Below are 115,343 nucleotides of genomic sequence, written 5' to 3' on the forward strand. Positions count from 1 at the left end.
GAATCCTATGCAATTGGAAAATACCCAACTTTGCAGCAAGGGACTGTGTGTCCGCATCACATAAGTGACGATCAGCGTGCAGATGGCGTTGATGAGCAGTAGCCGTGGCAGATCCTGCAGAAATTTCTGTAGCTGCGTTTCTGCGCAAGGCTTCTGGTCAGGTGATTTGCTGTTCTTTGACTTAGGAATTGATGGCGTTGTCATTTTTGCGCTGAGTATCTGATGCAATATTTTGTCCGGAGTTGATGTTAGCGCGCACAAGCGGCGTCGGACATCTGATTGCGATGGAGAGTACAGAATCTGTCGTCAAGCCCACTTTATCCGGCGCGAAATACCGCACGGATTCTCGCCTCATGTCAGAGCATCTGCTTCAGATAATGCCGCGCTGCCTGAGTAGACTCAATTGTTCATCGTCATATCCAAGCACGGATTTTAAAATCTGATCCGTGTGTTGCCCTAGCAATGGCGGCGGCGACTGATAATCCGGTGGCGTGGCCGATAGTTTCATTGGGCTACCAACTAACTTCACGCTGCCGGCGCTTGGATGCGGCAAGGTAATCTGCATACCGCGCGCCTTTACCTGAGGGTCATTAAACACATCGTCCAGCCGGTTAATCGGTCCACACGGAACACCGGCGTCCTCCAGCAGCGCTATCCACTCTTGTCTGGATTTGCGTTTCACCATCTCCGCCAGCAATGGAATCAATACCTCACGGTTTGCCACGCGCGCCGGATTCGTGCAGAAGCGCTCATCGGTCGCAAGCTGTTCTTCGCCACCGGCCGCGACAAATTTTTTGTATTGGCCGTCATTGCCGGCTGCGACAATAATATGCCCATCGGACGTAGCGAATGTCTGATAGGGCACGATGTTGGGATGGGCATTGCCCCAGCGTACCGGCGGTTTGCCGCTGGCCAGATAATTCGTATTCATGTTTGCCAGCATGGCGACCTGCACATCAAGCAAAGCCATATCGATGTACTGACCTTCACCGGTGCGGTCACGATGTGTCAGTGCTGCCATCACCGCGATAGTGGCGTACATGCCGGTCATCAGATCGGCAATTGCAACGCCGGCTTTTTGTGGGCCGCCGCCGGGCAGATCGTCACGTTCCCCTGTCAGTGACATAAAGCCGCCCATGCCCTGAACGATAAAATCATAGCCAGCGCGATGAGCGTAGGGGCCGTCCTGACCGAAGCCGGTAATCGAACAGTAAATCAGATCCGGTTTGATTTCTTTGAGGGATGCGTAATCAAGCCCATATTTTTTTAACTGGCCGACTTTGTAGTTTTCTAGAACTACGTCGGATTGTGCCGCCAGTTTTCTGATAATTTCCTGACCTTCAGGGGTGGAAATATCCACTGTGATGGCCTGTTTTCCACGGTTGGCGGCGAGATAGTAGGCCGCTTCTGTTGTGTTGTCGCCATTCTGATCACGCAGATAAGGAGGGCCCCAGGAACGCGTATCATCGCCATTCCCTGGACGTTCGACCTTAATGACTTCGGCTCCCAGGTCGGCGAAATTCTGCGCACACCAGGGGCCAGCCAGCACACGCGTCAGATCAAGAATGCGTATATGACCTAGTGCTTTTTTTTGTAGCGACGTCGCTGTCATCCTGGATTATCCTTTTGTCTGCAATATTTTTCTGGAGATTAATATGTGGCCGTATCCCAAAGTTCTTGCGCACCGGGGTGGCGGTGTACTTGCGCCCGAGAACACGCTGGCGGCAATGAAGTGTGGAGCGGTGCACGGGTTCACTGCGGTGGAATTTGATGTCATGTTATCAAAGGATGGCGTTCCTGTGCTGATGCACGACCCTGAATTTGGCCGCACCATCATCGGTCGCGGGCATGTGGCGGATACGCTTGCTGCTGATTTGCAAAAAATGGATGCAGGCGCGTGGTTTAGCTCCTGCTACAAAGGGGAACCGGTGCCGCTGTATTCTGATGTCGTCCGTTTCTGCCGTCAGCATGACATCTGGATGAACGTGGAAATCAAGCCAGCCCCGGGCTTTGAAGAGGAAACCGGGCATATCGTTGCCGCCCGGAGTTCTGAACTATTTGCAGATGTAGCTGTGAGCGATGTAAAGCACCTACCTTTGTTTTCCTCGTTTTCTTTTGTTGCCCTGATGGCCGCCAAACGTGCCGCTCCCACTATTCCACGTGGTTTGCTGATGGATGAGATTGCATCGGATTGGAAATCGAAATTGCAGGAAGTAGGTGCTGTATCCCTACACACGAATCACAAGTATCTGAGTCCATCGCTGGCAAAAAATGTGAAAGATGCTGGATACGGATTATTTTGCTATACCGTCAACAGTGCCGAGCGCGCAGTGGAAATTTTACGTTGGGGCGTTGATGGATTCTGTACTGACAGGATTGATCTGATACCTGCCGGATTCTGAGATTCATGTCTGCTTACCGCTTGTTACATGACTATACAAATACTTGTCATCGCTGAAGGTTTGCGCTTCGTTGTGGAGTCTATGGGAACAACCCATTGATTTCACTCCCCGGAAACATGCTTCTACATTGAAAGGTACAACATGAAAACGATACAGATGACGGCATTCATTCTTGCCACTGCTTTTGTTGCGCCAGTGTTTGCGCAGACTGCAACACCGAATATCGATAAACGTCAGGCACGTCAGCAGGAACGGATCGCCAAAGGCATCAGCAATGGCGAATTGACTGCGAAAGAAAGCGCAAATCTGGAAAAACGCGAAGCGAAGATTGAAGCAAACAAAGAGGCTGCCGCGGCTGATGGTGTTGTGACCAAACAGGAACGCGCAAAGCTTGAACATCAGGAAAATGTTGCCAGCAAACGTATTTATACAAAAAAACATAACGCCAGAAAAGTTGAAACCAGTCAGTAAGATCATCCTTATCAGAAAAAACCGTCAATGCATTCAGCGTTGACGGTTTTTTCTTTTAAAGTCTGCGAACAGCTTTAGTCGTTTTGTGTGCTGGCGCAATGGCAATCACCGATCGCTATTTTATTGACGAATCTTCGGATTTCACAGCGCTGACTCCTGTTATAAGGCAGAATTTATACCGTATAATCAGAAGTTAACTCATTTTCAGCTTTGGCCTATCTCTCTATGAACTCGTCAGAAATCCGCGATAAATTCCTCAGTTTTTTCGAATCTAAAGGCCACACCCGTGTGCGTTCATCCAGCCTGATTCCCGGCAATGACCCGACTTTATTGTTCACCAATTCTGGAATGGTGCAATTTAAAGACGTGTTTCTGGGGCAAGACAAGCGTAGTTATACGCGTGCCACAACGGCGCAACGCAGTGTTCGTGCGGGTGGTAAGCACAATGATCTGGAAAACGTTGGCTATACGGCGCGTCACCATACTTTCTTTGAAATGCTGGGTAATTTCTCTTTCGGCGATTATTTCAAAAAAGATGCAATTCACTATGCGTGGGAATTGCTGACTTCTGTTTATGGACTGCCAAAAGACAAGCTGACCGTCACTGTTTATCAGGAAGACGATGAAGCCTATGAAATTTGGAAAAACGAGATTGGTGTGCCGGTAGAGCGCATCATTCGTATCGGCGACAACAAAGGTGCGCGCTACGCATCTGATAACTTCTGGCAGATGGCGGATACTGGTCCTTGCGGCCCGTGTACCGAAATTTTCTATGACCATGGCCCTGAAATCTGGGGTGGCCCTCCGGGTTCTCCTGACGAAGACGGTGATCGTTTCATCGAAATCTGGAATCTGGTGTTCATGCAGTTCAACAAAGATGAAGCCGGTGTTCTGCATCCATTGCCTAAACCATGCGTGGATACGGGCATGGGTCTGGAACGTTTGTCCGCGGTGTTGCAGCACGTACACTCAAACTATGAAATCGATACTTTTCAAAACCTGATCAAGGCGGCTGCGCGTGAAACTGGTTGTACCGATCTGGAAAACAATTCCCTGCGCGTGATTGCAGATCATATCCGTTGCGCTGGTTTCCTGATTGTTGATGGCATCATTCCTGGTAATGAAGGCCGTGGCTATGTGCTGCGCCGTATTACCCGCCGCGCTTTGCGTCATGGCCATAAATTGGGTCAAAGCCAGCCTTTCTTCTACAAGCTGGTGGCTGATCTGGTCAAGGAAATGGGTGGTGCTTATCCCGAGCTGGCCGAGGTTGCTGACCGCGTTGCCCAAGTCTTGAAGACCGAAGAAGAACGTTTCGGCGAGACGCTGGAACACGGTATGAAAATTCTGGAAGCAGCACTCGTCAAAGACGGTAAAAACCTCGATGGTGAAACTGCGTTCACCTTGTATGACACGTATGGTTTCCCACTCGATCTGACCGCAGATATCTGTCGTGAGCGTAATGTCGTGCTGGATGAGGCTGGTTTTAATGCCGCGATGGAAAGACAAAGACAGACTGCGCGCGCTGCCGGTAAATTCAAAATGGCGACTGCCATTGAATACAGCGGCGATAAGACCAAGTTCGTCGGCTACGATCAGTTGCAACACGAAGCGAAGGTTGTGGCGTTGTATGTTGATGGCAGTGCCGTTAATGAAATCAAGGCAGGTCAACAAGCGATCGTTGTGCTTGACACGACCCCTTTCTATGCTGAATCCGGCGGTCAGTGCGGTGACTCAGGTGTATTGATGGGCTTGGATGGCGCGGTATTTGAAGTTGCAGATACTCAAAAAATTCAGGCTGATGTGTTCGGTCATCACGGTGTATTGAAATCAGGTAGCCTGACGATCGTACAAAACGTCAAGGCTGAAGTGAATGCGGAAATTCGTGCGCAAACCATGCGCAATCACTCAGCCACGCATCTGATGCACAAGGCATTGCGTGAAGTGTTGGGTAGCCATGTCGCGCAAAAAGGTTCTTTGGTTGATGTGGAAAAAACCCGTTTTGACTTCAGTCACAACGGCTCGATGACTGCTGATGAAATCCGTCAGGTAGAGTCCATTGTTAATCGTGAAATTCTGGCGAATGCTGCCACCCGGGCGCAAGTGATGGGTTATGACGATGCCGTCAAACATGGTGCGATGGCATTGTTCGGCGAAAAATATGGCGATGAAGTCCGCGTGCTGGATATCGGTTCTTCCCGCGAGTTGTGCGGTGGTACGCATGTTTCCCGTACCGGTGATATCGGCCTGTTCAAGATCGTTGCAGAGAGTGGTGTGGCGGCCGGTATTCGCCGTGTCGAGGCAGTGACAGGTGAAGTTGCGCTAGCGCTGGTACAGAATCTGAACAGCCGTATCAATGAAGCGGCTGCAGCCTTGAAAGCACAGCCAGAAGAATTGACGCAGCGGATCGGACAAGTACAAGATCACGTCAAAGCTTTGGAAAAAGAACTGGCGACGCTGAAATCCAAAATGGCATCGAGTCAGGGCGATGATCTGGTCGGTAAAGCGGTTGATGTTAAAGGTATCAAAGTGTTGGCAGCGACACTGGAAGGTGCCGACGTCACAGCTTTGCGTGAAACTATGGACAAGCTAAAAGATAAATTGAAAACTGCTGCGATTGTATTGGCCGCTGTGAACGATGGTAAGGTCAGCCTGATTGCTGGTGTGACAGCAGATAGCACATCTAAAGTGAAAGCCGGTGATTTGGTTAACTTTGTGGCGCAGCAAGTTGGCGGCAAAGGTGGTGGCCGCCCAGACATGGCGCAAGCCGGTGGTACTGATCCTTCAGGCTTGTCAAATGCGCTCGCAGGTGTGGCAGATTGGATCGGCGCCAAGCTGGGTTGATCGTCGAGATCGCTACAGTTATTGCTACAGATGTAAAAGTAGATTTTAGTCAATAAAAAAAGCCGGCATGTGTGCCGGTTTTTTTATTTTCAATGCGTGAGCCCGACGCTTACTTTCGTTTATCAATAACGGTAAATAGCAGTAACGATATGGACGCTGCTACACCAGATTATTTTCTAAAAAATATCTGAATTTCACCTATGATGAAACATTAAGTTAGCTATTGGATTCTAATATTTTAGTTAACGTTGATATCACCTGATTTTCTTCTTCACCTCGTTTTTGCCAAGATGTTTTTTTGAAAATAGAACAAATTTAAAAAAGCAATTTGCCATATTTTGGTGCATAACTTGAGTAAATAAACAGGGTAAATGTTGTTAGTGTGCTGCATCGCACCATGCCAATGAAAATTCCGGTAGAATTGGTGCGTCAAATGTTTTGCAAATGAGCTATATCGTTTGCTGCTACAGGAAAAATCATGCAATTCAATAAAGAACTTGACGCTCGCGGACTGAATTGTCCTTTGCCTATTTTGAAGACAAAAAAGGCACTTGCTGAAATGATTACCGGTGAGGTCTTGCACGTGCTTGCAACTGATCCTGGATCTGTTCGTGACTTCAAAGCATTTTCAAAACAAACAGGAAATGAGTTATTGTCGCATCAGGAAAGTAGTAACGAATTTGAGTATTTTATTAAGCGCAAATAAATCTCAAATTTCAAAAAAACCCGCAAATTTTGCGGGTTTTTTTATATTCTGAACTTCTTCAATTTTTTAAAGTGACTGCTTATTTTCATTTTAAATAGTGCATCAGCGATAACAAGGCAACCTGACTGCCCAATTAAAAAAAATTGTGAGGTGTACGCGCATAAAAAGTCACGAAAGGTGTTGATTAGATACTCTGCTCTAGTATCAATACAAACAAAAAAGGAACGATCGTGCTAAATTGTGCGAAATCTTCTCATTTCGATTTATAATCAAACGGATTTACTTTACGTATACGTCAATCAGCATTAAATCAGCTTTAAAAGTACGTGTCGCGCAAAAAGTCGGCGCAGCGATTTGGTTAACCTGATTGTTCAGCATGACTTAGCATTAATTAGCAATAAATCCGATAGAAGTAAGTACATCTGTATTTCCAATTAGCTCACAAAAAGGCAGAACTATGAAAGTCCTGGTACCAGTCAAACGAGTAGTCGATTACAACGTCAAAGTACGTGTCAAATCTGATGGCACAGGCGTTGATATTGCCAACGTCAAAATGTCGATGAACCCATTCGATGAAATTGCCGTCGAAGAAGCAACGCGCCTGAAAGAAGCTGGTGCTGTTACTGAGATTATTGCCGTGTCCTGCGGCGTTGCACAATGCCAGGAAACATTGCGTACAGCAATGGCAATCGGTGCGGATCGTGGCATTCTGGTCGAAACTGATGCCGAGCTGCAGCCACTGGCAGTGGCAAAACTGCTCAAGGCGCTGGCCGACAAAGAGCAGCCACAATTAATCATTCTGGGTAAGCAAGCCATTGATGATGACTGTAATCAGACAGGTCAGATGCTGGCAGCTTTGCTGGGCTGGCCACAGGCAACTTTCGCATCAAAAGTAACTGTTGCAGACGGTAAGGCAACAGTCACTCGCGAAGTGGATGGTGGCTTGGAAACTGTCGCCCTGACCTTGCCAGCGATCGTGACAACTGACTTGCGCCTGAATGAGCCACGTTATGTGACTTTGCCTAACATTATGAAAGCGAAGAAAAAACAGTTGGATAACGTCAAACCAGCTGATCTGGGTGTCGATGTTGCGTCCCGCGTCAAGACGCTGAAAGTGGTTGAACCAGCTAAACGCAGCGCAGGCATTATTGTTCCTGACGTAGCGACACTGGTTTCCAAACTGAAAAACGAAGCAAAAGTGATTGGTTGATTCGCTGATTTACAGCTGATTCACCGACAGTTTGCTTTATCGCATCTTATTTAAAAATTTTTTCACCAGAGTGCATTCTGGTGATTTATTAAGTGGAAAACATCATGACTACACTCGTCATCGCTGAACACGACAATGCTGGCCTCAAGGGCAGCACTTTGAATACCGTTACTGCCGCGACTCAATGCGGCGGTAATGTTCATGTACTGGTTGCTGGCTCGAATGCCGGTACTGCAGCTGCAGAAGCAGCGAAAATCGCTGGCGTCAGCAAGGTTTTGCACGCTGACGCGGCACATTTTGCTGATGGCCTGGCGGAGAACGTCGCTGAGCAGGTGTTGGCTGTTGCTGCTGGTTACAGTCATATTCTGGCTCCGGCAACTGCTTACGGCAAAAATATCCTGCCACGCGTCGCCGCTAAACTGGACGTTTCTCAGATTTCTGAAATTACCAAAGTCGATGCTCCTGACACATTTGAGCGCCCGATTTATGCAGGTAATGCAATCGCGACCGTGCAATCCACCGATGCTGTGAAAGTGATTACTGTCCGCACAACCGGCTTTGACGCTGCAGCAGCAACGGGAGGTTCAGCGGCTGTTGAGACTATCTCGGCAGTTGCTGATTCTGGTAAATCAGTTTTTGTTTCGCGTGAAGTTGCCAAGTCTGATCGTCCTGAACTGACCGCTGCGAAAATCATCGTTTCCGGTGGTCGCGGTATGGGTTCTGCGGATGCATTCAAAGTGCTGGAACCATTGGCAGACAAACTCGGCGCAGCGATGGGTGCATCCCGCGCTGCGGTCGACGCGGGCTTCGTCCCTAACGACTGGCAGGTTGGTCAGACCGGTAAGATCGTTGCGCCTCAACTGTATATCGCCGTTGGTATCTCTGGCGCGATCCAGCATCTGGCGGGTATGAAAGATTCCAAGACGATTGTCGCAATCAACAAAGATCCGGAAGCACCGATTTTCTCTGTCGCTGATTACGGTATCGTTGGCGATCTGTTTGAAATCGTGCCACAACTGGTTGCTGAATTAGGTTGATTTTAATGAATTCGCGGGCCGTTAATTTTTTAACCGGCCCAGACTGGACAGAATGAGTGGTTTGTCGCGCCATTGACAGCAGTGTTTTTGTTGTTGTGACACATTGCTGATTCTGTCCTTTTTTCTTTTCTATCTTTAGGAAATGTTATGACTTATGTCGCACCTGTGAAAGACATGCTGTTCGCGATGAACGAACTTGCGGGCTTGTCGGAAGTGAATGCTTTACCCGGTTGTGAAGATGCCACATCTGAAACTGTAGAAGCGGTACTGGAAGAGAATGCAAAATTCGCTGGCGAGGTCGTTGCACCGCTGAATTGGGAAGGCGACAAAGCGCCGAGTTACTGGCAGGACGGACAGGTTTTTACCACTAAAGGTTTTAAAGAAGCATTCAAGATGTTCGGCGAAGCAGGTTGGCAGGGCGTGCAACATCCGCAGGAATTTGGTGGTCAAGGCTTGCCTAAGCTGGTCGCTACTCCATGCATAGAAATGCTGAACTCGGCCAGCATTTCGTTTGCACTGTGCCCATTGTTGACTGACGGCGCGATTGAAGCACTGCTGACTGCGGGTAGTGATCAGCAAAAAGCAATTTATCTGGAAAATCTGATTTCAGGTAAATGGACTGGCACCATGAACCTGACTGAGCCGCAGGCGGGTTCAGATCTGGCGATGGTTCGCAGCCGTGCTGTTCCTCAAGGCGATGGCACATACAAGATTTTTGGCACCAAAATTTTCATCACTTATGGTGAGCACGATATGGCAGAAAATATCGTCCATCTGGTGCTGGCTCGCACGCCGGATGCACCGGAAGGTGTGAAAGGTATTTCCCTGTTTATCGTACCGAAATTCCTGGTCAATGCGGATGGTAGTCTGGGTGCTCGCAATGACGCACACTGTGTCTCGATCGAGCATAAGCTGGGTATTAAAGCCAGCCCGACGGCAGTGTTGCAATTCGGCGACCATGGCGGTGCGATTGGTACGCTGGTCGGCGAAGAAAACCGCGGCCTGGAATACATGTTCATCATGATGAATGCGGCACGTTTCGGTGTGGGCATGCAAGGTATCGGTGTGGCAGAGCGTGCGTATCAAAAAGCGGTGCAGTACGCCAAAGACCGCGTCCAATCGCGTGATCTGGCTGGCTCCGCTGGTCCAGTAGCGATTATCAATCATCCTGACGTGCGTCGTATGCTGATGTCTATGCGTGCACAGACCGAAGGTGCGCGTGCGTTGGCGTATGTGGCGGCTGGGTTGAGTGATATTGCGCATCACCATGCAGACGAAGCGACTCGCAAAGCCAATCAGGCTGTGTATGAATATCTGGTTCCTATCGTCAAGGGCTGGTCCACTGAAATGTCGCTGGATGTGACATCAACAGGTGTGCAGGTGCATGGCGGCATGGGCTTTATTGAGGAAACCGGTGCGGCACAGCATTACCGTGATGCAAAAATCCTCACGATTTACGAAGGTACGACGGCAATTCAAGCCAACGATCTGGTTGGCCGTAAAACGGCACGTGATGGCGGTGCGACAGTGAAGGCGTTAATTGCTCGTATTCGTGAAACGGAAGTTGCATTAGCTGCTACCAATCAGCCTGAGTTGTTGGCGATTCAAAAGCAATTGGCGGCTGGCTCTGCTGCGCTGGAGGATGTCGTTGCTTATGTTGTTGCCAATTTCAAGCAAGACATCAAAGGCGTATTTGCGGGCAGTGTGCCGTACCTGAAGCTGGCCGGTATCGTGCTGGGTGGCTGGCAGATGGCGCGTGCCGCATTGATCGCACAGCAGAAGCTGCAATCAGAGTCCGGTGACGCGGCTTTTTATCAGGCAAAAATCGCTACTGCCAGATTCTTCGCTGACCATATCCTGTCTGCAGCACAAGGACTGCGTTCTGCTATCGTTGATGGTAGTGCCGGAGTGCTCGCCTTGAATGAAGATCAGTTCTGATTTCATCTGACGCAGAACCCAAAAAAAGGACTCATTTTTGAGTCCTTTTTTTATTGCTGATCTGACTTAGCCGTAGGCTCCACCTGTATATAGCAGATCAAATGCACGGGCAATGACACCTATCAGAGCGATAGCGCCGATGCCTGTGGTTAAGACCAGTATTAGTGCCAGCGGCCAGGATGATGCGCTAGTTTTTGTTGAATTCGGGTTATGTCTGGCATCCCATTTTTCATCGGGTGTCAGTCCTGTCACCAGTGCTTCGAGTAAAGCAATTAAGAATGACAAAATAAACAGGCTGTAAGTCAGTAGCGGTTGTGAGCCGAAGTACAAATGACTGATCAGGAATGAAATGGGTAAGCTGATAAGATGAGCCCATCCCCAATAATCGCTTTTGCCAAACAAATAAAATCTGTGCGCACCAACGCTGCCAGCCAGTGCTGCCAGTAACGTAGTGAAGGTTTTGTTCTTGTGTGCAGCTATCATCAGGTTTTTCTTAAATTTTGTGAGATGAATGATTGTAGCTGACGCTGTGACTGGTATCCTAATCAACACGTTTATGGCACATATCTCTGATAGTCCTTGCTTGTTTTGTTTTGGACGGGCTATAATCTACAGCTTTTTCCGCGTTTAGAACAATTTTTTTGGAAATATTATGGTCGTTATTCGTTTAGCTCGTGGTGGCGCAAAAAAGCGTCCTTTTTACAATATCGTTGCAACTGATTCCCGTAATCGTCGCGATGGCCGCTTTATCGAGCGTATCGGTTTTTACAATCCAGTAGCAACTGGCAATGCAGAAACAGTACGTGTTGCTGCTGATCGTCTGGCTTACTGGCAAGGCGTTGGCGCACAATTGTCTCCGGCAGTTGCTCGTCTGGTAGCTCAGTCTGGCAAAGCAGCAGCTTAATAGTTTGCTCTCAATGTCAGTTGAAGTTCATGTTCCTGAAGATCTGGTCCTGGTGGGCTATATCTCGGGAGCATTTGGTATTCATGGGTGGGTAAAGATTCGTCCTTATTCGCCAGATGCTGATGCCATGTTGTCTGCTAAAACCTGGTGGATAGATAAACCAGATTTACACGACGTTAATCGCCTTGAAGCAAAAATTCATGGCGAAGATGTAGTTGCAAGACTGGTGGGCGTTCCAGACAGGAATGCTGCTGAGGCACTGAAAGGTGCGACCATCAAAATATCACGTAAACACTTCCCAGCTTTGTCTGAGGGAGAGTTTTACTGGCAGGATTTGATGGGCTTGGCGGTCGAGAATTTGCAGGGTGAAAGTCTCGGCGTGGTTCGTGATCTGATGGATAATGGTGCTCACCCTATCCTACGGGTTGCTGCTGCCGATGTGCCGGAATCTGAATTGCAAAAGCATGAAAAGTTGATCCCTTTTGTCGATAATTTTGTCAAAGAGGTCGATCAGGCTGCTCGCAAAATTCAGGTTGATTGGGGTACAGATTATTAATACGATGCAATCAGAAGGCATTTGCATGCAGTTTGATGTCATCACGCTGTTTCCCGAAATGTTTGGCGCCATTACACAATCGGGCGTCACGCGACGGGCGTTTGATCAGCACAAGTGCGAGTTAAAGCTGTGGAATCCGCGTGATTTTACAACTGACCGTCACCGTACTGTAGATGATCGTCCGTATGGTGGTGGCCCGGGTATGGTCATGCTGGCTAAGCCTTTGCAGTCGGCGATTGACGCAGCTAAAGCGCGTCAGGCCGCACTGGCAAAACCTGCTCCGAAGGTTATTTATCTGTCACCGCAGGGACAGCGTCTGACGCATAAACGCGTGATGCAGATATCTGAGTTGTCAGGACTGATCTTGCTGTGCGGTCGTTACGAGGCTGTTGATCAGCGTTTGCTCGATACGTATGTTGATGAAGAGATCAGCCTCGGCGATTTCGTGTTGTCCGGTGGTGAATTACCAGCCATGGCGTTAATGGATGCCGTGATTCGCCAGATTCCCGGCGTTTTGCACGATGATGATTCTGCCGTGCAGGATAGTTTTGTAAATGGTTTGCTGGATTGTCCGCACTACACCAGACCTGAGATATTTGAGCAGCAAACTGTACCGGCTGTGTTGATGAGCGGTAATCATGCTGAAATTGAAAAATGGCGACGCCAGCGAGCGCTTGAAGCAAGTGCCTTGAAACGTCCTGATTTGATTTTAGCCGCGCGTCAAGCAGGTTTGCTCAGTCGGGCGGATGAGAAATTTTTGAGTAGTTTGTAAGATTCCTTGTGTATGCAAGGATGTAAAAGAGCGTTCCTATTGGGTTCGCATGTTAAACCCCATCCTCTACCGGGCAGAAGTCAGACTATGTCTGCAGCGTCGGCAAGATGGTTATCGGAGTATAAAAATGGATCTGATCCAAAAATTAGAGCAAGAAGAAATTGCTCGTCTCGGTAAAAGTATTCCTGACTTTGCGCCAGGCGATACTGTTGTTGTCAGCGTTAACGTTGTTGAAGGTACACGTAAACGTACACAGGCTTACGAGGGTGTTGTTATTTCCCGCCGTAACCGTGGTTTGAATTCCAACTTCATCGTTCGTAAAATTTCTTCCGGTGAAGGCGTTGAGCGTACATTCCAGTTGTATTCTCCACTGATCGCTTCTATCGAAGTCAAACGTCGCGGTGACGTACGTCGCGCTAAGTTGTACTACCTGCGTGAACGTTCAGGCAAATCTGCTCGTATTAAAGAGAAATTGCCAGCACGTAAAGTTGCAGCAGCGAAAGCAGAGTAATATCTGTTTATGCCGTAACAAAAAAAGGGATGCCTTCGGCGTCCCTTTTTTTTATGTTGTATTGAAAAATAAGATCTAAGCGAATAAGAGTTTATTTCCGTGACTAAATTGATTTTGACTCCCGAGCATTTACCGATTCACTCGATTGCGGATGAGGCTGCGATCGACGCGGATAGGCTGACACCAGAGTGGTTGCGGCAACGTTTTTCCAGTCCTCCGATATGGACACCGGAATCCAATAACGAAGAGTTGATGGCGGCAGGACGGATATTTCGTCCGGCATCAGTACTGATCCCCATCGTGATGCGTGAAAAAGAACTGACGTTGTTATTGACCGAACGTGCCGCGCATTTACAGCATCATGCGGGGCAGATCAGTTTTCCGGGCGGGCGTTTTGAAATCGCTGATGGCAGTGCTGCTGAAACCGCTTTGCGTGAAACTGAAGAGGAAGTTGGATTGCCGCGTTCCCATATTGATATTCTGGGTGCTTTACCCGACTATAAAACTGGCACAGGTTACCAGGTAAGCCCCATCGTTTCTTTAGTCAAGCCACCTTTTGACACGGTCACTGATCCCGGTGAAGTTGCTTCAGTATTTGAGGTGCCGCTGGCATTTCTGATGAATGCGCGTCACCATCAGCGACGTGTATTTCAAATGCCGGATGGAAGCGGGAGCAGAATGTTTTATGCGATGCCTTATCAGGACAGATTTATCTGGGGGGCGACTGCTGGCATGTTGCGTAATCTGTTTCATTTTCTACGAGCATGACGAGAACGCATTTCTCAGAGGAACAAAGCTTCATAATCTGGGGAAATCGGTTTACACTTGCCGCACCGGTAAATTCTTCTAAGACAGTCGCCTGACTGCGAATCTAGTTCAGCCTATCATGACATTTATTTCTATTTTGTTTGCCCTCCTTTTTGAGCAACTCAAACCCTTGCGTGCAGATAATCCTATCTATGCACAGATACAGGCGCTGGCAAATAAAATTGAAGCCTCGTTCAATGCTGGTAAGGTTGCCCATGGCCGACTGGGCTGGTGGATTGTGGTTGGCTCGCTGACAATTCCGACCGCATTGATCTACTGGCTTTGTCTGCGCCTGAGCCCGTTTGCCGCATTTGCATGGAATGTGGTGATTGTTTATCTGACGCTGGGATTCCGTCGTTACAGCCATTACTTTACCTCAATACAACTGGCCCTCAGCGCGGGTGACGAGGATGCTGCCAGACGTCATCTGTCAGATTGGATACACCGCGATACCAGTGAGCTTGATGTATCGGAGATTTCTCGCCTTGCTGTTGAGCGTTCACTCATCGCCACGCACCGTAATGTATTCGGGGTGTTTTTCTGGTTTCTGATGCCTGTCGGGCCGGCTTGTGCTGTGATGTACCGGGTTGCCGAATATCTTGCTCATGCCTGGACAGAGCCTGAGCATATGAAAAATGAAGAGTTCGGTGTTTATGCTGCAAAAGTATTCTATTGGATAGACTGGGTTCCAGCTCGTTTGACTGCCGTCGCATTTGCCATTGTCGGCAATTTCGAAGACGCGGTATATTCTTGGCGCAATTATGCTGATCGCTGGTCGGATGAGGCGGTTGGTATTATTTTGTCCGCAGGCGGTGGTGCGCTGGGTTTGCGATTAGGTGAGCCCGAAGAAAAAGCGATGGTGTTGCAAGCAGATGCAACGGCAGTGGACGTTGACAGCCTCGAGCTGGAAAGTCAACCCGGAAGCGAAGCAACGCCACGTGCGCTGCAAAGCGTCGTCGGTCTGGTCTGGCGTGCGTTGTTGCTGTGGATGTTGCTGCTGGCATTATTGTCGTTTTCAGTCTGGGTCTGATTGCCATTTTGTGGTCACATCTGCTCGCGACGGATGAAACAATGAAACATGCCTGATATCTTCTTACGTGCATTGGAAAAAAATGATGCGGCCGCATTTGCCGCCATTGCACGAGAATCTGCGATCAATGCAGATCCATGGATGGGATGGTGTGACCGTCAATACACAGAAGAGCAAGCGTTGGAATGGTTCGCAGTCTGCGCGCAAGAGCGGGCATTTCAGACTGGCTATGAATTTGGTGTGTTCGATAAAGAGTCCGGCCAACTGTTAGGCGCGGCAGGCGTCAATATGATAGACCGCATCCACCAGCGCGGTAATCTCAGTTACTGGGTAGCGCCTCGCTGGCAAGGGCAGGGCATTGCCACAACGGTAGCATCTTTTCTTACCCAATACGCTTTTACTGAATTACGACTGCTCAGAGTTGAATTGGTGATTGCCATCGCTAATCTGGCGAGCCGTCGTGTTGCCGACAAGGTCGGCGCGCAACTTGAGTGTCTGGCGCGCAACCGTCTGCGTCTGAACGGAAATAGTGTTGATGCGGCAGTATATTCATTAATTCCCGGCGAAGTACGCGCCGCCTCTTGCCTGATCCAAGCCTAGCCACGCACCTGCACACTTTCTGTCGTTCTGACGTCGTTTTTAAGTGCGACACCAAATTTCTGACATGTTTTTGTTTTCCTGTTTAGCATGAAGTCTGGATTTAATGAGGGTCTGTTGTCCTTTTATTTCAGACGGTGTTGCAGCCTTGTTAATGCCGATACGCAAAAAGAATATGCCCGGAATCTGGTTGCTTTTTACAATAAATGGCCGCGGTGCTAATAAAACGTTACACCCTGACGACGTGACTGTATCTATTTGTAAAGTTTACATCGCTGAAAATGCACTATATTGAGAGGTGACGTGATCATGGTTGGCCTGTTTGGATATTTATCTGACGCTCAGGTTTCGATCCAAGTCTTCTATAAGATATAATACTCATGTATTTTGAAAGCTTAGTGTCACATAATGGCATTGATGCTTTTTTATTTTGCTTCATAGCGAGCCGAGCACATGGCCGATTCAAAAAAAACTCATCATAAGCCCGTACGCGAGTTTTTCATCCAGGGAATCACCAGCGATGGAAAACAATTTCGCCCCAGCGATTGGGCGGAGCGTCTTTGCGGCGCCATGTCCTGTTTCAGCCCGGACGGTGGACGGCATTCGCATCTGCAATACTCACCTTATGTGCGCCCGATTCTTTTAAATGGCGTGCGTTCTGTTGTGGTGAACGAAGCGATTCGTGATATTGAACCGTTGGCATATCATTTCGTGGTGAATTTTGCGAAAGACAATGATTTGCAAATCATCGATGCCTGTTTGTTACCTGATGAGCCGCAAGCCGGCAAATAAGTTATCAGTGCTATACATCGATCTGCGACGCCACCGCGTCGTCTTTTTTTCTTCTGTTTTTCCCTGCCATTGTCCGTGGCATCGTGAACGTGGTGCTTGTGTGATCGGCATTGCGTACGACACTGCTCAGTAGTCCTACTCTGTTGTGACTCTTTTAAGGTGCAAAGTTTTCTTTGCTGTCTTGCTCTTCATTCCTTTCCAATTTTTATTTTCTCGTTTCTCGCAGTTCGTCATTGTCCTGAGCCTCTTTGTATTTTGATGGCATTCAGGATTTTGTTACCGGACGATACCGCTTCCGCCGAGCTTTCACTCTCTGTCTGCGTCATAACATTGTTTCCTTGTAATTATTGGTTACAAAGTATCAATTATGTATAAAAATATAACTAGATAAAATGTAGTGGTTTCTTTCAGGTGACTCTTGGCAATCGCATGTCCGTATTGCATCAGCCCTGCAAGGATTTGATCAAGTCATTTAATGAAAGTAACTATATGCTGAGTCGTGTAATGAAAATGCTGAAAGTCGCAGTGATCGCGCCACTGCTCTTGAGCGCGGGTTTAGCTGGCGCTACTCCGCCGGAAAATGGCTGGTGGTGGAACCCAGCAGAAGGTGGCCGCGGTTTTGCGATTGAAGTGCAAAATGGCTCCATGTTTATGGCTGGATTTATGTATGACAATGCCGGTACGCCAGTCTGGTACGTCTCAGGTCCAGCCCCGATGACGTCTGACACTTTATATCAGGGTAAGTGGATTTCGTACGGTGGCGGTCAGACTTTAAATGGGCAGTACAAAAGTGCGGTGGTGACCAATGATGCTGTCGGCTCTGTAGTGATTAACTTTACCAGCACGACGACTGCCACTTTGCAATTGCCAAATGGGACGGTCATGCCATTGGTGCGTTTTGGTTTTACGCCACAGCAACCGGGTACGGTTTCAGCAACCTGCACGTCTGCGAACCTCAATCTCGACAGATACAATCGTATTACCGTTGGTATGACGATGGCGCAAGTTAACCAGACCTTAGGTTGTACTTACCTGCCGGGCTCAACCAAGCGGGGGGCGACTTATACGCTCAACTCCTGGATGTCGTATGACAATGGCATCAGAGGCATACTGATTTACTTTGATACGACAAATTCCGTTGTCACCGCACAGGGTGGTAGTGTGTTTAAAAGTGCGTCTGGATTTTAATGTCAGCATCTTCAAATTGATATCCTTAAGCTAGATAAGCTGCACTTTGCTGTTGCCGACTCATCGCAGATTGTTTACGGTGCGTCGGCATCTGTTTTATGTTTTGCCGGATCACGAAAATCAGTACGTAAAGCACAAAAACATATCTCATTTCCCCGATACCGACTGAATCACCTGCTCGCGTAACCAGCGGTTGGCGGGATCATGTTCCACATTCTGATGCCAGTACAGATAGACATCCCACGACGGCATGCTGACTGGCAATGGCAGAATCTGATTGCCAAATTGCTGATTCGCAATACGCGCGTAACCCTCTGGCATGGTCAGTAATAAATCGGTCTGACTGACAACCCGGCAAGCAGCAAAATAATGCTGACAGCGCAGCCGTATTCTTCTTTGCAATCCTAAGCGACTGAGCTCGAAATCTTCCAGCCCCATTCCTTTGCGACGCGAGCTGGCGAGGATATGTTCCGCCTGCAAATAGGTATCCAGATCCAGCTTACCTTTGATGAGCGGATGATCATGGCGCGCCAGCACGACGGTCGTGTCGCGTGAAATTTGCTGCCGCCGGATTTCATTCGGCAAGGGCAGCAGCATATCGATTGCCAGATCTAATGTGCCTGCTGCCAGCTCACTAACCAGCTCACGTCGTTCGACCTGGATTGCGGCCAGATTGATTTCAGGTGCCTGCTGTGTAATGCGTTCCAGTAGCGGCGGTAAAACCGTCGATTCAAGCACATCGCGTAAAGCCAGATTGAACAGCTTCACCGCTTGCGCCGGATCGAAATTGCCATTGTCGGTCAGTGTCATCTCTAAGCCGCGCAAGGCCTGTCGCACCGGTTCGATGATGCTGCGCGCCAGTGGCGTCGAGACCATGGTTTGTCCTTGCCGCACAAACAGCGGGTCATCAAACATCTGCCGCAGACGATTCAGCGCATGGCTGATCGCGGGCTGGGTCAGATGCAGTTGCTGGCTGGCGCGAGTTACGCTGCCCTCGCTGTAAATCGCTTCAAAAACGGTAAACAGATTCAGATCAACTCTGGATATATGCATGATATTAATAGTGTTTGATAATAACTATTCATTTGATCAATTATATCCGTCACCTTACACTCAGTGCTCAGATAGTTGGCACAACGAGGAAACAATGGCACAGATTTACCTGGTACGTCACGGACAGGCATCGTTTGGCAGTCAGAACTACGATCAGCTTTCTGATCTTGGGCAGCAACAGGCGCAACATCTGGGACGCTGGTGGGCGCAGCGTGAGTTGAACATCGGCCGCATCGTTACCGGCGGCATGCAACGTCATCAGCAAACGGCACTCGCCTGTATATCCACGTTGCAATCGCAAGAGGCGAGCCAGACCGACACCTCAGCATGGCACACCGATGCTGATTTTAATGAATACAACCACCATGAAGTGCTGGCGCGTCATGTGCCGGAGTTCGATGATCCGGCCGCAGTCAAACATTTTCTGATGAATACGCCGAACGGCAAACAGGCGTTTCAGGATATTTTTTCGCAAGCCGTCGCACGCTGGGTTTCCGGGCAACACGATGCCGATTACAGCGAAACCTGGCAAGCGTTTCAAACGCGTTGTGTGCAGGCCTTGCAACGGCAACTGGCCTTGGATGATGGCGCCAAAAACATTGCGATTTTCACTTCCGGCGGCACGATTTCTGCCATTTGCCAGCACGTGCTGGGCTTTCCCGATCCCCGTTTTGCCGAACTCAACTGGTCGCTGGTCAACAGCGCCGTAACCCGGCTGCACGTACAAACCGCCACGCCAGAGCGCCCGGTGCGTCTGGCGCTCGCTTATCTGAATAATTTTTCTCATCTCGAAGTCTTGAATAACCCGAAAAGCATTACCTACGTTTAGGAGTAAAGAATGACAGACATGTTTGATCTGAGTGGCAAAGTCGCACTGGTCACTGGTGCCAGCCGAGGTATCGGCGAGTCGATTGCAAAGACATTGGCGGGACGCGGCGCGCATGTGATTGTGTCCAGTCGCAAAGCGGAAGCCTGTGAGGCCGTCGTGGCGGCGATTGCGGCTGCTGGCGGCACGGCAGAGGCACGCGCCTGTCATATCGGTGAAATGGCGCAGATCGATGCCTTGTTTGCTGACATTACTGCGGCGCATGGACGGCTCGATATTCTGGTGAACAATGCGGCGACCAATCCGCATTTCGGCCACATCACAGAAACCGATGTCGGTGCATTTCAAAAAACAGTGGATGTGAATATCCGCGGCTATTTCTTTATGTGCAGCGCGGGCGCGAAGCTGATGGCAAAAAATGGCGGCGGCAGCATCATCAACGTCGCCTCTGTGAATGGCGTTATTCCGGGCGCGATGCAGGGCATTTATTCGATCACCAAAGCAGCGGTGATTGCGATGACCAAATCCTTCGCGCAGGAATGCGCACCGATGGGCGTGCGTGTGAACGCATTGCTGCCGGGTGCGACCGATACTAAATTTGCTTCCGCTTTATTCCACAATCCGGCGATTCTGGAAAAAGCCCTGACCCGGATTCCGATGAAACGCATTGCCGAACCGGATGAAATGGCGGGAACCGTGTTGTATCTCGCTTCCAACGCGTCAAGCTATACGACAGGTGCCTGCATCAATGTCGATGGCGGTTACTTAGTCAGCTGAAGTCATCAGTTAATCAAATCGGATGCTTCAGGCATCGCAGATTTTCTTTATATCAGAGGATCATCATGGATTTCCAGTACAGCCCTAAAGTCAAAGAGTTGCAAGCACGTCTGATCGCGTTTATGGACGAGCACATCTATCCGAATGAAAAAGTATTTTTTGGTGAAATCGCCGCGAACCGTCAGGCGGGGGACGCGTGGATACCGACGAAAATCGTCGAACAACTCAAAGCCAAAGCCCGCGCTGCTGGTTTATGGAATCTGTTTCTGCCGGAATCCGATCAGGGCGCGGGTCTGACGAATCTGGAATACGCACCATTGTGCGAAATCATGGGACGTTCCTTGTGGTCAGCAGAAGTGTTTAACTGCTCAGCACCCGATACCGGCAATATGGAAGTGCTGGCGCGTTACGGCACACCCGCGCAACAGCAGCAATGGCTGACGCCACTATTAAATGGCGAAATCCGTTCTTGCTTCGCAATGACCGAGCCAGGTGTTGCTTCATCCGATGCGACTAATATCGAATCTTCTATCGTGCGCGATGGCGACGAGTACGTGATTAACGGTCGCAAATGGTGGTCTTCCGGCGCCAATGATCCGCGCTGCAAAGTGTTTATTTTCATGGGTAAAAGCGATCCGCAGAATGAAAACCGGCACAAGCAGCAATCCATGATCATCGTGCCGCGCGATACGCCGGGCGTGACGATATTGCGCGCCTTGCCGGTGTTCGGTTATGACGACGCACCGCATGGTCATGGCGAAGTCTTGTTTGAAAATGTGCGCGTACCGGCATCGAATATGTTGCTAGGTGAAGGCCGTGGCTTTGAGATCGCACAAGGACGTCTTGGCCCTGGCCGCATACATCACTGCATGCGCCTGATCGGTCTGGCAGAGCGCGCGTTGGAAGACATGTGCAAACGTTCGCTGAGCCGGGTTGCTTTTGGTAAGCGGGTGGCCGAGCAGGGCGTGACGCTGGAACGCATCGCCAATGCCCGCATCCTGATTGATCAGGCACGGTTTCTGGTGCTGAATGCGGCACAGATGATGGATACTGTTGGCAATAAAGCCGCAGCCAAAGAAATCGCGATGATTAAAGTTGCAGCGCCGAATATGGCTTGTCAGGTGATCGACTGGGCGATACAGGCGCATGGCGGTGGCGGTGTGTCGGACGATTTCGGCGTGGCGTATGCGTATGCGCAGGCGCGTACCTTGCGCCTTGCCGATGGCCCGGACGAAGTACATCGTAACCAGATCGGCAAAATGGAATTGAAAAAATATATGCCGGCAAAGTGACAATATTCCGCTGTCTCTGTGGCGGTTTGATCACAGCGGCGGCGGAATTTTTTCCTGCATTGATCGTTGCATTTGTCGTTGTATTTGTCGTTGTATTTGTCGTTACTTCTGCGACAGTGACACAGACCGGTTTTTCCGGTCTTTTGTCGTTCATAGCGTCGCCTGCAAAAATCCGGTATCTATCGGTAGCCTATTTGTATTGAAACTGTATTCAAACCGTATTTTTATGAATTTAGGGGAGTATCTTTAAAAAACAGCTTATTCTCAGCATAAATAAAGGGGTTTAAAAAATACTCCCCGGGAGTATTTTTCATGCTTCTGGCGATCTGTTGTGCTTAATTTTCCAAAAAAACCATTATTCAGGAGACAAAAATGAGCGACACACCTTGGATCAATTCTTACCCTGCGGGCGTACACTGGGATGCCGCATTAACACTCAGCAGCGTGCCGCAACTGCTGCATGATGCAGTCGCCCGCTGGCCGGATTTACCCGCACTGGAATTCATGGGCAAGAAAACCAGCTACCGTGAATTGCAGACACTGGTCGATCAGGCGACCAAAGGATTTCAGCAGCTCGGCATTAAGCCAGGCGTGCACGTCGGTTTGTTTTTGCCGAATACGCCGCATTATGTGATCAGTTTTTTTGCGATTTTGCAGGCTGGCGGCACGGTCGTGAATTACTCGCCGCTGGACGCCGAAAAAGTGCTGGAGCATAAAATCGAAGACAGCCATACCGATATGCTGGTCACGCTGGACATGAGCATGCTGTATCCGCAGATGGCGAAAATGCTGACGCATACACGTCTGCAAAAACTCATCATCGGCAACATCGCTGAAATGACACCGTATCCCGATGCAGTCCGCGCTAATCTCGATAAAGCCGCACAGTTGTGCACGATTCCGCAGGATGCGCAACATGTGCTGTTTGCTGATTTGCTGGCGAATGATGGCCAGTACACACCGGTGGCTGCGACCGATCCTGTCAAGACGATCGCGGTGTTGCAATACACCGGCGGCACCACCGGGTTGGCGAAAGGCGCGATGCTGACGCATGCGAATCTGACTGCTGCCTGCAGCCAGATCGTTGAAACCACGCAGACCGAGCCACGCTTGTTAGAAGAAGGCAAAGAGCGTTTGCTGGCGGTGTTACCGCTGTTCCACATTTATGCGCTGACGGTGGATATGTTGTTCGGTATCCGCCTCGGGGCAGAAATTGTGCTGCATACCCGCTTTGATGTGGAAGCCGTGGTCAAGGATCTGGCAGCCAAAAAAATTACGGTATTTCCTGGTGTGCCGACGATGTACACCGCCATCATTCATTATCCGCAGATCAAAGACTTCGATCTGCGTTCGCTCAAATTCTGTAATTCCGGAGGCGCCCCTTTACCTGCCGAGGTGTTGCAGCAGTTCCAGAGTATTACCGGCTGCACTTTGTTGGAAGGCTGGGGCATGACTGAGACCTCACCGACTGGCACTTTCACGCCTGTTTCCGGTGTGCGTAAAGCAGGTTCCTGCGGTTTGCCGACACCGGGCATACGCTTTAAATTTGCCAGCATCGATGACCCGCGCACGTTTGTGGCGAGAGGTGAGCGCGGCGAAATCTGCGTTGCCGGTGCGAACGTCATGAAAGGCTATTGGAATAAACCGGAAGCGACCCGCGATGCGTTTACCGCCGACGGTTATTTCCGCACCGGCGACGTCGGCTATATGGATGAAGACGGTTTCATCTACATCGTGGACCGCACCAAAGATATGATTTTATCGGGCGGCTACAATGTCTATCCGCGCAATATCGAGGAAGCTATTTACCAGCATCCGGCAGTGGCCGAAGTCAGTGTGATCGGTATTCCTGATGAATATCGTGGTCAGGCGGCGAAAGCGTTTATCAAACTCAAAACAGGACAGACGCCGTTTAGTTTCGATGTGTTGAAAGAGTTTTTGAAAGACAAACTCGGCAAACATGAAATGCCGCAGGCGATGGAAATTCGCCCGGAATTACCGAAAACGCCGGTCGGAAAATTGTCGAAAAAAGAGCTCTACGATGAAGAGGCGAAGAAACGCGTTGCCGCATAAAACGGCGATGTAAAGCGACATAAAAAAAGGGAGCGATTGCTCCCTTTTTTATATGCTCTGTCGCTTAGCCTTAGCCTTAGATTAAGGATTCGTACACAGACAATGCGTCAGTGCCGTATAGCCTTTGCCGTCTTTATTAATGTCGGCGAGCCAGCTCAGTTCGGATGCCATTTGCAATGCTGCTGCCGGCGGTACGCCGGTCGGTACCAGTGCGACCTTGAATTGCTGTTGCAGTACTTTGGCCGTTTGTGAGCCGAGCAAATCAAAAATACGGTCAACTTTCGACATTTCCGGTTCTACATAACTGACGCGGAAATCGCTGCCGAGTTTTGCGCGATTCGCAGCCGATTTTAAGGCGTCGGAATAGCTGCCAACGGTATCAACCAGATTGCGTTCTTTTGCCTGCGCACCAGTCCAGACACGTCCCTGCGCGACAGCATCGATTTTCTCTGGAGTCGTTTTACGGGCGGCTGCGGCTTTACCGGTAAATTCCGAGTAAATGTGATTGATACTGCTCTGTACCAGTTCACCGAATTTCGGATTCAGCGGACGCAAAGGATTAAAACCGTCGCCCAGCCAAGTGGTCGTAGTACCGCCGGTATGTACGCCGAGTTTATCCAGCGCTTTTTCTGCGGTCGGCAGAATCGCAAACACGCCGATAGAACCAGTGACAGTCGCTTCATCAGCGATCACTTCGTCGGCCGCCATGGAAATCCAGTAACCGCCTGATGCCGCAACGTTACCCATGGAAACCACGACAGGCTTGCCTGCCTTGCGCGTCAGCTCCAGTTCACGACGGATTAATTCGGAACCGAAAGCACTGCCGCCAGGCGAATCAACACGCAAGACGATGGCTTTGATACTGTCATCTTCCCGCGCTTTGCGGATCAGTTTCGATGTCGACAAACCACCGATAGAACCCGCGGTCGCATTTCCTTCGCTGATTTCACCGGAAGCCACCACAACGCCAACCGCGTTACCGAATAACTGTGGTTTCTGACGAGCGAGATAATCATCAAAGGCAATCTGACGGAATGTTTTACCTTGTTCGTCTCTGGCACCGTTTTTCAGCATCAGATCACGCAATTCGTCGCGGGTTTTCAAACCATCGACAAGCTTCAGATTTAACGCCAGTTTGGCGCTGTCGTCGCCAGCGGCCTTCATTTGTTCAGGCAGTTCATTAATGCCTTGCATGATGCTGCCGGCAGGCAGTTTGCGCGCTTTCTCTACATTGTCGGTATAGGTTTTCCACATCGCGTTGTAGAGGAAAGTATCGGCTTCCATTGCGGCTGGCGATGGCTCGTTCGCAATGTAAGGCTCGGCAAAGCTTTTGTAGGTACCGACCTTGAGTAAATTCACCGTCACACCGACTTTGTCGAGCGCATCGCGGTAGTAGTTACGATAGCGGCCGAAGCCCGTCATCATCACTGAACCCATAGGGTGCAGATAAACCTGATTCGCATGTGCTGCCAGAAAATACTGACGCTGATCGAAATTTGAACCCCATGCAATCACGGGCTTGCCGGACGCTTTGAAGCGGTCAATCGCCGCTGCGACTTCACGCAACATCGGCAAGCCTGCGCCACCCATATCGTCAAGCAGCAGAACGGCGCTGTGTATCTTGTCGTCCTTGGCGGCGTTGTCGAGCACGCTCAGTATGTCGCGCAATTGCGTACTCTTTTTAGCGTTACCCTGTGCTTCAGCGAGCAAAGCTTCGCGGGCATTGCCCGAGTGTTGTTCAACCAGCGCCCCTTTGAAATCCAGAATCAGCGCGGTCTTATCTTCCAGCTTTTTGACTCCACCGGAAAAAATACCGATCAGCAGCGCGATGAAAAATACCAGTAGCAGTAAATTCAACAAAACCCGGCGGCTGAAATCCAGCGCGCGCCACAGATATCGGAAGCCCTGGCCTATCCAGCGAAATGGAGAGAAACTCATAGTAGTCCTTTGGTAGCGGAGTGATTATTCTGGCCAGACAGTTTGTAAGATCTGCGCCAGATGTGCACCTGCACGCACTAAGGCATCTTCTTTCATACTGACCATGGTTTTTTCATATTCCAGCGGCAGCGCGATCGACCAGCTGTTGCCGCGCTGATTCGGGGTGCTTTTGCTGAACTGTGTTCCTGCAAATAATTTTTTAGCGTCACTGACGGCATCATCTGCCCACAAGGCAGGTAATTGTTCCAGCGGTGCTTTTGCCACGTTCAGCGTGCGCGCTTTTTTGGTTAATGCTTCATTCATGCGGCCGCGTTTAAATTGCTGCGGCAAATCATCCCATAAAGAATGCAGATTGCCGCAAGGGCACTGCAAAGCATTGCCGCCGACGGTATTGCTGCCACGGTCGTACTCGCCTTCATCCGGATTAACGATCTTGCCTTCCGCGTTCAGAAATACCGAACCTACGTGCAGCGGTTGATGAATGTCGCCAACATAGTGCGTCAGTAAGGCCAGTGCTTCCTGCTTATCTTTAAATGCAAATGGCTTAGGCTGCGGTTTTCCCTGCAAGACCAGCGCAGCGGCACGAATCGCATTCACGACATCATGATCACTGGTGCCGACATAGCCGGTCTTGTAATGATCGTGCTGCAGAGCGACATCGGCATAGTGATATTGCTTATGGCAGTTTTCTTCATCAAAAGCCGGGTTGCAATTCGTATTGTTGCGACGGACATAATCGGCCATTGCGGCGATGCCGGCAGGATTTTCAAACGGTGCGCATTCCGGATAGCGTCCGGCTGAGGTGTACGCATAATCCTTTTCAGGCGAAATGCCTTTAACGCAGTCGCCCCATACCGCCATTTTTTCCAGCGTGTTGTCACCGAGCAGAGCTTTGACCTGGGCACCGGCCTTGGTACCGCTCAGTAATTGATCAGCAATCGCCCCGACCGTCTGGTGACCATCGGCACCCCAGGCAAAACTGAGTTGCGGCAGGCTGGTCGCGCATAACATCATGGCTGAAATGAATATCTTTTTCATAGAGGTTCAGATAGGGTTGGGAAAATAGCATCAATGGTAGTACACAAAGATGACGAGGGTATAGCAAACTGCAAAAATTTTATTCAGATCACGGCTGTTGTTTGCTGCGTGAACTTTCTTTTCTTGTTTTTCTGTTGTACTGGGAATGCTGTTTTACCCCTGATGTGGGCAATAAAAAATATCAAAATATCTACCAGCCTTTGCATTGATGATTGACACAAGTCAGCATCGCCCGACTACACTGGAGCAACATCTCTGTGGTGCAGATAGCAGGCAGCCTTACTGTGTCCGCTGTTAAAAAATAATTGCTGTTCCTGGTTTTTTGCTAAAGAAAGCAGACAAGCATGAAACAACGTTGTTTATTTCTGTTGTCATGGATATCTACGATAGTGCTACTGATCCTGAACCTGCTTCTGGCGATACCGCTTGCCAGTGCGGCAGATGCGGCAAAAAAAACAGCGCTGATCCGCTACCCTCTGGTCTCACTCAATGCCGACCCGCATGCAGACTATGTGTTGGAAATTCTCCGGCATGCTGTGAAGGCGAGTGGCCAGCCGTATCAGTTGCAGGCGAGTGAGGTTGCGATGCAGCAGGCCCGGGCTATTTATGAACTGACTTCGCCAAATGGAGTCGTTGATATTCTGTGGACGATGAGCACGGATCAGAGAGAAGCACAACTGATCCCTATCCGCATTCCTATCGACAAAGGTTTGCTGGGATGGCGTCTGGCGCTGGTCAGAGCGGCGGATGCAGAGATTTTTCGTGAAGTAAGAACATTGAAAGATCTGAGTGCTTTTAGCGCCGGGCAGGAAATGGACTGGCCCGATGTCGCGATTCTGAGAAATAATGGGTTGCTGGTCAAAACATCTGCTTCTTATGACCCTTTATTTACGATGCTGAAGGCCGGACGTTTTGATTATTTTCCACGCGCTGTTTTTGAAATTCAGAATGAGCTTGATCAGCGGCCTTTTCTCGACCTGGTGATTGATAAGCACATCGTTTTGTATTACCCATCCGCCTTGTATTTTTTTGTCAGTCCACGTGAGCCAAAAATGGCGCAGGACATACAACGCGGGTTGGAAGAGCTGATTAAAAACGGCACTTTTGAAAAAATTTTTCAGCGGGCCAATCAGGATGCGATTAAAAATGCAAATTTGAAGTCCCGTACTATCATCACCTTGCGTAATCCGTTTCTGAGTCCGGAAAAAATGCCTTTACATCGACCCGGCTTATGGTTCCGGCCATGAGTTGCAGAATGGCTACCGCAGCTGTGCTGGTATAAGTCTGGCAAATATAAGGCGATTCTGATCTGCAAAGCGGATGCGTATTCGACTTCATTCTCAATACCAGCTAAACTTGCGTGTTTTTCTTCCATTTTTGCGGCATCTGCAATGACTACCAACCACGAATCCACAGACGACATCCCAGAATCCGCATCGGCATCAGCGGCGGACACAACGCAAGGCCATGCTGCGTCAAAAGATCTGATCAGCCGCGAAGTTAAGCGTCGTCGCACTTTCGGCATTATTTCACATCCGGATGCGGGTAAAACGACGCTGACAGAAAAACTGTTGATGTTTTCCGGCGCGATTCAGCTGGCCGGTACCGTCAAGGCACGTAAGAGCGGTCGTCATGCGACTTCGGACTGGATGGAAATCGAAAAGCAACGTGGTATTTCGGTTGCTTCGTCCGTCATGCAGTTTGAATACCGCGATCACGTCGTGAATCTGCTCGATACGCCGGGTCACCAGGATTTTTCTGAAGATACCTATCGCGTGTTGACGGCAGTCGATTCTGCGCTGATGGTGATTGATGCGGCGAAAGGTGTGGAAGAACAAACGATCAAACTGCTGAACGTTTGCCGCATGCGCAATACGCCTATCATTAGTTTCGTCAACAAGATGGACCGTGAAACCCGCGATCCGCTGGAATTGCTGGATGAGCTGGAATCCGTTTTAAAGATTCAATGTTCGCCGGTCACCTGGCCTATCGGCATGGGAAAAACCTTCCGCGGTGTGTACCATATTCTGCGTGATGAAATTCTGTTGTTCACGCCGGGCAGCGAGCGTGCCGATCAGGAATTTGAAGTGATCAAAGGCATCGATAATCCACGTTTGGCGGAGATGTTCCCGCTGGAAATCGAACAACTGAAAATGGAAGTGGAACTGGTGCATGGCGCATCGCATCCGTTCAGTCTGGAAGATTTCCTGGCCGGTGTGCAGACGCCGGTGTTCTTTGGTTCCGCGATTAATAACTTCGGTGTGCGTGAAATTCTGAATGCCTTGCTGGACTGGGCGCCGCCGCCACGCGAACGTGATGCCACCGTGCGTTCTGTCGAGCCGACCGAGCAGGCGTTTTCTGGTTTTGTGTTCAAGATTCAGGCAAATATGGATCCGGCACATCGTGACCGTATTGCATTTTTGCGCGTGTGTTCCGGCCGCTTCGAGCGCGGTATGAAGCTCAAGCATTTGCGCCTGAACCGTGAGATTAAAGTGTCGTCGGTCGTGACCTTCATGGCATCCTCGCGTGAACAAGTGGAAGAGGCGTATGCGGGCGATATCATTGGCTTACCGAATCACGGCAATATGCAGATCGGTGACAGTTTTTCGGAAGGCGAACTGCTGCAATTTACCGGCATTCCTTACTTCGCACCGGATTTTTTCCGCACGGCGCGTATTCTGAATCCGCTGAAAATCAAGCAGCTACAAAAAGGTTTACAGCAACTTGGTGAAGAAGGCGCGGTACAGGTATTCAAGCCGGTCGTCAGCAGTGATCTGGTGCTGGGCGCGGTGGGTGTCTTGCAGTTTGAAGTTGTCGCTAGCCGTCTTAAAAATGAATACGGCGTGGATGCTGTGTTTGAAGGCACCAGCATCAGCAGCGCGCGCTGGATTACTTGTGACGACAAAAAAATGCTGGCCGATTTTGAACGCTCATCTGCTGGCGCAAACATCGCGTTTGATGCGGCAGGTAACATGGCGTATCTGGCGACTTCCGGTGTGAATCTGAAACTCACACAAGAACGCTGGCCTGGCGTCACGTTCCACGCGACCCGCGAACATGCGGCGAAGCTGGGTTAAAGCGACGGCTTGCTACCTTGTGAGCGGATAAAAATTCGATACAGAGTAAACACGGATCAATAGCAAAGACCCAATTCTTATGCGGCTCTCAAAGGCTTTTTCCTTTGCGAGCCGCTTTGTTATTGAGACTGATAACGAGAGTTGAAACCGCGTTTTTATTTGCTACTATTCCACCTGCATATCGTAAACGGTATGCCTGCAGCAGAGTATGCTGCGGACGACCCTTCTGAAATATCGAATTGACTTCCGTTTTTTGATTCATCGTCAGGGAGATTCATCATGGCATTATTCTTTATTGAAGCAGTCAGGTTTGATGACAGTGGCAAGCGTATTGAAAAAGTACGCTGGGGACGAAGTAAAGGCGGGCAGGTGATGCCACCGGCGATCGTGGATGATCCACAGGAGGTTGATGTCGGTGTGGTCTGGGATACCATTGCCAATGGCGATGAGGTGGTGACGAAATTCCATGGCGATCATGGCATCGTGTTGGGCGAGAAAGTGACCGGTGTGCTGTACGAAGATGGTATGCGCGGGCTATGCGGCGACGCAAATGGGGGGGATGGCATCCGCTTGCAGGATTTGCCGTCTTTTTAACCACGACAATTAATACTCTTCTGCTTTGAAAAGTAAAATTGTTTGGATCACCTAACTCGTCTAATGTTTTTCTGCTCTTTGCTCTGCAAAAGATGCGGTACCAGATGTCATCTGATGCAGGGCAAAGGCGGTTGTTTACTAATGGTTCGGTTATTGTTTGTATGTGGTTTTCACCTGTATCGTTCAGACTTAGCTGCGACGACGTAGCCACAACCATATTCCGCTGAGCATAAACAGCAGCGGCATTATTCCGGTAAGACTGATAAAAATTCTGCCCGCAATTCCAAATGCTTCTCCTGTATGTAAGGGGAAAAACCAGTTCAATACTAAGTTCCCGCCTTGTAGTCGCTCCGGATCTGTGATTTGTAATATGCTGGCATCGCGCATGTCGATAGCGATGCGGGTAGACCCCGCCCCTTTTCTGACTTCGTTGGGTTGACGCATCCGCACTTCCAGCACGTTTGTGGATTTTGCCGGAAAAGTCAGACGGGTCATTTTCGCTTCGGGGAATTGTTGTTGTGCGACCGATAAAATTTGGCGAAGTGGTAGTGCTCGGTTTTCTGCAGATGTCTGCTCAGTTTTTTTGACTTGCGTCGAGATGGGCATGATCTGCGCGATCAGCGGCGTTATCCATTGGGGAAAGTTGAAGTAGATTCCTGTTATTGCAAGAGTAAGAAACACTGGTGCAAAGTAAAACCCTGCCGCCCGGTGCAGCCGGAAATTCAGTGCGCGCCAACTGACGAATTTACCTGTGGTTAATGCTTGTCGCAGCGCTTGCCAGCGTGCTTTGGGCCACCAGAGCAGAATGCCCGATAAACTCAGCATAACGATGATGATGGCTGCGATCGATAAAATGAATTTCCCGGTTTCACCTGCCAGCAAATAATGATGTAAATGAAAAATTGTTGGCACGATTTGCTCACGGCTGAAGCCGCTCTTACCCCAATATCGCTCACCCAGAATAGCGCCGGTATCAGGATTCAGCATGAGTTGACGAGATACTCCTTTTTCTTTGTCAGCGCTTAATTTATACCAGACGACCATCGCATGTTGGTTATCTTCCGGCAATTCGATACGGCTCGGTGCGGATGCTTGTGTTTCCGAAAGTTTTGCCAGCAAACGTTGCAGGTCGTCAGGACGTTGTGCGAGCGGTGCTTTCTGAGTGTTTGCCGATACAGTCAGTAAGCCGGGGTTGAGCCACTGATCAATTTCATGCCGCCAGCTGAGTACGCTGCCGGTTAGTCCCAACAGCACAAAGAAGAGGCCAGCCGTCAGTGCAAAGCATAAGTGCAGACGCCGGAAAATTTTTTTATACGACATGGCTATGTAATAAATAAAAAAGCACCGCAAGGTTGCGGTGCGTTTGATTGGGGGAGATTATTTCAACGCGTGTGCTTGTTAAAAGCGGTAGCGTGTCGTCATATACAGACCCCGGCTTTCACCCGGCATATTGTAGTCATTCGCGCCGCTGTGAGCGGCGACAAAATAACGGCGATTGAACAGATTACGCAGGCTGACATTGAATTCCAGTTTTCCGGCCTGATAACCGGTTGCCAGGTTAATAACGGTGTAGCCAGGTAAGGTAACGAGATTATCCGGCGACGCATAACGTGCCGATTCTGCACGTCCGCCACCGGCAACATACCATGCCGGATTGATTGTATATTTCAGCCACAGGTTGGCGCTATGTTTCGGCGTAAGTGCTGAGGTATTGCCTTTGAACGGTGTGCCGGCACTGGTGAGTTCTGTGGATTCGAGAATCTCACCGCGCATGTAGGCATAACCGGCGAGTATGTCCCAGCCTTTGGCGATCTCGCCTGTGTACTGCAGTTCTACACCTTTCGTGCCTTGTTTGCCGACAGGCAGAGAAGCATTTTTATTCAGAGGATCCTGTACCTGTACGTTATTCTGGCGCATGTCGAATACGGCGAGTGTCAGACTTGCTTTGGCATCGATGTCGAGCTTTAAGCCTACCTCGTTATTCGTCGTTTTCGTTGGCTCTAGCTTGTCGGTGTTGGTACGTATCGTAAAGGTGTCGGCCAGTGGCTGGAACGAGGTGCTATTGCTGGCGTAAAAGCTTAACGCATCGCTGGCGTGATAGACAAAGCCAAGTCGGGGCGCGAAATTATTATCCTGGCGAGATTGATCCAGATTCTTTGAAGTGCGGTCATCGCGATTCTGGCGCAAACTGTCGTAGCGCAGACCTGCCAGAATTTTCCATTGTGGTGTCAGGCTGATCAAATCCTGCACATACGCCGCAGCAAACTCGTAGCGGTTCAATGTATTGGTTCCCGGAACAAGTGTCGTCGGCATTGCCGCTAAATTGACTCTGACCGGCTGGAATAAATTGTAGGTCGCGACGTTATTCCGGCTCCAGAGAATTTCTTCTTTGTCTTGTGTCCCTAATTCCACGCCGTACATCAACTGATGGCGCGTGTCACCCCATTGCGCTTTTTGAGATAACTCGGTTTGCCAGTAAGTGCCGTTCTCATTACGTAATCGCTTGGATTGGCCGATGGATACCGTCGGTGTTGCTCCGTCTTTGATGTCACCGATGCCGGTGTAATTTCTGTCAAGTTTGAAATCATAAGAGCGGATCGTGCTGTGTAGCGAGAGGCTCTCATTAATTGTATGGTCGAGGGTAATTGTGCCGCTGACGACATCTGACTGCACATAGCCAACATCACTCGCATTTGCTGCACCATAAAAGGTATTGACAGGGACATCTACGGGGCGGCCACGGTAGGCTGGTAAGCCCTGATCTGCGATGCGTTTGTCTTTCAGATAGTCGGCTTGAGCCGTGATGCGTGTTGCAGGACTCAGCTGCCAGGTTACAGACGGTGCAACAGCCTGACGCTTGAGTGAAAACTGATCGCGGAAATTACTGCTGTCTTCCAGCGCACCGTTAATACGGAAGTTCAGTTGTTCACTCGCGCCGCCCACATCGAAGCTAGTGCGCTTCTGACCTTGTGAACTCAGACTTAGTGCAACCTCAGATTCCGGATGCGCTTGCGGCTTTTTGGTGATGCGATTGATCAGCCCACCGGCGGAACCGCGGCCATACAACACCGATGCAGGGCCTTTCAGCACTTCAATACGTTCAATATTCGATAAATCGCGGAAGTACATCGCGTCATCGCGGATACCGTCGATGTACTGATCGTAAATAGCGGTAAAGCCGCGAATGGCGACCTGATCGCGCTGACCATCACCAACGCTGAAGCTGAGCCCGACCACATTTTGCAAGGCGTCCTGAACCGAGCTGGCATTTTGTTCGCGCATGACGATGTCTGGCACGACGTTAACAATTTGTGGAATATTGCGCAGAGCAATTTTTTGTCTGGTTGCGCTGCTGGCTTCAGTAACATCGTATTGATCCGTTTTTTCGGCTTTAACCTTTACCTGAATTTCCGGCAGTTGATTGTCTGCTTGCACATAGCTTGAAAATAGCCCACCAGCCAGAATGCCGGCAATCGTTTTTAATTGAAAGTTCTTCATATCGGAATTGAGAGAGATCGTCGTTACACAGTTGCTTCTTCTTACATTGCGTTGGCGAATAAACGCGATGTAGCCGGGAATCGACCTGATGGGGTATTCAGCAAGAGCAAGTGCTGAATATATTAACGCAAATGAGAATGATTCGCAATAATGATTGTGCGCGTGTTGTTTTCTTGATTCAGGCGTGGAATTGTTGGTGGCAGGAAATTCTTAGGTAGGATGGGAGTGGCTTTTATAGCGTTTGTCAGCGTGTGCATCTCATTTTTTTATACACTTTTTTGCGCACTTCTTCTCTGACTTTTTATCTCATTTTTTTCTTGTATTCAAGCTACTGAACATTCCTGGATATATGTCTGGCGTGAGGGGGCTTTAGTTAATGACTTCATCATTGCTTCAGCTGTTCTTTGATATTCGGTGCCAGGGATAAGATGATCAGCGCGACGGCCAGTGGCACGGTAGAAATAAAACCGACATGTTTAAAACCGGTTGCGCCAAGAATGCCGCCGATAAAAAATGCGATGACCAAGCGTAAGTGCAGGCGCAGTTTTTGCAGATTCGCGTTGATTTCCTGCTCGGGATGCAGCTCGTCTTTATTTTTATTCCAGTAAATCAGTTTCCCCATTTCTATACCGATGTCGGTCACCAGACCAGTCACATGCGTGGTGCGGATTTCAGCCCGTGAAATTTTGGTAATCAAGGCGTTTTGCAAGCCCATCAGATAACACAGCAGCACTGTTGTGAAAGAAACCGTCACGACCGCGTGTTCCTGTAATTCTGTGCCGACCAGACCGAACACCAGCAATAATACCGATTCCAGCAGCAGCACCGGGGTGTACATATAGCGCATGTGATTACGTTTTGCATAGTTTACCATCAGCGAGGTGCAGGCAGCGCCCCAGCCAAATGCAATCAGCATAAAGATAGACGCAAACGCCGGAATAAATTTTCCCAATACCAGATCGTCGGCGGCGCTCGAAATCATGCCTGACATGTGTGACGTGTATTGGCCGACGGCCAGAAAGCCCCCAGCATTCACAGCACCGGCAATACAGGCGAGGGTAATGCCCAGATGCATATTCGAGCGCGGCGTTCTTTTGGGAGATGTCAGTTTGGCGAGGTAATTAATCGGAATGGAGATGGGCATCGCAGACGGCCTTAAGTGATGAAAACCTGGTTCTTAGTGTAACCGACACAGGGGCGTGCTGTGAATGTTCTGGCACGGTGTGTGCATTGCTAATAGAAAAAGATGATGCTTAGCTTGTGTTTAGTTGCAATACCACTTAAATACCTATTGACGACCACTATGAAAATAATTACATTCGTACCTGGTTTTTCAGTGGAGCAATCTCAGCCCGGAATTTCTGCGTACGCGCAAGACGGATCGGCTGAAGAAACCCATTTCTCAGCGTGCCGCAAAAAAGGATGAACAAACTCTTGATGACACAAGCGAAGACAAAAGCGCAGACAAAACCGTGCCGTGAGACAGCGCCGGAAATCGCTTACCTGATCGGCGTCGATGGTGGCGGTACTGGTACGCGGGTCGTGCTGGCAGACCCAGATGGAAAGCCACTGGCGCGCGGCATAGCAGGGCCTTCAGCGCTTGCGCATGGCCGTCAACAGGCATGGGATGCGATTCTGCTGGCCATCGATGATGCATTTGCGCAGGCAAATCTGGCGCTTCCGGCCTTGTCTGTGGTCGCTATCGCGTGCGGCCTTTCCGGCGTGAATAATCTGCAGTGGGCCGCCGAACTGAAGGCGCTCAATCCGGGATTTGCGCTGCTGCTGACAGAAACCGATGCCGGTACAACGCTGATTGGTGCGCATCAGGGTGCGCCGGGGGCTGTGATTGCACTCGGTACCGGTAGTGTCGGTGAGGTTTTGCAAAGCGATGGACAACGGCGTGAAGTCGGCGGCTGGGGTTTTCCTGTCAGCGATGAAGCCAGCGGGGCGTGGCTGGGGATGCGGGCCGTTAATTATTTGCAACGCGTGCTGGACGGCCGTGCCGTCACCAGCCGCTTTGCCGATGCGCTATACGCCCACTGCGGCGGCGACAAAGATGCGGTGTTCAGATGGCTGGCACAGGCAAATCAGACCCGTTATGCGGAAGTGGCACCGCTGGTCTTTCAACACGCGGCAGAATCAGCGTTTGTGCGTGATATGTTGCTTGATGCAGGGCGCGAAGTAGAGGCGATTGCGGATGCGCTTGATCCCACACATACATTGCCGCTGGCGCTGTGCGGTGGGCTGGCCGCTGCGCTGATGCCGTTTCTGCCAGATACCTTGCGACAAAGAGTACGCGCGCCTCTGGGCGATTCGGCCAGCGGTGCGCTGATTTTGCTGCAACAACATTTACGTTCAACCTGAATCCATACTGAAAAGATCGAGGCGAGATGCTGTCTTCCCTGCGCGATTTCAAACCTGATAGCGACAATGCCACGCCCTTGTATCTGCAACTGGCGAACAAGCTGGCACAAGGCATACAAAGCGGGCGCTGGCAGCCGGATGAGGCCTTGCCATCCGAACGCCTGCTGGCAGAGACGCTGGAAATTTCGCGTGTCACCGCACGCAAGGCGCTGGCGATGTTATGCGAGCGCGGCTTGCTGAGCCGCAGGCATGGGTCCGGCACCTACATCACCCCGAAACTGGAACAACCTTTATCCCGCCTCACCAGCTTCAGCGAAGAATTACGCCAGCGTGGTTTTGTGCCCGGTTCGCGCTGGATACAACGTGACAGCGGCATCGCTTCACCGGAAGAAATTTTATCGCTGGGTTTGTCGCCGAATACCGCGGTCTCGCGTCTTAAACGCTTACGCACAGCAGACAATGTGGTCATGGCGATAGAAACCACCACCATCCCGGCGGCGTATATGCCGCAGCCGCAACTGGTGACGGACAGTTTATACGGCTACCTCGATACCCATCATTGCGCTCCGACACGCGCCTTGCAGCATATCCGCGCCATCAATGCGACCGCGGAACAGGCACACCTCGCGGATATCAAACCCGGCGCTGCGATGTTGTTCATCACCCGCATCGGTTATCTGCAAGATGGCACCGCAATCGAACTCACGCATTCGTATTGCCGCAGTGATTATTACGATTTTGTCGCGGAGTTATTCAGATGAGCGAGCAGCAATTACACGGACAGATACTCACGCCGGATGGCTGGGTACACGGCACGATAGCTTTCAGCGAAAAAATTCAGCGTATCCAGAGCGCACCGCCGCCGCGCGATACCGTCCATTACATCCTGCCCGGATTCATTGATCTGCACGTGCATGGTGCCGGTGGCAAAGATACGATGGAAGCGGGGAATGCAGTCGAAACCATCGCCCGCCTGCATGCGCAACACGGCACTACCAGTTTGCTGGCGACCACTATGACTGCACCGCTGAGCGATATTGAAGCGGCACTCAGCGCGATACAACCGCTGATACAGCAGCGCCCCGCAGGCACCGCGCGCGTGCTGGGCGTGCATCTGGAAGGGCCGTATATCAATCCGGGAAAACTCGGTGCCCAGCCTGCCTTTGCGGGCATAGGCTCGCTCGCGCAGGTGCAGGCACTCGATGCGATTGCGGCCATTAAATTGATTACGCTGGCACCTGAAATGGAGGGCCATCTGGCGCTGGTGCGCGAGTTAACGGCGCTGGGCATACGGGTGCAGCTTGGTCACAGCACCGGCAGTTATGAAGAAGGTGTCGCCGCGCTGGAGAATGGCGCCAGCGGCTTCACGCATTTGTACAACGCCATGTCACGGCTTGATCACCGCGCGCCCGGCATGGTCGGCGCAGCGCTGGCGCATGCGCAGTATTCAGAAATTATTCCCGACCTGCTGCATGTGCATCCGGGCGCGATTAAAGCTGCATTAAGAGCGATACCGTATTTGTATTGCGTGACTGATTCAACCGCCGCCACCGGCATGCCTGATGGCGAATACATGCTGGGGCGGCAACGTGTGCATAAATGTCTGGGCGGCGTGCGTCTGGCCGATGGTTCGCTGGCGGGTAGTGCGCTGACGATGGATCAGGCGCTGCGCAATCTGGTCAGCATAGGCCTGACGCTGGATGACGCTGCGCGCCGGGTATCCACCTATGCCGCTGATTATCTCGGGCTGCCTGAACGTGGTCGCTTAGCGCCGGGCGCATTTGCCGATATCGTCGTACTTGATCAGGACTTGCAACTGCTGGCCGTTTATACCGAAGGAGAAAAGATTGAATTCGCAAATGCTTAAAGAAGCCTGTGCTTCCGCAGAACAGGTTGCCATACAACTGACGCACGATGGCGATCGTTATGCGCAACTGGGGGCGCATTTGCGGGCGCAGCCACCGTCGTCGGTGCTGACGATTGCGCGCGGCAGTTCTGATCATGCCAGCAATTACGCGGCGTATCTGATCATGGCGCGTCTGGGTCGTATCGTCGCATCGTTGCCGCTGTCACTGGTGACCTTGAATCATGCGCCTTTGCAGGTCAACGATGCGCTGGCGATTGCGATTTCACAATCGGGACAAAGCCCGGATGTGGTTGAGCCCATGCGCTATTTCCGTGATGCCGGTGCGACCACGGTGGCGCTGGTGAATGATGCCAGCTCGCCGTTAGCCGCTGCGGCCGAATGGACGATGCCTTTGCACGCAGGGCCGGAACGCAGCGTGGCCGCCACCAAAAGTTTCATCACGTCGTTGGTGGCGGCAGCCCGTCTGGTCGCGCATTGGCAGAACGATGCCGTATTGCTGAACGCGATAGAACAATTACCCGCCGCGCTTGATGCTGCTAGCAAAACAGACTGGTCGGCGGCATTGGATGTGCTGGTACCGACGCAGCGCATGATGGTGGTTGGTCGTGGCATCAGTTTTTCAGTGGCGCTTGAAGCCGCGTTGAAATTCAAGGAAACTTCGGCCATACAGGCAGAAGCGTTTAGCGGTGCAGAAATCAAACATGGCCCGATGGCCTTGATTGATGAAGGTTATCCGTTGCTGATATTGGCGACCCGTGGCCCGGCACAGGAAAGTCTGATCCGGCTTGCAGAAGACATGCGCGGCCGCGGCGCCGATGTGTTGCTGGCCGCGCCAGATAATGTAGGTGAACGCAATCTGACTCTGCCCGTGGCAGCGACGCCGGATCTTGATCCCATCGTTGCCATTCAGGCGTTTTATGTGATGGCGGCGCAACTGGCGGTCGCGCGTGGGCTGGACCCGGATCAGCCGCGCCATTTGAGTAAAGTGACCAGAACCAGTTAACTCACCGAAATCATCGGATTAGAGCCGTATATATACTCCCCCCCAGTATGTTTTAAGCCCCTTATTCTATGCTGACAATAGGGGTGTTTTGTATAAAAACAGGGGGAGTATCCATATTCAGACGCATGTGCCGGGTCGGAACAAGACCGGCAACATCAGCAACATCAGCAACATCAGCAACATCAGCAACATCAGCAACATCAGCAACATCAGCAACATCAGCAACATCAGCAACATCAGTGACACCAGCCACCAGATACCTATGACAAATACCAATCCTGCCCTGCCTGTTGATCAGCAACATCCTCATACCGCGCCACTGAGTCTGGACCAAGCAATGCGTCTGGCCGGGCAACTGGTGATGGTGCGCATTACCGTTACCAATATGGATGAGAATCTGGCGCAGTTTTTACGCGAGCATCATATCCGCGCGGTTTGCCTGTTCCGCAACAACATGCGCGATGCAGCGCAACTCAAAAAGCTGACATCCGATCTGCGCGCCGTGATGGGGCCGGAAGCGCTGATCGCACTCGATCAGGAAGGCGGTGCGGTGGTGCGGCCAACCTGGGTGCCACAACCACCGTCCGCCATGGTGCTGGGCGCCAGCGACGATGCTGATCTGTGTTATCGGGTCGGTGCGGCGGTTGCCCGTGGCATCAAGGCGCTAGGCTTCAACTGGAATTTCGCGCCGGTGCTGGACTTGAATAATAACGTCGATAATCCTGTGATTGCCGAACGCTCATTCGGCGCCGACCCGCAGCGCGCCAGCACGCTGGCGCTGGCGTGGATGGATGGCAGCCTGTCCGAAGGCGTGGCGTGTTGCGTCAAACATTTTCCCGGACATGGCGACACCAATGTCGATTCCCACCGCGCGCTGCCGACCGTCCATAAATCGTTGGCGCAACTACAGGCAATGGAGTTCGCGCCATTCCAGATCGCCGTCCGCAGCAATGCGCCGGCGATGATGACGGCACACATCGTTTATCCCGCGCTGGATGCGGAAAATCCGGCGACCATGTCGCCGACGATACTGACGAATTTATTGCGCGAGCAGTGGCAGTATCGCGGCGTCGTGATTACCGATGGCATGGATATGCAGGCGATTGCAGCGCGCTACGGCGTTGGCAATGCGGCGGTGAAAGCATTGCTGGCCGGTGCCGATATGGTGATGGCGATCGGCAGCCGCGAGGCACAAACCGAAACGCTGGCGGCACTCGCTGAAGTCATTTTGTCGGGACAGATTTCTTGCCAGGCAGTACAGCAGAAACTGCAACGCATACGGCAACTGACCGACGCTTATCCGTGTATCGACACTGATTATCTGACCGAGGCTGCCGATCGCTTGTTGATGGCACATGCGTGGCAACGTGGCCTGACCAGCGCCGGTGATCCGCAGCCGCCTGCCAAAGGCAGTCGGGTGCGTCTGGTGATTCGTGCCGATGCGGTCAGCGACGGCGTTTCTGAATCAGGTATCCGTGCCGACAAAGTGGCGACCATGCTGGCCGGTTTATATGATGTCGAGACCGTGACTTTCAGCGACGCAGCGCACTTTGACTGGCACAGTCTGCCGCAGGATGATCGCTTCGTCATCCTCGCTTCTACCGTACGCATACGCTATGGCGAAGCAGCGCGCAAGTCGTGGAAGCCGGATCTGCATCTGGTGCTATGGAATCCATTTCACATGCTCGATATTCAGGCGCCGGCGCTGATCACTTACGGTTTCGCCCTCCCTGCAATCGAAGCCGTGCATGCGTGGCTGGCTGGTGACGTCAGTGCGCAAGGACGCATTCCTGTGGATATTGCTGGCAAGCGACACTGAACATCGACTTAGTTCAGATCGGAGTAAGCATTGTGGAATATCAATGCAAAAAGCCGGTATTCCGCAAATCATTTAGTCTGAATATTCGACCTGAAATTCACCGTATGCTGACGCTAAACTTACGGATAACAGGTGGTTTGTTGCATCAGGAACACCGCATGTGAACGAATGTCATTTTTCATCTGCGCTGATCGGCAAAAGCGAACTGGTATCGGATAATATGCAGTAATACCTGCAAATAAATGTGCTGTTCGCTTCCTGACGAATTGACCTCTGACTCAGATCAGAGGGGGCTGGCATAGCGGGCAGACAAAGGAGACAAGGTCTTAATGATGTCGATGGAATTCCACACGCCGCTGATGCCGGTATCTAAATGCACGCCAGTCAGTCATGCTGTTTTTTTCGCGTTGTCGTTTTGCTTGCAGGCGGATGCGCCTGACACCCGTGTGGAGCAGGCGAGGTAATGTTGAAGCTGTCTTTGCGCTGGAAGCTGATTCTCGTCAGCGTGCTCGTCGAAGTTGTGATGCTGTCTATCCTTGTCGGAAACAGCTTGCGATTCAATGAAAGAAATTTATCGCAACTGACAGACATGCGGGCGCGGGAAATGTCGCATTTACTCAGCACTGCAATCGCACCATCGCTGGCGCAAAAAGATTATGGCGCCATCAGAGATATCTTCCGTACACATGAACATGGCGTCGATTATTTTTTGTTGTTCGGTCAGGAACATCAGCTGATACTGCATTCTGGCTGGACTAAATCCTTGCCCGCCACCAGCGATGCATTGCAATTGCCCGTTGCCAGCGACCGGCAGGATGTGCGCGTTCCCATCGTGTCTGGCGGCATCAATCATGGTGAACTGGTATTTGGTTTATCAACCCGGTTTGTCCAGGACGCACAAAAAAAATTATTTGAAGAATCCGTTCTGATCTCTTTTTTCGAAGTCGTACTCTCGACGATTTTCCTGTTTTTACTGGGGTTGTGGCTGACCCGCCATTTACGACAACTGGAAGCCGCTGCCAATGCTATTTCGGCCGGAGAGTTTGATACAAAAGTTCAGTACACGGGTCAGGATGAAATCGGTGTTGTCGGTCATGCGCTGAATGTAATGAGTGATCAACTGGCGAACGAAATTGCTGCACTCCGGCATAGCGAGCAGCAGCAGCGCGAAACGGCTAATCGCCTGCTGGCGGTGTTCGAAGCCGTGCCTGACTATATGACCTTGAGTCAGTTTGACACTGGCCGCATACTCTATGCGAATGCCGGATTTGAAAGACTCACAGGTCATAGCAAGCAAGATGCAATAGGAAAAACGTCACTGGAATTGGGTATCTGGTCAGATCCGGACCAGCGAAAAATCTGGACCAGTATGATCGCCGTGCAAGGAACGGTGAGTGATTTTCAGGGGAAAATGCAGACCAAGGACGGCCAATTCAAATCTGGATTGCTGTCTGCTGCTATCGTTGAGGTTGACGGTGCCAGACACATCGTTGCGATCTGTAAGGATATTACCGATCGTCTGGAGGCTGAAACTAAGGTGGAAGCCGCGCGACGCGATCTGCAGTCCGTACTCGATGCTGCCTCAGAAATTTCAATTATCGCGACGAATAAAGAAGGGCTGGTCACGATCTTTAATCGTGGTGCGGAAAAAATGCTGGGCTACCGTGCTTACGAAAGTGTCGGCCAGTTACATGCGGCAGATTTTCATGATGTCGATGAATTGGAACAGCGCGGCCGTGAATTATCACAAAAATTCGGGCGTGAAATTTCCGGTATCGATATTTTTTCAACCATTGCCACTATGTATGGCATGGAGACACGCAACTGGATTTACATTACCAAGTACGGTAAAAAAATTCATGTATCTCTGAGCGTGACGGCGCTGACCAATACCGATCAGGAAATTACCGGTTACCTTGGTATTGCCCGCGACATCACGCCGCAGATTGAAGCGCGCGCAGCCTTGAATCAGTTGAACAGTGAGCTCGAATCACGGGTACAACAACGAACCGCAGAGCTGGAATTGGCGAATCATGAACTCGCTTCGACGATGGGACATTTGCAAATGGCGCAAACCGAGTTATTGCGCTCGGAAAAATTGCGCGCGCTTGGCGATGTCGTCGCTGTTGTCGCGCACGAACTCAATACACCTATCGGTAATTGCCTGACGGTTGCCAGCACGCTGATGGAAAAGTCCCGCGAGATTAGCAGCGCTTTTGATGATGGCAGCTTAAAGCGTTCATTACTCGCAGCATACTTGCAGGACACTGAGCAAGGCATGGGGATACTGTTACGCGGACTTAACCGTTCGAGCGAACTGGTGATTAATTTCAAGCAAGTGGCTGCGGATCAGGTATCTGATCAACGCCGTCCTTTTGATTTACGGGCAGTGGTTCACGATGTCACCAGTTTATTGCAACCGATGCTGCGTAAGACACCGTTCGTACTCCATGTCGACATTCCGGAAAAACTGAAGATGGACAGTTTTCCCGGTGCGCTCGAACAGATTGTCACGAATCTGATTAATAACGCAGTCACACACGCTTTTGAGGGACGATCATCTGGCACGATGACTATTCATGCCGAACTGATCGGGCCGGATAAGGTAAAAATTATTTTTGCTGACGATGGTATAGGCATAGAAACGGCGCATATGTCGCGTGTTTTTGATCCTTTTTATACGACAAAAATGGGGCGTGGCGGCACGGGCCTTGGCTTAAATATCGTTCACAATATCGTCATAAAAATGTTGGGTGGAAAACTGGAAGTCGAGAGCATCGTTGGCACAGGCACACGTTTCATCATTTATCTGCCACTCACCGCACCCCATACGGATACAGTACCGGGTGATACGAACAATGCTTTGTTTACGGCGCGCTAGTACAAACCGGCGGCGTCATCTGCACATGTAGCAAATGCCGCACATGCCGAAAAGCCAGCATGTTCTGTCGAATCAGTAGTTCACTTTTTTTGACGTAGTCCCTCCATGTGTGTTTCACTGAGCGGCGTTCTGTTTTCAGCGCACGCATAAAGTGACACTGACCAGAAATTAGCTCGCGTTATTCATCTGAAGTCCATCTGAAGGAGAAATAATTTTGCGTACACTGATCCCCTTATGTATCGTCGGTTTGCTTTGTTGTTCTTTGAATGGCGCTCTGGCTGGCACGATATACAAATCGGTGACACCTGACGGGCGAGTTGTATTCAGTGACCAGCAGCCGAGAGAAGGGAGGCTGGAGAAAGTGATGCAATTTAAGGATCAGCCTGCCAGTGATATTCCTGCATCGACACTATCTGAGATTGAACGCCTGAAAAAAGCAGGAACAAATCCTGCGACAGATTCTGCTCTCGCGAGTAAAGACTTGATTCTGTATTCGGCCTCCTGGTGTGGATATTGTAAAAAAGCGAAGTCCTATCTGACAGGAAAAGGTATTTCTTATCGGGAAGTGGATATCGACACAAACTATGGCAAGGTCGCATTTGCAGAGGTTCGTGGTGGTCGGGGCGTGCCGCTCATGTTGTCCGGCACTAAGCGTATGCAGGGCTTTTCGAAGGAAGGCTACGACGCATTCTTCGCAAACCGGGATTAGTCAGACGGCAGTGCAGACGCTCGTTGTGCTGTTTTTTTCACGACAATGAACAGAATGTCGCACCTGAGAAACGTTGTCTGTAAGCCGTTCTGATTTTCCTGTTTGGTCAACGCCAGGCACGTTACTATGCTCTCTCTGTGCCATCGCTCAGCAGGTCAGGTTTGAGCTGATTGCGCAGCATTTTAAGCGGCCTCTCATTACTATTTTTATTTTCGACAGATTATTCATGAATATCCATCTTTCTCTTATGCCCGTACTGGCGCTGGTTGCAGGTCTTTGTATTCTGGTTAAACCGAAATTAGTCAGCTTTATTGTCGCCTTGTACCTGATTGTTGTCGGCTTGGTCGGCATACTGGGTCTGGGGCGCTTTCATCTGTTCTGAAGAACATCATTCACACGAATACTAAATAAAAAAATCCCCGTTTGCCGCGAAGCAAACGGGGATACTGAATAGTCAGTCTTAGTTAAAGCTGGCCGAGCTGGTATTACTGTTTGTCAGTGTCTGGGTTTTGAAATTGACAGTGAAGTGATCACTTGGCTTACCTGATCCCAGGCCTTTGAGAATACTGAATACTTGCTTGAATTGATTTTGGAACGGCACGTTGACAGCATTCTGGTCTGATGGCTTACCACTTAACATGGTGATTGCCGTCGGATTAGCAGGGAAGGCATTTATCAAGACCTTGTACTGTTTGACTCGGTCTGTTCCCATATCACGCAAGGCCAGCTCACCTGCATACACGGTGCGGTGGAAGTCGCCATAAAATTCATACGCCGTGATTTTGGCAAAATCATCCAGTTTATAACCAGCCGCGGTTGCCAATGCGGCCGCTTTGGTCGTCGCCACCGCCCAGTCAGCAGTCAACTGGCTGGCGGATACAGGCGTGCCGCTGACACTGCCTTTCGCCATACAATTTGCTGTCAATGGCAGAACTCCCGGCACGTCTTTCAATTGGGCGAAGGTAACCTGAGTCTGCAACTGCGACAGAATCAACATCTGCTTTGCATCAAGCGTCGTCGCTGCTTCTTTCATTTCGCACGGCCAGTAATCATCCATGAAGCGCAGACGTGACAGCTCACCAAAATAGTAGCGCGTAAATTCGCCATAGGATTTTGTGTTGAGAATATCCTTGCTCCAGCGTTTGCTGATATCAGAAGCAAGGTTGCTGTTTTGCAGATAATCGTATTCGGTCTGGTAATACTTGAAGAGCTCGTTGTAGCGCGCCACATTGTTCAGGGACACTGTTTCAATATCCACTGTGTCCTGATCTTTGTATTTGACGACCTTGTACGACGCACCAAATACCGCTAAGGATGGCGACTGCACGTTGACGAAATAATTGCCGGCCGCATCTTTGTAATCATTGGTGCCATTGAAATGCATATGACCACCCATGTGCAACTGCATACCGGTGGCTGCCAGCGCCGTTGTTGTGGCTGCATCTGGCACGCGTGTGACCTGGAAGGCGCCAGATTTGAAGACGGCTTTCATGGCGTCGGTTTGGTTTGCGTAGAAATCCATGGTTGGATAATGCGAGAACGCAATCAGGCGTTTGCCTTGCGATTTGGCACGGGCGGTGACGGTTTTGATCCACGCCAGCAAATGCTTTTTATGCGTCAGTACTTTGTTCCAGCCCGCATTACCTGCGCCATCAAAGCCTTTGAATGCTTTGGCGTTGACCGGATCAAAAGCGCTGTTAGGAATATGCACATTCGCGTCTATCGACAATAACCAGACACCTTTAACTGGTTCCACCAGATAGCTGGAATCAATAATGCTGGTGCATCTGGTAAAGGCTTTACCGAGATTTTTTTCACCATCTGCTTTATAACTGCCGCCTTCGCCTTCAGCGCAAATTTCAAACTGGCGGTTTTTGACGTCAGCACTGGTGAGCGCTGCATCATAACTGTAGGCTGTGCTGCCATAGTTGGAAAACGGGGTTTCCCAATAGATGTCAGCCTTGTTCGGCATATAGCCAAATTCACCGAGTTGCGCGATCAATTTTTCGTAGCCCAGTTCCATTAACTGATTGGTACAGGCAACGCTGGCATCCTGAGATTTACAGCCGGAATAATTGACGGCATACACTTTTTGTTCTTTACCTTCCGCCGTCAGAAAATCGCTTTTGCCAGCTTCGTCATTATCAAACGGCTCGTTAGGATCGTGATTGCCGGGTGCGATGAAGAAGCGCATGCCTTTTGCCTGGTATTCCTTCAGTATCGCTGCGATGCCATCAATGTTGACTGGTTGCGCATCATCGGAATAGTCGCCGGATAAAGCGACAAGTCGTATACCACGGGCATACGCATCATCCAGCGCACCACGGAAGGCGAAATAGTTTTCGTTGAAAAGACGGGTCGAAGTCAATTGCGCATACATGGTACGGATAGTCGCAAACTTGCCGTCAGCGGTAGGGATGCCGGAAAACTTGGGATTTTTAAGATCGCCGTAGACATTTTCAAAATGCACGTCCGACATTACGGCCACGGCCGGTGTGTCCGCTTCAGCAGGTGCCGGTGCTGCGGCATCCTTGCTGTCACCGCAAGCGATCAGTGCCAACGGCAAACAGAATGAAAGCAAATGCTTTGCAGCTTTGCCTTCATTTAAAAAATGAAGAGCCATGATAATTCCTGTTAAATTTTTTGAGTGACGCATCAGGACGGATCAGATGTCAGAAGAAAAACTGAAAGCGGTCCGTAAGAAAGGAAAAAACAGAGTAATTTCAGTCATCCGATTGTAAAGTTGCTTAATGACAAGCCTGTGACTCCCCTCTTCAGCGTGGGGTGAATTGCAACAGTCAAAGAGGATGGCTGAGGTCAGATACTCCCGGGTGAGTGGATGGTTGTGGCGATCGTTGCGGAAATAATTGTTGAGATCGTTTCGATATTCAGTCTTCCAGATGCAAGCGGTCAGCGATTGATTCCCAGCGAACGTATTTGAAGTTCTGCGGCCCATCCGGCAAACGTTTGTAGCCGTCCTGCACGACCAGCATGCCTTTGGGAAAATGTGATCCGAGGTAGGCAGAACTGACTTCAATGCCATCAGTCTCCGAAGTGCCGTCGATACCAGCGCTCAGATTGGTACCGATACGTAATTTTCCTCGCAGTTGGTATGGCGGTTGCGCATTGAGCACCAGATAGCTGTTATCTCCCTGGCTTGATACCAGTAAATACGACGATTTTTTCCCCTGATACAGCGCCAGTCCCTCGACATCAGCAACCAGCTGCTTCCCGACCGGCATCACCAGATCTAATATCGCCGCTTGCTCCGCGTTGGCTGAGGTGACCCAGATGCCATGTTTTTCCTCGCCGATAAAAATACGTGCACGCTGATCGTCGACGACACAGCCTTCAGGTTGTGTCGCGAGTTTAAAACTCCGTACTAACTGACTGCTGAAATTTCCGTCGATGTATCTGATCCGGTATTGCTGATAACGTCCATCTTTGTCATTGACGAATGCTTCCAGTCCTCCGCTTTGCGGACGGTACAGACAAAACCCATATATTTTTTCCAGCGTGGTTGGCAGGCGTGCCGCTTCACGTACTTCGCCATCGTTTGCAATTGTGTACAACGCCAAGCTGTTGTCATCGCGTTGTGTTGCCAGCGCGAGATCGAAACGCTGCTGTTCATCGGTGCTTTCGAAGTGGATGTTCTGGCGTACATCAACATTGTTCAGGCGTCCGCTTTCCAGCAACTGCAATTGCTTTCCTTGCAGGTCATAGACCAGCAAACCTTGCTTTTTATTCGTGCCAAGAATACGTGACTGCGCCGGGTCTGAGGGGTGTACCCAAATCGCCGGATCATCAGCCGCGTCGCCGTAGCGGGCGACAACCTCAGTTTGTGCATCTGCTGCAATAATGATGCTGTTATCGGTTGCTGACGGGGTTTTATTCCAGAAAATGGCGTGCATCTGCCAAGCCTTGGTTGCACTGTTTTTTCTCAGCAAAAGAGGCAACTCAGATGATGTTGTCGTTGTAATTTTTTTCGTTGAGGTCGCCCGTGCCAGCTTGCTGAGATTGCTTTGTTGGAGCGGCTGGGATGCTAATTTTTCCCAATGCGTTCCTTGTTGATGGTAGCGATGCAGTTGCTGCGTTTGTTCGTCCACGATTGCGACGCCGCCCGCTAAGGCAACGATTGTCGGCGCACCTTCGGAGATTTGTACTGCGGTACGCTGTGTTTCAACAGGCCAGTGATGCAATAAATTTTCGGCATCCGCGCTGACTGCCCATACACCTGTTTCTGCGGTACTGACATACAGGGTATGTTGGGTGTCATCGCTGCGGCAATGACGAATATGTGGCGGCAACGCAAGCCTGCGTAGCAGTTGAAAGCTGCTGCCGTAGCGTATCCATTGTTCACTGATTCCTTCTTTACCGATCAAAAATACGTGATCCTGTTGTTGTGCATCACGATACAGGCAGCTACTTTCGAGGGAAAATGCCGGCGATGGCAGTGATGGCTGGGCGAGCAATTCGCCGGTATGTGTATCAACGATAAAAGGCAGGCTGCGTTGAGTCTCTGCTTCGAGCAACATCGCATAAGCGCCTTGTGGATGCGGGCGGGTATCGAGATGCTTTGCCCGCACGGGAAAGCGTGCCCGTTCCGCACCGTCGGCACTCATCAGGCGCAGGCTATTTTTATCCAGCATCAGCCAGCCGCCATCCGGCAATCTCACCAATTCCTGTGCCCGCTGAAGTGCTACCGGCACATCTTTCGCGTATGCATGGAGTGACGGAGCCGGCGGTGCAGCATTGCTCAACTGTGACAGTGTAAGTAAGCTCAAAGCCAGCAGCAGATGAGCTTGTAGAGAAATAGTACGCATAAATAAAATGAAAAAATAAAAAGGAATGCCGCGTTCACAGACTGCGTAAAAGCACGGAAAGGAGATGTCTGGCGAGTGCGCTGCGCGGACTTCTCCAGCGGGCACACCCGGAGGTCCCGCCACAGAAGCCTTCAGGCATGCTGTGTTGCTGAGCCTTAAAAGACGCTGGCTTTCAGGCTGACTTTATAGGTGCGTCCGTATTGTTCGTATTGCGCGTTGTATTGTGGCGACCCTTGATAAACATAGTATTTTTCATTGTTCAGATTGGTCGCTTCAAACACTAACTGGAAGCGTTTGTTTAACTGATATGACAAAGAAAAATCGAGCTGTTTTTGAGTTTCAACGATGCGATCCTGATCCGCCCGCAGAATATCGGAGCCGAGTTCCAGCAGATACGGTGACTTGTAATTCAACGCGAGGCGCGTACTGACGGCGCCATGTTCATAGCCCAGCATCAGATTCATCACGCGTTTCGACTGCCCTGGAAAACGTATGCTGCGTGCCAGCGTTTTACCGCTGGCAACATCGAAGCGAGTGATATTGGCGTCAGAATTGGTAAACGATGCATTTGCGCCTATCAGTACATATTTCCAGGGGGCGGGTAACATGCGCAGCGGTTGTGAATACGCGAGCTCTATTCCTTGAATGCTGGCCGTGTCACCGTTCGCGTATGAAGTTGCTGTCGTATAGTTTTTCCATTGTCCTGTGCCAGCGAGGTTGGTTGTATAAGTGAAATTTTTAATATCTTTATGAAACAGGTAAGCGGATACGACGCCGTCGTGCGCTAACTGACGCTCGATACCCAGATCAAGATTCGATGCTTTCAAGGCCGCCAGATCTGGATTGCCTATCGTTGCTTCTGTGTTGCTGGCGAGATTGATGCCGGGTGCCAGTTGGCTGAAATTCGCACGCACCACGGCACTTGTCCAGGCAGCGCGTACGCTGGTATGTTTGTCCAGATCATAGCGTGTATGCAGCGATGGTAACCAGTTGGTGTAGGAGCGCTCACGAGTAACAGACTGGATGGCGCTGCCGCTGACCTGGCTTCCTGCTGCGTTAAATTTAGTACGCTCAACTCGCGCGCCGGCAAGAATATTCCATTGACCAAAATCAAATGTATTCTGCAGATAGGCTGCATCGATATCTTCATTCAGCGTGAAGTCATTGATCGCGGACTCCAGCGCGAGTTTTGCATTCGCCCGGTTGAGTCCGGCAATACGGGCACGGATCAGAGCTGGGCTGATAGCTGCACCAATGTTCGTAAATGGATAATCCAGCGTGCCCTGAACAAAACTGCTGAGAGAAGTGGAACCGGTACCCCAATAATTTCCGCTGGTGGTTTTGCTGCTGTTATAAGTCCATTGATCGGTATCATTGGTCTTTTCGCGACGACTGACTTTCGCGCCGAATTTTAAGGTGGATTCCAGCTGATCGAATGTCAGTTTGCGACTCATATCCAGCTGTGCATGCTGCTCGGTATCCTTTGAGTAGCGCTGCTGTAATGTGATCGCATTTAATCCGTAGCTGGCTGGATCAGACAGGCTTGCAGGTGTAATCAGTTTCGGTAACTGGCTATCCGTAAATCCCACGCCGGCAAAGTTAGCTGTACCTCTGAACCGTGCATCATTAATTGATTCCGGCGTATCGTCGGTTGCACGGCTAGACGCTGCGGCGGCCTCCATTTTCCAGCCTGAGATGTGTTGCTCTGTACCTGCAACAAAAGAACTGATCTGTTGCGTATATTTACGTTGCCGCAGGCGGCGCTCTGCGCGCGCAGTCGAGGTGTTGCCTTCACTGATGCTGCTACCGCTGAAATTGCTGACAGTCAGACGGTCGCGTACCTCGTCATCGCTGAAATCACTGAGAAAACTGCGCAGATAATATTGCTGCTCTCTGGATGCGCGATAATCAAGATTAAGCGCATAAGCATGGCGTTCACGTTCCGGCAGATAATCGCGGAATTCAATGCCGCCGAGCCGGTTGTTATCCCATGCTCCGCCAGTTTCTACGTTGTCTGAGCCAAAACTGCGTTTCTCAGCGCTGATGCCGGCGGCAATGCCCAGTTTCCCGTCCAGAAAGCGATCAGCCCACAATGCGCCCGCGTTCGGGCTGGTTTTTCCGGTTACCTGATCGTAGCTTGCTCCGGTATTCACAGTCAGCGTTTTCCCCGGCATGTCGAATGCTGTCAGCGATTTGACTTCTACTGAACCGCCGAGTGAGTTGGCATCCTGATCGGGACGCAGGGTTTTAGTTACCTCCAGTGAGCGGATCAGACCCGATGGCAGCACATCCAGTGCGACAGCACGCCGGCTCGCTTCCGGCGAAGGCACCAGTGCACCATTGATCGTCACCGCATTTAAATCTGCACCGAGACCGCGCACAACCACATAGCGGCCTTCGCCCTGATCGCGCTGTACTGACACGCCCGGCAGGCGGGCAAGCGCTTCTGCTGCATTTTTATCCGGCAGACTGCCTATGTCGTCGCTGCTGATGACGCTGATGATGTTATTCGCTTTCTCTTGCGCCTCAATGGCTTTGCGCATGCTCACGCGTTGCCCGCTGATGACCACATCGCTGGCAGCAGCGAGGGCGATGTCGTTCGCTTGCGCTGTGCTGATCAGGCCAAGAACGCCGATGGTGAGTGCCGACAGGCGGAAGATTGCCTGTACGTCAGGATTGGAAAAGTATGCAGCAGGTCTTTGTCGGGTTTTCATTTTTTTGTCATTCATCAGTAAAAAGAATGAGCGGATTCTGGAGCCCGAATATGTCGTTTCGATGACAGGAATCAGACAGAAAGAGGCATAGTCCAGGAAACGATGCGACGACGAGGAAAAATGAGCTGAATTGACTTGCGTTGACGTTGTTAATCACTGTCATTGCCGCTGTAATCGGGGACGGCAAAGAGTGTAGAGATGAATTCGCTGTGTTTTTTGCGGTAATACGTGAGCTGTTTGCACCCCTGTTGTTTTTGCTGCAGCAATGCTGGTCATTGATTTTGATGTCATGAATTTGTCATGCAGGCCAGTTATTCTCGCGCCAGTTTTTATCCGGGGACTTGCATGCTGCACTTACATCGTAATCTGATTCTGGCGAGTATCGTCGCGCTGATCGCATTGAGTGGCTTGTACGCTTATGTCGGTGTACTCAAACCGTTCTATAAATGGCATTGGATGGATATTGTCGGTGAAGGCGGCACTGCCATCATGGCGGGTGTCTGGTTGCTGATGACGCTTAGCAGCCGGCCTAAAGGGCGGGTCACGCTGCTGTTGGCGCTTGGCCTCGCCTCTATCATGTCGGGTTCCTGGGCTGATTGTATGGATGAGTTTTTTGCGATCCCCAAGGAGGATGTCTGGGATAACTGGCTGGAAGACACCCTGACTTTAGGCGGTATGCTGATTTTGACGGCGGGTATGTATTACTGGCGCATAGAGCAATTCAGTCTGAATGAACATTTACAAAAGCGTGAACGTTTATTTCGAGAACACAAACCGTACGACAGAGTGACGCAACTCAGTGATGCGGATTATCTGCGCTTGCAAATCCGTCTGGAAAAAGAAAATCACCCCTCGGCGGTTTGTTCCGTCGTCTTATTGGACATTAATTCCTTTCATCAGATTAATCGTCACTTCGGCCAGCATGAGGGCGACCGCGTGCTGCAAGCGGTCAGTCACATGCTGCTGCTGAATTTAAGAAATGAAGATGTGCTGTGTCGTTATGCCGGTGATCGTTTTGCGATTGTCATGCCTGAAACGACCGTGGCAGATGCCGATGAGCTGGCAAAACATTTGTGCCACATGGTGCAGGGAATGCGTCATTTCGCAAAACGCGAGCTGGTGCGGCTTGGTTTGCGCTATACCTGCGCTGTATCAGACGGAGATGCAGACAGTCTGTTGCAGGAACTTAGCCGTGGAATTGACTGTCCCGGGACGACGCCTTCAGAACTGGCGACAGCTAACCACACCTGTGCAGCATGATTGCTTACCACCAAATAAGTGATGCGCGTATCGCTATGCGTCAGCATCCGGCGATGCTGATCGAATTTGCCCGTAACCGCGAAATTAGCGAAGCGAAGATATTGCTCGATACAGGCATCGATATCGCGGCAACCGAAGACGCACATAGGATGATCAGCCCGCAGCAATATTTACGCTTACTGATGAACGTGACTAAAGCCCTGGATGCCAACGACACCAGCTTTTTAATCGGTGAGCAGATGTTGCCGGGTCATATTGACGGTGTCAGTCATGCTTTATTACACGCCGGAAGTTTGCGTGAAGCACTCGAGATATTAATTGCATACGCAACGCAACTATCGCCCTTAATGTGCCCCAGACTCAAGCGTGGTAAAGGTTGGGTTGTCGTTTACTGGATGGACAGTTATGGAGCCCCGGCACAGCGTTCGGTATTAACGGAGATGCACATGGCCGCTTTGGTCGCTATGTGTCGCTGGCTGAGTGGGGAGCGCTTGCCATGGCGCTTTTGTTTTAACCGGAGGGCGCCGCGTTACATCGAACAATATGAAGTACATCTGGGATCGGAAATGAAATTCAATTGCCACTTTGATGCCATGCTGATTGAAGAAGACATGCTCGACCGACGATGGCCGCGCGGCAATCCGGTGGCGGTTAAGCTGGCGTTGCAAGCGAGTGTCGCAGAACAAAAACAGAATACGCCCAGTTTATTAAATGCACTGTACGACTATCTTTTAAAACACATACGCTGTGCACCGACGCTGGATCAGGCAGCACAGGAATTTTTCTGCAGCCCTGCGACGCTGAAACGCTATCTTGCAAAACACGGCACGCATTTTCAGGCGGAGTTAGACCAGGTGCGATCACATGCTGCTCTGCATTTGTTCTTAACGCAGCAAATTGACAATGAGGCGGTGGCACAGCATCTTGGCTTTCACGACGCGAATAATTTCCGTCGTTCGTTTAAGCGCTGGACCGGCCTGACACCCAGCTTAATCCGGGAAGGTATGCATGCCGATCTGGCGAAATGGATTTAAGTCGTTATGACGCCGCGTCGATTTTATTCATCCCGGCGCAGACGTTTGATGTAAATCCGTTGTTGCTGATAAGACTGAGATGTCTGCTGATCGTAAGTGTGATTTTGCTGCGGTGTTTTGAGCAGACCGAGAAATACTCTCAGTAAAACAAACAGCACAAATAAGCTCAGTACAAATGGAATCAGACTGATCGCGAGAGCAATCGCGATACAAATGACGAAAATACGCGGCAGCGGTGTACGCAACATCGCCAGCGCACATTTCGATGCGAACTGGCGGAATTCCTGCGTTACCTGGCGCAGGACAGAATACATATATTGTGAAAAGGCGTTCATAGTGACTTTCTTATAGCGTCTTGTTCGAGAGTAAAGTGTAAGCGATTATTGCGTGTATCAGTGTCGTTCACAACGGTAATAATTTCTCCAATTTGCCGTGACGATATTGATCGTAAAAGCTCATTGCAGATCAGTGTGCGCTGTGTCTGGTATGGCACATACGCTTGGTGCTTGCGAAAATGCAGTATGCGTTGCTCAATAAAAACTCCCGCATTGCGCGGGAGTACAGAGAAAACAGAGTGACGATGCGTGTAAATGCCTCATTCAACGTCACTCAGATTTATCTGTTTTATTTATTTCCTGAGCCTAAATGTTGCAAGAAAAAGGCTTCGTATTTTTTATGCCAGGCTTTGGCTTTGATCGCACCGCCCAGCGCATGTTCTCCATCCGGGTCGAGGAAAAGATCGACCAACGTTTCTTTCCCATTTTCCAGCAGTGCGCGATAGACGTTCACCGTGTCCTGATACAGCACGTTAGGATCTTGCATACCGTGTACCAGCAGCAGTGGCTTTTTCAACCCCGCTGTCAGCGGCAATAAAGAATACTTGCGCAGATTAGGCTTGCTGCGCTCAGTCTTGCCTATGGTGCGACCGCTGTACCAGCTGTTGTAGTTTTCCCATTCGGTTGGGCCTGCACCTGCAATCCCTGCAGCGAAGGTGTCTGGACTGGTGTACATCGTGTATTGGGTCTGGAAACCGCCGAAACTCCATCCTGTCAGGCCGATACGATGGCCATCAACACCCAAGTTTTTTTGCATGTATTGCGCCAGATCTTCGAGGTCTTCGGTTTGCGGTTTGCCAGCCTGTTCCCAGTTTGCATCGCTGAATTTGCGACCGTAATTGGAATGTCCGCGCGGATCAACGGCAACCGTCACGTAACCATTTTTTGCCGACATATACATGCCAAACATATAGGCAGTCTGCTGGAAGCTGTCGGTTTCAATGATGTGTCTGTCATTCAACGGGCCGCCGTAGGTGTACACGATGGCCGGACGCAGATCGCTGGTTTTCCAGTTCGCTGGCTTGAAAACATACGCCTGTATCTGGTCGCCGTGGCGGTTTTTGAAACTGAAACGTTCCGGTTGTTGTACATCAATCGCTTGCCACTGAGGATCGTGACTTTGCGTGAGGGGTGTGATTTTGCTGGTCTTCACGTCGATCAGTTTTAATTCCGGACGGTTTGACCACTGGCCTGCAACGCTGGCAAGTTTGTCGCCGGTATCGGCAACATCGCTGGCACGATGGAAGTCGCCGGGCTGTCCCAGTGCTTTCATTTCACCACTGGCGATATCGACTTTGTATGCATTCATCGACGCGAAGTCGTCTTTATTTGCCAGCACGAACATCGATTTACTGTCGGGTGTAAAACCGATAATCTGATGTGCTTCAAAATCACCTTTCAGAATGGCTTTAGCGCTGCCGCTGCCATTGCTGTTATCGGTACTGATGATGTAGGGCTGGCGATATCCCTGCTCGTCAAGTACCGCGATCAACTGTTTTCCGTCAGGAGTAAATTTTGGCTCCAGCACATTCACGACTTCATGGCCGACATTGCCGCGACGCTCGAACACTAAGGCTGGCTTGACACCTTCTTCTGCTTTGCCTACATAAATGCGCAGCAGATTTTTTTCGCGTTCCCAAGTTGAAAATGTATAGCGGCTGCCATCTTTGGCCCAGTTGACTTTACTCATTTCAAACCAGACATCTCCACCATTGTTGGTGAATACCGGTTGTGGCTGACGAACTGATGTATCGGCAACGCGGCGAATGTATAAGGCCGTTGCCGGGATTTTACGTTTGTCATCTGACACTTCGCGCGGCACTTTTTTTGCTGTCGCAAAGCGCTCGTTGTAATTCATGATTTCAACCTGACGCTCAGAAGATGGTTTCACTTTACCGGTTTCTTCGTCGACATCGGGTGCCACTGCGGAGATCGCCATCCATTGTTTATCTTCGCTCAGCACCGTGTTGGCGATGCTATATTTTTTCTCTGCATCATCGGGATGGATCAGTTCGCGATTCAACTGACGAATCGCACTGTTGTCAAAGGCGGCACTGTAGAGACTCTTGCTATCCATATAGATATAGCCTTTGTCATCCGCACGATAAGCGACGATGCGTTCTGCTTTGTCGGTTTGCGTCAGCCTTTCTACCTTGCCGCTGGCTGCCTGCAGACGGAATAAATCGCCGCGATACTGGAATATCAGTTCATTCTTTTTATTTGCCCAGGCCAGATAATCGACACCGGGATAGAGGTCACTGGGTTTCAGTTTTTCTTTGGCGATTTTCTTTTTCAGTTCATCGCGTAATTCCCATAATTCTTTTTGTTTGTCGCTGTCTTTATCGGCTTTACTGTCTTTTTTTTCGTCCGCTTTCGCTACCGCAGTATCGGTCGTACCACTGGTTTTTGCTGCTGCTTTCTCGGCAGCTTTTTCTTTTGCGGATTCTGCATCAGCTTCGGCTTTCTTCTTTGCATCGCGGGCTTTTTTATCGGCTAGCTCACGCTTCACTTCTTCTAAGCCAGCTTCTTCCCATTGTTGCAGATTGACTTTTTCGCCACGCAGATAAGCCGCGTGGGCTTCTGCTTTTGCCTGACGCTCTGTTTCTTCTTTTTCTTTTTGCTTCGCTTTCTTCTCGAATCGATCCCACACTTCCGGTGCATCGAAAGTCTTCATCAGTGCTGGAGAAGTGATCCGGCGGGTTTCACCTGTTTGCGTATCGTGCACATACAAATCAGAGCCGATTTCATTAAACGGATTCCAGACGTAAGCAAGGTAGCGGCCATCGTGGCTGAAGCTGATCACTTTCGCAGACTGCCCGGCGTAGGGCTTGGCACGAAAAACCTGTTCCAATGTCAGCTCGGCAGGGGTGACTTTAGCAATGACATTGCTGGCTGGCGCTGCATGGGCGATTTGCTGCGGTAACAGCGCTGCGCCTGAGCATGCAAGGGCAATACTGAGGGGGATAAATTTCGGAAACATAGCACTTGCCTTCATTTTTTTTATAAATTGGAACGAAGAGAACAACTGATCAGTTGTTCTCCGACGCGAAAAATACAGGATGTATCTGCGTTTTCCATATGCAAAAAGAGACATCTATTTTGCAGACGAACTGCATAGACTTGCACCTGTGGACAGAGTTCCTGGCAGATATAACTATTTTTATCTGCTTCCTTTCATTTGGCTTGGGATGCGCGAAATTGCTGAGAATAAAAGTTATCAAAAGTTCTTGATGCTTGTTGTTTTAGTGTTATAGTTAACTACAACACTAATTCATGTCGAAGTGGAGTGTGAATGTAGCGATATATCGAAGCTGAATGGATGAAGGCATCGCGTTTGGTGCAGTCAATGAAAATGAGGAGGGAATATGAGTGTCAACTGGCATGATCAGTCGCCGATCTACCGGCAACTGAAGGAGAAGGTGCAAGCCATGATACTGGACGGTGTTCTGAAGCCAGGCGATGCCTTGCCTTCTGTCAGACAGATTGCTGCGGATTATCAGATTAATCCGATCACGGTATCGAAGGCGTATCAGGAACTGGTCGATGAATCTTTAGTGGAAAAACGCAGAGGAATAGGTATGTATGTGACGGAAGGTGCATCAGACAAATTGCTGGCGACCGAGCGGCAGCGTTTTATCGAAGAAGAATGGCCAGCCATGCTGGATCGCATTCGCCGTTTAGGTATAGGCGCAGATGAATTGCTGGCGCAAATGAAACGCGACCAGACTAAAGGAGATGAATCATGAGCGTCGTGGTTTCCGCAAAAAATCTTTGTAAAAAATACGGTAAGCAGCGTGTTCTGGACAATATCAGTTTTGAGATTCCGGCTGGACGTATCGTTGGTCTGATCGGACCAAATGGTTCCGGCAAAACGACGACGCTCAAAGCCATACTTGGGCTAACGCCGTTTGACGGTGAAATGCAGGTACTGGGGCTGAATCCGCGCAGTGAGCGTGACGCTTTGATGCAGGAAATCAGTTTTATTGCTGACGTGGCGATATTACCTTCGTGGCTGACCGTACGTCAGGCAATCGATTTTGTTGAGGGCGTGCATCCGAAATTCAATCGTACGAAAGCGGAGCGTTTTTTGGCAAAGACCAAATTGCAACCGCAACAGAAAGTTAAATCCATGTCGAAAGGCATGGTGGTGCAACTGCATCTGGCACTGGTGATGGCGATTGATGCAAAGCTGCTGGTGCTGGATGAGCCGACGCTGGGCTTGGATATTCTCTATCGCAAACAGTTCTATCAGGATTTGCTGGAAGATTATTTTGATCAGAACAAAACCATCATTATCACCACGCACCAGGTCGAGGAAATCGAGCACGTACTCAGTGATGTCATGTTCGTCCAGGATGGGCAAATCCGCCTCTCTTCCAGTATGGAGGAACTGGAGCGTCGTTTTATCGAATTGATTGTGCGTGATGAATTTGTAGATCGTGCGCAAGCCTTGCAGCCTATCGATCAACGGAAAACATTTGGGCAGACAACGATGCTGTTTGACGGTGTCAACCGTGAACAATTGGCTCAATTTGGAGAAACCAGACAACCGAGCGTCGCCGACTTATTTGTGGCGATGATGAAGGGGGGGGAAGTATGAAAACGATGAAGTTTTTATTATTGCGGGAATGGTGGGAGAGCCGTCAGTTATTTATCCGGACGGGTTTGATCCTGATCGCTTTATCTGTTGTATCCGCAATTATTTCTGCCATCGTGATGCAAGACCCTGGCGCATCCCGTATCTTGCCTGGTGCTGTACTGACAGCCGAGCAACTGAGTAACGAAGTGGATGGCATTGCCGGACATAGCTTGGCAGGACGGATGTTTGGTTTTTGCGTTGCCATGATTTTTTTCATGTACTCGTATTTTTCCGGAGCCCTGAGTGAGGAAAGGAAAGACCGCAGTATTCTGTTCTGGAAATCTTTGCCGGTCTCTGACGCGCAAACGGTGATGGCCAAAGTGTTGTTCGGAGTGCTGGCGATTCCTCTTTTCATGTTGGTCGCTTCAATCATTTCCAATATTCTGGCGTTAAGCATCTTATGCATCGGCCATGCTTTACAAGGGCGCTGGCTGTTTTTATCGGTATTCAGTCATGCAGGACTCTGGTCGCCGGTTCTTGATACCTTAAGAGTTTTTCCGGTGTTTATTTTGTGGTCATTACCAACGGTGGGTTGGTTGTTGCTGGTCTCCAGCGTGCTGACCAAGCGGGTCGGTTTGTGGGCGGTACTGGGGCCGGTCGCCGTCTTTTTGCTGCTGGTTCTGCTCTGCAAATCTTTGAATATGACGCTCGATTCTTTTGTCTATTTGTGGCTGGGACGCTTGCTATTTAGTCTTTTGCCATTCAGTTGGTTATTGAACGCCGAATTACTCAAACAGCATAACGGGTTTAAAAATGTGCTGGATTCTATCGTGCGTTCAGCACCAACGGATAGTTGGGATACATTCCTGCATCTGAATATCTGGTGCGGAGTGCTGGTCGGTGTATTATTCATCTACGGAGCTATCCGTATGCGGACTTACCGCGAGTGATCGTTAAAAAGGCCTGAAACACATCGGTTTCAGGCCTTTTTATTTTTTAATCTCTTATGTCAGCGTGCCGGTCTGACGACCAAGGCCACGCCTGCCAGCGCAATACTCATTCCTGCTAACGCAGTCAGGGTGAATTGCTCACCAAACATCAGCCACGCCATCGCAGCGGTGACGGCCGGTACCAGATACATATAGCTGGTGACTTTGGTTGCTTCGCCGTGCCGTATCATGATGTACAAAACGGAGATGCCGATACCGGATAGCACCAGAACAGACCATGCAAGTGCGCCGAAAAATTGTGGTGTCCACAATATAGTTTGCGTTTCCAGCATCCATGCAAATGGCGCGGTAACCAGCAACGACGCCGCAAATTGAATCACTTGCCCGGTCCGCACATCAAACGAAGGGCAGGTTTTTTTCTGATACAGCGTGCCTATCGTCATCGCAAATAAGGCCATCACGGCCAGACTGACGCTGGTCAGTGACAAAGCGACGACAGAAATTTTATTCGCCACGACCAGACCCACGCCAGCGATACCGAAAGCTAGCCCCAGCCACTGTTTGCCACGGATGCGTTCGCCGATGAACGGCCCCATGACAGCGGTCAGAATAGGTTGGATATTAGCGATCAGCGCCGCCACACCAGCAGGCATGCCGAGTTTGACAGCACACCAGATACCCCCGAGATACAAGGCTTGCATCAGTATGCCCGCGATGGCAATTGGTAACAGGTCTTTGCGGGCGGGCCACGGTGCACGCATGAGTATGGCGAGCGTCAGCATCATAACGACCACGCCCAGATAGCGCATGCATAAAAACGTCAGAGGCTCTGCATAGGGCAGACCATACTTGGCGACCACATAACCGGACGCCCAGATAAAGATGAAAATGGCGGGCAAAGATTTCAGTAACAAGCTCTGGTTTGATTGCATACGAGATTCATTCGTTCGGGGTGGATGTTTAATGGTTTAGCGTTGTTGTCCGGGTGTTGGATGCGAGCGTCGCTACCAGATATTGGCGACCATTTTTCTATATCTTCGCATAAAGCTTTTTGGGCATAGATGAAAAAAAACCTGTGATGCCGAAACATGCACAGGTTTTTTTCATCTGTTCCAACTGATGTCAGAACAGACCCGGTAACACGGTAACTTACGCCAGGTTCGCTGCAGCGAAATCCCAGTTAACCAGCGCCCAGAATGCTTCCAGATATTTTGGACGGGCATTACGGTAGTCGATGTAGTAAGCGTGTTCCCACAGATCGCAAGTGATCAGTGGTTTGTCTGTTGTTGTCAGCGGTGTCGCTGCATTCGATGTGTTGACGATATCCAATGTACCGTCAGCTTTTTTCACCAGCCATGTCCATGAAGAACCGAAGTTGCCGACAGCCGATTTATTGAAGGCTTCTTTGAATGCATCGAAAGAACCCCATTTTGCGTTGATCGCGTCAGCCAGTGCACCAGTAGGAGCGCCACCACCATTAGGTTTCAGGCCATTCCAGTAGAAAGTGTGATTCCAGATTTGCGCAGCATTGTTGAATACGCCAGCGGAAGATTTTTTAACGATTTCTTCGAGTGTGGAATTTTCGAATTCCGTACCTTTGATCAGGTTGTTCAGGTTGGTCACATAAGTCTGGTGATGTTTGCCGTAGTGATATTCCAGTGTTTCTTTGGAAATGTGCGGAGCCAGAGCGTCCAATGCATAGGGCAATGCCGGTAAGGTATGTTCCATGATGTGTCCTTTTAGTTTTCTTCAGTGGGTTCCGTTTGAACGACGAACGGGTAAAACAGCCATTGTAAGCGTTTGTGCAAAAGCTTGCAGCGCCGCCGTGTGGTTTTCCGGATTTACGTCTGCATCGCCAGATAGCATGGGCCAGTTCAGACTATGCTATCAACGTCATCGGGTCGCCTGGTTTGCTCTCATTGATCCAGGCTGGTCTGGACGCTGCTGATGCCCACGTCAGCACTGCCGTTTGCCAGACGGATGTTGACCAGACTCTGCGGGTGCAACTCGTGTGTTGAACGCAGGAGTTTGCCTTTGTGGTCGCGGATAATCGCGTATCCACGATCCAGCGTGCGTTGCGGATTTAGTAATTCCAGCTGTGTTTGCAGCGCGCTCAGTTGCTGGCGTTGCTGTGACAGCGCGTGGCGCTGGCATTGCTGCAAGCGATGCCGGAGTTCGTTGACTTGTGTACGTGCCGAATTCACATCAGGGCGCTGGTTTTTCAGTTGCGTGTTCAGTTGTGCCAGTGCGTGGCGCGAACGTTGCAAGGGAATTCCGCTGCTGTAACGCAAACTTTGCAGGCAATGCTGCAATTGCTGTCGTTTTAATGAAATCGCCGCTGCCGGGCTGAGCAGACGGCGTGAAAGCCAGTCCAGCGTCTGATTCTGGGTCGCGAGTTGTCTGTGCGTTGCTCTTTGCATGCGTTGTTGCTGCTGCTCCAGCCCTGCGATCCAGTCGGCACGCGGTGTTGCGGCGAGCTCTGCGGCGGCCGTCGGCGTAGCTGCGCGCATATCGGCGGCGAAATCGGCAATCGTAAAATCGGTTTCATGGCCGATGCCGGCAATCACTGGCATGGGGCAGTTGGCGATGGTGCGGGCGACGATTTCTTCATTGAATGCCCATAAATCTTCTATGCTGCCACCACCGCGGCAGACCAGCAGCACATCGCATTCTTCGCGTGCGGCAGCGGTGGCTATCGCCTGCGCGATTTTGGCACCAGCGCCTTCGCCTTGTACCAGCGTCGGATACAGGATGACCTGAATATGCGGCACACGACGGCGCAATGTCGTCAGCACGTCGCGCAATGCGGCTGCCTGCGGGCTGGTGACGATGCCTATGGTTTTCGGGAAGACCGGCAGCGGGCGTTTGCGTTCCTGATCAAATAAGCCTTCCTGGCCCAGCTGCGCCTTCAGACGTAAAAAAGCTTCATACAGGTTGCCGACCCCGGCACGACGTATCGCTTCCACGCTGAGCTGGTAATCACCGCGCGGCGCATACAGCGTCACCAGCGCCCGCACCTCGACTTTATCGCCCTCGCGCGGCTGGAAATCAGCATACTGGGCGCGCCCCCGAAACATCACTGCACGTACTTGGGCCGCGCTGTCTTTGAGGGTGAAATACCAATGTCCAGAGCTGGCGCGGGTGAAATTCGATATTTCGCCGGAAACCCAGGTCAGTGGGATATTGCGTTCCAATAATTGCGCCACGGCGCTGTTAAGCGCCGAAACACTGATGACAGCGCTTGTCGCAATTGAGTTTGAAGGGCGGGAATCAGTGTTCATGAGGCATACAATCAAAAAAGCTGTCCACAGAAGCTTGTGGCGGTCACCAGCATGTCATTACGACAGTAATAAGTCAAAAGAAATGCAAATTCTGAATATAAGTCCTTGATTTTTATTATCAATCTCTCTGCAAATAAATCAGGCAATATGAAAAAATCCTTACAAATCAATGGAGTTACAGAACGATACAAGGCTTGTGCACAAACTTATCCACAGAATAAGTGCATAAACTGTGGGTATCTTCAAAGCAGTGACGGGAAGCAGGTTTTGCTTATATTTTATGCAGAACAATATTTCTGAATAAAATCATGGAGTTAGTGCGTTTTCTTTTCCTTTTGCACAGTCTTGTCCACAAAAAATGTGAGAAAAATGGACTTGTTCACAGAAAAAATTGCTTTGTAAGTAATTATTTCTTTGCGATCTAGTCTTTTTAACGTGTGCTTAAAAAACAGGCTTTATAAAATAGTTGATATAAATCATGGAGTTAACATGATTCCCCAGTCTTTTTCACAATGTTGTCCACAAAAAATGTGCAAAAAGTCAGAGTTATCCTCTGCAGAGGCCGGATACTTTCGGTTTTGTGATCATAAAAAGGTAATGAACAGCCTCAAAACCTGATTTGCCCAATTTTTAAGCTGATTATATTTATCTATATAAATCAATTAATTGCAGCTCTTTTTCAGCATTCTGCACAAATTTGTCCACATAATTTGTGCAAAACAATAGAGTTGTCCACTGCGCGCACAGGCTTGCTGCTATTTTGTGCAAAATGGCTGAAAAAAAGCACTTTGCCTAAATAATTTGCAGAAGATTAATCTATTTATAAATCAGGGACTTAACTTGTTTCGCAGCGCTTGTACACAAGCTTGTCCACATAAAGTGTGCAGAAATAAGAAAAAATATGGCCGGGAAAACCCGGTATTTACCCTGATCAAGTTTGCCTAATTCTTGAGCGCTACCGGAAATCTTTTTTATTTCAAAGGCTTACGGTGCTATGCCATACTTATCCACAAGCTTGCGCACAGATTTTGTGTAAAACATCGGAGATATGCACAGACGTCGTTTTTTTCATAAGTACCCTTGCCCGTCAGCACACAAAGCGCTACATTGCGGGGTTGGATTTCTGAACCTACTAGGAGTGCGCTTTGTTCGCCATCATTCAAGCTGCCGGCTGGCCTATTTATCTGTTGTTGATTTCTTCCGTGATCGCCTTAACGCTGATTATTGAGCGCAGTTTTTCCTTGCGCCGCAATAAAATTCTGCCATCGACCCTGCTCGATGAAGTGATACGGGTGTATCAGTCGGGTAAGGTAAAGCCGGAAGTAATACAGCAGCTCGCTGGCAATTCCCCTCTGGGTAAAGTACTGGCTGCGGGTTTGCGTAACGTCAGCGCGCCACGCGAAGTGATGAAAGAGTCCATCGAAGAAGCTGGTGCGGCGGTCGCACATGAGCTGGAGCGGTTCTTGACGACGCTGGGCACGATTGCCTCATTGGCGCCATTGATGGGCTTGTTCGGCACAGTGGTCGGGATGATAGAAATTTTCGGTTCACAAACGGCGACGGGCGCGAATCCGGCGCAATTGGCGCATGGTATTTCGGTTGCCTTGTACAACACGGGTTTTGGTCTGCTGATCGCGATGCCGGCGCTGGTCGCTTATCGCCATTTCAGAGCCCTGGTGGACAGCCTTGTGGTCGATATGGAACAACAGGCAGTCAAATTCGTTGATGTTGTGCATAGCGCCAGAAAGTAAATATGAACTTTCGTAAAGGAAAGGGCAGGGAAGAGCCTGAAATTAACCTGATCCCGTTTATTGACGTGCTGCTGGTCATCCTGATTTTTCTGATGGTGACGACGACGTATAGCCGTTTCACCGAATTACAGATCACACTGCCAACCGCAGACGCCGAAAAAGCACAGGAAAAGCCAAATCAGATTGATATCGGTATTGATGCGCAAGGGCGCTACAAGATCAATAATCAGGCGGTTTCTTTTCTGGATACTGCGACGCTGGCCGAGGATTTGCGGCGTGCCAGTGCAGCGCTGGCCGAGGGCTCGACTGGCGCACAGGCTGAGCCCGTTGTGATCATCAATGCCGATCGGGCAGCGACGCACCAGTCGGTGATCGATGTGCTGGAAGCGGCCCGTATCGCCGGATTAGCCAAAGTGACATTCGCAGCCCAGGCTGGAAGCCGCAGTAAATAAGCCTCTCCGGGGTGGTGATTTTGGGGAGTATGTGAATACGATGCCCACAACCCCAATGTTTTAGCGGACAATTTCATTTTTGAATAGCATACTACCGGGGAGTATCTTACTCCCCGCTTGTTTTTTAGCAGAGGAAAAACGATGCGGATCTGGCTGGAATCCTGGCTGTTGCAGGCGTGGCAAAAGCGCGGCGTCGTGGCGTGCTTATTGTGGCCGCTGTCCAGACTGTTTCAGCTGATTGTCACGTTCCGCTTCGGCTTGTTTGTGCTGGGTTACAAAGCGCAAGTGAAACTCAGTGTGCCGGTGATCGTGGTCGGCAATATCTATGTCGGTGGCACCGGCAAAACCCCGTTGGTGATCTGGCTGGTGCAGCAATTGCAGGCGGCGGGTTACCGGCCTGGCGTTATTTCGCGTGGCTATGGGGCGCAAGCCGACAACGTGACGCTGCTGACGGCGGATGCGCTGGCGTCACAGGTCGGCGATGAGCCGCTGTTGATCGCGCAACGCACGGGTGTTCCGGTGGCCGTCGGGCGGGATCGCGTTGCTGCGGCGCGTGCATTGCTGGCATCGCATACGGAGGTGAATATCCTGATTGCCGACGATGGCTTGCAGCATTATTTTCTGGCGCGTGATATCGAAATCATGTTGTTCGATCAGCGTGGTGCCGGTAATGGCTGGATGTTACCTGCGGGCCCTTTACGCGAACCGATACAAAGACGACGTGATTTCACCGTCCTCAACGCACCTGCAGAGATCAGCGCCGCAGCGGTGCCCGGTATTCCGGCTGACGCGGTTCGCATGCAATTACAGGCGCAACAGGCGTATCAACTGGCAGAGCCGGAATGTCGTCAACCCCTCGCCAATTTTGCTGCAAAGCGTTTGTGTGCGGTTGCTGGCATAGGTCATCCGCAGCGTTTTTTCACGACGCTGGCTAACGCGGGGTTGCAATGTGAAGGCGTAGCGTTGCCGGATCATTTCGCTTTCGATGCCGCGACTTTTCAGGCCATCGCTGCCGATTGCATTCTGATCACGGAAAAGGATGCAGTAAAATGTCGACAAATTCCTGCATTGCAAAACGATGCCCGCATCTGGGTTGTGCCTGTTGAGGCACAACTCGGCGGCACATTTGCAGCAGATCTACTTCAAATGATTTCGGAGAAAAAGCATGGAAGCTCGCCTGCTTGATATTTTGGTTTGTCCTGTCTGCAAGGGACCTTTGGTCTACAACAAAGCTGCGCAAGAATTAATTTGCTATGCCGATAAACTGGCGTTTCCTGTGCGTGACGATATTCCTGTGATGTGGACAGATCAGGCGCGCACCCTGACGCAAGAAGAAATCGACGCGCGCTGAACGGGGCGCCGTATGAGTTTCATCGCCATTATTCCGGCGCGACTGGCATCGAGTCGCCTGCCAAATAAACCGCTTGCGGATATCGCTGGTAAACCGATGGTGGTGCGCACTGCCGAACGTGCGCTGGCATCCGGTGCCAGTGCGATCATGGTGGCAACCGACCATGCCGATATTGTCGCCGCTTGTGAGGCGCATGGTGTGCCTGTGCGCATGACGCGCCCGGATCATCCGTCTGGCACTGATAGGATTGCAGAGGTGGCCGCCAGCATGCAATTGCCAGCAGACGCGGTGGTGGTCAATGTGCAGGGCGACGAACCCTTAATTGATCCGGCACTGATCGGTGCTACGGCAGCATTGGTGAATGCGCAGGTGCCGATGGCGACCGCAGCGCATCCCTTGCATGACGTCGCTGAAGTTTTTAATCCGAATGTGGTGAAAGTGGTGCTGGATAAATCCGGCCGCGCTTTGTATTTTTCACGCGCAACGATCCCTTGGCATCGCGACGCGTTTGCGGCAAGTCGTGAGCAGCTGCCGGCTGGCTATACGCCGTTGCGGCACATTGGTCTGTATGCCTATCGCAATGATTTTTTACAACAATACCCGCAACTCGATATCTCGCCTCTGGAGCAGATCGAAGCACTGGAACAGTTACGCGTGCTGTGGCATGGATATCCAATCGCGGTGCATGTGACGCAGGATAGCCCGGCAGCCGGTGTGGATACGCAGGAAGATCTGGAACGGGTTCGTCGTATTTTTTCAGGAAAATGAGCTAAAACATTGATGAACTCTGGATTGATTTCATATTCAGACAGCAATAAGCCCTGAAATTGTGGTAAGTTTCGTGAAAAGATTCTGTGTTATTACTACTAAAAGAAAAACAATTCCGTAGTGTTACGCAGTAAATTAAAAAAGATTCCGCATGCTCCCTTGCGAGCGTGCAAGCAAATTCAAACTCGTCTTAGGAAATAAAATGCGTCTTATTTTGTTAGGAGCGCCAGGTGCTGGTAAAGGCACGCAGGCTAATTACATCAAAGAAAAATTCAATATTCCGCAAATCTCGACTGGCGATATGTTACGCGCCGCAGTCAAAGCCGGTACACCACTCGGTCTGGAAGCAAAAAAAGTCATGGATGCAGGTGGTTTGGTTTCTGATGACATCATTATCGGTCTGGTCAAAGATCGTTTGAAAGAAAGCGATTGTGCAAACGGTTATCTGTTCGATGGCTTTCCGCGTACAACGCCACAAGCCGATGCGATGAAAGAAGCTGGTGTCGCGATTGATTATGTATTGGAAATCGATGTTCCTGATGAAGCGATTGTTGACCGCATGAGCGGCCGTCGTGTGCATCCGGGTTCAGGTCGTACTTATCACGTCAAATACAATCCGCCAAAAGTGGCTGGGAAAGATGACGTGACAGGTGAAGATCTGATACAGCGTGACGACGATAAAGAAGAAACCGTTAAAAAACGTTTGTCTGTCTATCACGAACAAACAGAAGTGCTGGTTGGCTATTATGGTGACTGGGCGAAATCAGGTCAGCCCGGCGCGCCTAAATACCGCAAGATTGCGGGAGTAGGGCCAGTCGAGACCATACGCGACAGCGCCTTCGCTGCATTAGCGGAATAAGAGGAGTAAGAGGAAGCGGACAATATGTCCGCTTTTTTTTCGTCTCTGCTCCTGTTGTGCCTGAACTGGTCATGTACTGAGTTTTTCTGTCGTCTCTGAGCATACGCCGCAGATGACGCTGTCTGACAACTACAACAACAGGAGGAGTCACCATGGTAACGAGTCTCTGGTTTGTGATCGCATGCGGCATGATTGCCGTGCTATACGGTTTGCTGTCGCGTCGCTGGATATTAAAGCAGGACGCAGGCACACCGCGTATGCAGGAAATCGCGGCGGCGATACAGCAAGGTGCATCGGCTTATCTGGCACGACAATACCGCACGATAGCACTGGTGGGCGTGATCCTGTTCATTGCGATTGCCGCGATTCCCGGGCTTGGGCTGACAACTGCCTGCGGCTTTCTGATCGGTGCGGTATTGTCGGGCGCCTGTGGTTTTATCGGCATGAATGTATCGGTACGGGCGAACGTGCGTACCGCGCAGGCAGCGACCAAAGGGATCAATGAAGCGCTGGATGTCGCCTTCCGTGGCGGTGCGATTACCGGCATGCTGGTCGTCGGGCTCGGCTTGTTAGGTGTCACCGGTTTTTACTGGATACTCATTGTTTCTGCGCCACATGGCATGGGACTGACGCTGAGTCAGCACGATGTGATTCAGCCCTTGATCGGACTCGCCTTTGGCGCTTCGCTGATTTCTATTTTTGCACGGCTGGGCGGTGGGATTTTCACTAAAGGTGCCGATGTCGGAGCAGATCTGGTCGGCAAAGTCGAAGCCGGTATTCCTGAGGATGATCCGCGCAACCCTGCCGTGATTGCCGATAACGTTGGTGACAATGTCGGTGATTGTGCCGGTATGGCAGCAGATTTATTTGAAACTTATGTCGTGACGCTGATTGCGACGATGTTACTGGGCGCACTGGTCGTCACTAACGCTGTCACGCAAGCGATTGTTTATCCCTTGCTGCTGGGGGCGGTGTCGATACTGGCCTCGATTGTCGGTTGTTCTGCTGTCAAAGCCAGACCCGGTAAAAAAATCATGTCAGCGCTGTATACCGGCTTATGGTGGGCCGCCGGTTTGTCGCTGATCGGCTTTGCGATCGTTACCTGGCTGGTGTGGCCCGACGATGCAATGCGCTGGCGCATGATGGGCGCGACCGCGGTTGGTATCGTGCTGACTGGCCTGATGGTGTACATCACTGAATATTACACAGGAACCGATTTTAAGCCGGTACAACACGTTGCCCAGGCATCGACGACTGGCCACGGTACCAACATCATTGCCGGTCTGGGCGTGTCGATGAAATCGACCGCGTGGCCTGTGCTGGCGGTGTGCGCTGCCATTCTGAGTTCTTACAGCTTTGGCGGCTTATATGGTATTGCGATTGCTGCGACGGCGATGCTGTCGATGGCGGGCATCATCGTTGCTCTTGATGCGTATGGCCCGATTACAGATAACGCTGGTGGTATCGCTGAAATGTCAGAAATGCCAGCGTCTGTCAGGGCCATTACCGATCCGCTGGATGCGGTTGGCAACACCACCAAAGCGGTGACCAAGGGCTATGCGATAGGCTCAGCGGGTCTGGCTGCATTGGTATTGTTTGCCGACTACACTCATGCTTTAGATGCGGTCGGTAAATCGACGGCGTTTGATTTGTCTAATCCCCAGGTCATTGTCGGGCTGTTTATCGGTGGCTTGATTCCCTATCTGTTTGGCGCGATGGCGATGGAAGCTGTGGGGCGTGCCGCTGGTGCCGTGGTGGTGGAGGTGCGCCGCCAGTTCCGCGAGATCAAAGGCATTATGGATGGCAGCGGCAAACCAGAGTACGACAAGGCGGTCGATATGCTGACCACGTCAGCTATCCGGGAAATGATCTTGCCGTCGCTGTTGCCCGTGATTGTGCCGGTGCTCGTTGGTTTGCTACTGGGGCCAGCCGCTTTGGGCGGATTATTAATGGGGACGATAGTGACAGGATTATTCGTCGCCATTTCGATGACGACGGGTGGCGGTGCCTGGGATAACGCAAAGAAATATATCGAGGATGGTCATTACGGTGGCAAAGGCTCAGAGGCGCATAAGGCGGCTGTGACCGGTGATACGGTGGGCGACCCATATAAAGACACTGCCGGACCAGCCGTGAATCCTTTGATCAAAATTATTAATATTGTTGCCTTATTGCTTGTGCCACTGCTACCGCATCCGCATCCAGTACTACAGTCGGCTGGCGGTAGTACAACAAGTGTTTCTACCTCATCTGCCGCTGTCGTCCTCGTTCCTGCTGTACCTCCGCCCGAGGGGATTCTGTCAGTGTCGGTACAGAAATAGATGCAAGATCAAATTAGAAAAAGACACAGACATAAACGGAATATTTGATTCAGATAAAAAAGATGCGTGCCAGAACAGCGGAGCATCTTTTTTCTTTTAGCGGTGCGGCAAACTTGGATACAATACAGATATGACGTTTACGTAAACGTAATGCGTTTGCATTGCCCGTTTGAATGCAAGCCCAATATCTGTTCAGATTTTCACATCAATAGCATTAGTTTGCTATTTCTTAACCAAAACGAAAGAGACAGAACATGCAAATCCAACATGGTGTTTTTATTATTACTGGTGGTGCTTCCGGTCTGGGTGCCGCGACGGCAAAGATGATTGCTGCCAATGGCGGTAAAGTTGTGCTGGCAGATGTGCAGGTGGATGCTGGTGAGAAACTGGCTGCAGAATTGGGCGGGATCTTCGTGAAGTGTGACGTGACTTCAGAAGCTGATGGCAAAGCGGTTGTCGACGCCGCGACTGCCTTGGGTACTGTACGTGGTCTGGTGAATTGCGCGGGCGTTGCGCCTGCGGTTAAAACTGTTGGTAAAGACGGACCACATCCGCTTGACGTATTTCAGCGTGTCGTCAATATTAATCTGATTGGCACGTTCAATATGTGTCGTCTGGTTGCTGATGCGATGGCAAAAACAGACGCGACCGAACAAGGCGAGCGTGGTGTGATTATTAATACCGCATCGGTCGCGGCGTATGATGGACAAATTGGTCAGGCAGCATATGCATCCTCTAAAGCAGCGGTTGTCGGGCTGACCTTGCCGATGGCGCGTGATTTATCCCGCAGTGGGATTCGTGTCATGACAATTGCGCCGGGTATTTTTGAAACACCGATGTTGCTGGGCATGCCGCAAGAAGTGCAGGACGCGTTAGGAAAGATGGTGCCGTTCCCACCTCGTCTCGGCAAGCCGGAAGAATATGCACATTTATCCAAAGCGATTATTGAAAACGTGATGCTGAACGGTGAAACTATCCGTCTGGATGGCGCTATCCGTATGCAGCCAAAATAACGTTGCGATATCGTTGATGTATCGTTGATGTTGTCAGAGAGCGCAGCGTCTGTGCCTGATCTGATGACAATTTCGTTACAGGCTAATACACTAGGGCGAACACTTGTTTGCCCTTTTTTTATTGTCGGAGTCTGATGAATTCTCATTCTGAAACTGGATTAATCCTGACCGGTGGTGGCGCCCGCGCAGCCTACCAGGTTGGCGTGCTGGATGAAATTGCCAGGATTCTGGTTGAGGAAGCATCCTGGTCGCCTGCCACTAACCCTTTCGGTATTATCTGCGGTACCTCTGCCGGTGCCATCAATGCGACGGCTCTGGCTTGTCGTGCTGATCATTTTGGCGAGTCGGTCGCGCATGTGCTCAAGGTCTGGGAAAACTTTGAAGCAGCACAGGTCTACCGGTCTGATTCTTTAGGTGTCATCCGGACAGGCGCTCGCTGGCTGACCTTGTGGTCATTTGGCTGGTTGCTGAATAAATGGCGTCAGTCGCCACCCAATTCTCTGCTGGATAGTTCGCCACTTGCAGATTTGCTGAACCGGATGCTGGATTTGCCGCGATTAGACGCCGCACTGCAATCGGGCGCTTTGCGGGCTTTGGCGGTGACGGCCTCGTCGTACACGTCTGGTCATCACTTAACTTTTTATCAGACTCTGGCAGATATTGCACCATGGGTACGCAGTCAGCGTTTGTCGCAACGTGACTTTATCGCTGTCTCACATTTAATGGCATCAGCAGCAATTCCATTTATTTTTCCCGCCGTTCCATTGAATTGGGGAGGCCATCTTCAATATTGCGGTGACGGTTCTATGCGCCAGTTGGCACCGATTTCCCCAGCGATCCATCTGGGGGCGAAGAAAGTGCTGATCGTGGGTGCTGGCAGGCTGGCGGAACCACCTGCCGCAAGTGCGGATCATGCGCAATATCCCAGTCTTGCTCAAATTGCCGGTCATGCTCTTTCCAGTATTTTTCTCGATAGTCTCGCCGTTGATATTGAACGGTTGACGCGGATTAATAAAACCTTGTCCTTGTTGCCCAAAGAAGCCCTCGCAAATGCGCCGTTGCGCCCAGTAGAGTTACTGGTGATTGCACCTTCTGAACGTCTGGATGAAATTGCGAGTCGCCATACCGGCAGCTTACCTTTGCCCGTTCGAACTATGCTGGGAGGCGTCGGTGCAACCGAGGCACGTGGCGCGGCATTGGCGTCCTATCTTTTGTTTGAAGCAAGTTACACGCGCGAATTGATTGCGCTGGGCAGACGTGATACCAGGGCAAAGCAAGAAGATGTATTAAATTTTTTTCGTTCAGAAGACGACATTCTCAAACGATAGCAGGTTGGTCGGCTATGAATGAAGGTTGATACATGGCGAGCAAACCGTTAATCTACGGTTTAGTTCACCGTTTGCATAATGCTAAATTAATGAGTAGTTAATGAGAAATTTTCGATTTTTTCGCCAGTACTTTCTCTTTTTGATGATTGCTTTACTTGCTTCTGTTGCATTTGCAAAAGATAATATCGGTATCGTGTTCGTCAGCGAACTTCCACGCGAAGCACAGACAACCCTGATGCTGATTAAGCAAGGTGGCCCGTTTCCATATGAAAAAGATGGCGTTGTTTTTGGTAATTACGAGTCCAGACTCCCAAAGCAAAAGCGTGGCTATTATCACGAATACACAGTCAAAACCCCGAGAGCCCGCAATCGTGGTGCTCGCCGCATCATCGCTGGCGGAATACCGGCGCAATCCGGGGAGTACTACTATACCGATGACCATTACGAAAGTTTTCGGCGTATCAGAGAATAATTATGATCTCATCACCTGAGGGAGAAATGGATTTATTAGTAACAGTGGCGCCGAATGCCGTGCAGTCGATTCGGGCTTTTCGTGTTCCTGACCTGCAGGCGGAAGCGGCACATCTGGGGCAGCACTTTTTGTACGCATATTGTCTTGACACGACGACCAAGCAACAAGTTTTGGCTAAAATTGCTGCATCTTTCGGTTTTCCAAAACATTTCGGGAAAAATTTTGACGCTCTGTATGATTGCCTGACAGATATGATTCATCAGGCAGGTCCACAACCCGGCTTTGTCATTGTTCTGGAGCAATTACCAAATACACCGAAATTCGATAAAGAAGCGCGTGAGATTTTATTAGACGTGTTTCGTGATGCCGCCGATTTCTGGGCAGAAAAGAAAGTTGCTTTTCGGGTATTTTATTCGTTTGAATAATGATCTCAATGTTGCCAGACTAAAATGCCGGCGCTGATGACCGGCATTTTTATTTGGGAGTCAGTGCCTTACAGCGTTACAATGCCGCCATGAAAAAGATCGTTATTCTCATTTCTGGTCGTGGTAGTAATATGCGGGCAATCGTTGATGCCTGCATTTCACAAAAATGGCCAGCACAGATTGCTGCCGTAATCAGTAACAAAGCCGATGCCAGTGGTTTGGCCTACGCTGCCGGACTTGGCATAGATACAGCCGTTGTCGTCAGTAAAGAATTTTCGTCTCGCGAAGCATTCGACCGTGTGCTGCAGCAGAAGATTGACGAATATTCGCCTGATCTTGTTGTCCTGGCGGGTTTTATGCGGATTCTCACACCTGCATTTGTAGAGCATTATGCCGGGCGTTTGCTGAATATACATCCATCATTGTTGCCGAGTTTTACTGGCCTTGCGACACACCGGCAGGCACTGGATGCTGGCGTCAAGGTGCATGGCGCGACGGTGCATTTTGTGACCGCGGAGCTTGATCACGGGCCGATTGTTGCTCAGGCAGTTGTTCCGGTCAAAGCGGATGATACCGAGGACAGTCTGGCTCTTCGCGTACTGGAGCAGGAGCATGCCATTTATCCACAGGCGGTACGCCTGTTTGTGGAAGACAAAATCAATATTACTGACCACATCGTTACGGTCAGTGAATAAACAGGTCAACATTGACCGATATAGAATTTTAAGGAAGCAGTATGAGATTACCTCCCGCCATTACTGGCCACACAGAAGAAGTTTTACGCGAGATTTTACGTTTTACCGGTCCAGCCGATGGTACTTTATCCCGCTATTTCCGCGAACATCCGCGCCTTGGTTCGCGCGAACGCGGCGTGATCGCTGAAGCGATTTACGGCTTGTTGCGGAATAAATCGGTATATACCAATTTTGCTGAATCTGGTTCCGGTTCGCCGATGCGACGTCTGACCTTACTTGGTCTGGCAGATGCTGTCGGCGCTGAATCCTTGGGTGGCCTCACCGAAGACGAAACCAGCTGGTTAGAACGGGTAATGCAAATCGATCGCTCACATTTACCCGTCGTAATGAAGGCTAATTTACCTGCCTGGCTGTGGGAAAAATTAAGTGAGCGTTTTGGTGAAGAGAAGGCGCTGGCGCTGGCGGAATCATTGAATACACCTGCTTCTCTTGATTTACGTGTGAACTCGATGAAATCTAATCGTGATGATGTCGCTGCGGCGCTTGCGCAGGCACCGATTATTGCCGAGCCGACACCGTATTCCAGCACTTGTTTGCGGGTAAAGAAAAAGCCATCGATACAGAATTTGCCGTTATTTAAAGACGGCACGATAGAAGTTCAGGACGAAGGTAGTCAGTTACTCGCGCAACTGGTTGGCGCCCGACGTGGTGAAATGGTTGCCGATTTTTGCGCTGGTGCCGGTGGTAAGACATTGGCACTCGGTGCGACGATGCGCAACACAGGTCGTTTATACGCATTTGATATTTCTGAGAAGCGTCTGGCGAAGCTGAAACCACGTCTCGCCCGCAGTGGCTTATCAAACGTGCATCCGGTTGTGATTGCGCATGAGAAGGACGCAAAAATTAAGCGCTTGGCAGGCAAGCTTGATCGTGTGCTGGTTGATGCACCATGCAGTGGCCTCGGGACTTTACGCCGCAATCCTGACGTCAAATGGCGCCAGACGGTCGAAGGTGTGGCGGAACTGAATGTAAAGCAAGCTTCTATTCTGGCGAGTGCCTCTCGCATGGTGAAAGCTGGTGGTCGTTTGGTATATGCGACATGCAGTATTCTGGATGAAGAGAATGAAGCGATTGTTCAGGCTTTCCTGGCGGAACATGCTGATTTCACTTTAGTTCCGGCATCAAAAGTCTTGGCTGAGCAAAAGATAGAACTGGAGATGGGCGACTATCTGAAGTTGTATCCACATATTCATCAGACTGACGGTTTCTTTGCTGCGATATTAGAACGCAATAAATAATTTGTTCCTTCTATAGTCCTCTTCGTTATGCGAAGAGGACATTTTTATTTTCCCGATTTATTTTCCTAATATGAGCGCACCATTACTCGCCAGTTTATTGTCAGATCTGGCCACCGATTTTCGTGAGCCTCAGTTTTTTTGGCAAGTGGGGACCGTGTTATGTTGTTTTGCGCTTGCCTGGGTCATTTCGCGCTTTCTTAAAAATAGTGTTGCGGGTAGTCGTGAGCATGCCAGCTCAGGTGTTGTCCAATTAGGTGTCGGTAGTTTTTCACGTGTGCTGACGCCCGCGCTGACCTTATTGTTTTTACTGATCGGTAAAGCGATTTTGGGACAATGGCAGCATACCAATCTGATCCGGTTACTATTTCCAGTGATAGGTTCTCTGGCACTCATACGATTCGGGTTTTATGTTGTACGTAAGACTTTTGCCAGGGATGGAAGCTTAGGTAAGTTTCTGGCTCTTTTTGAAAAGCTATTCGCAGGCTTGGTGTGGGTCGGTGTTGTCTTGCACTTCAGTGGTTTGTGGCCAGATTTATTGGAAGCAATGGATGACCTGGTCATTCCAGTCGGTAAGAATAAAATCTCCTTGCTGACGATTTTTCAGGCAAGTATCTCCGTCGCGATTACTTTAATTGTCGCATTGTGGGCCAGCGCCGCACTTGAAACCCGGCTCATGATGTTGCCAACGGTGCATACATCGTTGAAAGTTGTTCTCTCCCGTGTCGGGCGCGCATTGCTTATTCTCGTCGCAATTCTGATGAGTCTGACCATTGTCGGGATAGACTTAACCGTCCTTTCCGTATTTGGCGGCGCACTTGGGGTTGGTTTAGGATTTGGTTTACAGAAAATTGCCAGTAGTTATGTTTCGGGATTCATTATTTTGCTCGACCGCAGCATGTCTATCGGAGATATGATTACCGTAGATAAATTCAGCGGAAAAGTCACTCAGATCAATACCCGGTACACCGTTGTGTTGGGACCCGATGGTTCCGAATCCGTGATTCCAAACGAAATGCTGGTATCAACGCCGGTACAAAATTATTCCTTAACCAATAGCAAGGTGGCGATGTCGACGGATCTGACGGTTTCCTATCAGACTGATCTGGATACGCTACTGGCTCTGTTAGCATCTGCGGTCGCTAAGGTTGCACGGGTTGCACAAGATCCCGCCCCGTCGGCATCTCTGATTAAGTTTGGCGCTGATGGTTTTGAGATCCGTGTTGGATTCTGGATATCTGATCCGGAGAATGGGCGTGTCGGCGTGCTGTCCGAGGTTAATCTGGCGATCTGGCAAGTCATTAAAGAGCACAACATAGATCTGCCGTTTCCACAAAGAGTGGTGACATTACTCAAAAACGAGCCATCGGAGGCTGCAAAGTTGAGCTGATGGGAGCATATAAATTGGTGGAACCCCTCTAAAAACGCGTACAATACCCGCGCACGTGCCACTAAGGTTGTGCGTATATTTATACAACATAAGCTATGAAGCAAGCGATAACGACGGAGTACATGATATTTTGAGCACTTTTATTGAAACCGCAATAGATTTTCTTTCCTATGGCATTACCCGTGCCACTGGCTGGCAAGTTTTTGTATTCACAGCAATCGTTACTCATATTACGATTGCCAGCGTAACGATTTTTCTCCATCGTTGTCAGGCGCATCGCGCACTGGAATTGCACGCTATTCCTAGTCATTTTTTCCGTTTCTGGCTGTGGCTGACCACTGGTCAGGTCACTAAAGAATGGGCTGCTATCCATCGTAAACATCACGCAAAGTGTGAGACTGAAGAGGATCCGCATAGCCCGCAGACGCGCGGCATCAAGAAAGTGTTGTTTGAGGGCGCCGAATTATATCGTAGCGAATGCAAGAATCTGGAAACCATGCAGAAATACGGTCATGGTACTCCTGACGATTGGCTGGAGAGGAATGTCTACACCCGCTTCAGCGGGCGAGGCATTGTCTTAATGCTGCTTATCGACTTTCTCCTGTTCGGCGTTATCGGTATTACTGTCTGGGCAGTGCAGATGGTCTGGATTCCGATTACTGCCGCCGGAATAATTAACGGTATCGGTCACTACTGGGGCTATCGTAACTACGATTGTGTTGATGCTTCTACCAATATATTTCCATTGGGAATATTGATTGGGGGCGAAGAGTTACACAATAACCACCACACGTTTGGCACTTCGGCGAAGTTGTCATCTAAGTGGTACGAGTTTGATATTGGTTGGATGTATATCCGCACCATGGAAATGGTTGGTTGGGCGACGGTGAAAAAAGTGGCGCCGGAACCAAAATTTGTCGAGTTGAAATCCGCAGTCGATATGGAAACTTTGCAGGCGGTGATCACTAATCGCTACGATGTCATGGCTAAGTATGCAAAATCTTTGCGCAAAACCTGGCATGATGAAGTTGTTTTATTACGCGAAAAAGCCCAGTTTGAAGCGGCACGTCTGAAAGTCACAAAAAAACTGTTGCAGCGTGAACCGACCAAGCTGGAAGTATCTCAGAAACAAGAATTGTCAGAAGTGTTGGCTCACAGTACCGTATTGCAGACGATGCATGATATGCGTGTTGAATTAGGACTGATCTGGGAGCGTTCGACAGTCAGCCGTGAACAACTGGTGCATCAACTGCAGGATTGGTGTTTGCGTGCTGAAGCGTCGGGTATTCAGACTTTACACGATTTTTCCCGCAGGTTGCGCACCTACGCCTGATACGGCATAGCGTATAAGAAACGGCGTGAGTAGCGCCGTTTTTTTATGGTTAATCGAGAACATTCCGGGAAACGAAAGACGAAAAAAAACCTCGCAATGCGAGGTTTTTTTTATTGCTACTAAAACGCAAAATTATTTAATTTTGGTTTCTTTGTAGATTACATGCTTACGTGCCTTAGGATCAAATTTCATGATCTCCATTTTTTCAGGCATCGTGCGCTTGTTTTTAGATGTTGTGTAGAAGTGACCTGTACCAGCAGTCGATTCCAGTTTGATTTTGTCGCGACCAGATTTAGCCATGATGATTTCCTAACAATAGTTTAGCTTAAACTTTTTCGCCGCGAGCACGCAGGTCAGCCAAAACCGCATCAATACCGATTTTGTCAATGACGCGCAGACCAGCGTTAGATAAACGCAGAGAAACCCAACGGTTTTCTGATTCTACGAAAAAGCGACGGTTTTGCAGGTTAGGCAAAAAGCGACGTTTTGTTTTGTTATTAGCGTGGGAAACGTTGTTGCCAACCATCGGCCCTTTCCCAGTTACTTGGCAGACACGTGCCATATTTAACTCCTTGATAGTTTCCGAAATTGGAAAAAATGAGAGTATAAACAAAATCCCATGAATTATCAATGACTTGCGAAAAACAATTGTATCTTAATTTAAAAATTAATTTAACAATTTAAAATTCAGAGTAAACCATGTTCTGCGAAGGAGTAAACATCTGGGTTTGCAATAATAAAATGATCCAGTACTCGTACATCGACCAGTGCCAGTGCCTGCTTCAGAGTTTGCGTTAGTCGCACATCGGCATCGCTGGGTTCGCAGGAGCCTGACGGGTGGTTGTGATAGATCATTAGCATCTTATGAAAAATGCGACACATTGATTTCCTATGAATCAAAGGCTTAGCTTTCATGATGTGTTGTTCCAAAAAATGACAAATGAAGACACTTCGCTGGGTTATGTGTTCATCCACTTTGAAGCCAGACAAAGAGCAATATAAGGTTTTCGCTGACAACATTATTCATCATCTTCGTCTGAAAGTTCATCGTGGAGTGAATCGAAGTCGTATGTGCCATCCTTAATCGACAGCCATTCATCGTCCGAAAACGCATAGGTACGTTTGATCGGCTTTGCCGAGGCTAATGCTGAGAGAGCAAGCGCTACGTTTCCGCTTGTGCCTCCACGTCCGTCAAGGCAGTGGATCAAATAGCCGTATTCCAGAGCATAGAGACGAATCTGTTCTTGTATCTGCGACATTATTTAAGCATTGGTCTATCGATATGACGCTTTACTATGCCATGGGTATCCCGACCATTGAACGAGCGAAAAACCATATTCGGGAAAACGAGCTCAAGAGAGGATAGTTTGCTCCGTTTTGCAGGAGTAAAACGTAACTTGAACAGAAGAGCCAGCGCGTTATAGCTTCAGATGCAAATTTCTAGGGGAAAGATGGTCAATTTTCGATGCAAATCCCCTTCCTATGGAGTGTAGTTTCTTCTATGAATAAATGAAGTATGGAGATAAAATCAATTATTATTAATCATATGCCAATATGTCATGCTAATTAAAGAAGTTATTGTCCACCGTGTAGACAAGGAACGACATCAAAACTGCACCCTCATTCTCAAACCTAATTGCCTTCAAGTCGACGAGTTGTTGACCGACGCGGTTGCGAAAGTGCGCAAGGCTTACGGGACGACTGCAGGTCGAGCTTACGGCACGTTCCAAGAAGATCTAGTTACCTTCCCATTCAGCGGACTTCTACGTCAGTATGTGTCCAAGAAGATTTCGATGCACGATTTCAGTGTGAAATCCATGCACATATTGGGGAGGGAAATGAGTGGCCAAGCGCTTGCTACCGGTGGCTATGCATTCTTCGTCAGCTATGAAGAAAACGATAAGCCTTACTTCATGGTCATCCTGTTGAAGCTGCGCGGTGGCGTCGGTATCGACGAGAGGGCACTGACTCTCAGCAAGAATTTCAACCTAGATATCGATCACTTGCACGAGGCCGCACGTATCAACGTGAATAACTGGGAAGCGAACGAAGGCAATTACATCTCTTTCGTCAAGAAGGGCAAAGCCGACGCAAATTTCACCGATTACTTCCGAAAATTTCTCGGTTGCGCGGAGTTTGTTGAATCCCGAGAGCAAACAGGTCTGCTGATCAAAGCCATCCGAGATTACTGTGTAGATTCGCAACTAAGCCCGGAAGAAGCGAAGAAGGTGAAAGAGAAGGCATTTGAATATTTTCAGGAGCAGGCGCGAGATAAAAAATCCATTAGCCTCGCGGCGTTATCGATGCGCTTCAATGATGAGCAACCACAAGCTTTCCTCGAATACATCGAGCACAACGCCGTTGAGATCAGCGATGGCTTCGAGCCCCATAAATCCACTTTTCGTCAACTGAAGCGTGTCGGCGGTAAAGATGCCGACTTAAATATCAATTTCGATCTCGGCTTGTTGGGCAAACGAGTGCTCTACGATAAAATCAAGAAAGAACTTCACATCGTAGATCTGCCGCCGAGCCTCATTGCCCAACTTGACGCCGAGATGACATGACCACAGCTTTTAACCACGCAATCACCGTATACCGTGCTTTAGAGGAAGCGGCGTTGGACGGTGGTTACGTCAAGGGAAAACTTAAGGTTACCGAAGCGCTCGCCGCTACTCTGGCGAAATTGGCCGAGCTCGACTGGCTGCTCGAACCGTCGTTGAAAAAAGTTGTTACTGGCACCGAGATTGAGGTGGAGGTCAAGGTAGGTGTCGGCCAAGCATTTTTCTTCGCCATGACATGGGCGGACCTCCTGGCCGCGCACAATTTCAAATACGTGGCGCCTGAGGTCTACTATGTGGCCGAGGACGATTTCCTAAGTACCGAAAAAAAGGAAACAGTCAACTCTCGCCGCTATGTATCTGTGCTGTCGTTGCTGAAAGTCTTGCGCGAGGTTGCAGACTATTGCGATGAATCGCTGTCTGGTTTGAAATTCGTCTACCTGAATAAGACCAAACTTGAATTATCGATCAATTACAAAGCTGCCGATCTGCGTGATGTGCCGAAAGTGAAGGAGCTGGAGGATGACATTTTTGACGCCTCCTATAAGCACAAGGAGCAGCGGAAAGTCATCATCAAACTCATCCTCGACGAACTTCTCAAGGATACGGTAGAAGAAGCCCGCTTCCCGAAGCTGCTCTCGGACTTTTTGCTGTTCAAGCAGCGCTACAAGGACAGCTACGATCTTTACATCGCAGAATTCTCCTTCGAGAAGGTGCTGGAAGAAGTCAAAGCACACAAGCTGGATTACACGATCAAGCTGAATAAAGTCTTCTCAGATATTCAAAACCAGCTCCTAGCCATCCCTGCAGCGCTGATTCTTATTGGTAGTAGACTGACGCCTAAAGGCTTTGTTGAATGGCAGAATTCGCTGACTATGCTAGGTTGCGTGATCTTTGTCGCGCTGATGGACTTGCTGGTCCGGAACCAATACAACACGTTGGCGGCGATTTTGGACGAAATCAATAAGCAGACTGAAGTCCTAATTAGTAAACATGCTGCACTTCTGCCGAAGTTTAAAGATCCCTATATAGAGTTAGAGAAGCGTCATGCCCACCAGCGCTGGTTAATTCGGATTGTAGACGGTCTGGTGGCCATGATGTTCCTGTGCTGCGTAGCGATCTATTATTGGTATTCAACCAATAATAATCATTGGTTGAAGATTTTGGTTGCTGGCTGAAATAATTTCTATGTGGTGGTTTTTGGGGGGAATTGGCGTCTTGTCGAGGTGCATTGTGTCTTTGGAGTGGTATGCACTTATCAAAGTATATTGAAAAGCGAACCTTAAAATTCTAAGTATGGTGTTAGTCCAAGAAAATAAACTGAATATCGTATGGTAGAGTACATGTAATTTTTACCATTTTAAGCCGGAAGAGGTGAAAAAGGGCAGAAAATCGCGTTGACCAAAATCACGTCAAGAATACGAAGAAAAATGTCGGCGTGTTGATTTCGCGATGCACCTGTCGTAGATAATATTTCTTCATACATTTTCGGACAGCAGGACATTCTTCAGAACTTCGCGCCCAAACTCGTCAAAGTTGTCTTGATGTGCTGACGTTGATCAATCAGTATCGTAACTATGAGCAACGATTTATAAGCGCAATTTATTTTGAATTCACATTTTTAGAAAAATTTATGCGGGGGGCTGGCACTTGCTGACCACCTTGCTGGAGCAAGTTGATAAGCATTGTTGGAACAAATCATTGAGCAATTATGATTCAAGGTAGTAATGGCATATCAGGTGAATGCTGGGATAAAGTCCGAAATGGTGCATAAGTTTAGAAGTAATATAAATTTGATGGCTTATGCGATTTTTTGTTAGTCTGTATCCTTTCTCTGCAGCCCTGACCGGACTGGCTCAAATTTTCGTGAACTAATTCGGCTAGAATTGGTCTTATTTTCAGGGGGAAATCAGTAAAGCAGTGTCGGAAATCACCGTTTGGTGAACTAATAAATTTCTTATTCATACGGCTTATTTACTTCATAAGTCATTGAATTAAAAAAAGAAATTTTAAATTCATAATGTAATTCGACTGGAACTCTTTCTAGAAAAAGGTCTTGTTGCGCTGTATGCTTGTTTTCAGATGTCCATAACTAAGAAGGATTGAACATGGAAACTGCTAACAAGCTGTTGCAAACGATTTTGGCTATTCACGATCCCACCACTCAAATCTTCGTGCTCGCCATGGCCGCCCTGGTCGTGGTTGGCCTAGCCTTGAGCATCGCGTTCATGGCGGTTAAGAAATTAGGTGGGAAGTCGTGAGCCGGCTTGCCTTCGCTAAGTTGCCTTCCGCCTGGGCCAAAAGTAGGCCAGAATGGGTGTACGCAGATGATGGCGAACAGGCTCCGGCCGGTTACATTGAGGTGCCAACAGCTTTCCACGAAGGTAGGCGTGCTTTCGCCAAGGGCAGCATGGCGCAGCTGCAGTGGCGCTATTGCAAAGGGGGAGGGACGGCAGCGCTGTTGATCCTGTTCGCACTGGCTATCATTTCGAATAGACGTCAGAAGCAAGACGGCTTACGTGAGAATGAAACTGTGCTGGCGACTTATGAGGACATTCAAGATCTCCTACCCATATCGCGCGCACTCTTGGCCAAGGGCCTGCGCCACTTACTAGATCTTGGCGCGATCACGGTTACCCGCACAGGTAGGAACAGCCTGTATACGCTGACTGGCATAGAGGTAAATGGCAAGTGGTGCATGCTGCCCCAGCAGCATTTGTTCAACAAGCACAGCTATTTGCAGCGCCTGAAGTTCTTCGTCGACCAGATAAAGCGGCCGTCATCACTACACGCGGTCAAGCTCTATATGCTGCTGTTGGCTTTTCGGACGAACGGGGACAACATTGCCCGCATAAGCTATGACAACATCGGGGAATATAGCGGCATGCGGCGGGAGGACATCAGTACGGCCATCCAGGCGTTGGTGGCCGCGCAGCTGGTGCGCCTTGATAAAGATGAGGAAAAGGCCAGAGGCGAGCGCATGCACAATCGTTACTACATCCTTGGCCTGGTGTCTGACTAGTTGATTTGCGTGGGCAGTTCCAGTGCCTTACCTGGAGCGCTTCGGTCTCTCACCCTCGTTCCAGAGGGCTGCAGCCATTTCCACCTGGCGATAGCCGTTGTCGTTGTTGAGTGGATCTACAACGACGATGTATGGCCGCTTCGGTGCCAGGCTGTGTAAAAACGCAGAAAAATTCGGCGCGAGAAAAAATCGACTGCTCAGAATGGCCGTTACGCGATTTTCTCGACATAGGGAATGGTTACCCTATCCATAAAAATTTCGTGTTTTTACGTTTTTACACAGCCTCGTACGAATGCCACTGTTCACCGCATTATCCAAGTGCGGACGCTTTGCACCGGTCAGCGGACGCCAGCGCCTTGGTCAGTTAAAACCGGCACGGCGGTCAACGCTAATCAGCACACCCAATATTGCAATGGCGCAATCTCCCTGAGAAATTTCCTTCTTACAAAACAACTAGCCCGTACACTCGTGCAGTTACCATCAAAGGAGAATGAATTATGGGTATTTCTGCGTTCAATCCAAGCGAAACGATTAACTATGACGCCGACTATGTCCCGCAACGGTTATCGTCTATCGCTAAGTAGTAGCAGTTCGCTGCGCCTTGGTGCTCCATCGCCCTAGGAGAACTTCTCATCAAGTATAGTGGTTGACGCAAATGCTTTTTCCATAAAATGGCCAAGAAATTTTCACGTAGGCTACAACAGGCGAGAAGATTTTACCTGTCAAAAACGATCTGATTAATTTTCTTTAATCGAACATAAGATCGCTGCAGGACCATGAAAATTGAATCCAATCTGAAACTCAACTTGTTGACCGCGTTGAAGCGCGGCCCATAATGTCGCATCGACTCGCGATCTGCTAATTGGAACGCTAAAGGACTGGAGGTCAACTTTGAAACTCCCATATGTGGGCTCCAGCTTATCAACTGTTCCGGTGAAAATTATAGGCGTATTGTTATTGCTTCTCATAACACCGCGTACATCATGTTTGCGTTCACTTGAAACTCGTGCAGTACGCAAACGCTGGAACTCGTTGCGAGAATTAACATGATTTCCGTTTATGAACAATTGTCGTGCGTACCAAAATTGACTTGAATAATTTGTATCGCCATCAGTGAATGATCGCCGCCAGTGAAGCGCGGCGCGTGCCCCCTCATCTGCATAATGATCCGTTAAGCAGCGAGCAAATGCGGCGTTTACTGCTTTGTCACCCGGGAGCAATTTTAGGCAATCTTCCAAAACCATTTTGGACTTGGCTAAGTCCCCTTTTTTTTCATATAACCTTGAAAGGCTTCTTGCTATAAATGGGCTTGCTGAGTTTGTTTTAAATGCTCGCTCAAGAGCCGATACTGCCAAATCCTCTTTATTTAATAATTCGGCGAGATTTGATTCGGCGCTTAGTAAAAATTCGTCTTCAGGAAAATGCTCTAAACCACTTTGAATGTAATTTTCTATTTCTTTTACGAGCGATGTAACGGTAATCTCATTTGGAGCCTCATCCCTCAATGCCGCAGAAAGTGATTCGATTCCTACCCGTGCGACAGTAACATAGCCATGCGCCGACTCGGCGTATTTTCCTGTGAGGGTCACAGCAACGTCTTTTGCATTGCGAAAATGCTTTTCTCTCTCTAGACGATTGTCGGTTGCCTGGGCTCGGGAAAATTCTAATTCCGCGAAACTATGTTTGATCGATTTGTCATGTGGTGCGAGGTCCTGAGCGATCTTGAGTTCGGCATATGCAATATCAAAGTTTGCATTCGCGCGACTCATTTCAAATATCGCCAATTGCTGATGCTGATATGCGTTTTCCGCATTGTGCTTGCCGGCCACTTCGTAAAGCTGGCGAATCAAGGTTGGATCTGAAAATAACTTCATCAAGGATTTTGCCCTGATCAGCTCCCTAAACGCTTGCCGGTCCGGTGTGTACCCAATATCTAGAACTTCTAGCAATCGAATATACAAGTCAAACCTGTCTGCTGAATTCGGCAATGCTCTCTCAAACACTTTTTCCGCTATCCACGGATGACGAGCTCGATAAACGATATCTAGCGCAGGCTTATATTCTTCTGTCATAACAATTGATTCCAGGGGTTTAAAGAAACGATCCTTGAAATCTGTAAATGAAATATTCGTCAATCTTTTGATAATTCCAGCTCGAACCGGCACCCCCAGTCGGTTCAAAGAGCAAACTACCAAATACATTTGACGAGCCTCGTCAGGAACAATATTTCTATATTCATCAAAAATGATTTGCTCAAAAGAGAGGCCACTGGTTACTTCGTAAAGCGCCACCAAAAGTTGGCGATTCGCATATTCCAAGAACGCAGCTTTTTGATCTTTCTCTGAGAGCTGTGCAAGTGATCCGAGCTGCCCATGTTTCTTAAGTTTTTCGAGTAGCCTATCAATTTCATTTGGTGCCAAGCTCCGCAACTCATATGCCTCGTCAATTAATTGATTTAAATTTTGGCAGTCGTTATGCCACTCGTTTGTTCGCTCTGAACAAATAACAGTAATGTTTAGCCGCTTCTGACGGGCAATTTTTATGAATCGATCTATTTCAATCCAGCGCGTCGCAGGTCTATCTACAAATAGAAACAACCTTTCGCCAGTTAGCTCTGCCAGTTCTTGAATTGGATCGATGGAAATACGGGTGTCTAGGCGATAAACTAAACATAGTTTCCCAAATGTGTTGGCAGCCTCCCATGCCAATCTTCGCAGTAATACAGATTTACCTGCTCCCGCATATGCCTTTATTAAGTAGAAATCGCAACTTTGTGGGCGTTCAGAATCATCTGAAATAATAATGTCGCTTAATAGCGTGTCCGTTAGATTTCTGCTGGCATCAAGCTCTCCAGCTATTGATGACCAACCATATGAAGCGCCTTTGTAAAATGACCTTGGATTTGCACTTTCTGTTACAAAATCTGCATGTAAGTAATCAATGTCATTTTTGAGGAAAGACAACGTTGCTGGCGACAGTTTTTGATGTTTTATAAAGCGAGTTTCAATTGCGTGGTCTTTGTCAGGTCTTTGAAGAGCCCGTAACGCAGTTGGAATTTCACTTTCAAGCTGGTTCAAGAAATCTTCAAATGTTCCATCAATTGCGGTTATTTTTCGCTGCTCCCAAATTCTTACGTCTCTTTCATTTGGACCAGGACATACCACGTAATATCTTGGCCGAGAAATTCCTTCCTCAGCTATTTCTGAAAGTAACAATCGAAGGTCTGGATCTTCAAGCCTGTAACCAACAAAAACAACTGGAAAATCAGATGCAAAGCTTTTGAATCGATCGAAAAGTCGTTCGCGATATCTTCGATGCGTAATATATTGATCAATTGTTAAAATCAACGGGATGCTCTGGTCACTTGCTCTGGAAATACAGCCGTGAAGTTTGAGGTAGAGGATGCGATCCAGTTCTTTGAGTTGTGCTTCAAATTTATCAGTTGTCTTAACCACTGGAACAAGTGATTGAAGTCTGTTTTGATTTTTTTCGTATGCGTGCTCGACAAGTAAATCATAATTTGTTGTTGCTAAAGCTGCCCATTTAAATGCACTAATCTTCTTGTGAAATTCTGCCGGCTCAAATGTTTGAAATAAATTTCGAATTTCCTCTTGCACTGTCACGAGATCAGCGGCATCGTTTATCGCGTATTCGGAAATTATTGATAACGATTTGTCTTTGTCTTGACCTCCAAGAAATTTGTCGCTTAGGTAGACCCCAAGACCTTTCGCATCCGGGACACGGCGGACTGTCCCTGTCGGAATTGCGCCCATGGATGCGCCTGCTCCAAGAAATAAAACCACTTTCCCTTCTCGGATTTGTTGTACTAGGTACGGAGGTAGATTCATTTTGTCCATTTCTCATATGAAACTTTGAGCGTTTTTCCAACGTAATGCTTTTGATCCGGTGAGGCGGCGGTCAATAACAATGTTCTTGCTAGTACGGCGAAGGTAGCTGTGCCTGTTGATGCGCTGGCGTCAAGCCTGCGAATCATTTGCAAAAAAATGTTCAAGCGGGAATGTTGTCTAACTATTGACGAAAAGACGTAGCCAGTCAATTCATATTGGCAATATCGGTGCAGGTTGATGCCCTGGGGCAATCAGGTCGGATAAAAGTGTGCGTTGGCGCTTAATAGATGATAAATTTAAGTTAATGGTATTAGCGTACGTGCAAGCCATTGCACTTTCCGTGCAACCCATTGCACGGTATCGGGCAATTCAAAGCGCGTGTGAAATCAGGAGCTGTTACTTTGCCGTGACATTACCTAGAACCTTCCCGATATGTCGAGACACAAACTGCGGAATCACGTGGCTGCATACCTGCGGAGTCTCTTTTTGGCAAAGAACGCAAAGTGCAGGAACGGCCATCCCTGCTTTTAAACCGTATCCAAATTGCCTATCTTGCTCGGTGTTTTGTCGATGAGTATCCAATTTTCTCCGCATAAAAGACTATCCGTTCACAGGATATGGAGCCTGGCGTTTTTTTTAATACTCCAGGGGGATAATCTTAACCCCGTAAGTAATTTTTCAGCGCTAGGTATAGGGACGACGGCTATGGATCAACACAGGTTTGGCGGCCAGCTGTTCGTGCAACTGTCGCAGCTGCTCTCGCAAGCTATATACCTCGGTTAGAAGTGCGAGCTCGCGCTCTAAAGCGCTGTCTAATTGCCGCACTAGGTTTGAGTTTTCCTGCCGAATTGCTGGCAAAGGGTCTGCTTCGATCTTTGCCTCGGTCTGCTTTCGAGCTGCATGCTCGATCGCGGCGATCAGACCACTATATGCGGCACGGCTTTTCTTAATGCTACCACGGCCGCTACCTGCCTCTAACGCAACCGTATCATTGTTGATCTTGGCGCCTTGCTCGACAAGCCGCTGCAGTGCTTGGAAGTATTTGTCGACTTGTAGTTTCGCACTCATGCTTTGGTCTCCTGTGAGATATTTATTTGTTTCAATCTATCTCGAGCGATAAGCATTCGCTTAAGATGTTCGCTCTCCAGCCGATGTTCAACAGAGCCAGTGTCGTTTAAGGCTACTTGAGCTACGACGCTTTCTTGACTACGGATCACCATATCGAGGCGCTTACTTCGGACGACGATATTCGCGCAGTTGGATTCAACACATTCGAAATTGATTGGGTCAAGAGGCATTGCTTTGCACTCTTCGGTACTAATGCAGCCGCCTAAAACTGTTTCGCGATAAGCAAGACTTCCATTTTTAATGAGCGCTAAGGTCTGCTCTCGGCTACGCTTCGAGAAAATCTGCCGCATCTGTTGTGCACCTATCCCCAAGAGGTCATCCTCTTCATCGAAAGCAGTTTTCAGCGCGACGCTCAGCCCGAAATAAGTGCTTTCGACTTTCGCTGTGTTCCACTCGTGACTGAAGTGATCCTTCTCGAAAACCAAATTGACGGCGCGTGACCAGCCATCGGAGTAGTAGACCCGCATCTCGTCTGTAATATGTTGTAGCTGTGCCTTAAGTGCGGGCAAGCTGACCATCCCACTTCGATGCGCGTAAACACTTAAGCTACGGCGCAACTGATGCATTGCCAGTGGCCAGAGCAGTCCTGGTTCGATACACTTCCTTGCCCAGCCGCGCTCCAATTCCAGCTGATTCAGCTCATCCAGATCCTCCGCTGTGATCACGGGACAAATCGCCTTTATCAGAAGGTCTTGCGCTGTCCCAAATGCGTTTCCTTCCATCATCTTGAATGGGGTCGAAGTGGAGCAGAACAATAAAGCCTCCTGACCCTTCTGGGGGGGCTGTTGGTGCAGGGATAAAATCACTCCGCCAATCTGCATGGCAAGCTTTATGGCTCGATGCCCCTGATCGATGGTGATCCACTCGGCTTGCGCCTTGTCTCCGTGATGAAGCTTGTGGGTATAACCCTTGATCAGACAGTGCTCCCGTCCGCGGTGCTGAAAGGTATCTAGGACTCCGTTAAGGGGAAGTAGTTTTACCTCACACTTTCGCATGCCAGAGAACGCAACAACTGTATGCATAAGATGGCACTGATAGTTCCTGACTTTCCCGAAGATAAATGTGTGCAGTGTCTTGCCTGGCCCTTGTTTCCATCCAAGACTTCGCATTTGCTTGAAAGTCTCTGCGAGCATCCGTCCCCGGGCGACTTTGTGTTGCTGACGGCTGGCAGATGGTCGATTTCTGTTTAGGGTGGCCGTTGTATTCACTGTAGCGCGCAACGCATCTAACAGAACTGGAAGATTCTGTTCGATCTCTTCTAGCCCCTCAAGCAGGCCACCTAAGATCGAGCAATAGATTCTTGAAGGGATTAACGGCGTTTGCATTCCTTCTGGAAGCTCGGCCAAAGCATCTGTTAGCGTTTCCATAATCTTAGTGCGATTCATTTTTGCATCGCCTGGCAATAATTGCCGGCGATAGCGCCATAGGGCTTTTACAAGGGCCCTGGTATTCAACAGTTGGTTGACATGCATTTTATCGATACGTGTACTCAGTAACTCGAAATCCGTAAGCAACCCAAAGAGGTCGATTCCCTTTTCATATGCAAAGGAACATAGGCCTCGTGCGGTGTAGTTGTGGTTGCTCAATGTCTCTGGCGACTTGAGATCACCTTGGTCGGCTATAACCCATATGAGCGCTTTATTTTGCTCATAAATCTGTCTACACAAGAAGTGGTCAGTTGCTTGCGGCGGCGCCTTCCAAAAATGTAACGTGTTCGCGGTACTTCCATCGAGTGACTGGGATCTGAAATCCCAAGAGTCACCCCCATAGAGTGAGACCGCCTCGCCGTTGGCGTTCCGTGTGGTCACAGTTGTCGTGTCGAAGTACGGTTGAGCTACAAGGTGCTGCTTCTCTTGTTTCGAATCGGTTGAGGTATCTGAAGAATATGTGGCCTTAATGGGCTCACCAATATGACTGTTCATGCTGCTGTGCTTTTTCTCTTTGGTCTTAGGTGGCGGCTGCGATTAGTCCGAGCAATCTTAGTTGCTGAGATTTGACGGCCCAATAGTGGGTGAGATTTCCTGCCGAAACTTCGGCTTCGGTCGTTTCATATAGCTGCGTACCGAGAATCTGGCGAAGCTCGCAAAGCAAAAATTCTATTCGATCAAAAACTGATTGATAAACGCGATCTGCCCGCGCCGACTCGCCTTGTAAGTGGTCAATTTTCTGGAGTACAGAGCGGCAGGATTGCAGTTTTCGAAGATCTTCCTGATCCGCATGAACTCGGAAGTTTTCGCAAAAGAAGCAGCCCTCTGTCTTTTTGCAGTCAGGATTTACGGTGGGCGTTGGATCTGACGGAACTGGATTCCCATGCGAAATACATTCCCCGACTGGCACCGATACTTTAGCAATTGACTGGCTAGCGTTGCTTTGGATAACTGTCTTTTGGAGCGACGCCATGAAGCGGCCGATGTCATTGGCCTGAGTCCCTTCTTGTGCCGCACAATATGCTCTGACCGCGGTAGCAATGCTGTGACCCATTACCTCTGCTGAGATTGGTAGGCCATAGTTTTTAACGAAGTATTGCTGCCTGTTCGATCTCAGTTGTCTTGTAGTCACGTGTGGTAGTCGAACACCAGCAGCGGCAGTCTTCTTGCGAAGTTCAACGAGGAAGTAATCTGATATAGGTTGAATAGTCAGGGGCTCCATGCTCCCAATTCTGAACCTCGTCTCAGGAGTACGTCCCTTGACTGCTATATATTCGCATTTAAAAAAAAACGGAGCGATATCGTCACATCCGAGTAGTTCAATGATCTGGTGGCGAATCTTGGCAAAGTGGCGCAATCGTGTGAACGTTACTGCGGTCATCGTTACAGGGACAAGCCTGCCACCAGCCCTGAGCTTGATTACCTTTTTTGTTAGATTGATTCGTTCGGGGGCAGCTAGTTGCTTCGATAAATCAGCCGGCTCTTCATAACGTTGTAATTGGGCGAGGTTTGTCCCTGAGTCACCAAGGACTAGTCCCGCGTATGACATAGCGGCTAGATCCATGAGGCGAGCTCGGCTATATCCGGCTTCCAGATACAAAGTTTGAATATCGTTACTTGAAGGGAGTGAAAGCTGCCATGTCCCATCGCTTTCCTTATCAGTACCTGAGTCTAGAATGCGAAGGGCAGAGTCGAAGATTCCCGCGAGGGACGACATAAACTGTGCGATGTCTTCATCTTTAAGTGCCTTTGTTGAACCTCCCCTATGGTCCGAGCGGATCTTCTCAATTTCGTCACTGAATTGGCGTTGATGGATTACGTCTAATACCCGCATCGTGTTAATTTCTTGGTTTACGACGGTGCGGCGAGCACTGGCGTGAGTTTGAATCTTTGTCTTCAAGTAGCGATGATAGAGTTCGATGGCGTGTATCGCTAAGCCAGAGTCGGAAAGTACGGTTTCAAAGCGTCCGGCGTGCTCGTCGTTATCCAGCCAAATTAGGAATCTGCCAAAAGACGAGACTACGTCATAGACGGTCTTTGAAGATGCTGCGGAAATTTTGAAGTGCTCCGACAAGCGCTGGATGACCAGCGGGAGCGCGGCAGCCCTTGCGGCAGAGAAGGAGGCCGGCGTACAAAAGTTGCAGGCACCGATCACATGTCGTTCAAGATAGCACCAGACGAATATCGGCAACCGTTTTCCATGGCTCAAAAGAAGGACGGTTTTTTCAATATTCCAGATTGAAGGAGCCTTGTCGAACGGGAATTCCAGTGCGGGAAGAGCTTGCAAGTAAGATGGGGTCGTCCGAATTATTTCAGGCCCAACGCTGGCCTTCTCAATTTCGTCGCGGAATTGCCGCTGGTGGATTATTTCTAAGAATCGCAACGTATAGTTGAGTGATGGAGGGCTGCGGGTACTGGACTCAGTTTGAATGTTATTCTTCAAATAGCGATGGTAGAGTTCGAAGGCGTGCATCGCTAGGTCCGAGTCCGAAAGTATCGACTCGAATCGTCTGTCGTGTTCACTGCTATCAGCCCAAATTAGGAATCGACCAAAGGACGAGAGCAATTTAGCGGCGGTTTGCCAAGACATGGAAGAAAGTTTGAAGTACTCAGACAAACGCTGGATGACCCGAGGGAGAGCGGTAGCCCGTGCGTTAGATAAGGACGCTAAGGTACAAATGTAGCCGCTGCCAACAATGTGACGCTTAAGATAACACCAGACAAATATTGGATATCGGTTTCCTTGGTCCAGTTGAAGGACCGCATTTTCACTTACCAAGTTTGCCGGAGGTTTATCGAATGGGAATGCAATTGTTGGGATGGCATTCAAGTAGTATTGATGAGTGTGTATTGTCTTAGCCATCAACGTCAGTATCGTTAATATTTTTTTCCGCGATTGAGGCAAACTCCATTAGCTCAACCAAGTGTGATGACCAACCTTGCAATGCGGAGTTGAGATGTTGTATACGACGTCGGTATTCCAAATACTTTTCGGTCGTCTTCGTGGACTTGTGCCACATCAGCTTTCGGAGTTGATCCAGTGCCCAGTGGTATTTTTTGATGTCGGCGTTATCGCCTCCCATTACACCGTCAACCCAGTTCATTCCAAAGGTGGCGCGTGTATCGTGAAATTTGTAGTGAAAATTAGGCACCGTTTTTTGTACTTCAGGAATCACCCGCTTTTTAATGAATTCGCGCAGGGCCTGTCCTTGAGGGGATGTGCGACGTAACGGTGCGCCTGGACGAACAGAATTGCGCTCTTCTTTCCGCTCATAGTAAGGATTACCTTGCCTAGTGAGGAAGACGTAATTATGAGGGCTCTCGCCTAACCGGGATTTGGCCCGGCGTTTCTTAGCTCGATCAGAAACGCAATAAGTGTGCAGCATCCGATACAAGGCTTGCGGGATTATTAAGGATTTCTTTCTGTCGAATTTCGTGTCAATTTGAGTGCCCGGGCCGCAGCTCAACTTAAAAGGCCATGTCTGGATTGTCGAAGGCTGTTTGAGAAAATCTCCTATGCGGAGAGTCAAAACAGTCATTTCGCGTGCCCCTGATGTCAGGCCAAGATAATGCATGAGGGAGAACTCAGTGTTGCCCAAGGTTCGCAGGGCGCGAATCAATACGGCTTGCTCATTTGTTGGCAATGGCCTCAGCTTTCCTCCATCATAAATTTCATCACTCAACTCATCTTCGCCCGAGCGCCCCTTTATTTGAAGGTCGGTTGTGATAACTTCTTTAGTTTGATAGAACCCTTGCGCATCGCGATATCGTAGGCCAATCGCCTTCTCAACCCATGGCGGGTTCGATGGTTTAAACGCCAAGCGATGGTCTTGCTGCGCGAAACGATATAGTCCGAGTACCGTGGACATGCGTCGGTTAGCAGTTGAAAACTCAATCTCCCCGCAATCTACGAGTCCTTGTAGGTAGGTGAGATAAAGATAGGTGGGGCGCGATAGCTTCTCGATCTCCGAAAAGTCGTCCCACACAAGACCAACGTCATCAAGGAAGACCTTATAGTCCCGCAATCCTTGGGCAACTGGAAGTAGGGAGCTCAATTTCTTGGGCTTGGACTTTGCTCTGTCTATCAACCATAAAACGGCCGGCGCCCATGGACTCGCATCGGAATTTAAGACGATCGGAAACTTTGGAAAGATCAGCGGCTTCGTAGGCGTGAGAGATTTGATTTCTCGCCAATACTCAACTTTAGTGCCGTTAATTTGGTGATTTACTGGTAAGTATTCATTGCCTGGAAGTGTTTGGACCTGTGTTAGCCGAAAGATGGGGAGTACATGAACAGTTGCTTTGGTGGAATGCATCAGTTCATTTTAGCTAAACATGCTAATTATGCCAATAGGACACAAACACGCTAATAAGCAAGGATAATCGCCGCTGCGTTGTGTTGTAAGGCTGTTTTAACTACTTCTCTGGGGTACACGCTGGCGTGATTGAGGGTGCCCCGAAATAATTCTTCTGATGTAATCAGCCTGTTTTTCGTGTCGAGAAACAGAACCGCAAATGATTCATGTGTTTTGTTTCCGATTAAGAGTTGCAGATAATGCTTAACAGCTTGTGGTGAAGAGAGTGATGCGTTGATCTGCAACTCTTCGTAAATAGACCTTCTGGCCAATTCAAGCACAGCTTGCAATTGTGCATATTTAGCATGCCCTAATCCATGAATGGCCGAGAACTCGGTAACGGTGGAGTTAAATAATTTTGATAAAGAGCCAAAGCTATTGATCATCTCGCGCCCCAGGTCCACCGCGCTTTTCCCGGTAACGCCGGTTCGTAAAAACACAGCCAGGAGTTCAGCGTTCGATAACGCAGCTGCGCCAAATCTGATCAGTCTTTCCCTTGGCCTCTGATCTTCAGGCCAATCGTTAATTGCCATATTTACGTCACTCCGGAATTTTGAGAAAAGAATCGAAGTACAAAAGCTGGCTTACAATAGACACTTATTTGTTAAAGCCATTGATCATGACCACTTCCAACACACCCATTGTTACTAAAGATGCTTATCTTACTTTGCATTACCGGCTCGCGACCTTAGATGGTGAAGACATTATCAGCACATTCAAAGAAAGCCCGGCAACATTGCAGATGGGAACCGGCCAGCTTGCTCCCGAGCTTGAACTGTCTCTGATTGGCTTGACGGAGGGAGCTCATGTAACGCAAGAATTATCGCCGGAAAAAGCGTTCGGCCCACGTAATCCTGACTTGGTTCAGCGTGTGTCTGTCGCTACTTTAAAAGAAAATTCGGCATCTGGCGAACAATACGTCGTTGGCGATCTGGTTGATTTTGCCGCGCCTTCTGGTGGACGTTTTGCCGGAGTGTTACGTTCAGTGGATGAACAGGGGTATATTTTTGATTTCAATCATCCCCTTGCCGGGCAGACCTTATTATTTGAAACAAAAATCATAGGGATTTTGTAAACACATGGAAAAAGAGATTTTATTGGCTCAGCCCCGTGGTTTTTGCGCTGGGGTAGATCGTGCAATTGAAATCGTGGAGAGGGCATTAGAGAAATTTGGTGCACCTATCTATGTCAGGCATGAAATCGTACACAACGCCTATGTTGTGAATGATTTGAAAGAAAAAGGGGCTATTTTTATCGAAGACCTGAACGACGTTCCTCGCGGAAATACCTTGGTTTTTTCTGCGCATGGTGTCTCTCAGGCCGTCCGTAAAGAAGCAGAAGAACGTGGCGTACAGATTTTTGATGCTACCTGTCCTTTGGTCTCAAAGGTTCATTCTGAAGTTGTTAAGATGCGTGATGAGGGCCGGGAAATTATCATGATCGGTCACCAGGGGCATCCGGAAGTCGAAGGTACGATGGGACAGGCAGAAAGCGGGATGTATCTGGTTGAGACAATTGAGGATGTAGATCGCTTGATCGTTTCGGATCCTGCGATGCTGGCTTATGTCTCGCAGACTACGCTGTCGGTTGATGATACTGCCGAAATTATCGCCGCTCTGAAGCGGCGCTTTCCATCCATCAGTGAACCCAAAAAGGGGGATATCTGTTACGCAACAACTAACCGTCAGGAGGCTGTAAAGTTCATGGCACCTCAAGTCGATCTGGTGTTGGTGGTTGGAAGTCCAAACAGTTCGAATTCAAATCGTCTACGTGAACTCGCCGAAAAAATTGGCGTGCCTGCATTTATGGTCGACAATGCGGCGCAGATCAATCCTGTCTGGCTGGAAAATGTCCTGCGCATCGGTGTTACTGCTGGCGCGTCTGCTCCGGAAGTATTGGTGGCTGAGGTGATTGCACGTTTGCGCGATCTTGGTGCACGCAGCGTCCGGGCTTTAGATGGTGTTCAGGAGCATGTGACGTTTCCTATGCCAAAAGGACTCAGTGCCAATAAGGAAATATCACACCAGGCAAACTCATCGACATAACAATTGAAAAATTTGTTTTCTATCGATATTCAATATTTTATTTTGCCAATTCGTATTTAAGATTGTTCCGCACATCAATGCGGATATTGACCAAATTGATCAAGTGTTGACAGTCGTCATTGATTTTTGTGGAAAATACGTAGCATCGGGTGGTTTTTTTACCACTCGTACAGTGTGTCGCATCTGTATAATTCCGCCCACTTCAATGGCGTAACAAAGAAGTCTAAATATTAGAAAAACTTTTACAAAAAGTTGCAGAGGAGAATTGATCATGTGCATTACACGTACTATTGGCACTCTCGATATGATGACGCGCCTTTTCGGATAGCAAATTGTTAAAACACGAGCGGCCCCCTGAGTAAAGGGAGCCGTTTTTTGTTAACAGGAATGATTTTTGCTGATTACGAACTAGCTTATCCAGTTCAAAGTCGTCGTTTAGCTGAAATTCCGATTCGTTTATAGAGAGAGATGCGAAATATGGATACCTTTATCCAACAAATTATTAATGGGCTTGTCTTAGGTAGTATGTATGCTCTGGTTGCCCTGGGGTACACCATGGTCTATGGGGTGCTGAATCTGATTAACTTCGCACACGGTGATGTGCTGATGGTGGGCGCGATGGCGGGGCTGAGTATCATCAAGCTTTTGCAGGTCTATGCGCCCGGACTTCCTGGTTTCGTCATGTTGCTGATTGCAATTATTGGCGCAATTCCTGTATGTATTGCTGTCAATCTGCTTATCGAACGTGTGGCATATCGCCGTTTGCGCAATGCACCTCGTCTGGCTCCATTGATCACGGCAATTGGTGTTTCACTTCTGGTGCAGACCTTTGCCATGATGATCTGGGGGCGTAGTCCTATCTCATTCCCTTCTGTCATGCCGACTATCCCTGTTGAGGTTGGCGGTGCCGTGATTTCTCAGGTGCAAATTTTACTGCTGGTACTGGCTACCGTGGCGATGATAGCGCTGGTGCTGCTGGTAGAAAAAACCAAGATGGGACGTGCAATGCGGGCGACGGCTGAAAATCCCCGTGTTGCTGGCTTAATGGGTGTTGATTCGAATAAGGTGATCGTCGCCACGTTTGCAATTGGTGCCGCACTTGCTGCCATTGCAGGCGTAATGTGGGCAGCCAATTATTCGTCTGCACAGTTCGCCATGGGATTTGTACCAGGCTTAAAAGCCTTTTCTGCGGCAGTATTAGGCGGAATCGGTAATATTTATGGTGCGATGGTTGGTGGCATCATTCTTGGGTTGATCGAAAGTATGGGAGCAGGATATATCGGTGATTTAACCGGAGGTGTACTCGGTAGCCAATACCAAGATATTTTTGCTTTTATTGTTTTGATTATCGTACTGACATTGCGACCATCCGGCATCATGGGTGAACGCGTTGCTGACCGTGCGTAAGGGGAAGATCAATGTCAACTATATTTGATGTCAAAGCAAATCCTAAAAAGGCCTACACCAGCTTTGCAGTGTTGGGGGTAGTGCTGCTTCTTTTCCCGTTTGTTGCTGCAAATTTTGGTAATTCCTGGGTTCGTATTATCGACTTCGCGTTGCTCTATATCATGCTGGCGCTTGGTTTAAATATTGTGGTCGGTTTTGCCGGGTTACTCGATCTTGGCTATATCGCGTTTTATGCGGTAGGCGCTTATCTGGCAGCACTTTTCGGTTCACCACAGTTTGCGACTGTTCTGGCGTCGTTTGTTGAGAATTACCCGGCACTCGGGAATTTTCTGGTAACGCTGTTTGGCCCGGAAATCGCACAAAAGGGTATTCATCTTTCGGTCTGGATCATTATTCCTTTTGCTGCAGCCATTGCGGGCTTATTTGGTGCATTGCTTGGTGCGCCTACATTAAAGCTGCGCGGCGACTACCTTGCGATCGTGACGCTGGGTTTCGGTGAGATCATCCGCATTTTTATGAATAATATGAATGCGCCGGTCAATATCACGAACGGACCTCAGGGGATCAACATGATTGATCCGGTCAGTGTCTTAGGTGTTTCACTGGCAGGTGAAGCGGGTTCCAATGCGACGATTAATCTGGCTGGTTTCAGCATGCCATCGGTGAATGCCTATTATTTCCTGTTCTTATTTTTGTGTATAGCCATTGTGATTGTATCGACACGTTTGCAGCACTCGCGTCTTGGAAGAGCCTGGGTAGCGATTCGGGAAGACGAAATCGCTGCAAAAGCGATGGGTATCAATACGCGTAACGTGAAATTGCTGGCGTTTTCCATGGGCGCATCGTTTGGCGGTATTTCTGGCGCCATGTTCGCGTCGTTTCAGGGATTCGTTTCACCAGAGTCTTTTTCTCTGACAGAGTCTATGGTGATTCTCGCCATGGTCGTACTGGGGGGCATCGGTCATATACCTGGCGTGATTCTCGGCGCGATTCTGATCGCGGCATTACCTGAAGTGTTACGTCACGTGGTTGAGCCAGTGCAGATGTTGATATTCGGAAAAATCTGGATTGATGCTGAGGTATTGCGCCAACTGTTGTACGGTCTGGCAATGGTGGTTGTCATGTTGAATCGTCCGGCCGGTTTATGGCCTGCGCCGAAACATGAAGACAGAATGGCCAAAACGAATGACGCAGCAGCATAAGGAAGATCAAGATGACTGAACAAACAATGTTGAAAATTGAAGGTGCGAACAAGCGTTTTGGTGGTTTGCAAGCATTGTCAAACGTAGGGATTGACATCAAGAAAGGTCAGATTTACGGTTTGATCGGCCCGAATGGCGCTGGTAAAACAACTTTTTTTAATGTGATCACCGGCTTGTATCAACCTGATACCGGCAGCTTCGAGCTGGATGGCAAGCCGTATTCGCCTTCGGCACCGCATGAGGTCGCTAAGGCGGGGATTGCCCGTACCTTCCAGAATATCCGTCTGTTTGGAGAAATGACTGCGCTCGAAAACGTGATGGTGGGGCGTCATATCCGTACCAAGCAAGGTGTTTTTGGCGCTATATTTCAACACGCTGCTGCGCGTGAAGAAGAGGCGGCAATCCGTCGCCGGGCGCAGGAATTGCTCGATTTTGTCGGTATTGGACAATTCGCCGGACGTACATCCAAGTTTCTTTCTTACGGTGATCAGCGCAGACTTGAAATTGCCCGCGCATTAGCAACTGATCCGAAATTACTTGCTCTTGATGAGCCTGCGGCTGGTATGAATGCGACTGAAAAACTCGCACTTAGAGAACTGTTGGTGAAAATCAAGGCCGAAGGAAAGACCGTACTCTTGATTGAGCATGACGTGAAATTGATGATGGGCCTGTGTGACCGTATTACCGTATTGGATTATGGCAAACCGATTGCAGAAGGTGTTCCGGCTGATATTCAGAAAAATCCTGCGGTAATCGAAGCATATTTGGGAGGTGCTCATTAATGGCTGACAACATTTTAAAGATCAGTAATCTGAAGGTTGCTTACGGTGGGATTAAGGCCGTTAAAGGCATAGACCTTGAGGTGAATAAGGGCGAATTGATCACGTTGATTGGTGCGAACGGCGCGGGGAAAACCACCACGTTAAAAGCGGTCACCGGTACTTTGCCGAGCTGTACGGTGGAAGGTGATATCTTTTACTTAGGCAAATCCATCAGAGGAAAAAACTCTTTTGAACTGGTGACGAACCATCTGGCAATGGTACCTGAAGGACGAGGCGTCTTTACCCGTATGACGATTCTTGAAAATCTGATGATGGGTGCTTTTACCAGAAATGATAAAGCCGGTATTGAAAGTGATATCGATAAATGGTTCTCGATTTTCCCCCGACTGAAAGAACGCTCTGCTCAACTGGCAGGCACCCTTTCCGGTGGTGAGCAACAGATGCTGGCGATGGCAAGAGCATTGATGAGTCATCCTGAATTATTGTTGCTGGATGAGCCTTCAATGGGGTTGTCACCCATTATGGTTGAGAAGATTTTTGAAGTAATCAGAAATGTTTCTGCGCAGGGTATTACGATTTTGCTGGTAGAACAAAATGCAAAATTAGCTCTGCAGGCCGCTCATCGTGGTTATGTGATGGAGTCAGGCACCATCACCATGAACGGTAACGCCAAAGACATGCTGGATGATCCAAAAGTTCAGGCGGCGTATTTAGGCGAAGCCTGATTATTTCCCTTCATAAAAAAAGCCCCGGAAACTTCCGGGGCTTTTTTTACAACTGAAGCCCCTGAATGTCGGGGCTTATATACGTTTATTTCTTTGTAGTACGAGGAGTCGCTTTTTCTGTTGCTTGGGAGATTTGTGCGACTGTATTGTTCAGATTAGCTTCTATTGCGTCCACGGCTTGTTTAGTGGTTTTACTTAATTGCTCATATCCGGAATTCATATTCGTGATCGCTGTTTTAAAAAACGAAACGAATTGTTCTGATCCTGCAGGCGCATTTTTCGAAACTTCATCAAACAATGCCTGAAACTTGCGGTTGCTTTCAGTTATTTGTGCTTCTGCAGCATGCGTGAGTTCTGCTTGTGCGGCAGATGCTATTGATGTCAGATGGCGACTGTAGTCGAGTAATTTTTCTGCACTTGGCTGAGCGTGTGAACTGCTCAGAGCAAAAAATTCCTGAGGATCTTTTGCTGCCAGCAATTGTTTTGTGGTTGCCGCAGATGATTCAAATGAGCTTTTAATTGCATTCAGATTCAATTCAATTAATTTCTCAACACCTTCGAAGGTTTTACCGCTCAGGTTAGAAAATAACGCTAGTTGTGCGTCTAAGTTTGCTTTAGTTGCATTGGAAAGTTGTTCAGGTACGGAAAACATGATGATCTCCTGTTTAAAAGGGGGAATCAGATAGAGGGTGTTTTCAGCATTTATTGAAACAGAACAAATACAATCGATAAATGCAGTCGTTCGTTAAATTTGTGCATTGCAGTAATTATTATATTGCTTCATCGCGCTTAATCAAGCGTAATTATGCAATTAATGCAATATTTTAACGTCTTCATTTTTGATCAAACTCTGACCTTGCCTGCGGAGTCAGGAGAAATGTCGATTCTCAACGCGTAGTCTCCCTTTTCTGTATGACAGGATAATGAATTTGTAAGCTTATGTTAGACTTTTATTCCAGTCAAAAGCGGCCAACTGAGCCGATGTAAAAAGGGGACTAATGAAGATACAAGCGAAAAGCCGTAGCGACTTCCGCCATTTCCATGAAATAACGACGCGCTGGATGGATAACGATGCGTATGGTCATGTGAATAATGTGGTGTATTACAGCTGGTTTGATACCGTCGTCAATGAATTTCTGATCAGTCATCAGGTACTTGATGTTGAGAAAAGTAATGTGATTGGGCTCGTGATAGAAACTCAGTGTAATTATTTCGCTTCCGTCGCTTTTCCTGACAAAGTGACCGCCGGTGTTTCTGTAAGTAAATTGGGAAATTCCAGTGTGCGTTACGAACTGGGTATTTTTAAAGCAGATGAGACTGAAGCGTGCGCACAAGGTCATTTCGTCCACGTCTATGTGGATAGGGCGAGCCGCCGTCCGGTCCTGCTCCCAGACGCTTTGCGCTTACTTTTGCAATCAATAAAAAGTGATTCATGATGATAGCTTCCCCTTCCCAGCAAATTGTTGATCAGATTATTACTGAACGCCGTTCGGTTCGTGCATTTTTACCTGATTTAGTGGCGTCCGAAGACATACAGCGCATTCTTGAGGTGGCATCGCGCGCACCATCCGGGAGCAATACGCAGCCATGGAAAGTCTATGTATTGACGGGCGATAGTCTGACGCAGCTGTCTGAAAAAATTCTGCATGCCCATCAACATCCCTCGACAGAAGAGCCGCATACTGAGGAATATAATTATTACCCCGTAAAATGGGTCAGTCCCTATCTGGAGCGGCGACGTAAAGTTGGTTGGGACTTATATGCCTTGCTTGGACTTGCCCGCGAGAATAAGCAAGGGATGCATGCCCAACATGGCAGGAATTATGCTTTTTTTGATGCACCGGTGGGATTGATTTTCACCATTGATCGCGTAATGGAACAAGGCTCCTGGTTAGACTACGGCATGTTTTTACAAAATATCATGCTTGCAGCAAAAGCCCGTGGTCTGGATACTTGCCCACAGGCCGCTTTTACCCAGTATCATAAAATTATCCGTGAGCAACTACAGTTTTCTGAAAATGAAATGCTTGTTTGTGGCATGGCTTTGGGTTACGCAGATACGTCGAAAGTGGAAAATACGCTGGTCACTGAACGTGAGTCTGTATCTGCGTTCGTTAAATTTTTAACATGATGTATTGCTTCAAAAACTTACGCTAAGTTATTAATTATCTTGCGATTTTTTTGAGATTTGCTAAACTGCATCAAATTTTTTGGCATATTTTAATAGGAGTTAGTGACAGTGAAATTTGCCCGTCAAGCTTTAATCCTCTCTTTTGTTAGTCTGTTCCCCGCCACGATTTTATCGGCGCAGGCGACCGAACATAAACACACCTCGCATAAGAAGCATATTGTCCACAAAAAAGTAGTCAAAACAGCCGCTGCAAAAACGACTAAACGTTATGCTGTTGTTAACGGTAAACGCAGGGTGATCACTGAACGTGTTGCGGCGGCACCTGTGGTGCCAGAAAAGCCCAGTGTTGGCGATACTGTAGGACTCAATCATTCACACGATCCTTTAGCCTTACAGTCAAACGTTGCCTACGTGGTTGATCAGGCGAGTTCTAAGGTCTTGTTTGAAAAAAATTCCAATGTATCTTTGCCGATTGCCTCCATTACCAAACTCATGACGAGTCTGGTTGTCGTTGAAGCGAATCAGGATTTGAATGAGCTGATAGAAATTACAACAGATGACATCGATAAAGAAAAGGGAACAGGCTCCCGTCTGAAGATCGGTGCGAAGTTGTCGCGCTCAGATATGTTGCATATCGCTTTAATGAGTTCTGAGAATCGCGCTGCATCGGCGTTAGGGCGGAATTACCCAGGTGGCTTGCCTGCCTTTGTCAACGCGATGAATGCGAAAGCGCACCAACTGGGAATGTCGGAAACGCACTATGTTGATTCCAGTGGTTTATCGAGCCAGAACCGTGCGAGTGCAAAAGATCTGGTCAAGCTGGTTAATGCGGCGTATCAGCACCCTGTCATTCGCGAGTATTCAACTGACTCCAAATATGTGGTCAATCCTGGCGGTCGTCAGCTTGAATACGGTACCTCGAATAAACTGGTCTCGAATCCTGCATGGGAAATCGGTTTACAAAAAACCGGTTACATTGCAGAGGCTGGTCGCTGCCTGGTAATGCAGGCGATGATAGAAGGTCGTGCAATTGTCATGGTATTCCTTGATTCCAAGGGAAAATACTCTCGTCTGGCAGATGCTGGCCGTATTAAAAAATGGCTGGAAAGCGCTAAACCACAAGTCTGATTCTGCGCTTGATCAATGCTGATTTAACCGATATCAGCACGGATGGCATCACCGATTTTTTGTCTGTGATGCCATCAAATAACTTCTGATTATCTCCACATCTTCCACGCATCTGCATTACGTCATCAATATGTTTGAGGCTCCGCTGTAGCTAGCTCAGATATGCGAATCCCTTGTTCATTGTTCTTATAGTCCAGTTTTTTAGGGCTGACATCCCTATTGAGTCGTCACTCAATATCATCGTCACCAGCAGGTGCTTTCTTCCCGGTGAGCATGGCGGCGATCAGGTTTTCATGATGCTGCCAACTGGTAAATAAGACGCCGCTGATATGCAAAGCAATCAGTCCGATTAAGGCCCAGGCGATAGTGGTGTGTAACAGCACCGGCCACGCATAGCCCCACAATAAATCGGTGGTCGTGAGCCAGCCGCTGACAACGAGCAGGCCGACACAGCTCAGCAATGCAATGACCATCCATCCGCCCAAAGGATTATGTCCCAGATAGCGAGCTGCATGACCTTGTACTACTTCACGCAGATACTGCAGCGTCAGCGGGGCAGGACGAACGAATTGCCGGAAGCGGGCATAACGGTTGCCAGTAAAACCCCACAGTAGCCGCAGCAAAACGATCATGCCGGCACCGTAGCCAATGTATTCGTGCGCTGAGCCAGTACGATGGCTGCTGATCCAGGCTGCTGTAATCGTTGCAACCAACAGCCAGTGCAGCAGGCGTACTGGCAAATCCCAGATTGACTGCTTAATTTTCTTCAACACGCTTGAATGTCACCGGATCAAAAAAAGCCTCGATGCGCTTGCCTTGCGGATCTTTGGCATAGACTTCGTAGCAGCTTGAAGTCATTTCCATGCGGCGTATAACCCAGCCTTCCTTGGTCAGTTTCTGGTGTAATTCTGTGTGTGGTCGCCATTCCGATTTGGGCTGGCTCGTACACTTCACATCTCCGTGGGCCAACGCATAGCTTGCTGAAAAAGCGAGAAGCAGCGGCATAATTTTTTTGATTATCGATGTCATACAAACTCCTTGGTGAAGGTAATGCTCAATAGTTAATCAGGTAATCGACCAGCGGCGCAGCAGGTTATGGTAAATACCCGTGAGTTTCAGCAAACGAGGATCATTTGCGTCAATGGACGGTGTCAGTTTTTGTATGGTTTGATCGAGGTCGAACAGCATCGCACGTTCGCCTTCATCGCTGACCAGGCTTTCTATCCAAAAAAATGAAGCGACTCTGGCGCCTTCGGTGACTGGCATGACCCGGTGCAGACTGGATGATGGGTACAACACCATGTCGCCGGCTTCCAGTTTGACTGCCTGCACACCGAATTCTGTTTCGATCTCCAGCTCGCCGCCTTCATATTCATCCGGCTCTGCCAGAAACAATGTGGCGGATAAGTCGGTGCGCAGGCTCAGATTGGTGCCGGGTATCTGCATGATCGCACTGTCCACATGCGTGCCGTAGGTGCCGCCGTCAGCATAGCGATTGAATTTTGGTGGATATATTTTGCGCGGTAACGCCGCCGAGACGAACAGCGGATTATTCCCGAGCGAACGCAGAATATGGTTGCCCAGGCTGATTGCGACTTCAGTACTATCATCAATCTGTGCATTACGTTTGACGTTACGCGCCAGTGTTCCTGCTGTTTTGGTGCCGTCATTCCACTCAGCATTATCCAGATAGTGACGGAATTGTTTTACTTCATCCTTACTCAATACGTGATCTATAGTAATCAGCATAATTTCATCTCATTTATTCGTGACTGTTGTCGTGAGGTGGAAAATCAGTCGACGTGGCCGACGTGCCACATCGCACTAACGCGCCGCGATTGATTTCCTTCAGTGTCGCGCAACCTGCCAGCGACATACATATTTCGAGTTCTTCACACAGCAGCTTGATCATGTGGGCGACGCCCAGAGCACCAGCGACACTCAGTGCGTACATTTGCAGACGGCCTATGAGAACGGCATCTGCACCCAATGCCAGGGCTTTGAATATATCGCTGCCAGAGCGTATGCCGCTGTCAAGCAATAAGGGAAAACTGGTGCCGACGGCAACACGAATGGCAGGTAGCGCATCGAGGCTGGCAGGGGCGCCATCCAGACTACGCCCGCCGTGATTCGAGACGATGATGCCAGCCACGCCCATGTTTTGCAGTGCGCGTGCATCGTCGGGATGTAACACACCTTTTACCCAGACTGGCAGCGATGTCTGGGTCATCAGCCACTCAAGATCTTTCCAGGTTGGCGCGTCGCGCATGATGCCCTGAAAGACGCGGCTTTCACCGGGGCTGAGAGTGATGTTTGCAGGTGCAGTATGATCGCGCAGATTGGCTGCCACACAGTCTTGTGGCATACGAAAGCCTGCGCGCTGGGCGCGTAAGCTGGCAGCCTGAATCGATGCATCTAAAGTGACGACAATGGCACTGTAGCCTGTATTTACTGCTCTGTTGATGAGATCCAGTGTGTCATTTTGTTGCGGTTGAAAATACAGCTGGAACCAGCGCGGCGAGCCACCATTACTGGCGACAGTCGCAACGTCTTCCATGCGGACGGATGACAGCGTGCTGCTGACCATACAGCTCTGCATCGCCTGCGCAGCACGGGCAGTATCTATTTCTCCGGCCGGATGAGCGAGTTGCTGAAACGCGACCGGTGCCATGAAAACCGGGTGGGGGAATGTTTGCTGCCCCAGCGTCAGCCGGGTGTGACCAGCGGTGACATCTCGTAGCAGACGGGGATAAATGGCCCATAGTGCGAAGGCGTTCAGATTTGCCGCGACAGTGATGTCGCGACCACAACCACCGGCAACATATTCATAATTGGGGAGCACCATGAATTGTTGCGCCAGACGCTCGTAATCCTGTGCGCAGCGTATGTCCGGTGGAATAGTGCTGAGCGCAGCTTGCGCCGTTGCGGTGGTTGTATTAGTCATATCAGCAAATGTCGGGCACGTGCCCGACATTGTATCGAACGTTATGAAGCGTTGATGATGGTTTTTGCAGCGAACTTACATTTCATAGTTCAGCGTTAACCGGACTGCACGGGCATCGCCTTTATACAGGAATGAGCCGGAACGATAAACCGCCGTGTAGTAGTCCTTGTTCGTAGCGTTTAATACGTTCACGCGCAGATCCAGTTTTTTGGAAAAACGATACGCTGCAAATACATCGTAGACAGCAAATGACGGCACCGGTTGCGAGCAATAGCCAGTCGCAGTGTAACCAGCCGCAGTGTCTGGCTGGCCACCACAACGGTCGCTTTCGTAGCGGGCAGTAGCACCGAACGAGAATGCGTTTGTCAATTGATACTTGGCTTGTGCAGAGAATGATTTTTCAGCAAAGTTACTCAAAGGGCGACCAATATTTGATGTCGTTGCAGAATCCAGCACTTTGGATCGCAAAATCGCCAGACCGACTTGTGCTGACAGTTTTTCAGTCACATCACCAGCGAGGCCAAACTCTATACCTTGTACACGATTTTTACCTGTGTTGAATGTACCGATGGTGTCGTAATTGGCGCCTTCCATCACATCAGATTTTTTGGTCTGGAATATCGCTGCCGTTGCGAGTAATTTGTCGTCAAACAGATTCCACTTGGCACCCAGTTCCAGATTGATCGAGGTTTCAGGTTTAGCACCTGCGATCTGATTTTGATACAAGACAGCGCCACCGTAACCGCTGCTGGTACCGGCATCGGCTTCACCGCCGTTGATATCCTGTGCACTTGCCATGCTGCCGTAGACGATCAGTTTTGGCGTGACTTTATAGCTCAGCCCAAGGTGACCGTTGACCAGTGTATCGTTGTAGCTGTAGTCGCCAGTGATAGCGGCTGTAGTATTGTTGCGGCGGATCAGTGACAGGTCAAAATAATCGGCACGCAAACCACCAAATGCAGTGAAGCGATCGGTCAGATCAACGGTATCCATCGCTGTCAGTGCGATCGTTTTTACCTGCCAGTTTTGAGTCCAGCCCTGACGGGTGCCGTTGCGGCCTGCGAGTGTATTCAGGTTGCTGACTGGCACACCATTACTATCAGTAAAGCAATAGCCATTATTCGCGCCGATACCTGCGGTTGTTTTACAGTTAAAAGCGCCGCTGTTGCTGACGGCGAAGTTACCAGAAACCACTTTATGATCAGTGTATTCTGCGCCGAAGATGAATTCGTGTTTCAGACCCAGCAGTTCTTTATCCCAGCGCAGATTACTTTGATGCGCGAAATAGTCAACATCCTGCCAGCCGGTATGGCCGTTATCAAGCACACCTGTCGTGTACGCTTTGCCCGTCGCACCATCGTAACGGGTTGCACTGGATGCGCCGGTCGTGACATAGGAATTACCGGATTTGCCATAACGTGTCAGGCTGTTGAGCGTGAGCGCCGGTGCGATTTTCCACTTGACGCGTGCGGTCAGCGTATCGACATCAGATTTCAGGAAGTCATTGGCTTGCGCATAGACCGGAACATTTTTTGCCGGAACGCGGTCAGGTACGGTGCCAACCAGATAGTAACCAAGATCCGGTGCTTTATCTTCTGTACGCAAACCGTAGTAATCCAGCGTCACAAACAGATTTTCATTCGCTTCCCACAGACCTGACAGTGCCACACCTTTACGATTGCGGTTTGATGGTGAACGGTCTGGTATGCCTTCATCACCGTAGAGAACGTTGGCACGCAAAGCGAAGTTATCACCAAAGCCTTTGTTAATATCGGCAGTCACACGTTTTTGATTGTCGGTACCTGCACCGATAGACACTTTGGAGAAATCTTTATCTAAAGTTGCCTGTTTCGTGATGGCATTCACCGCACCGCCAGCACTGCCGCGACCGGCAAAGCTGGAGCTTGGTCCTTTGGAAATTTCCAGCTGTTCAATTGCGAAACTTTCGCGTGTCGTCATTCCCGGGTCGCGCAGACCGTCAACGAATACGTCACTACGGGCTTCCTGGCCACGAATGATGTAACGGTCGCCAAAGGCGTTACCATTTTCGCCGGTACCGAGGGTAATGCCCGGCTGTGCGCTCAGAATCTGTTTCAGTTCAGTCAGGCCGGAATCATCAATAGCAGCTTTAGTAATGACAGAAATGGTTTGTGGTGTCTCGGCCAGCGGGCGGGTGTGACGGGAATCTCCAGATGTTTTTGCTTTGTAAGGCACGCCCGATTCTGCATTCGGGTTCGGATCCAGTGCTTTGCCATAAATTTGCACTTCTGGCAGTGCCTGCGTTTTGTCATCGGCAGGTTTTGCTGGTGCTGTTTGCGCCATCGCCACTAATGGAATAAACATCGCGGTGGAAATGCCCATGGCAATGCTGGTTTTATTCATAGAAATGAATGTCGTGTCATTGATGCGTAGGCTATTTGGCTGGCGCGTTTGCTTATTTCTCAAGGTGTGCTCCTGGTTGAAGTTAAAGGTTTGCGCGTAGTGTAAACAACATTTTAATTAATGTAAATAGGAATTAGTCTCATTTGCATTGTTGTTACTTATTCCCTTGATGAGTGCACGGTTATGGTATTGGCGCTTGTGTGTGAGGTTTGGGCGCAAATATAGTGCCGTTGATTGTGGAAAAACGGAACGCGCCAACGCATGTCTGCTGCCGCGATTAACTGAGCAGGCTGCATGCGTTGGGAATGACGCTGGAGGAAATGCCGGCGGATAGTCGCCGGAGTCAGATATAGGCCAAAGCGTTGCGATGTCGGCTGTGCCCTGTATTTGGAAGATAAGCTTAGAGACGGATTTATGCCGGTGTGATGTCGTCGCCAAACAGTGACGCCCATAATTGCCGCGTTGCTGCTACTTCCTGAGTAACTTTTGTGACGGCAATGCGTGCACGGTCTTCCCCTTGCAGGCGGATGCCATGTTGCAATTTGCGCAGCCAGCGGTAAGCTTTGGCGGTTTTTCCTGCCAGATCAGCATCAATCAGACCGAGTTCGCCACATAGTTTCAGCAAGGCGATATTGCCGATATTGGCTGTGAGTTGCGGATATTGATGGGCATGTCTGAGAACCAGATACTGCACCATAAATTCGATATCGATCATGCCGCCAGCATCATGCTTGAGGTCAAATAATTCGCTGCGGTTAATGTTTGCGTCACGCATTTTTTTACGCATACTGACGACTTCCTGCGATAACCCGGCAACATCTCTGGGCTGACGTAATACCTGATCGCGGATACGTTCAAATTCCTGCGCGATCATGCCATCACCAGCACAAAAGCGGGCACGGGTCAGTGCCTGATGTTCCCATAGCCAGGCGGATTTTTCCTGGTAACGGGCGAAAGAACCGAGCGAAGACACCAATAAGCCGCTCGCACCGTCGGGACGCAGCGCAATATCAATGTCGAACAGTATGCCCGCCGGTGTATGGCTGGTCATCCAGGTGATGAAGCGCTGTGCGAGTTTGGCGTAATTGCCGGGCGCTTCCTGATCGTCATCGTCATACAGAAAAATCACATCCAGATCCGACGCGTAACTGAGTTCTTTGCCGCCCAGTTTGCCGTAGGCAATGACGGCAAAGCGCGGCACCTCGCGATGTCGGCTGGCGATGGTTTCCCATGCGGCTTGTATCGTCGCCGCTACGATCAGATCAGCGAGTCTGGAGAGTTCATCGGCCAGATGCTCAACGCTGAGTTGGCCTTCCAGATCTTGTGCCAGCAAGCGGAACTGCATTGCATGGTGCAGCTCACGCAAGGTTTCCATCTGGCGTTCCGTGTCACCCTGGTGCTGGCTGAGCTGTCGCTTCAGATCCTGCTCAAAACTGCCCCAGTCGGGACGTTGGTGCAGCGATGACTCATCGAGTAGTTCATCCAGCAGGATAGGGTGGCGGGTCAGGAACTTGGCGGCCCAGTCGCTGGCTTCCATCATGCGGATCACGCGTGCCAGCGCATGCGGATATTCAGTCAGCAAAGACAGATAGGCCGAGCGGCGTGCAATGGTTTCGAGAAAATCGAGCAGGCGGTTCCAGCAAGCCAGTTGCATTTCTTCTTGTCTGGCAATCTGGGGCAGCGCATTGTTGATCAGCGCAATCATTTTATTGCGGCTGGATTCTGACAAGCTCTGAATTTTCCCCGACTGCCAACTGGCGATCAGTCTGCGTGCAACATCGCCCGCCTCATGAAAGCCCGCGTTGCTTAATTGTGATGTCAGTAATTCTTCGCTGTCGCTACTGCCGAGATTCGCTGTTAGCAGATATTGGGCGGCTTCCGTGCTGTTGTCTGCTTTCTCTTTAAAAATGGCGTCGAACTGTTCTGCGACAAAGGCGCGATGCGGCTGCAATTGTGCCAGCAGTTCTTTCACACTCTGGCAACGCATCATTTGCGCAACGCGCAATTGGTCTTCTGTTTGCGCCGGGAAGGTATGCGTTTGCGCATCATCCAGATATTGCAAACGATGTTCGAGGTTGCGCAAAAAAGTGTAAGAAGTAATCAACTGTTGCACCATCCGGGTGTCGAGGATCCCTTTTTCGGCCAGTGTTAGCAACGTGTTGCGGGTCGAGCGGTCACGCAGGCTGGTGTCGCGGCCGCCGCGTATCAGCTGAAATACCTGCGCCAGAAATTCTACTTCACGGATGCCGCCGCGTCCCAGTTTGACATTGTTGCTGCGTTCCGGATGTTTGCTTTCCTGGCGTACCACTTCGGCACGGATCTGTGCATGCATGGAGCGCAGCGAATCAATCGAGCCGTAATCGAGATAGCGCCGATAGACAAACGGGCGGATAATTTTTTCCAGCGTCGCAATGTCTTCTGCTGCGCCAGTCATGGCGCGAGCTTTGACCCAGGCATAACGCTCCCATTCGCGCCCCTGAATCAGGAAATATTCCTCAACCATACCAAAGCTGGCGACCAGCGGCCCGGAGGCGCCGTTCGGGCGCAATGCCATATCAACGCGGAAACTGAAACCGTCTTCGGTCACTTCAGAAATGGCGGCAATCAGCTTTTTGCCGAGGCGGGTGAAATATTCATGATTCGACAAGCTGCGTTGCGTGCTGTCGCTGGTAACGGTGTCGCCATCTTCGGCATAGCAAAAGATCAGATCGATATCCGACGACACATTGAGTTCATAGCCGCCGAGCTTACCCATGCCGAGCACGATCATTTCCTGCACGCGGCCGCTGTCTTCCCCGGTCGGTGTGCCGTATAAACTCTGCATTTCAGCGCTGAGTGCTGCCAGATGCTGCTGCACGACGAAGTCGGCAAATTCACTGATCGTCGTCACCACTTCGTGCATGTCTGCGTCGCCGCACAGATCGCGCTTGATCAGGGTGCAGACGACGAGGTTGCGCAAACGACGCATGGCTTTGTTCAGCGTCGCACCAGATGAAATTTCTTTTTGTAAAATCTGAGCAAAAATTGCCGGGGTCAAGGATAATCTTGAAATCTCGTCCAACATTGTCTGACGGTCGCTGCCGCCTTGCAGCCAGCGTTGCAGGAAGCGGGATGCATTCAGAATATCGGGGATGTCAGCTTGGTCGGGTGGCGTGAGAGTCATAGTCAGTCGTCGGGAAAGCGCGGTGTCGCAGTGTTGCTTCGATTCTAAGTCATCTTGATCGGCTGCGGGCGTCTTAATCAAAGAAGTGTGAAGTTCCTCCTGGAAGGCATAAATATACTCCGGGGGAGTATTATTTAAAGCCCAATATTTCTGCGGACAATTGGGCGAAATGAAGAAAAATATAGGGGAGTATGTTGAAAATAGCGGTATATCCAGTGACCAGCGCCTTGTCGGCAGAATAGTGTCATTGCTTAAATGAAAACGGATATCCCCGCCTCTCAGCCTTCTGCTGCGGAAGATCAGGAGCCAGTATTGCCAGCACGCTCGCGCTGGCGTCGGCTGTCGTCGCATACTTTTGCCGCTTGCGGTGGCAGCATCCGCTTTGTTCTCCGCGCTGCTTTATTACTGTACTTTGTGTTCTGCATCCTCGTCTTGGTGCTGCGCTATCTGGTGTTGCCACATGTTGCCGATTACAAGCCGGAAGTGGAAGCGATGGTCAGCCGTGCGATCGGACGCGAATTGCACATGGCATCTTTGCAGGCGTCATGGCAAGGGCTTAATCCGCAACTGGTATTACAGAACGTGGAGATGCTTGATCAGCATGGCAAAGCGGCCTTGCGTTTGCCCGAAGTCAGGACGACGCTGTCGTGGTGGAGTCTGGCGCTGCTTGATCTGCGCTTCGACAAGATAGAGTTGCATCAGCCGGTACTCGATATACAACGCGACGCCGACGGCAAATTGTATATCGGTGGTTTTTTTATCGATCCGAAAAAGAAGAGCGATGGCAAAGGCCTCGATTGGGTGCTGGCGCAGCATCAGATTGTGATCAAACAAGGCTTGCTACGCTGGAATGACCAGGCACGCAACGCACCGGAATTACAGCTCAAGGATGTCAGTCTGATTTTGCGCAATCGCTGGCAGCATCATCAGTTTGCACTGCGCGCAACGCCGCCAGCGGCATTGACCGCACCGGTCGATATTCGCGGTGATTTGCAGCACCCGCCATTTAGCAGACAAGTGTCGGATTTCTCCAACTGGAGCGGTGAGCTGTATGCCGATCTGCAAAGTACCGACCTGCACGCGTTGCGTGCATATATTGATTATCCGGCCGATATCAGTCAGGGCTATGGCGCTGTAAGATCATGGTTGCGGCTCGATCGCGGCCGAGTCGCTGATGCTACCGCTGACCTGAAACTCGCGGATGTGCAGGGTAAATTTGCCAAAGACTTGCCTGAACTGGATATGGCAGAAATTCGTGGTCGGGTGACCGCCAGTGAAAAAGCCGATTTGGGGAAAAAGTATCTGCCATCTTTGTTCGGCAAAGCAGGACACACGGTTGCACTCACCGATTTTTACATGAAGGCCAGAGATGGCGCGGTCATGCCAGCGACCACCATCAGGGAAAGTTTTACCCCCGGCATAGGAAACCAGCCAGCGAAGGTCGAGTTGTATGCCAAATTTCTTGATTTGCAAATTCTGGCCAATTTTGCCGGACATCTGCCTTTACCTGCCGATCAGCGGCAGATGCTGGCGGATTTTGCACCCAAGGGGCAATTAAAAGAATTCTCCGCTTCCTGGCAAGGGACTTATCCGGATGTCGCAGCCTACAAAGTCAAGGGCGAATTTATCAATTTGTCCATGCAGCCGCAGCCAGCTCAGTTAGCTCGCGCCAAAACCGCAAAAACTCCGGCGAAAGCAGCAGTTCCGGCGATTCCGGGCTTTGAAAATTTATCCGGCACCGTGGATGCCAGCGACCGTGGTGGGGCATTTTCGCTGGATTCAAAAGACTTGTCCTTGCGCCTTGCCAGTTATTTCATTGACCCGGTGATGCCGTTTAATCGGCTGCAAATGCAGGCAAACTGGAAATTTCAAGCCGACGATAAGCTGATGTTTCAGATTAATCGTATGGACATGACGCAGGAGAGTATGCATGCCACTTTATCCGGCAAACACATCATGTCTATGCGTGCATCGGCGCAGCCGCAGCCCGGTGACGTCGATTTAACGGCGCATATAGATGGTTTCGACCTGAAGCAGCTGGATCGTTATATTCCAACGGTCGCCGAGCCGGATTTACGACATTGGCTGACGAAAAG

97 protein-coding genes and 3 pseudogenes (2 of these 100 cut by a window edge) are annotated in these 115,343 nt (G+C 49.6%); 65 read left to right on the top strand and 35 right to left on the bottom strand.

Annotated features, from left to right (window positions below; translation table 11 throughout):
• Together H8K38_RS01990 and H8K38_RS01995 are read right to left on the bottom strand one after the other, a co-directional pair.
• Positions 1 to 204, bottom strand: partial view of a sensor histidine kinase gene (locus H8K38_RS01990; RefSeq protein WP_186883096.1) — the 5' portion only. Its footprint begins 939 nt before the window's first position; 204 of the gene's 1,143 nt are visible here — the first part of the coding sequence; the start codon lies at positions 202 to 204; its stop codon lies off the left edge, out of view.
• 166 nt (positions 205 to 370) lie between these two features.
• On the bottom strand, positions 371 to 1,612 hold the full coding sequence (locus H8K38_RS01995; protein ID WP_186883097.1) for a CaiB/BaiF CoA-transferase family protein: 1,242 nt from the start codon (positions 1,610 to 1,612) through the stop codon (positions 371 to 373).
• 43 nt (positions 1,613 to 1,655) lie between these two features.
• Between H8K38_RS01995 and ugpQ the strand changes: the two genes are divergently transcribed.
• The 7 genes from ugpQ to H8K38_RS02030 all read left to right on the top strand — a co-directional run bounded on the left by ugpQ (position 1,656) and on the right by H8K38_RS02030 (position 10,605).
• Positions 1,656 to 2,402, top strand: a complete 747-nt coding sequence (ugpQ, locus tag H8K38_RS02000) for a glycerophosphodiester phosphodiesterase (RefSeq protein ID WP_186883098.1) — start codon at positions 1,656 to 1,658, stop codon at positions 2,400 to 2,402.
• 141 nt (positions 2,403 to 2,543) lie between these two features.
• Complete coding sequence (locus H8K38_RS02005; RefSeq protein ID WP_186883099.1) at positions 2,544 to 2,873, top strand: hypothetical protein; 330 nt, start codon at positions 2,544 to 2,546, stop codon at positions 2,871 to 2,873.
• Positions 2,874 to 3,098: 225 nt separating this feature from the next.
• Positions 3,099 to 5,714 carry an alanine--tRNA ligase gene (alaS, locus tag H8K38_RS02010; protein WP_186883100.1) on the top strand — a complete coding sequence of 872 codons (2,616 nt, stop codon included), beginning with the start codon at positions 3,099 to 3,101 and terminating at the stop codon, positions 5,712 to 5,714.
• A gap of 478 nt (positions 5,715 to 6,192) precedes the next feature.
• Entirely contained in the window at positions 6,193 to 6,420 is a 228-nt protein-coding gene (locus H8K38_RS02015; protein WP_186883101.1) for a sulfurtransferase TusA family protein, read from the top strand.
• A gap of 457 nt (positions 6,421 to 6,877) precedes the next feature.
• Positions 6,878 to 7,630, top strand: a complete 753-nt coding sequence (locus H8K38_RS02020; protein ID WP_186883102.1) for an electron transfer flavoprotein subunit beta/FixA family protein — start codon at positions 6,878 to 6,880, stop codon at positions 7,628 to 7,630.
• 104 nt (positions 7,631 to 7,734) lie between these two features.
• A complete protein-coding gene (locus H8K38_RS02025) occupies positions 7,735 to 8,667 on the top strand; it encodes an electron transfer flavoprotein subunit alpha/FixB family protein (protein WP_186883103.1) in 933 nt (310 codons plus the stop codon).
• A 147-nt stretch (positions 8,668 to 8,814) separates the two neighbouring features.
• Complete coding sequence (locus tag H8K38_RS02030) at positions 8,815 to 10,605, top strand: acyl-CoA dehydrogenase (protein ID WP_186883104.1); 1,791 nt, start codon at positions 8,815 to 8,817, stop codon at positions 10,603 to 10,605.
• Positions 10,606 to 10,671: 66 nt separating this feature from the next.
• Here the strand turns inward: H8K38_RS02030 and H8K38_RS02035 are convergent, their stop codons facing one another.
• Positions 10,672 to 11,088, bottom strand: coding sequence for a hypothetical protein (locus H8K38_RS02035; protein WP_186883105.1), 417 nt, complete (start codon positions 11,086 to 11,088; stop codon positions 10,672 to 10,674).
• A gap of 169 nt (positions 11,089 to 11,257) precedes the next feature.
• Between H8K38_RS02035 and rpsP the strand changes: the two genes are divergently transcribed.
• From rpsP to H8K38_RS02080, 9 genes are all read left to right on the top strand, one after another.
• Positions 11,258 to 11,509 carry a 30S ribosomal protein S16 gene (gene rpsP / locus H8K38_RS02040; protein ID WP_110255824.1) on the top strand — a complete coding sequence of 84 codons (252 nt, stop codon included), beginning with the start codon at positions 11,258 to 11,260 and terminating at the stop codon, positions 11,507 to 11,509.
• Between the two features lie 13 nt (positions 11,510 to 11,522).
• The gene (gene rimM / locus H8K38_RS02045; RefSeq protein ID WP_186883106.1) at positions 11,523 to 12,065 is read left to right on the top strand and encodes a ribosome maturation factor RimM; all 543 of its coding nucleotides are present in this window, start codon (positions 11,523 to 11,525) and stop codon (positions 12,063 to 12,065) included.
• Between the two features lie 25 nt (positions 12,066 to 12,090).
• The gene (gene trmD, locus H8K38_RS02050; protein ID WP_186883349.1) at positions 12,091 to 12,837 is read left to right on the top strand and encodes a tRNA (guanosine(37)-N1)-methyltransferase TrmD; all 747 of its coding nucleotides are present in this window, start codon (positions 12,091 to 12,093) and stop codon (positions 12,835 to 12,837) included.
• A 127-nt stretch (positions 12,838 to 12,964) separates the two neighbouring features.
• Entirely contained in the window at positions 12,965 to 13,348 is a 384-nt protein-coding gene (gene rplS, locus H8K38_RS02055) for a 50S ribosomal protein L19 (RefSeq protein WP_186883107.1), read from the top strand.
• 99 nt (positions 13,349 to 13,447) lie between these two features.
• The gene (locus H8K38_RS02060; protein ID WP_186883108.1) at positions 13,448 to 14,116 is read left to right on the top strand and encodes a CoA pyrophosphatase; all 669 of its coding nucleotides are present in this window, start codon (positions 13,448 to 13,450) and stop codon (positions 14,114 to 14,116) included.
• Between the two features lie 118 nt (positions 14,117 to 14,234).
• The gene (locus tag H8K38_RS02065) at positions 14,235 to 15,185 is read left to right on the top strand and encodes a CobD/CbiB family protein (RefSeq protein WP_186883109.1); all 951 of its coding nucleotides are present in this window, start codon (positions 14,235 to 14,237) and stop codon (positions 15,183 to 15,185) included.
• A gap of 48 nt (positions 15,186 to 15,233) precedes the next feature.
• A complete protein-coding gene (locus H8K38_RS02070; RefSeq protein WP_186883110.1) occupies positions 15,234 to 15,785 on the top strand; it encodes a GNAT family N-acetyltransferase in 552 nt (183 codons plus the stop codon).
• A 450-nt stretch (positions 15,786 to 16,235) separates the two neighbouring features.
• Positions 16,236 to 16,574, top strand: coding sequence for a DUF3579 domain-containing protein (locus H8K38_RS02075; protein ID WP_186883111.1), 339 nt, complete (start codon positions 16,236 to 16,238; stop codon positions 16,572 to 16,574).
• A 504-nt stretch (positions 16,575 to 17,078) separates the two neighbouring features.
• The gene (locus H8K38_RS02080) at positions 17,079 to 17,762 is read left to right on the top strand and encodes a hypothetical protein (RefSeq protein ID WP_186883112.1); all 684 of its coding nucleotides are present in this window, start codon (positions 17,079 to 17,081) and stop codon (positions 17,760 to 17,762) included.
• Positions 17,763 to 17,909: 147 nt separating this feature from the next.
• Here H8K38_RS02080 and H8K38_RS02085 read toward each other — a convergent pair whose 3' ends face one another.
• A complete protein-coding gene (locus H8K38_RS02085) occupies positions 17,910 to 18,815 on the bottom strand; it encodes a LysR family transcriptional regulator (protein ID WP_186883113.1) in 906 nt (301 codons plus the stop codon).
• Positions 18,816 to 18,909: 94 nt separating this feature from the next.
• Between H8K38_RS02085 and H8K38_RS02090 the strand changes: the two genes are divergently transcribed.
• The 4 genes from H8K38_RS02090 (at position 18,910) to H8K38_RS02105 (ending at position 23,783) form a co-directional block, all read left to right on the top strand.
• Positions 18,910 to 19,644, top strand: a complete 735-nt coding sequence (locus H8K38_RS02090; protein WP_186883114.1) for a histidine phosphatase family protein — start codon at positions 18,910 to 18,912, stop codon at positions 19,642 to 19,644.
• Between the two features lie 9 nt (positions 19,645 to 19,653).
• On the top strand, positions 19,654 to 20,418 hold the full coding sequence (locus H8K38_RS02095) for an SDR family oxidoreductase (protein ID WP_186883115.1): 765 nt from the start codon (positions 19,654 to 19,656) through the stop codon (positions 20,416 to 20,418).
• 65 nt (positions 20,419 to 20,483) lie between these two features.
• Positions 20,484 to 21,710 (top strand): acyl-CoA dehydrogenase, encoded by a 1,227-nt coding sequence (locus H8K38_RS02100; protein ID WP_186883116.1) that lies wholly within the window; start codon positions 20,484 to 20,486, stop codon positions 21,708 to 21,710.
• A gap of 372 nt (positions 21,711 to 22,082) precedes the next feature.
• A complete protein-coding gene (locus H8K38_RS02105; RefSeq protein WP_186883117.1) occupies positions 22,083 to 23,783 on the top strand; it encodes a long-chain fatty acid--CoA ligase in 1,701 nt (566 codons plus the stop codon).
• 81 nt (positions 23,784 to 23,864) lie between these two features.
• Here the strand turns inward: H8K38_RS02105 and sppA are convergent, their stop codons facing one another.
• Both sppA and H8K38_RS02115 read right to left on the bottom strand, forming a co-directional pair.
• Positions 23,865 to 25,721: a signal peptide peptidase SppA gene (gene sppA, locus H8K38_RS02110; RefSeq protein WP_186883118.1), complete on the bottom strand. Its 1,857-nt coding sequence runs from the start codon at positions 25,719 to 25,721 to the stop codon at positions 23,865 to 23,867.
• A 24-nt stretch (positions 25,722 to 25,745) separates the two neighbouring features.
• Positions 25,746 to 26,759: a S1/P1 nuclease gene (locus tag H8K38_RS02115; protein WP_186883119.1), complete on the bottom strand. Its 1,014-nt coding sequence runs from the start codon at positions 26,757 to 26,759 to the stop codon at positions 25,746 to 25,748.
• A gap of 344 nt (positions 26,760 to 27,103) precedes the next feature.
• On the opposite strand from H8K38_RS02115, the gene H8K38_RS02120 reads away from it, so the two are divergent.
• The 3 genes from H8K38_RS02120 (at position 27,104) to H8K38_RS02130 (ending at position 30,430) form a co-directional block, all read left to right on the top strand.
• Positions 27,104 to 28,006, top strand: a complete 903-nt coding sequence (locus H8K38_RS02120) for an ABC transporter substrate-binding protein (protein ID WP_186883120.1) — start codon at positions 27,104 to 27,106, stop codon at positions 28,004 to 28,006.
• Positions 28,007 to 28,150: 144 nt separating this feature from the next.
• On the top strand, positions 28,151 to 29,836 hold the full coding sequence (locus H8K38_RS02125) for a peptide chain release factor 3 (protein WP_186883121.1): 1,686 nt from the start codon (positions 28,151 to 28,153) through the stop codon (positions 29,834 to 29,836).
• A 279-nt stretch (positions 29,837 to 30,115) separates the two neighbouring features.
• On the top strand, positions 30,116 to 30,430 hold the full coding sequence (locus H8K38_RS02130; protein WP_186883122.1) for a hypothetical protein: 315 nt from the start codon (positions 30,116 to 30,118) through the stop codon (positions 30,428 to 30,430).
• A gap of 189 nt (positions 30,431 to 30,619) precedes the next feature.
• Here H8K38_RS02130 and H8K38_RS02135 read toward each other — a convergent pair whose 3' ends face one another.
• The 3 genes from H8K38_RS02135 to H8K38_RS02145 all read right to left on the bottom strand — a co-directional run bounded on the left by H8K38_RS02135 (position 30,620) and on the right by H8K38_RS02145 (position 35,060).
• Positions 30,620 to 31,750, bottom strand: coding sequence for a PepSY domain-containing protein (locus H8K38_RS02135; protein WP_186883123.1), 1,131 nt, complete (start codon positions 31,748 to 31,750; stop codon positions 30,620 to 30,622).
• Between the two features lie 78 nt (positions 31,751 to 31,828).
• On the bottom strand, positions 31,829 to 33,928 hold the full coding sequence (locus H8K38_RS02140; RefSeq protein WP_186883124.1) for a TonB-dependent siderophore receptor: 2,100 nt from the start codon (positions 33,926 to 33,928) through the stop codon (positions 31,829 to 31,831).
• A gap of 385 nt (positions 33,929 to 34,313) precedes the next feature.
• A complete protein-coding gene (locus tag H8K38_RS02145) occupies positions 34,314 to 35,060 on the bottom strand; it encodes a YoaK family protein (RefSeq protein ID WP_186883350.1) in 747 nt (248 codons plus the stop codon).
• 305 nt (positions 35,061 to 35,365) lie between these two features.
• Between H8K38_RS02145 and H8K38_RS02150 the strand changes: the two genes are divergently transcribed.
• Genes H8K38_RS02150 through H8K38_RS02165 form a run of 4 tightly spaced genes read left to right on the top strand, consistent with a single transcriptional unit; the run spans position 35,366 to position 39,162 of the window.
• Complete coding sequence (locus tag H8K38_RS02150; RefSeq protein ID WP_186883351.1) at positions 35,366 to 36,292, top strand: BadF/BadG/BcrA/BcrD ATPase family protein; 927 nt, start codon at positions 35,366 to 35,368, stop codon at positions 36,290 to 36,292.
• Between the two features lie 26 nt (positions 36,293 to 36,318).
• Positions 36,319 to 37,053: a GntR family transcriptional regulator gene (locus H8K38_RS02155; RefSeq protein ID WP_186883125.1), complete on the top strand. Its 735-nt coding sequence runs from the start codon at positions 36,319 to 36,321 to the stop codon at positions 37,051 to 37,053.
• Entirely contained in the window at positions 37,050 to 38,159 is a 1,110-nt protein-coding gene (nagA, locus tag H8K38_RS02160) for an N-acetylglucosamine-6-phosphate deacetylase (RefSeq protein ID WP_186883126.1), read from the top strand. Before H8K38_RS02155 ends, nagA begins: the two co-directional genes overlap by 4 nt.
• Positions 38,152 to 39,162, top strand: a complete 1,011-nt coding sequence (locus H8K38_RS02165; RefSeq protein ID WP_186883352.1) for an SIS domain-containing protein — start codon at positions 38,152 to 38,154, stop codon at positions 39,160 to 39,162. The genes nagA and H8K38_RS02165 overlap by 8 nt, the downstream gene beginning before the upstream one ends.
• Positions 39,163 to 39,279: 117 nt before the next feature.
• Here H8K38_RS02165 and H8K38_RS02170 read toward each other — a convergent pair whose 3' ends face one another.
• The gene (locus H8K38_RS02170; protein ID WP_186883127.1) at positions 39,280 to 39,438 is read right to left on the bottom strand and encodes a hypothetical protein; all 159 of its coding nucleotides are present in this window, start codon (positions 39,436 to 39,438) and stop codon (positions 39,280 to 39,282) included.
• Positions 39,439 to 39,523: 85 nt separating this feature from the next.
• On the opposite strand from H8K38_RS02170, the gene nagZ reads away from it, so the two are divergent.
• The 4 genes from nagZ (at position 39,524) to H8K38_RS02190 (ending at position 44,953) form a co-directional block, all read left to right on the top strand.
• Positions 39,524 to 40,981: a beta-N-acetylhexosaminidase gene (gene nagZ, locus H8K38_RS02175; RefSeq protein WP_186883353.1), complete on the top strand. Its 1,458-nt coding sequence runs from the start codon at positions 39,524 to 39,526 to the stop codon at positions 40,979 to 40,981.
• Positions 40,982 to 41,444: 463 nt separating this feature from the next.
• Positions 41,445 to 43,862 (top strand): PAS domain S-box protein, encoded by a 2,418-nt coding sequence (locus H8K38_RS02180; protein WP_186883128.1) that lies wholly within the window; start codon positions 41,445 to 41,447, stop codon positions 43,860 to 43,862.
• Positions 43,863 to 44,076: 214 nt separating this feature from the next.
• Entirely contained in the window at positions 44,077 to 44,571 is a 495-nt protein-coding gene (locus H8K38_RS02185) for a glutaredoxin family protein (protein ID WP_186883129.1), read from the top strand.
• A gap of 226 nt (positions 44,572 to 44,797) precedes the next feature.
• A complete protein-coding gene (locus H8K38_RS02190) occupies positions 44,798 to 44,953 on the top strand; it encodes a DUF3096 domain-containing protein (protein ID WP_186883130.1) in 156 nt (51 codons plus the stop codon).
• A 78-nt stretch (positions 44,954 to 45,031) separates the two neighbouring features.
• Here H8K38_RS02190 and H8K38_RS02195 read toward each other — a convergent pair whose 3' ends face one another.
• The 3 genes from H8K38_RS02195 to H8K38_RS02205 form a co-directional block, all read right to left on the bottom strand.
• Positions 45,032 to 47,194 (bottom strand): metallophosphoesterase, encoded by a 2,163-nt coding sequence (locus H8K38_RS02195; RefSeq protein WP_255422791.1) that lies wholly within the window; start codon positions 47,192 to 47,194, stop codon positions 45,032 to 45,034.
• A gap of 265 nt (positions 47,195 to 47,459) precedes the next feature.
• Complete coding sequence (locus H8K38_RS02200) at positions 47,460 to 49,394, bottom strand: phytase (protein WP_186883131.1); 1,935 nt, start codon at positions 49,392 to 49,394, stop codon at positions 47,460 to 47,462.
• A 155-nt stretch (positions 49,395 to 49,549) separates the two neighbouring features.
• The gene (locus H8K38_RS02205; protein WP_186883132.1) at positions 49,550 to 52,108 is read right to left on the bottom strand and encodes a TonB-dependent receptor; all 2,559 of its coding nucleotides are present in this window, start codon (positions 52,106 to 52,108) and stop codon (positions 49,550 to 49,552) included.
• Positions 52,109 to 52,453: 345 nt separating this feature from the next.
• On the opposite strand from H8K38_RS02205, the gene H8K38_RS02210 reads away from it, so the two are divergent.
• Together H8K38_RS02210 and H8K38_RS02215 are read left to right on the top strand one after the other, a co-directional pair.
• The gene (locus tag H8K38_RS02210; RefSeq protein WP_186883133.1) at positions 52,454 to 53,368 is read left to right on the top strand and encodes a diguanylate cyclase domain-containing protein; all 915 of its coding nucleotides are present in this window, start codon (positions 52,454 to 52,456) and stop codon (positions 53,366 to 53,368) included.
• On the top strand, positions 53,365 to 54,402 hold the full coding sequence (locus H8K38_RS02215) for an AraC family transcriptional regulator (protein ID WP_186883134.1): 1,038 nt from the start codon (positions 53,365 to 53,367) through the stop codon (positions 54,400 to 54,402). The genes H8K38_RS02210 and H8K38_RS02215 overlap by 4 nt, the downstream gene beginning before the upstream one ends.
• Before the next feature lie 23 nt (positions 54,403 to 54,425).
• Here H8K38_RS02215 and H8K38_RS02220 read toward each other — a convergent pair whose 3' ends face one another.
• Both H8K38_RS02220 and H8K38_RS02225 read right to left on the bottom strand, forming a co-directional pair.
• The gene (locus H8K38_RS02220; RefSeq protein ID WP_186883135.1) at positions 54,426 to 54,737 is read right to left on the bottom strand and encodes a hypothetical protein; all 312 of its coding nucleotides are present in this window, start codon (positions 54,735 to 54,737) and stop codon (positions 54,426 to 54,428) included.
• A 289-nt stretch (positions 54,738 to 55,026) separates the two neighbouring features.
• Positions 55,027 to 57,717 carry a S9 family peptidase gene (locus tag H8K38_RS02225; protein ID WP_186883136.1) on the bottom strand — a complete coding sequence of 897 codons (2,691 nt, stop codon included), beginning with the start codon at positions 57,715 to 57,717 and terminating at the stop codon, positions 55,027 to 55,029.
• Between the two features lie 385 nt (positions 57,718 to 58,102).
• Here H8K38_RS02225 and H8K38_RS02230 point away from each other — a divergent pair, with 385 nt between their 5' ends.
• The 3 genes from H8K38_RS02230 to H8K38_RS02240 are packed head-to-tail and all read left to right on the top strand — an operon-like array spanning position 58,103 to position 60,266.
• Complete coding sequence (locus H8K38_RS02230) at positions 58,103 to 58,483, top strand: GntR family transcriptional regulator (RefSeq protein WP_186883137.1); 381 nt, start codon at positions 58,103 to 58,105, stop codon at positions 58,481 to 58,483.
• Positions 58,480 to 59,337 (top strand): ABC transporter ATP-binding protein, encoded by an 858-nt coding sequence (locus tag H8K38_RS02235; protein ID WP_186883138.1) that lies wholly within the window; start codon positions 58,480 to 58,482, stop codon positions 59,335 to 59,337. The genes H8K38_RS02230 and H8K38_RS02235 overlap by 4 nt, the downstream gene beginning before the upstream one ends.
• A 5-nt stretch (positions 59,338 to 59,342) precedes the next feature.
• Positions 59,343 to 60,266: a hypothetical protein gene (locus H8K38_RS02240; RefSeq protein WP_222610719.1), complete on the top strand. Its 924-nt coding sequence runs from the start codon at positions 59,343 to 59,345 to the stop codon at positions 60,264 to 60,266.
• A 59-nt stretch (positions 60,267 to 60,325) separates the two neighbouring features.
• Here the strand turns inward: H8K38_RS02240 and H8K38_RS02245 are convergent, their stop codons facing one another.
• From H8K38_RS02245 to xseA, 3 genes are all read right to left on the bottom strand, one after another.
• The gene (locus H8K38_RS02245) at positions 60,326 to 61,198 is read right to left on the bottom strand and encodes a DMT family transporter (RefSeq protein WP_186883140.1); all 873 of its coding nucleotides are present in this window, start codon (positions 61,196 to 61,198) and stop codon (positions 60,326 to 60,328) included.
• Between the two features lie 217 nt (positions 61,199 to 61,415).
• Entirely contained in the window at positions 61,416 to 61,994 is a 579-nt protein-coding gene (sodB, locus tag H8K38_RS02250) for a superoxide dismutase [Fe] (protein ID WP_186883141.1), read from the bottom strand.
• Positions 61,995 to 62,182: 188 nt separating this feature from the next.
• Entirely contained in the window at positions 62,183 to 63,547 is a 1,365-nt protein-coding gene (xseA, locus tag H8K38_RS02255) for an exodeoxyribonuclease VII large subunit (protein WP_186883142.1), read from the bottom strand.
• A 1,145-nt stretch (positions 63,548 to 64,692) separates the two neighbouring features.
• Here xseA and H8K38_RS02260 point away from each other — a divergent pair.
• The 15 genes and pseudogenes from H8K38_RS02260 to H8K38_RS02330 all read left to right on the top strand — a co-directional run bounded on the left by H8K38_RS02260 (position 64,693) and on the right by H8K38_RS02330 (position 79,000).
• On the top strand, positions 64,693 to 65,298 hold the full coding sequence (locus tag H8K38_RS02260; RefSeq protein WP_186883143.1) for a MotA/TolQ/ExbB proton channel family protein: 606 nt from the start codon (positions 64,693 to 64,695) through the stop codon (positions 65,296 to 65,298).
• 2 nt (positions 65,299 to 65,300) lie between these two features.
• Positions 65,301 to 65,750 (top strand): biopolymer transporter ExbD, encoded by a 450-nt coding sequence (locus H8K38_RS02265; protein WP_186883144.1) that lies wholly within the window; start codon positions 65,301 to 65,303, stop codon positions 65,748 to 65,750.
• 141 nt (positions 65,751 to 65,891) lie between these two features.
• Positions 65,892 to 66,935: a tetraacyldisaccharide 4'-kinase gene (gene lpxK / locus H8K38_RS02270; protein ID WP_186883145.1), complete on the top strand. Its 1,044-nt coding sequence runs from the start codon at positions 65,892 to 65,894 to the stop codon at positions 66,933 to 66,935.
• On the top strand, positions 66,916 to 67,101 hold the full coding sequence (locus H8K38_RS02275) for a Trm112 family protein (RefSeq protein WP_186883146.1): 186 nt from the start codon (positions 66,916 to 66,918) through the stop codon (positions 67,099 to 67,101). Before lpxK ends, H8K38_RS02275 begins: the two co-directional genes overlap by 20 nt.
• 12 nt (positions 67,102 to 67,113) lie before the next feature.
• A complete protein-coding gene (kdsB, locus tag H8K38_RS02280; RefSeq protein WP_186883147.1) occupies positions 67,114 to 67,869 on the top strand; it encodes a 3-deoxy-manno-octulosonate cytidylyltransferase in 756 nt (251 codons plus the stop codon).
• Positions 67,870 to 68,071: 202 nt separating this feature from the next.
• Complete coding sequence (gene adk, locus H8K38_RS02285; protein WP_186883148.1) at positions 68,072 to 68,728, top strand: adenylate kinase; 657 nt, start codon at positions 68,072 to 68,074, stop codon at positions 68,726 to 68,728.
• 152 nt (positions 68,729 to 68,880) lie between these two features.
• Entirely contained in the window at positions 68,881 to 71,049 is a 2,169-nt protein-coding gene (locus H8K38_RS02290; RefSeq protein ID WP_186883149.1) for a sodium-translocating pyrophosphatase, read from the top strand.
• A gap of 254 nt (positions 71,050 to 71,303) precedes the next feature.
• Positions 71,304 to 72,062, top strand: coding sequence for a 3-hydroxyacyl-CoA dehydrogenase (locus H8K38_RS02295; RefSeq protein ID WP_186883150.1), 759 nt, complete (start codon positions 71,304 to 71,306; stop codon positions 72,060 to 72,062).
• Between the two features lie 134 nt (positions 72,063 to 72,196).
• Entirely contained in the window at positions 72,197 to 73,390 is a 1,194-nt protein-coding gene (locus tag H8K38_RS02300; protein ID WP_186883151.1) for a patatin-like phospholipase family protein, read from the top strand.
• A 142-nt stretch (positions 73,391 to 73,532) separates the two neighbouring features.
• Entirely contained in the window at positions 73,533 to 73,862 is a 330-nt protein-coding gene (locus H8K38_RS02305; protein ID WP_370587041.1) for a ribonuclease, read from the top strand.
• 5 nt (positions 73,863 to 73,867) lie between these two features.
• Positions 73,868 to 74,287: pseudogene (locus H8K38_RS02310) on the top strand (barstar family protein); the annotation flags it as partial.
• 89 nt (positions 74,288 to 74,376) lie between these two features.
• Positions 74,377 to 74,982 (top strand): phosphoribosylglycinamide formyltransferase, encoded by a 606-nt coding sequence (gene purN / locus H8K38_RS02315; protein WP_186883154.1) that lies wholly within the window; start codon positions 74,377 to 74,379, stop codon positions 74,980 to 74,982.
• A gap of 41 nt (positions 74,983 to 75,023) precedes the next feature.
• A complete protein-coding gene (locus H8K38_RS02320) occupies positions 75,024 to 76,280 on the top strand; it encodes an RsmB/NOP family class I SAM-dependent RNA methyltransferase (protein WP_186883155.1) in 1,257 nt (418 codons plus the stop codon).
• A 70-nt stretch (positions 76,281 to 76,350) separates the two neighbouring features.
• A complete protein-coding gene (locus H8K38_RS02325) occupies positions 76,351 to 77,667 on the top strand; it encodes a mechanosensitive ion channel family protein (protein ID WP_186883156.1) in 1,317 nt (438 codons plus the stop codon).
• 130 nt (positions 77,668 to 77,797) lie between these two features.
• Positions 77,798 to 79,000, top strand: a complete 1,203-nt coding sequence (locus H8K38_RS02330; protein ID WP_186883157.1) for a fatty acid desaturase — start codon at positions 77,798 to 77,800, stop codon at positions 78,998 to 79,000.
• Positions 79,001 to 79,132: 132 nt separating this feature from the next.
• Here H8K38_RS02330 and rpmG read toward each other — a convergent pair whose 3' ends face one another.
• From rpmG to H8K38_RS02350, 4 genes and pseudogenes are all read right to left on the bottom strand, one after another.
• The gene (gene rpmG, locus H8K38_RS02335) at positions 79,133 to 79,300 is read right to left on the bottom strand and encodes a 50S ribosomal protein L33 (RefSeq protein ID WP_110257750.1); all 168 of its coding nucleotides are present in this window, start codon (positions 79,298 to 79,300) and stop codon (positions 79,133 to 79,135) included.
• A gap of 25 nt (positions 79,301 to 79,325) precedes the next feature.
• A complete protein-coding gene (gene rpmB / locus H8K38_RS02340) occupies positions 79,326 to 79,562 on the bottom strand; it encodes a 50S ribosomal protein L28 (RefSeq protein ID WP_162040513.1) in 237 nt (78 codons plus the stop codon).
• Between the two features lie 125 nt (positions 79,563 to 79,687).
• Positions 79,688 to 79,858, bottom strand: a pseudogene (locus H8K38_RS18330) (JAB domain-containing protein); the annotation flags it as partial.
• A 161-nt stretch (positions 79,859 to 80,019) separates the two neighbouring features.
• Positions 80,020 to 80,259 carry a hypothetical protein gene (locus H8K38_RS02350; protein WP_186883159.1) on the bottom strand — a complete coding sequence of 80 codons (240 nt, stop codon included), beginning with the start codon at positions 80,257 to 80,259 and terminating at the stop codon, positions 80,020 to 80,022.
• Between the two features lie 300 nt (positions 80,260 to 80,559).
• Between H8K38_RS02350 and H8K38_RS02355 the strand changes: the two genes are divergently transcribed.
• The 4 genes from H8K38_RS02355 to H8K38_RS02370 all read left to right on the top strand — a co-directional run bounded on the left by H8K38_RS02355 (position 80,560) and on the right by H8K38_RS02370 (position 84,580).
• A complete protein-coding gene (locus H8K38_RS02355) occupies positions 80,560 to 81,564 on the top strand; it encodes a nucleoid-associated protein (protein ID WP_186883160.1) in 1,005 nt (334 codons plus the stop codon).
• Positions 81,561 to 82,736 carry a hypothetical protein gene (locus H8K38_RS02360; protein ID WP_186883161.1) on the top strand — a complete coding sequence of 392 codons (1,176 nt, stop codon included), beginning with the start codon at positions 81,561 to 81,563 and terminating at the stop codon, positions 82,734 to 82,736. The genes H8K38_RS02355 and H8K38_RS02360 overlap by 4 nt, the downstream gene beginning before the upstream one ends.
• A 930-nt stretch (positions 82,737 to 83,666) precedes the next feature.
• Positions 83,667 to 83,819 carry a hypothetical protein gene (locus H8K38_RS02365; protein ID WP_186883162.1) on the top strand — a complete coding sequence of 51 codons (153 nt, stop codon included), beginning with the start codon at positions 83,667 to 83,669 and terminating at the stop codon, positions 83,817 to 83,819.
• The gene (locus H8K38_RS02370; RefSeq protein ID WP_186883163.1) at positions 83,816 to 84,580 is read left to right on the top strand and encodes a hypothetical protein; all 765 of its coding nucleotides are present in this window, start codon (positions 83,816 to 83,818) and stop codon (positions 84,578 to 84,580) included. The genes H8K38_RS02365 and H8K38_RS02370 overlap by 4 nt, the downstream gene beginning before the upstream one ends.
• 737 nt (positions 84,581 to 85,317) lie before the next feature.
• Here the strand turns inward: H8K38_RS02370 and H8K38_RS02375 are convergent.
• The 6 genes and pseudogenes from H8K38_RS02375 to radC all read right to left on the bottom strand — a co-directional run.
• Entirely contained in the window at positions 85,318 to 88,428 is a 3,111-nt protein-coding gene (locus tag H8K38_RS02375) for an SIR2 family protein (protein WP_186883164.1), read from the bottom strand.
• 684 nt (positions 88,429 to 89,112) lie between these two features.
• Positions 89,113 to 89,496: a hypothetical protein gene (locus H8K38_RS02380; protein ID WP_186883165.1), complete on the bottom strand. Its 384-nt coding sequence runs from the start codon at positions 89,494 to 89,496 to the stop codon at positions 89,113 to 89,115.
• A complete protein-coding gene (locus H8K38_RS02385; protein WP_186883166.1) occupies positions 89,493 to 91,478 on the bottom strand; it encodes a hypothetical protein in 1,986 nt (661 codons plus the stop codon). Before H8K38_RS02385 ends, H8K38_RS02380 begins: the two co-directional genes overlap by 4 nt.
• Positions 91,479 to 91,503: 25 nt before the next feature.
• Positions 91,504 to 93,456 carry a hypothetical protein gene (locus H8K38_RS02390; RefSeq protein WP_186883167.1) on the bottom strand — a complete coding sequence of 651 codons (1,953 nt, stop codon included), beginning with the start codon at positions 93,454 to 93,456 and terminating at the stop codon, positions 91,504 to 91,506.
• Between the two features lie 382 nt (positions 93,457 to 93,838).
• The gene (locus H8K38_RS02395) at positions 93,839 to 95,299 is read right to left on the bottom strand and encodes a site-specific integrase (RefSeq protein WP_186883168.1); all 1,461 of its coding nucleotides are present in this window, start codon (positions 95,297 to 95,299) and stop codon (positions 93,839 to 93,841) included.
• A 53-nt stretch (positions 95,300 to 95,352) separates the two neighbouring features.
• A pseudogene (gene radC / locus H8K38_RS02400) lies at positions 95,353 to 95,871 on the bottom strand (DNA repair protein RadC); the annotation flags it as partial.
• An 86-nt stretch (positions 95,872 to 95,957) separates the two neighbouring features.
• Between radC and H8K38_RS02405 the strand changes: the two are divergent.
• The 6 genes from H8K38_RS02405 to H8K38_RS02430 all read left to right on the top strand — a co-directional run bounded on the left by H8K38_RS02405 (position 95,958) and on the right by H8K38_RS02430 (position 101,499).
• A complete protein-coding gene (locus H8K38_RS02405) occupies positions 95,958 to 96,413 on the top strand; it encodes a peptidylprolyl isomerase (protein ID WP_186883170.1) in 456 nt (151 codons plus the stop codon).
• Between the two features lie 4 nt (positions 96,414 to 96,417).
• Positions 96,418 to 97,383, top strand: a complete 966-nt coding sequence (ispH, locus tag H8K38_RS02410) for a 4-hydroxy-3-methylbut-2-enyl diphosphate reductase (RefSeq protein ID WP_186883171.1) — start codon at positions 96,418 to 96,420, stop codon at positions 97,381 to 97,383.
• Positions 97,384 to 97,860: 477 nt separating this feature from the next.
• Positions 97,861 to 98,790: a branched-chain amino acid ABC transporter permease gene (locus H8K38_RS02415; protein ID WP_186883172.1), complete on the top strand. Its 930-nt coding sequence runs from the start codon at positions 97,861 to 97,863 to the stop codon at positions 98,788 to 98,790.
• Between the two features lie 11 nt (positions 98,791 to 98,801).
• Positions 98,802 to 99,992, top strand: a complete 1,191-nt coding sequence (locus H8K38_RS02420; protein WP_186883173.1) for an ABC transporter ATP-binding protein — start codon at positions 98,802 to 98,804, stop codon at positions 99,990 to 99,992.
• An 11-nt stretch (positions 99,993 to 100,003) separates the two neighbouring features.
• Entirely contained in the window at positions 100,004 to 100,774 is a 771-nt protein-coding gene (locus H8K38_RS02425; RefSeq protein ID WP_186883174.1) for an ABC transporter ATP-binding protein, read from the top strand.
• Positions 100,774 to 101,499, top strand: coding sequence for an ABC transporter ATP-binding protein (locus H8K38_RS02430; protein ID WP_186883175.1), 726 nt, complete (start codon positions 100,774 to 100,776; stop codon positions 101,497 to 101,499). The genes H8K38_RS02425 and H8K38_RS02430 overlap by 1 nt, the downstream gene beginning before the upstream one ends.
• Before the next feature lie 85 nt (positions 101,500 to 101,584).
• Here the strand turns inward: H8K38_RS02430 and H8K38_RS02435 are convergent, their stop codons facing one another.
• Positions 101,585 to 102,151, bottom strand: a complete 567-nt coding sequence (locus H8K38_RS02435) for a phasin family protein (RefSeq protein WP_186883176.1) — start codon at positions 102,149 to 102,151, stop codon at positions 101,585 to 101,587.
• Between the two features lie 346 nt (positions 102,152 to 102,497).
• Between H8K38_RS02435 and H8K38_RS02440 the strand changes: the two genes are divergently transcribed.
• The 3 genes from H8K38_RS02440 (at position 102,498) to H8K38_RS02450 (ending at position 104,758) form a co-directional block, all read left to right on the top strand.
• Positions 102,498 to 102,935: a thioesterase family protein gene (locus tag H8K38_RS02440; RefSeq protein WP_186883177.1), complete on the top strand. Its 438-nt coding sequence runs from the start codon at positions 102,498 to 102,500 to the stop codon at positions 102,933 to 102,935.
• Positions 102,935 to 103,630 (top strand): nitroreductase, encoded by a 696-nt coding sequence (locus tag H8K38_RS02445; RefSeq protein ID WP_186883355.1) that lies wholly within the window; start codon positions 102,935 to 102,937, stop codon positions 103,628 to 103,630. Before H8K38_RS02440 ends, H8K38_RS02445 begins: the two co-directional genes overlap by 1 nt.
• Positions 103,631 to 103,738: 108 nt before the next feature.
• A complete protein-coding gene (locus H8K38_RS02450; RefSeq protein WP_317889270.1) occupies positions 103,739 to 104,758 on the top strand; it encodes a serine hydrolase in 1,020 nt (339 codons plus the stop codon).
• A gap of 227 nt (positions 104,759 to 104,985) precedes the next feature.
• On the opposite strand, the gene H8K38_RS02455 is transcribed toward H8K38_RS02450, so the two are convergent.
• The 6 genes from H8K38_RS02455 to glnE all read right to left on the bottom strand — a co-directional run bounded on the left by H8K38_RS02455 (position 104,986) and on the right by glnE (position 113,247).
• The gene (locus tag H8K38_RS02455; protein WP_370587042.1) at positions 104,986 to 105,531 is read right to left on the bottom strand and encodes a cytochrome b/b6 domain-containing protein; all 546 of its coding nucleotides are present in this window, start codon (positions 105,529 to 105,531) and stop codon (positions 104,986 to 104,988) included.
• Positions 105,515 to 105,787, bottom strand: a complete 273-nt coding sequence (locus H8K38_RS02460) for a PepSY domain-containing protein (RefSeq protein ID WP_186883178.1) — start codon at positions 105,785 to 105,787, stop codon at positions 105,515 to 105,517. Before H8K38_RS02460 ends, H8K38_RS02455 begins: the two co-directional genes overlap by 17 nt.
• Before the next feature lie 36 nt (positions 105,788 to 105,823).
• Entirely contained in the window at positions 105,824 to 106,507 is a 684-nt protein-coding gene (locus H8K38_RS02465; protein WP_186883179.1) for a Fe2+-dependent dioxygenase, read from the bottom strand.
• A 13-nt stretch (positions 106,508 to 106,520) separates the two neighbouring features.
• Positions 106,521 to 107,702, bottom strand: a complete 1,182-nt coding sequence (locus H8K38_RS02470) for an alpha-hydroxy acid oxidase (protein WP_186883180.1) — start codon at positions 107,700 to 107,702, stop codon at positions 106,521 to 106,523.
• A gap of 75 nt (positions 107,703 to 107,777) precedes the next feature.
• Complete coding sequence (locus H8K38_RS02475) at positions 107,778 to 110,147, bottom strand: TonB-dependent siderophore receptor (RefSeq protein ID WP_255422792.1); 2,370 nt, start codon at positions 110,145 to 110,147, stop codon at positions 107,778 to 107,780.
• A 349-nt stretch (positions 110,148 to 110,496) separates the two neighbouring features.
• On the bottom strand, positions 110,497 to 113,247 hold the full coding sequence (gene glnE, locus H8K38_RS02480) for a bifunctional [glutamate--ammonia ligase]-adenylyl-L-tyrosine phosphorylase/[glutamate--ammonia-ligase] adenylyltransferase (RefSeq protein ID WP_186883181.1): 2,751 nt from the start codon (positions 113,245 to 113,247) through the stop codon (positions 110,497 to 110,499).
• A gap of 255 nt (positions 113,248 to 113,502) precedes the next feature.
• On the opposite strand from glnE, the gene H8K38_RS02485 reads away from it, so the two are divergent.
• Positions 113,503 to 115,343 carry the 5' end (the start) of a YhdP family protein gene (locus tag H8K38_RS02485; RefSeq protein ID WP_186883182.1) on the top strand. Its footprint extends 2,428 nt past the window's final position, so the window shows 1,841 of its 4,269 coding nt (coding positions 1–1,841); it begins with the start codon at positions 113,503 to 113,505; its stop codon lies off the right edge, out of view.

The organism is Undibacterium sp. FT79W, assembly GCF_014284215.1.
Lineage (GTDB): Bacteria > Pseudomonadota > Gammaproteobacteria > Burkholderiales > Burkholderiaceae_D > Undibacterium > Undibacterium aquatile.

Coding starts and splice junctions, on each gene's coding strand:
- H8K38_RS02420 (WP_186883173.1), top strand. CDS start 98,802: ATGTCAACTATATTTGATGTCAAAGCAAATCCTAAAAAGGCCTACACC.
- xseA (WP_186883142.1), bottom strand. CDS start 63,547: ATGAACACTGATTCCCGCCCTTCAAACTCAATTGCGACAAGCGCTGTC.
- H8K38_RS02425 (WP_186883174.1), top strand. CDS start 100,004: ATGACTGAACAAACAATGTTGAAAATTGAAGGTGCGAACAAGCGTTTT.
- H8K38_RS02030 (WP_186883104.1), top strand. CDS start 8,815: ATGACTTATGTCGCACCTGTGAAAGACATGCTGTTCGCGATGAACGAA.
- H8K38_RS02150 (WP_186883351.1), top strand. CDS start 35,366: ATGACACAAGCGAAGACAAAAGCGCAGACAAAACCGTGCCGTGAGACA.
- H8K38_RS01995 (WP_186883097.1), bottom strand. CDS start 1,612: ATGACAGCGACGTCGCTACAAAAAAAAGCACTAGGTCATATACGCATT.
- H8K38_RS02440 (WP_186883177.1), top strand. CDS start 102,498: ATGAAGATACAAGCGAAAAGCCGTAGCGACTTCCGCCATTTCCATGAA.
- kdsB (WP_186883147.1), top strand. CDS start 67,114: ATGAGTTTCATCGCCATTATTCCGGCGCGACTGGCATCGAGTCGCCTG.
- H8K38_RS02390 (WP_186883167.1), bottom strand. CDS start 93,456: ATGCACGCCTTCGAACTCTACCATCGCTATTTGAAGAATAACATTCAA.
- H8K38_RS02275 (WP_186883146.1), top strand. CDS start 66,916: ATGGAAGCTCGCCTGCTTGATATTTTGGTTTGTCCTGTCTGCAAGGGA.
- glnE (WP_186883181.1), bottom strand. CDS start 113,247: ATGACTCTCACGCCACCCGACCAAGCTGACATCCCCGATATTCTGAAT.
- rpsP (WP_110255824.1), top strand. CDS start 11,258: ATGGTCGTTATTCGTTTAGCTCGTGGTGGCGCAAAAAAGCGTCCTTTT.
- H8K38_RS02460 (WP_186883178.1), bottom strand. CDS start 105,787: ATGACATCGATAATCAAAAAAATTATGCCGCTGCTTCTCGCTTTTTCA.
- H8K38_RS02360 (WP_186883161.1), top strand. CDS start 81,561: ATGACCACAGCTTTTAACCACGCAATCACCGTATACCGTGCTTTAGAG.
- H8K38_RS02375 (WP_186883164.1), bottom strand. CDS start 88,428: ATGAATCTACCTCCGTACCTAGTACAACAAATCCGAGAAGGGAAAGTG.
- nagZ (WP_186883353.1), top strand. CDS start 39,524: ATGGTGCGCATTACCGTTACCAATATGGATGAGAATCTGGCGCAGTTT.
- rpmG (WP_110257750.1), bottom strand. CDS start 79,300: ATGGCTAAATCTGGTCGCGACAAAATCAAACTGGAATCGACTGCTGGT.
- nagA (WP_186883126.1), top strand. CDS start 37,050: ATGAGCGAGCAGCAATTACACGGACAGATACTCACGCCGGATGGCTGG.
- H8K38_RS02215 (WP_186883134.1), top strand. CDS start 53,365: ATGATTGCTTACCACCAAATAAGTGATGCGCGTATCGCTATGCGTCAG.
- H8K38_RS02035 (WP_186883105.1), bottom strand. CDS start 11,088: ATGATAGCTGCACACAAGAACAAAACCTTCACTACGTTACTGGCAGCA.
- H8K38_RS02245 (WP_186883140.1), bottom strand. CDS start 61,198: ATGCAATCAAACCAGAGCTTGTTACTGAAATCTTTGCCCGCCATTTTC.
- sppA (WP_186883118.1), bottom strand. CDS start 25,721: ATGAGTTTCTCTCCATTTCGCTGGATAGGCCAGGGCTTCCGATATCTG.
- H8K38_RS02305 (WP_370587041.1), top strand. CDS start 73,533: ATGATTGCTTTACTTGCTTCTGTTGCATTTGCAAAAGATAATATCGGT.
- H8K38_RS02320 (WP_186883155.1), top strand. CDS start 75,024: ATGAGATTACCTCCCGCCATTACTGGCCACACAGAAGAAGTTTTACGC.
- H8K38_RS02380 (WP_186883165.1), bottom strand. CDS start 89,496: ATGAGTGCGAAACTACAAGTCGACAAATACTTCCAAGCACTGCAGCGG.
- H8K38_RS02125 (WP_186883121.1), top strand. CDS start 28,151: ATGACTACCAACCACGAATCCACAGACGACATCCCAGAATCCGCATCG.
- purN (WP_186883154.1), top strand. CDS start 74,377: ATGAAAAAGATCGTTATTCTCATTTCTGGTCGTGGTAGTAATATGCGG.
- H8K38_RS02300 (WP_186883151.1), top strand. CDS start 72,197: ATGAATTCTCATTCTGAAACTGGATTAATCCTGACCGGTGGTGGCGCC.
- H8K38_RS02130 (WP_186883122.1), top strand. CDS start 30,116: ATGGCATTATTCTTTATTGAAGCAGTCAGGTTTGATGACAGTGGCAAG.
- H8K38_RS02395 (WP_186883168.1), bottom strand. CDS start 95,299: ATGCATTCCACCAAAGCAACTGTTCATGTACTCCCCATCTTTCGGCTA.
- H8K38_RS02005 (WP_186883099.1), top strand. CDS start 2,544: ATGAAAACGATACAGATGACGGCATTCATTCTTGCCACTGCTTTTGTT.
- adk (WP_186883148.1), top strand. CDS start 68,072: ATGCGTCTTATTTTGTTAGGAGCGCCAGGTGCTGGTAAAGGCACGCAG.
- H8K38_RS02095 (WP_186883115.1), top strand. CDS start 19,654: ATGACAGACATGTTTGATCTGAGTGGCAAAGTCGCACTGGTCACTGGT.
- H8K38_RS02070 (WP_186883110.1), top strand. CDS start 15,234: ATGCCTGATATCTTCTTACGTGCATTGGAAAAAAATGATGCGGCCGCA.
- H8K38_RS02350 (WP_186883159.1), bottom strand. CDS start 80,259: ATGTCGCAGATACAAGAACAGATTCGTCTCTATGCTCTGGAATACGGC.
- H8K38_RS02020 (WP_186883102.1), top strand. CDS start 6,878: ATGAAAGTCCTGGTACCAGTCAAACGAGTAGTCGATTACAACGTCAAA.
- H8K38_RS02220 (WP_186883135.1), bottom strand. CDS start 54,737: ATGAACGCCTTTTCACAATATATGTATTCTGTCCTGCGCCAGGTAACG.
- rplS (WP_186883107.1), top strand. CDS start 12,965: ATGGATCTGATCCAAAAATTAGAGCAAGAAGAAATTGCTCGTCTCGGT.
- rimM (WP_186883106.1), top strand. CDS start 11,523: ATGTCAGTTGAAGTTCATGTTCCTGAAGATCTGGTCCTGGTGGGCTAT.
- lpxK (WP_186883145.1), top strand. CDS start 65,892: ATGCGGATCTGGCTGGAATCCTGGCTGTTGCAGGCGTGGCAAAAGCGC.
- H8K38_RS02105 (WP_186883117.1), top strand. CDS start 22,083: ATGAGCGACACACCTTGGATCAATTCTTACCCTGCGGGCGTACACTGG.
- H8K38_RS02180 (WP_186883128.1), top strand. CDS start 41,445: ATGTTGAAGCTGTCTTTGCGCTGGAAGCTGATTCTCGTCAGCGTGCTC.
- H8K38_RS02065 (WP_186883109.1), top strand. CDS start 14,235: ATGACATTTATTTCTATTTTGTTTGCCCTCCTTTTTGAGCAACTCAAA.
- H8K38_RS02465 (WP_186883179.1), bottom strand. CDS start 106,507: ATGCTGATTACTATAGATCACGTATTGAGTAAGGATGAAGTAAAACAA.
- H8K38_RS02140 (WP_186883124.1), bottom strand. CDS start 33,928: ATGAAGAACTTTCAATTAAAAACGATTGCCGGCATTCTGGCTGGTGGG.
- H8K38_RS02415 (WP_186883172.1), top strand. CDS start 97,861: ATGGATACCTTTATCCAACAAATTATTAATGGGCTTGTCTTAGGTAGT.
- H8K38_RS02085 (WP_186883113.1), bottom strand. CDS start 18,815: ATGCATATATCCAGAGTTGATCTGAATCTGTTTACCGTTTTTGAAGCG.
- H8K38_RS02405 (WP_186883170.1), top strand. CDS start 95,958: ATGACCACTTCCAACACACCCATTGTTACTAAAGATGCTTATCTTACT.
- H8K38_RS02290 (WP_186883149.1), top strand. CDS start 68,881: ATGGTAACGAGTCTCTGGTTTGTGATCGCATGCGGCATGATTGCCGTG.
- H8K38_RS02135 (WP_186883123.1), bottom strand. CDS start 31,750: ATGTCGTATAAAAAAATTTTCCGGCGTCTGCACTTATGCTTTGCACTG.
- H8K38_RS02430 (WP_186883175.1), top strand. CDS start 100,774: ATGGCTGACAACATTTTAAAGATCAGTAATCTGAAGGTTGCTTACGGT.
- H8K38_RS02355 (WP_186883160.1), top strand. CDS start 80,560: ATGCTAATTAAAGAAGTTATTGTCCACCGTGTAGACAAGGAACGACAT.
- H8K38_RS02165 (WP_186883352.1), top strand. CDS start 38,152: ATGCTTAAAGAAGCCTGTGCTTCCGCAGAACAGGTTGCCATACAACTG.
- H8K38_RS02235 (WP_186883138.1), top strand. CDS start 58,480: ATGAGCGTCGTGGTTTCCGCAAAAAATCTTTGTAAAAAATACGGTAAG.
- H8K38_RS02190 (WP_186883130.1), top strand. CDS start 44,798: ATGAATATCCATCTTTCTCTTATGCCCGTACTGGCGCTGGTTGCAGGT.
- H8K38_RS02225 (WP_186883136.1), bottom strand. CDS start 57,717: ATGTTTCCGAAATTTATCCCCCTCAGTATTGCCCTTGCATGCTCAGGC.
- ugpQ (WP_186883098.1), top strand. CDS start 1,656: ATGTGGCCGTATCCCAAAGTTCTTGCGCACCGGGGTGGCGGTGTACTT.
- H8K38_RS02445 (WP_186883355.1), top strand. CDS start 102,935: ATGATAGCTTCCCCTTCCCAGCAAATTGTTGATCAGATTATTACTGAA.
- H8K38_RS02200 (WP_186883131.1), bottom strand. CDS start 49,394: ATGCGTACTATTTCTCTACAAGCTCATCTGCTGCTGGCTTTGAGCTTA.
- H8K38_RS02470 (WP_186883180.1), bottom strand. CDS start 107,702: ATGACTAATACAACCACCGCAACGGCGCAAGCTGCGCTCAGCACTATT.
- rpmB (WP_162040513.1), bottom strand. CDS start 79,562: ATGGCACGTGTCTGCCAAGTAACTGGGAAAGGGCCGATGGTTGGCAAC.
- alaS (WP_186883100.1), top strand. CDS start 3,099: ATGAACTCGTCAGAAATCCGCGATAAATTCCTCAGTTTTTTCGAATCT.
- H8K38_RS02295 (WP_186883150.1), top strand. CDS start 71,304: ATGCAAATCCAACATGGTGTTTTTATTATTACTGGTGGTGCTTCCGGT.
- trmD (WP_186883349.1), top strand. CDS start 12,091: ATGCAGTTTGATGTCATCACGCTGTTTCCCGAAATGTTTGGCGCCATT.
- H8K38_RS02155 (WP_186883125.1), top strand. CDS start 36,319: ATGCTGTCTTCCCTGCGCGATTTCAAACCTGATAGCGACAATGCCACG.
- H8K38_RS02015 (WP_186883101.1), top strand. CDS start 6,193: ATGCAATTCAATAAAGAACTTGACGCTCGCGGACTGAATTGTCCTTTG.
- H8K38_RS02385 (WP_186883166.1), bottom strand. CDS start 91,478: ATGAACAGTCATATTGGTGAGCCCATTAAGGCCACATATTCTTCAGAT.
- H8K38_RS02195 (WP_255422791.1), bottom strand. CDS start 47,194: ATGGCTCTTCATTTTTTAAATGAAGGCAAAGCTGCAAAGCATTTGCTT.
- H8K38_RS02090 (WP_186883114.1), top strand. CDS start 18,910: ATGGCACAGATTTACCTGGTACGTCACGGACAGGCATCGTTTGGCAGT.
- sodB (WP_186883141.1), bottom strand. CDS start 61,994: ATGGAACATACCTTACCGGCATTGCCCTATGCATTGGACGCTCTGGCT.
- H8K38_RS02100 (WP_186883116.1), top strand. CDS start 20,484: ATGGATTTCCAGTACAGCCCTAAAGTCAAAGAGTTGCAAGCACGTCTG.
- H8K38_RS02120 (WP_186883120.1), top strand. CDS start 27,104: ATGAAACAACGTTGTTTATTTCTGTTGTCATGGATATCTACGATAGTG.
- H8K38_RS02265 (WP_186883144.1), top strand. CDS start 65,301: ATGAACTTTCGTAAAGGAAAGGGCAGGGAAGAGCCTGAAATTAACCTG.
- H8K38_RS02210 (WP_186883133.1), top strand. CDS start 52,454: ATGCTGCACTTACATCGTAATCTGATTCTGGCGAGTATCGTCGCGCTG.
- H8K38_RS02230 (WP_186883137.1), top strand. CDS start 58,103: ATGAGTGTCAACTGGCATGATCAGTCGCCGATCTACCGGCAACTGAAG.
- H8K38_RS02115 (WP_186883119.1), bottom strand. CDS start 26,759: ATGAAAAAGATATTCATTTCAGCCATGATGTTATGCGCGACCAGCCTG.
- H8K38_RS02080 (WP_186883112.1), top strand. CDS start 17,079: ATGAAAATGCTGAAAGTCGCAGTGATCGCGCCACTGCTCTTGAGCGCG.
- H8K38_RS02435 (WP_186883176.1), bottom strand. CDS start 102,151: ATGTTTTCCGTACCTGAACAACTTTCCAATGCAACTAAAGCAAACTTA.
- H8K38_RS02325 (WP_186883156.1), top strand. CDS start 76,351: ATGAGCGCACCATTACTCGCCAGTTTATTGTCAGATCTGGCCACCGAT.
- ispH (WP_186883171.1), top strand. CDS start 96,418: ATGGAAAAAGAGATTTTATTGGCTCAGCCCCGTGGTTTTTGCGCTGGG.
- H8K38_RS02240 (WP_222610719.1), top strand. CDS start 59,343: ATGAAGTTTTTATTATTGCGGGAATGGTGGGAGAGCCGTCAGTTATTT.
- H8K38_RS02365 (WP_186883162.1), top strand. CDS start 83,667: ATGGAAACTGCTAACAAGCTGTTGCAAACGATTTTGGCTATTCACGAT.
- H8K38_RS02205 (WP_186883132.1), bottom strand. CDS start 52,108: ATGAAAACCCGACAAAGACCTGCTGCATACTTTTCCAATCCTGACGTA.
- H8K38_RS02075 (WP_186883111.1), top strand. CDS start 16,236: ATGGCCGATTCAAAAAAAACTCATCATAAGCCCGTACGCGAGTTTTTC.
- H8K38_RS02025 (WP_186883103.1), top strand. CDS start 7,735: ATGACTACACTCGTCATCGCTGAACACGACAATGCTGGCCTCAAGGGC.